The 115343-nt window shown below is 64.6% G+C and carries 103 protein-coding genes and 1 pseudogene (1 of these 104 running past the window's edge); 46 read left to right on the top strand and 58 right to left on the bottom strand.

Translation table 11 applies throughout. The features are described from left to right. Nucleotides 1-768, top strand: partial view of a tetratricopeptide repeat protein gene (locus KVT37_RS07330; RefSeq protein WP_217571149.1) — the 3' portion only. It extends 558 nt beyond the left edge of the window; 768 of the gene's 1326 nt are visible here — the last part of the coding sequence; its start codon lies off the left edge, out of view; it ends in the stop codon at nt 766-768. Between the two features lie 82 nt (nt 769-850). Beyond that, complete coding sequence (gene xylB, locus KVT37_RS07325; protein ID WP_217571147.1) at nt 851-2305, top strand: xylulokinase; 1455 nt, start codon at nt 851-853, stop codon at nt 2303-2305. 197 nt (nt 2306-2502) lie between these two features. Here xylB and KVT37_RS07320 read toward each other — a convergent pair whose 3' ends face one another. Continuing rightward, nucleotides 2503-2865, bottom strand: a complete 363-nt coding sequence (locus KVT37_RS07320) for a nuclear transport factor 2 family protein (RefSeq protein WP_217571848.1) — start codon at nt 2863-2865, stop codon at nt 2503-2505. 112 nt (nt 2866-2977) lie between these two features. Here KVT37_RS07320 and xylA point away from each other — a divergent pair, with 112 nt between their 5' ends. From xylA to KVT37_RS07305, 3 genes are all read left to right on the top strand, one after another. After that, nucleotides 2978-4303, top strand: coding sequence for a xylose isomerase (gene xylA, locus KVT37_RS07315; protein WP_217571145.1), 1326 nt, complete (start codon nt 2978-2980; stop codon nt 4301-4303). Nucleotides 4304-4539: 236 nt separating this feature from the next. After that, the gene (locus tag KVT37_RS07310) at nt 4540-4743 is read left to right on the top strand and encodes a hypothetical protein (RefSeq protein ID WP_217571143.1); all 204 of its coding nucleotides are present in this window, start codon (nt 4540-4542) and stop codon (nt 4741-4743) included. 90 nt (nt 4744-4833) lie between these two features. After that, entirely contained in the window at nt 4834-5595 is a 762-nt protein-coding gene (locus tag KVT37_RS07305) for a TIGR01458 family HAD-type hydrolase (protein ID WP_308642590.1), read from the top strand. On the opposite strand, the gene KVT37_RS07300 is transcribed toward KVT37_RS07305, so the two are convergent. After that, nucleotides 5576-6556 (bottom strand): GlxA family transcriptional regulator, encoded by a 981-nt coding sequence (locus KVT37_RS07300; protein WP_217571139.1) that lies wholly within the window; start codon nt 6554-6556, stop codon nt 5576-5578. The two genes, KVT37_RS07305 and KVT37_RS07300, sit on opposite strands and share 20 nt — an antisense overlap. Nucleotides 6557-6681: 125 nt before the next feature. On the opposite strand from KVT37_RS07300, the gene KVT37_RS07295 reads away from it, so the two are divergent. The 12 genes from KVT37_RS07295 (at nt 6682) to KVT37_RS07240 (ending at nt 24452) form a co-directional block, all read left to right on the top strand. Further along, nucleotides 6682-7605, top strand: coding sequence for a 3-keto-5-aminohexanoate cleavage protein (locus tag KVT37_RS07295; RefSeq protein WP_217571137.1), 924 nt, complete (start codon nt 6682-6684; stop codon nt 7603-7605). A 13-nt stretch (nt 7606-7618) separates the two neighbouring features. Continuing rightward, complete coding sequence (locus KVT37_RS07290) at nt 7619-8242, top strand: HD domain-containing protein (protein WP_217571135.1); 624 nt, start codon at nt 7619-7621, stop codon at nt 8240-8242. 2 nt (nt 8243-8244) lie between these two features. Then, nucleotides 8245-9375, top strand: a complete 1131-nt coding sequence (locus KVT37_RS07285; protein WP_217571133.1) for a carnitine 3-dehydrogenase — start codon at nt 8245-8247, stop codon at nt 9373-9375. A gap of 4 nt (nt 9376-9379) precedes the next feature. Beyond that, nucleotides 9380-10543, top strand: a complete 1164-nt coding sequence (locus tag KVT37_RS07280) for an acyl-CoA dehydrogenase family protein (RefSeq protein ID WP_217571131.1) — start codon at nt 9380-9382, stop codon at nt 10541-10543. Between the two features lie 64 nt (nt 10544-10607). After that, nucleotides 10608-12686, top strand: a complete 2079-nt coding sequence (locus KVT37_RS07275) for an acetate--CoA ligase family protein (RefSeq protein WP_217571129.1) — start codon at nt 10608-10610, stop codon at nt 12684-12686. Then, nucleotides 12679-13461 (top strand): carnitinyl-CoA dehydratase, encoded by a 783-nt coding sequence (locus KVT37_RS07270; RefSeq protein ID WP_217571127.1) that lies wholly within the window; start codon nt 12679-12681, stop codon nt 13459-13461. The genes KVT37_RS07275 and KVT37_RS07270 overlap by 8 nt, the downstream gene beginning before the upstream one ends. 217 nt (nt 13462-13678) lie before the next feature. Next, entirely contained in the window at nt 13679-14620 is a 942-nt protein-coding gene (locus KVT37_RS07265; RefSeq protein ID WP_217571125.1) for an alpha/beta hydrolase, read from the top strand. 558 nt (nt 14621-15178) lie between these two features. Beyond that, nucleotides 15179-17140, top strand: a complete 1962-nt coding sequence (locus KVT37_RS07260) for a hypothetical protein (protein WP_254633867.1) — start codon at nt 15179-15181, stop codon at nt 17138-17140. Nucleotides 17141-17151: 11 nt separating this feature from the next. Continuing rightward, nucleotides 17152-21021, top strand: coding sequence for a DUF11 domain-containing protein (locus KVT37_RS07255; RefSeq protein WP_217571121.1), 3870 nt, complete (start codon nt 17152-17154; stop codon nt 21019-21021). A gap of 122 nt (nt 21022-21143) precedes the next feature. Then, nucleotides 21144-21821: a ribulose-phosphate 3-epimerase gene (gene rpe, locus KVT37_RS07250; protein WP_217571119.1), complete on the top strand. Its 678-nt coding sequence runs from the start codon at nt 21144-21146 to the stop codon at nt 21819-21821. A 262-nt stretch (nt 21822-22083) separates the two neighbouring features. After that, complete coding sequence (locus KVT37_RS07245) at nt 22084-22821, top strand: GntR family transcriptional regulator (RefSeq protein WP_254633866.1); 738 nt, start codon at nt 22084-22086, stop codon at nt 22819-22821. Nucleotides 22822-22928: 107 nt separating this feature from the next. After that, the gene (locus KVT37_RS07240) at nt 22929-24452 is read left to right on the top strand and encodes a malonyl-CoA synthase (protein ID WP_217571115.1); all 1524 of its coding nucleotides are present in this window, start codon (nt 22929-22931) and stop codon (nt 24450-24452) included. A 268-nt stretch (nt 24453-24720) separates the two neighbouring features. On the opposite strand, the gene nagA is transcribed toward KVT37_RS07240, so the two are convergent. The 4 genes from nagA to KVT37_RS07220 are packed head-to-tail and all read right to left on the bottom strand — an operon-like array spanning nt 24721 to nt 28563. Beyond that, the gene (gene nagA, locus KVT37_RS07235; RefSeq protein WP_217571113.1) at nt 24721-25881 is read right to left on the bottom strand and encodes an N-acetylglucosamine-6-phosphate deacetylase; all 1161 of its coding nucleotides are present in this window, start codon (nt 25879-25881) and stop codon (nt 24721-24723) included. After that, nucleotides 25878-26909 carry an SIS domain-containing protein gene (locus tag KVT37_RS07230; RefSeq protein ID WP_217571110.1) on the bottom strand — a complete coding sequence of 344 codons (1032 nt, stop codon included), beginning with the start codon at nt 26907-26909 and terminating at the stop codon, nt 25878-25880. The genes nagA and KVT37_RS07230 overlap by 4 nt, the downstream gene beginning before the upstream one ends. Further along, nucleotides 26906-27685 (bottom strand): GntR family transcriptional regulator, encoded by a 780-nt coding sequence (locus KVT37_RS07225; RefSeq protein WP_217571108.1) that lies wholly within the window; start codon nt 27683-27685, stop codon nt 26906-26908. Before KVT37_RS07225 ends, KVT37_RS07230 begins: the two co-directional genes overlap by 4 nt. Beyond that, the gene (locus tag KVT37_RS07220) at nt 27682-28563 is read right to left on the bottom strand and encodes an N-acetylglucosamine kinase (RefSeq protein ID WP_217571105.1); all 882 of its coding nucleotides are present in this window, start codon (nt 28561-28563) and stop codon (nt 27682-27684) included. The genes KVT37_RS07225 and KVT37_RS07220 overlap by 4 nt, the downstream gene beginning before the upstream one ends. A 200-nt stretch (nt 28564-28763) precedes the next feature. Between KVT37_RS07220 and KVT37_RS07215 the strand changes: the two genes are divergently transcribed. From KVT37_RS07215 to KVT37_RS07190, 6 genes are all read left to right on the top strand, one after another. Continuing rightward, nucleotides 28764-29714, top strand: a complete 951-nt coding sequence (locus KVT37_RS07215) for an N-acetylmuramic acid 6-phosphate etherase (RefSeq protein ID WP_217571103.1) — start codon at nt 28764-28766, stop codon at nt 29712-29714. A 117-nt stretch (nt 29715-29831) separates the two neighbouring features. Next, nucleotides 29832-31091 (top strand): ABC transporter substrate-binding protein, encoded by a 1260-nt coding sequence (locus tag KVT37_RS07210; protein ID WP_217571101.1) that lies wholly within the window; start codon nt 29832-29834, stop codon nt 31089-31091. A gap of 245 nt (nt 31092-31336) precedes the next feature. Beyond that, nucleotides 31337-32266 (top strand): carbohydrate ABC transporter permease, encoded by a 930-nt coding sequence (locus KVT37_RS07205; protein ID WP_217571846.1) that lies wholly within the window; start codon nt 31337-31339, stop codon nt 32264-32266. Nucleotides 32267-32274: 8 nt separating this feature from the next. Then, on the top strand, nt 32275-33114 hold the full coding sequence (locus tag KVT37_RS07200) for a carbohydrate ABC transporter permease (protein ID WP_217571099.1): 840 nt from the start codon (nt 32275-32277) through the stop codon (nt 33112-33114). Further along, complete coding sequence (locus tag KVT37_RS07195; protein WP_217571097.1) at nt 33111-34172, top strand: Gfo/Idh/MocA family protein; 1062 nt, start codon at nt 33111-33113, stop codon at nt 34170-34172. The genes KVT37_RS07200 and KVT37_RS07195 overlap by 4 nt, the downstream gene beginning before the upstream one ends. 15 nt (nt 34173-34187) lie before the next feature. After that, nucleotides 34188-35186: an ABC transporter ATP-binding protein gene (locus KVT37_RS07190; RefSeq protein WP_217571095.1), complete on the top strand. Its 999-nt coding sequence runs from the start codon at nt 34188-34190 to the stop codon at nt 35184-35186. A gap of 287 nt (nt 35187-35473) precedes the next feature. On the opposite strand, the gene KVT37_RS07185 is transcribed toward KVT37_RS07190, so the two are convergent. The 5 genes from KVT37_RS07185 to KVT37_RS07165 all read right to left on the bottom strand — a co-directional run bounded on the left by KVT37_RS07185 (nt 35474) and on the right by KVT37_RS07165 (nt 42220). Next, nucleotides 35474-36319: a fumarylacetoacetate hydrolase family protein gene (locus tag KVT37_RS07185; RefSeq protein WP_217571093.1), complete on the bottom strand. Its 846-nt coding sequence runs from the start codon at nt 36317-36319 to the stop codon at nt 35474-35476. Nucleotides 36320-36523: 204 nt separating this feature from the next. Further along, nucleotides 36524-37255: an SDR family oxidoreductase gene (locus tag KVT37_RS07180; RefSeq protein ID WP_217571091.1), complete on the bottom strand. Its 732-nt coding sequence runs from the start codon at nt 37253-37255 to the stop codon at nt 36524-36526. A gap of 278 nt (nt 37256-37533) precedes the next feature. Then, nucleotides 37534-39909, bottom strand: coding sequence for an aldehyde dehydrogenase family protein (locus KVT37_RS07175; RefSeq protein WP_217571089.1), 2376 nt, complete (start codon nt 39907-39909; stop codon nt 37534-37536). A gap of 241 nt (nt 39910-40150) precedes the next feature. Beyond that, nucleotides 40151-41200 (bottom strand): deoxyribose-phosphate aldolase, encoded by a 1050-nt coding sequence (deoC, locus tag KVT37_RS07170; RefSeq protein WP_217571087.1) that lies wholly within the window; start codon nt 41198-41200, stop codon nt 40151-40153. A 192-nt stretch (nt 41201-41392) separates the two neighbouring features. Beyond that, nucleotides 41393-42220, bottom strand: coding sequence for a ferredoxin--NADP reductase (locus tag KVT37_RS07165; protein WP_217571085.1), 828 nt, complete (start codon nt 42218-42220; stop codon nt 41393-41395). Between the two features lie 220 nt (nt 42221-42440). Between KVT37_RS07165 and KVT37_RS07160 the strand changes: the two genes are divergently transcribed. Then, nucleotides 42441-44513: a hydantoinase/oxoprolinase family protein gene (locus tag KVT37_RS07160; RefSeq protein WP_217571082.1), complete on the top strand. Its 2073-nt coding sequence runs from the start codon at nt 42441-42443 to the stop codon at nt 44511-44513. A 1-nt stretch (nt 44514) separates the two neighbouring features. Beyond that, entirely contained in the window at nt 44515-46212 is a 1698-nt protein-coding gene (locus tag KVT37_RS07155; RefSeq protein WP_217571080.1) for a hydantoinase B/oxoprolinase family protein, read from the top strand. A gap of 255 nt (nt 46213-46467) precedes the next feature. Here KVT37_RS07155 and KVT37_RS07150 read toward each other — a convergent pair whose 3' ends face one another. Genes KVT37_RS07150 through KVT37_RS07125 form a run of 6 tightly spaced genes read right to left on the bottom strand, consistent with a single transcriptional unit; the run spans nt 46468 to nt 53532 of the window. After that, on the bottom strand, nt 46468-46929 hold the full coding sequence (locus KVT37_RS07150) for a MarR family winged helix-turn-helix transcriptional regulator (RefSeq protein ID WP_217571844.1): 462 nt from the start codon (nt 46927-46929) through the stop codon (nt 46468-46470). After that, nucleotides 46926-47510, bottom strand: coding sequence for an amino acid synthesis family protein (locus KVT37_RS07145; RefSeq protein WP_217571078.1), 585 nt, complete (start codon nt 47508-47510; stop codon nt 46926-46928). Before KVT37_RS07145 ends, KVT37_RS07150 begins: the two co-directional genes overlap by 4 nt. Next, the gene (locus KVT37_RS07140) at nt 47503-48387 is read right to left on the bottom strand and encodes a UPF0280 family protein (RefSeq protein WP_217571076.1); all 885 of its coding nucleotides are present in this window, start codon (nt 48385-48387) and stop codon (nt 47503-47505) included. The genes KVT37_RS07145 and KVT37_RS07140 overlap by 8 nt, the downstream gene beginning before the upstream one ends. Further along, nucleotides 48387-49928 carry a 6-hydroxynicotinate reductase gene (locus KVT37_RS07135; protein ID WP_217571074.1) on the bottom strand — a complete coding sequence of 514 codons (1542 nt, stop codon included), beginning with the start codon at nt 49926-49928 and terminating at the stop codon, nt 48387-48389. The genes KVT37_RS07140 and KVT37_RS07135 overlap by 1 nt, the downstream gene beginning before the upstream one ends. Then, a complete protein-coding gene (locus KVT37_RS07130; RefSeq protein ID WP_217571072.1) occupies nt 49925-52678 on the bottom strand; it encodes a molybdopterin-dependent oxidoreductase in 2754 nt (917 codons plus the stop codon). The genes KVT37_RS07135 and KVT37_RS07130 overlap by 4 nt, the downstream gene beginning before the upstream one ends. After that, complete coding sequence (locus KVT37_RS07125; RefSeq protein WP_217571070.1) at nt 52675-53532, bottom strand: xanthine dehydrogenase family protein subunit M; 858 nt, start codon at nt 53530-53532, stop codon at nt 52675-52677. Before KVT37_RS07125 ends, KVT37_RS07130 begins: the two co-directional genes overlap by 4 nt. A gap of 297 nt (nt 53533-53829) precedes the next feature. On the opposite strand from KVT37_RS07125, the gene pncA reads away from it, so the two are divergent. After that, complete coding sequence (gene pncA, locus KVT37_RS07120; RefSeq protein WP_217571068.1) at nt 53830-54444, top strand: bifunctional nicotinamidase/pyrazinamidase; 615 nt, start codon at nt 53830-53832, stop codon at nt 54442-54444. A 208-nt stretch (nt 54445-54652) separates the two neighbouring features. Next, nucleotides 54653-56068 (top strand): sodium:proton antiporter, encoded by a 1416-nt coding sequence (locus KVT37_RS07115; protein ID WP_217571067.1) that lies wholly within the window; start codon nt 54653-54655, stop codon nt 56066-56068. A gap of 220 nt (nt 56069-56288) precedes the next feature. On the opposite strand, the gene KVT37_RS07110 is transcribed toward KVT37_RS07115, so the two are convergent. The 8 genes from KVT37_RS07110 to gcvA form a co-directional block, all read right to left on the bottom strand. Beyond that, nucleotides 56289-57002, bottom strand: a complete 714-nt coding sequence (locus tag KVT37_RS07110) for an ABC transporter ATP-binding protein (RefSeq protein ID WP_217571065.1) — start codon at nt 57000-57002, stop codon at nt 56289-56291. Further along, a complete protein-coding gene (locus tag KVT37_RS07105) occupies nt 56995-57723 on the bottom strand; it encodes an ABC transporter ATP-binding protein (protein ID WP_217571063.1) in 729 nt (242 codons plus the stop codon). The genes KVT37_RS07110 and KVT37_RS07105 overlap by 8 nt, the downstream gene beginning before the upstream one ends. Then, nucleotides 57720-58682 (bottom strand): branched-chain amino acid ABC transporter permease, encoded by a 963-nt coding sequence (locus KVT37_RS07100; protein ID WP_217571061.1) that lies wholly within the window; start codon nt 58680-58682, stop codon nt 57720-57722. The genes KVT37_RS07105 and KVT37_RS07100 overlap by 4 nt, the downstream gene beginning before the upstream one ends. Continuing rightward, a complete protein-coding gene (locus KVT37_RS07095; RefSeq protein WP_217571059.1) occupies nt 58679-59560 on the bottom strand; it encodes a branched-chain amino acid ABC transporter permease in 882 nt (293 codons plus the stop codon). Before KVT37_RS07095 ends, KVT37_RS07100 begins: the two co-directional genes overlap by 4 nt. 214 nt (nt 59561-59774) lie before the next feature. Next, nucleotides 59775-61079: an ABC transporter substrate-binding protein gene (locus KVT37_RS07090; RefSeq protein ID WP_217571057.1), complete on the bottom strand. Its 1305-nt coding sequence runs from the start codon at nt 61077-61079 to the stop codon at nt 59775-59777. Nucleotides 61080-61235: 156 nt separating this feature from the next. Beyond that, nucleotides 61236-62669, bottom strand: coding sequence for a hypothetical protein (locus tag KVT37_RS07085; RefSeq protein WP_217571055.1), 1434 nt, complete (start codon nt 62667-62669; stop codon nt 61236-61238). Between the two features lie 183 nt (nt 62670-62852). Next, nucleotides 62853-64157, bottom strand: coding sequence for a nicotinate phosphoribosyltransferase (gene pncB / locus KVT37_RS07080; protein ID WP_217571053.1), 1305 nt, complete (start codon nt 64155-64157; stop codon nt 62853-62855). Between the two features lie 254 nt (nt 64158-64411). Beyond that, nucleotides 64412-65395, bottom strand: a complete 984-nt coding sequence (gene gcvA / locus KVT37_RS07075; protein ID WP_217571051.1) for a transcriptional regulator GcvA — start codon at nt 65393-65395, stop codon at nt 64412-64414. A gap of 203 nt (nt 65396-65598) precedes the next feature. On the opposite strand from gcvA, the gene speB reads away from it, so the two are divergent. The 4 genes from speB to KVT37_RS07055 all read left to right on the top strand — a co-directional run bounded on the left by speB (nt 65599) and on the right by KVT37_RS07055 (nt 69030). After that, a complete protein-coding gene (speB, locus tag KVT37_RS07070) occupies nt 65599-66654 on the top strand; it encodes an agmatinase (RefSeq protein ID WP_217571049.1) in 1056 nt (351 codons plus the stop codon). Between the two features lie 129 nt (nt 66655-66783). Beyond that, the gene (locus KVT37_RS07065) at nt 66784-67584 is read left to right on the top strand and encodes a transporter substrate-binding domain-containing protein (RefSeq protein WP_217571047.1); all 801 of its coding nucleotides are present in this window, start codon (nt 66784-66786) and stop codon (nt 67582-67584) included. A 133-nt stretch (nt 67585-67717) separates the two neighbouring features. Beyond that, nucleotides 67718-68386: an amino acid ABC transporter permease gene (locus KVT37_RS07060; protein ID WP_217571045.1), complete on the top strand. Its 669-nt coding sequence runs from the start codon at nt 67718-67720 to the stop codon at nt 68384-68386. Next, entirely contained in the window at nt 68383-69030 is a 648-nt protein-coding gene (locus tag KVT37_RS07055) for an amino acid ABC transporter permease (protein ID WP_217571043.1), read from the top strand. Before KVT37_RS07060 ends, KVT37_RS07055 begins: the two co-directional genes overlap by 4 nt. A 39-nt stretch (nt 69031-69069) precedes the next feature. On the opposite strand, the gene KVT37_RS07050 is transcribed toward KVT37_RS07055, so the two are convergent. Beyond that, the gene (locus KVT37_RS07050; protein ID WP_217571041.1) at nt 69070-70473 is read right to left on the bottom strand and encodes an MATE family efflux transporter; all 1404 of its coding nucleotides are present in this window, start codon (nt 70471-70473) and stop codon (nt 69070-69072) included. A gap of 246 nt (nt 70474-70719) precedes the next feature. Between KVT37_RS07050 and KVT37_RS07045 the strand changes: the two genes are divergently transcribed. The 6 genes from KVT37_RS07045 to KVT37_RS07020 all read left to right on the top strand — a co-directional run bounded on the left by KVT37_RS07045 (nt 70720) and on the right by KVT37_RS07020 (nt 77089). Next, nucleotides 70720-71637 carry an AraC family transcriptional regulator gene (locus tag KVT37_RS07045; protein ID WP_217571039.1) on the top strand — a complete coding sequence of 306 codons (918 nt, stop codon included), beginning with the start codon at nt 70720-70722 and terminating at the stop codon, nt 71635-71637. Between the two features lie 240 nt (nt 71638-71877). Further along, nucleotides 71878-73152 (top strand): ABC transporter substrate-binding protein, encoded by a 1275-nt coding sequence (locus KVT37_RS07040; RefSeq protein ID WP_217571037.1) that lies wholly within the window; start codon nt 71878-71880, stop codon nt 73150-73152. A gap of 100 nt (nt 73153-73252) precedes the next feature. After that, nucleotides 73253-74119 carry a carbohydrate ABC transporter permease gene (locus tag KVT37_RS07035; RefSeq protein ID WP_217571035.1) on the top strand — a complete coding sequence of 289 codons (867 nt, stop codon included), beginning with the start codon at nt 73253-73255 and terminating at the stop codon, nt 74117-74119. Continuing rightward, nucleotides 74116-74937, top strand: coding sequence for a carbohydrate ABC transporter permease (locus KVT37_RS07030; protein ID WP_217571033.1), 822 nt, complete (start codon nt 74116-74118; stop codon nt 74935-74937). The genes KVT37_RS07035 and KVT37_RS07030 overlap by 4 nt, the downstream gene beginning before the upstream one ends. Before the next feature lie 16 nt (nt 74938-74953). Further along, on the top strand, nt 74954-76000 hold the full coding sequence (locus KVT37_RS07025; RefSeq protein ID WP_217571841.1) for an NAD(P)-dependent alcohol dehydrogenase: 1047 nt from the start codon (nt 74954-74956) through the stop codon (nt 75998-76000). 3 nt (nt 76001-76003) lie between these two features. Further along, the gene (locus tag KVT37_RS07020) at nt 76004-77089 is read left to right on the top strand and encodes an ABC transporter ATP-binding protein (protein WP_217571031.1); all 1086 of its coding nucleotides are present in this window, start codon (nt 76004-76006) and stop codon (nt 77087-77089) included. A gap of 360 nt (nt 77090-77449) precedes the next feature. On the opposite strand, the gene KVT37_RS07015 is transcribed toward KVT37_RS07020, so the two are convergent. The 9 genes from KVT37_RS07015 to KVT37_RS06975 form a co-directional block, all read right to left on the bottom strand. Further along, complete coding sequence (locus KVT37_RS07015) at nt 77450-79036, bottom strand: FGGY-family carbohydrate kinase (protein WP_217571029.1); 1587 nt, start codon at nt 79034-79036, stop codon at nt 77450-77452. Then, nucleotides 79033-79716 carry an HAD family phosphatase gene (locus KVT37_RS07010; RefSeq protein ID WP_217571027.1) on the bottom strand — a complete coding sequence of 228 codons (684 nt, stop codon included), beginning with the start codon at nt 79714-79716 and terminating at the stop codon, nt 79033-79035. The genes KVT37_RS07015 and KVT37_RS07010 overlap by 4 nt, the downstream gene beginning before the upstream one ends. A 22-nt stretch (nt 79717-79738) precedes the next feature. Further along, a complete protein-coding gene (locus KVT37_RS07005) occupies nt 79739-81217 on the bottom strand; it encodes a mannitol dehydrogenase family protein (RefSeq protein ID WP_217571025.1) in 1479 nt (492 codons plus the stop codon). Between the two features lie 157 nt (nt 81218-81374). Then, entirely contained in the window at nt 81375-82145 is a 771-nt protein-coding gene (locus KVT37_RS07000) for an L-iditol 2-dehydrogenase (RefSeq protein WP_217571023.1), read from the bottom strand. Nucleotides 82146-82155: 10 nt separating this feature from the next. Then, a complete protein-coding gene (locus tag KVT37_RS06995) occupies nt 82156-83160 on the bottom strand; it encodes an ABC transporter ATP-binding protein (RefSeq protein ID WP_217571021.1) in 1005 nt (334 codons plus the stop codon). Between the two features lie 46 nt (nt 83161-83206). Then, on the bottom strand, nt 83207-84031 hold the full coding sequence (locus tag KVT37_RS06990; protein WP_217571019.1) for a carbohydrate ABC transporter permease: 825 nt from the start codon (nt 84029-84031) through the stop codon (nt 83207-83209). Between the two features lie 10 nt (nt 84032-84041). Next, nucleotides 84042-84914, bottom strand: coding sequence for a carbohydrate ABC transporter permease (locus KVT37_RS06985; protein ID WP_127866725.1), 873 nt, complete (start codon nt 84912-84914; stop codon nt 84042-84044). Between the two features lie 143 nt (nt 84915-85057). Further along, entirely contained in the window at nt 85058-86368 is a 1311-nt protein-coding gene (locus KVT37_RS06980) for a sugar ABC transporter substrate-binding protein (RefSeq protein ID WP_217571017.1), read from the bottom strand. A gap of 174 nt (nt 86369-86542) precedes the next feature. After that, the gene (locus KVT37_RS06975; RefSeq protein ID WP_217571015.1) at nt 86543-87451 is read right to left on the bottom strand and encodes a LysR substrate-binding domain-containing protein; all 909 of its coding nucleotides are present in this window, start codon (nt 87449-87451) and stop codon (nt 86543-86545) included. 110 nt (nt 87452-87561) lie between these two features. Between KVT37_RS06975 and KVT37_RS06970 the strand changes: the two genes are divergently transcribed. Next, entirely contained in the window at nt 87562-87747 is a 186-nt protein-coding gene (locus KVT37_RS06970) for a hypothetical protein (RefSeq protein ID WP_217571013.1), read from the top strand. Between the two features lie 21 nt (nt 87748-87768). Here the strand turns inward: KVT37_RS06970 and KVT37_RS06965 are convergent, their stop codons facing one another. Further along, nucleotides 87769-88725, bottom strand: coding sequence for a sugar-binding transcriptional regulator (locus tag KVT37_RS06965; RefSeq protein ID WP_217571011.1), 957 nt, complete (start codon nt 88723-88725; stop codon nt 87769-87771). A 311-nt stretch (nt 88726-89036) separates the two neighbouring features. Here KVT37_RS06965 and KVT37_RS06960 point away from each other — a divergent pair, with 311 nt between their 5' ends. Next, complete coding sequence (locus tag KVT37_RS06960) at nt 89037-89669, top strand: HAD family phosphatase (protein WP_217571009.1); 633 nt, start codon at nt 89037-89039, stop codon at nt 89667-89669. A 77-nt stretch (nt 89670-89746) separates the two neighbouring features. Here the strand turns inward: KVT37_RS06960 and KVT37_RS06955 are convergent, their stop codons facing one another. The 9 genes from KVT37_RS06955 to ureC form a co-directional block, all read right to left on the bottom strand. After that, nucleotides 89747-90514 carry a class II aldolase and adducin N-terminal domain-containing protein gene (locus KVT37_RS06955; RefSeq protein ID WP_127226684.1) on the bottom strand — a complete coding sequence of 256 codons (768 nt, stop codon included), beginning with the start codon at nt 90512-90514 and terminating at the stop codon, nt 89747-89749. A gap of 74 nt (nt 90515-90588) precedes the next feature. After that, on the bottom strand, nt 90589-91221 hold the full coding sequence (gene ureG, locus KVT37_RS06950) for an urease accessory protein UreG (RefSeq protein WP_217571007.1): 633 nt from the start codon (nt 91219-91221) through the stop codon (nt 90589-90591). Continuing rightward, nucleotides 91218-91658, bottom strand: a complete 441-nt coding sequence (locus KVT37_RS06945; RefSeq protein ID WP_217571005.1) for a DUF3995 domain-containing protein — start codon at nt 91656-91658, stop codon at nt 91218-91220. The genes ureG and KVT37_RS06945 overlap by 4 nt, the downstream gene beginning before the upstream one ends. Next, a complete protein-coding gene (locus tag KVT37_RS06940; protein ID WP_217571839.1) occupies nt 91655-92326 on the bottom strand; it encodes an urease accessory protein UreF in 672 nt (223 codons plus the stop codon). The genes KVT37_RS06945 and KVT37_RS06940 overlap by 4 nt, the downstream gene beginning before the upstream one ends. Then, entirely contained in the window at nt 92319-92924 is a 606-nt protein-coding gene (locus KVT37_RS06935; RefSeq protein ID WP_217571003.1) for an urease accessory protein UreE, read from the bottom strand. Before KVT37_RS06935 ends, KVT37_RS06940 begins: the two co-directional genes overlap by 8 nt. After that, nucleotides 92921-93526 carry a glutathione S-transferase family protein gene (locus KVT37_RS06930; RefSeq protein WP_217571001.1) on the bottom strand — a complete coding sequence of 202 codons (606 nt, stop codon included), beginning with the start codon at nt 93524-93526 and terminating at the stop codon, nt 92921-92923. The genes KVT37_RS06935 and KVT37_RS06930 overlap by 4 nt, the downstream gene beginning before the upstream one ends. A 44-nt stretch (nt 93527-93570) precedes the next feature. Then, nucleotides 93571-94164 carry a hypothetical protein gene (locus KVT37_RS06925; RefSeq protein ID WP_217571000.1) on the bottom strand — a complete coding sequence of 198 codons (594 nt, stop codon included), beginning with the start codon at nt 94162-94164 and terminating at the stop codon, nt 93571-93573. A gap of 62 nt (nt 94165-94226) precedes the next feature. Continuing rightward, the gene (locus KVT37_RS06920) at nt 94227-94721 is read right to left on the bottom strand and encodes a DUF29 domain-containing protein (RefSeq protein WP_217570997.1); all 495 of its coding nucleotides are present in this window, start codon (nt 94719-94721) and stop codon (nt 94227-94229) included. A 65-nt stretch (nt 94722-94786) separates the two neighbouring features. Then, nucleotides 94787-96502, bottom strand: coding sequence for an urease subunit alpha (gene ureC / locus KVT37_RS06915; RefSeq protein ID WP_217571837.1), 1716 nt, complete (start codon nt 96500-96502; stop codon nt 94787-94789). Between the two features lie 194 nt (nt 96503-96696). On the opposite strand from ureC, the gene KVT37_RS06910 reads away from it, so the two are divergent. Beyond that, nucleotides 96697-97068, top strand: a complete 372-nt coding sequence (locus tag KVT37_RS06910; RefSeq protein ID WP_217570995.1) for a hypothetical protein — start codon at nt 96697-96699, stop codon at nt 97066-97068. Nucleotides 97069-97185: 117 nt separating this feature from the next. Continuing rightward, complete coding sequence (locus KVT37_RS06905; protein WP_217570993.1) at nt 97186-97671, top strand: hypothetical protein; 486 nt, start codon at nt 97186-97188, stop codon at nt 97669-97671. A 20-nt stretch (nt 97672-97691) separates the two neighbouring features. On the opposite strand, the gene KVT37_RS06900 is transcribed toward KVT37_RS06905, so the two are convergent. The 5 genes from KVT37_RS06900 to KVT37_RS06880 are packed head-to-tail and all read right to left on the bottom strand — an operon-like array spanning nt 97692 to nt 100093. After that, the gene (locus KVT37_RS06900; protein WP_217570991.1) at nt 97692-97997 is read right to left on the bottom strand and encodes an urease subunit beta; all 306 of its coding nucleotides are present in this window, start codon (nt 97995-97997) and stop codon (nt 97692-97694) included. A gap of 9 nt (nt 97998-98006) precedes the next feature. Then, a complete protein-coding gene (locus tag KVT37_RS06895; RefSeq protein WP_217570989.1) occupies nt 98007-98600 on the bottom strand; it encodes a HupE/UreJ family protein in 594 nt (197 codons plus the stop codon). A 25-nt stretch (nt 98601-98625) separates the two neighbouring features. Beyond that, nucleotides 98626-98877: a DUF1272 domain-containing protein gene (locus KVT37_RS06890; RefSeq protein WP_217570987.1), complete on the bottom strand. Its 252-nt coding sequence runs from the start codon at nt 98875-98877 to the stop codon at nt 98626-98628. Nucleotides 98878-98887: 10 nt separating this feature from the next. After that, complete coding sequence (locus KVT37_RS06885) at nt 98888-99190, bottom strand: urease subunit gamma (protein ID WP_217570985.1); 303 nt, start codon at nt 99188-99190, stop codon at nt 98888-98890. A 21-nt stretch (nt 99191-99211) separates the two neighbouring features. Next, nucleotides 99212-100093, bottom strand: a complete 882-nt coding sequence (locus KVT37_RS06880; protein WP_217570983.1) for an urease accessory protein UreD — start codon at nt 100091-100093, stop codon at nt 99212-99214. Between the two features lie 204 nt (nt 100094-100297). Between KVT37_RS06880 and KVT37_RS06875 the strand changes: the two genes are divergently transcribed. The 3 genes from KVT37_RS06875 (at nt 100298) to KVT37_RS06865 (ending at nt 102620) form a co-directional block, all read left to right on the top strand. Further along, a complete protein-coding gene (locus tag KVT37_RS06875) occupies nt 100298-100552 on the top strand; it encodes an acyl carrier protein (protein WP_027167033.1) in 255 nt (84 codons plus the stop codon). Nucleotides 100553-100556: 4 nt separating this feature from the next. Further along, entirely contained in the window at nt 100557-101765 is a 1209-nt protein-coding gene (locus KVT37_RS06870) for a beta-ketoacyl synthase (protein ID WP_217570981.1), read from the top strand. Nucleotides 101766-101915: 150 nt separating this feature from the next. Next, nucleotides 101916-102620 carry a glutathione S-transferase family protein gene (locus tag KVT37_RS06865; RefSeq protein ID WP_217570980.1) on the top strand — a complete coding sequence of 235 codons (705 nt, stop codon included), beginning with the start codon at nt 101916-101918 and terminating at the stop codon, nt 102618-102620. A 73-nt stretch (nt 102621-102693) separates the two neighbouring features. Here the strand turns inward: KVT37_RS06865 and KVT37_RS06860 are convergent, their stop codons facing one another. The 4 genes from KVT37_RS06860 to KVT37_RS06845 form a co-directional block, all read right to left on the bottom strand. Then, nucleotides 102694-103035, bottom strand: a complete 342-nt coding sequence (locus tag KVT37_RS06860; RefSeq protein WP_217570978.1) for a hypothetical protein — start codon at nt 103033-103035, stop codon at nt 102694-102696. Between the two features lie 277 nt (nt 103036-103312). Continuing rightward, on the bottom strand, nt 103313-103924 hold the full coding sequence (locus tag KVT37_RS06855; protein ID WP_217571835.1) for a nucleoside triphosphate hydrolase: 612 nt from the start codon (nt 103922-103924) through the stop codon (nt 103313-103315). A 349-nt stretch (nt 103925-104273) separates the two neighbouring features. After that, nucleotides 104274-105380 carry a hypothetical protein gene (locus tag KVT37_RS06850; protein ID WP_217570976.1) on the bottom strand — a complete coding sequence of 369 codons (1107 nt, stop codon included), beginning with the start codon at nt 105378-105380 and terminating at the stop codon, nt 104274-104276. A 363-nt stretch (nt 105381-105743) separates the two neighbouring features. Then, nucleotides 105744-107657, bottom strand: a complete 1914-nt coding sequence (locus tag KVT37_RS06845) for a methyl-accepting chemotaxis protein (RefSeq protein ID WP_217570973.1) — start codon at nt 107655-107657, stop codon at nt 105744-105746. A gap of 566 nt (nt 107658-108223) precedes the next feature. On the opposite strand from KVT37_RS06845, the pseudogene KVT37_RS06840 reads away from it, so the two are divergent. Then, nucleotides 108224-109114: pseudogene (locus tag KVT37_RS06840) on the top strand (D-alanyl-D-alanine carboxypeptidase family protein); the annotation flags it as partial. Between the two features lie 577 nt (nt 109115-109691). On the opposite strand, the gene KVT37_RS06835 reads toward KVT37_RS06840, so the two are convergent. Continuing rightward, entirely contained in the window at nt 109692-110141 is a 450-nt protein-coding gene (locus tag KVT37_RS06835) for a universal stress protein (protein ID WP_217570968.1), read from the bottom strand. A 593-nt stretch (nt 110142-110734) separates the two neighbouring features. On the opposite strand from KVT37_RS06835, the gene KVT37_RS06830 reads away from it, so the two are divergent. Then, entirely contained in the window at nt 110735-111664 is a 930-nt protein-coding gene (locus KVT37_RS06830; RefSeq protein WP_217570966.1) for a DUF1003 domain-containing protein, read from the top strand. A gap of 2 nt (nt 111665-111666) precedes the next feature. Here the strand turns inward: KVT37_RS06830 and KVT37_RS06825 are convergent, their stop codons facing one another. From KVT37_RS06825 to KVT37_RS06815, 3 genes are all read right to left on the bottom strand, one after another. Then, the gene (locus KVT37_RS06825) at nt 111667-112383 is read right to left on the bottom strand and encodes a CBS domain-containing protein (RefSeq protein WP_217570964.1); all 717 of its coding nucleotides are present in this window, start codon (nt 112381-112383) and stop codon (nt 111667-111669) included. Next, nucleotides 112380-113972 (bottom strand): restriction endonuclease subunit S, encoded by a 1593-nt coding sequence (locus KVT37_RS06820; protein ID WP_217570956.1) that lies wholly within the window; start codon nt 113970-113972, stop codon nt 112380-112382. The genes KVT37_RS06825 and KVT37_RS06820 overlap by 4 nt, the downstream gene beginning before the upstream one ends. A gap of 11 nt (nt 113973-113983) precedes the next feature. Continuing rightward, a partial coding sequence (locus KVT37_RS06815) for an N-6 DNA methylase (RefSeq protein WP_217570954.1) occupies nt 113984-115343 on the bottom strand: 1360 nt, incomplete at its 5' end.

Here is a 115343-nt window from a genome sequence, read left to right as displayed (position 1 = left end):
ATCGAGATCGAGCCGCGCGACGGCTGGGCGCAGCATGCGGTCGCGCATGTCATGGAAATGCAAAGCCGGCAAAGAGACGGCATCGCCTGGATGCGCGCCAATCCCGAGGCGTGGACGAAGGAGAGTTTCCTCCAGGTCCACAATTGGTGGCATCTGGCGCTGTTCCATTACGATCTCGGCGAAACCGGCGAGGTGCTCGCGCTCTATGACGGGCCGATCTACGGCGCTCGCTCGACATTGGCCCTCAACATGGTCGACGCGTCGGCGATCCTATGGCGCCTCACTCTCGGCGGTGTCGATGTCGGCGACCGCTGGACGGCGCTCGCCGCCAACTGGATGCCGAAGGCCGCCGCCGGCAATTATGCCTTCAACGACGCCCATGCGATGATGGCCTTTGTCGGCGCCGGGCTGGAGGGACCGGCAAAAACGCTGATCGAGGCGCAACACGAGGCGATGCACGGCACTGACGACAATGCCGCGTTCACGCGCGACGTCGGCCACCCGCTGACGCTTGCCATCAAGGCCTTCGGCGACGGCAATTATGACGGGGCCGTGCGCCTGATCCGGCCGATCCGCTCGATCGCGCACCGCTTCGGCGGCAGCCATGCGCAGCGCGACGTCATCGACCTGACGCTGATCGAAGCCGCGTTGCGCGCCGGCGATACGGCGCTGGCGCGGGCATTGACCGCCGAACGGCAGCTGGCCCGGCCCGACAGCCCGCTGTCGGCGCTGTTCTTGCGGCGTGCTTCCGATTTGTCTGAGAATTGACCCGCAGCGGATCTTGTCATAAGAACTGGCCAAGCCAGATTTTTTCGAGATCCGAAAAAATTAATGGCATTGGGAGGAAATCATGTATCTCGGCCTCGACCTGGGCACTTCGGGCGTCAAGGCGCTGCTGATCGATGATGGCCAGAAGGTCATCGGTTCCGGCCATGGTTCGCTCGACGTCTCGCGGCCGCATCCCGGCTGGTCGGAGCAGGACCCGGCGCATTGGATCGAGGCCTGCGAGGCAGCGATCGCCGAGCTCAAGGCTTCCCATCCCAAGGAACTCGCAGCGGTCAAGGGCATCGGCCTTTCCGGCCAGATGCACGGCGCAACACTGCTCGATGCCAGTGACAAGGTGCTGCGCTCCTGCATCCTGTGGAACGACACGCGCAGCCATGTAGAGGCCGCGGCGCTCGATGCCGATCCGCGCTTCCGCAAGCTCACCGGCAATATCGTTTTCCCCGGCTTCACCGCGCCGAAGCTCGCCTGGGTGAAGAACAACGAGGCGGCAATCTTCGCCAAGGTGGCGAAAATCCTGTTGCCCAAGGATTATCTACGGCTCTGGCTGACCGGCGAGCACATCTCGGAAATGTCGGATTCGGCCGGCACGTCCTGGCTCGATGTCGGCAAGCGGCGCTGGGCGCCGGAATTGCTGGCGGCGACGTCGCTCGACGAGAAGCACATGCCGTCGCTGGTCGAAGGCACCGCCAAGGCCGGCGCCTTGCGCGGCGAGCTCGCATCGAAATGGGGCATCGCGGCGGGCATTCCGATTGCCGGCGGCGCCGGCGACAATGCGGCCTCGGCCTGCGGCATGGGCACGGTCGGCGCCGGCCACGCTTTCGTGTCGCTCGGAACGTCCGGCGTGCTCTTCGCCGCCAACGCCTCTTATCTGCCCAATCCGGAAAGCGCGGTGCACACCTTCTGCCATGCGCTGCCCACCACCTGGCACCAGATGGGCGTCATTCTTTCGGCCACCGATTCGCTCAACTGGCTGTCGGAAATCACCGGTAAGGGCGCCGGCGAGCTGACCGCCGAGCTCGGCGATGCGCTCAAGTCGCCGACGGGCGTCTCCTTCCTGCCCTATCTCTCCGGCGAGCGCACGCCGCACAATGATTCCGCCATTCGCGGGTCCTTCACCGGGCTCGGACACGAGTCGAGCCGGGCCGTGCTGACACAGGCCGTGCTCGAAGGCGTCGCCTTCGCCTTCCGCGACAGTCTCGAAGCGCTGAAGAAGGCCGGCACGACGCTGAATCGGGTCACCGCCATCGGCGGCGGCTCGCGCTCGCGCTACTGGCTGAAGGCGATCGCGACGGCGCTGCAGGTGCCGGTCGATATTCCGGCCGACGGCGATTTCGGCGCGGCGTTCGGCGCGGCAAGGCTGGGGTTGATTGCCGCGACCGGGGCCGATCCGCTGGCGGTGTGTACGGCACCGAGGACGGATGCGACGGTTGAGCCTGATGCCGGGCTTGGTGGGGCTTATGCTGATGCTTATCAGCGCTATCGCGCGCTTTATCCGGCGATAAGGGCTGTAATCGCGTGAGCAGGCGCGAGGCCCCCCTCTCTGCCCTGCCGGGCATCTCCCCCTCAAGGGGGGAGATTGGCAGTTGGGGCGCCCCGCTCATCCCTGCAACTCTGGAGATTGGCGAAAGCCGGAGCGACGTCCGATCTCCCCCCTTGAGGGGGAGATGGCCGGCAGGCCAGAGAGAGGGGCCTCGCACCCCACCTCCCCAGTTAGCCTCACTGCGCCGGCACCTTGTCCAAAAACCCGGTGACACTCTTCAGCCGCCCGTTCTCGATGACGCCTATATCGGTGCCCTCGATCACGGACTCGACACCTTCCGGCCCGAGATTCCACGAGAAGCGGATGCGGTCGGCGAAACCGTCCGGCTCGCCCTTCAGCGAGAAGCGGAAGCCGGCGAAGCGCTGCTGCACACCGTCAATCAGCGCTGCGATGCCGTCATGGCCGTCGCCCTGCATGACCGGATCACGGTAGCTGACGTCGCTGGTGAAGGCCGCTTCGAGCAGCGCCTTGCGGCGGTTGGCATCGCTCTCGTTCCAGGCGCTGATGTAGTTCAAGGCGATCGTGTTGAGGTCGGTCATGGTCATGGTCCTTCGTTGGATCGTTTCGACATGACCGTTTTGGCCTCGCGAAAAAGCGAAACCAATTACGCCTGAGGTAATCGGGCGAATGCACCCGGAGAGGAAGGAAACCATGGGCAGCGGATTTTTCGGCGACATCAAAAAGATCAAATATGAGGGGCCGGATTCGACCAATCCGCTGGCCTACCGGTTCTACAACCCGGACGAGGTTGTGGCCGGCAAGCGGCTGGAAGACCATCTGCGCTTCGCCGTCGCCTACTGGCATTCCTTCGCCTGGCCGGGCGGTGACCCGTTCGGCGGCCAGACCTTCGACCGGCCGTGGTTCGCCAAGCCTGGCGGCATCGACACGATGGAACTGGCCAAGCTCAAGGCCGACGTCGCCTTCGAGATGTTCTCGCTGCTCGGTGCACCCTATTTCTGCTTCCACGACGCCGATGTCCGCCCGGAGGGCAAGGATTTCTCCGAAAGCGCCGAGCGCCTCGACGAGATCGCCGACTACTTCGCCGAGAAGATGAAGAAGACCGGCGTAAAGCTGCTTTGGGGCACGGCGAACCTGTTCTCGCACCGCCGCTTCATGTCGGGCGCGGCAACCAATCCCGATCCGGATGTGTTCGCCTATGCGGCGGCGACGGTGAAGAGCTGCATCGACGTCACCAAGCGGTTGAAGGGCGAGAATTATGTGCTGTGGGGTGGCCGCGAAGGCTATGAGACGTTGCTCAACACCGACCTTGGACGCGAGCAGGAGCAGGCCGGCCGCTTCCTCAATCTCGTCGTCGACTACAAGCACAAGATCGGCTTCAAGGGCACGATCCTGATCGAGCCGAAGCCGCAGGAGCCGACCAAGCATCAGTATGACTATGACGTTGCCACGGTGTACGGCTTCCTCAAGCGCTTCGGGCTGGAGAAGGAGGTAAAACTCAACATCGAGCAGGGCCACGCGATCCTGGCCGGCCATTCCTTCGAGCACGAATTGGCGCTGGCCAACGCGCTCGGCGTCTTCGGCTCCATCGACATGAACCGCAACGACTACCAGTCGGGCTGGGACACCGACCAGTTCCCCAACAACGTGCCGGAAATGGCGCTGGCCTATTACCAGGTCCTGCAGGGCGGCGGCTTCAAGACGGGCGGCACCAATTTCGATGCCAAGCTCAGGCGCCAGTCGCTCGATCCGGACGATCTCCTGATCGGTCATATCGGCGGCATGGACGCCTGCGCGCGCGGCCTCAAGGCGGCGGCGAAGATGATCGAGGACAAGGCGCTGTCCGGCCCGCTTGCCGAACGCTATGCCGGCTGGAACACCGCCGAAGGCAAGGCGATGCTTGCCGGCAAGCGCACGCTGGAGGAGATCGCCGAACGCGTGGTGAAGAAGAAGATCGAGCCGCAGCCGCGCTCCGGCCGGCAGGAATTGCTCGAAAACATCGTCAACCGCTACGTCTGACATCCGATCGGTGCATTGAAATCTGCCGCGAGCGGCCAACAAGCCGCCGCGGCATTCTCTTGTCGACAGCGCAAAAGCGCGCCGGGAATCGCGTTGCCGCGATTTGCAGGCGGCTGACAAAACTTTGCCCCGCACTGCCCTTCAATCACCTCGTTCTTGCCTTCAAACAGCCGTCACGGATTTCGTATAAACACGGCTCCTGTGGCGGGTGATGAAGAAGAAGGAGGCGAACCGATATGCAGCACGAACGCGAAATCGACGCCCTGCTCTCTCCCAGCGAGGCCGGATCGATCATCGACCGGCTGATGGCGCTGCCGTACTCGAAAGACAGCGTCCGCAAGACAAATGAATGGGATCGCGCGGTCGCCGCGCGGCTCGAAACGGCGCTGGCCAAGAGCATGCGCTCGCGCATCGTCGGCGAAGGCCGCGACGCCGCCTGATTCTCCCGCGCCTGATTCTCTCGTGGCCTGATTCTCTCGTAGTTTGACGAACAGAAACTGTTTCTCCATCCTGCGCCGATGATACGCGCGGTGCTCCTGGATCTTCTGGGTGTCGTCTATGATGGCGACACCCCGATACCGGGCGCCGCCGCGGCCATCGAGCGTTTGCGCAGCGCCGCGTTGCCGCTGCGTTTCGTCAGCAACACGACACGCTCGCCGCGCAGCGCAATCATCGCGCAACTTGCGGCCATGGGCATCGAGGTTGCGGAGGAAGAGTTGCTGACGCCGGCGCGCGCCGCGGTCGAATGGCTGCGCAAGCATGGCCGCCAGCCGCATCTGCTCGTCCATCCCGACCTCGAGGCCGAGTTTTCGGGGCTGGACGGCGGGAGCGGGCGCGCTATCGTCATCGGTGATGCGGGCGAAGCCTTCAACCACGCCAGCCTCAACCGGGCGTTCCGCGAACTGGTCGCCGGTGCCGATTTCCTGGCGCTTGCGGTCAACCGCACCTTCAAGGATGCGGACGGGCTGCTCAGCCTCGACACTGGCGCCTTCGTCGCCGCGCTCGAATTCGCCAGCGGCCGAACACCTGTGGTGCTCGGCAAACCCTCGCCGGACTTTTTTCTCGCCGCGCTCGCGGAATTGAACTGTCCGGCAGCCGACGCGGTCATGGTCGGCGACGATGCGGAGAGCGATGTCGCAGGAGCGTTGCGCGCCGGGCTCGGAGCGGCGTTGCTGGTTCGGACCGGCAAATACCGGCCGGGCGACGAAACGCGCTTCGATCCGGCTCCTACGGCACTTGTCGATGACCTCGCGGCGGCAATCGAGTGGATACTCAGCCGCGCCGCAACCTGACCGGCGCCTCGCCGAAAGCTCTCGAAAATGCCCTGGAAAATGCCGCGGCGGAGGAAAAGCCGGTACGCCCGGCAATGTCGGCCATGGCGATGCGCGTGTCGACCACCAGACGCCGGGCGGCGCTGAGGCGCAGCCTCAGATAATAGGCGCCCGGGGTCTCGCCGATCGACTTACGAAAAATGCTTTCCAGCGTCCGCGCCGTCACACCGGCGCGTTTGGCCACGGCATCGATGGTGAGCGGCTGGTCGACATGGGCCTCCATCAGCCGGATCGCCTGGGCAAGGCGCGGATCATAGCCGTCGAGCCGGCCGAGCGAGACCAGCGGCTGCGCGTCGGTCGCGGCGCGCGCCTGGTCGTAGATAAAGACGCTGGCGACATCGAGCGCGGCGGCCATTCCCAGCCTTGTGCGGACCAGATGCAGCATCAGGTCGAAGGTGGGTGACGCGCCGCCGGAGGTGAAGACCGGTCCATCGATGACATAGCGGTCCGGCCGCACGTCGACGCCGGGAAAGGCGGCGGAGAAATCCTCCATGTCTTCCCAATGCGTGGTGGCGCTGCGACCTTCGAGCAGGCCTGCGCGCGCCACCAGCCAGGTACCCGCCTCGACGCCGCCACAGGCACGGGCCGCGCGCGCCGCGCGCCGCAGACCGGCAAGCAGCGCCGAGGTGGCGTAATTCTGCGTGCCGAAGCCGGCGACGACGACCAGCATGTCGGTCGGCTCGGCCGCATCGAAGCGGCCGCTGACGGCAACCGGCAGGCCGCAGGTGGTGATCGGCGCCTCGCCGGTGACCGAGACCAGCTTGAAATCGAACAGCGTCTCGCCGGAGATGCGATTGGCAGCGCGCAGCGGGTCGACGGCCGATGCGACGCACATGATCGAGGAACCCGAGAACACAAGGAATGTCACCTTGAGGGTTTCGCGCTCGGACCGAAAGATGGTCGGCTTTTCGGTTTTAGTCATGAGACCTTCGTAAAACGCAAAACAGTTTCCGGCAAGTCGGTCATTCTGTATCCATCCCGTGCATAGCCCAACAAGGCTTCCGCTTTTGGCGGCACGCATGGCCGATCGACCCTGGGAGGATCAAGATGCCGCTTGCGATGAATCGTGAGGTTTTCATTACCTGTGCCGTGACCGGCTCCGGCGGCACGCAGGACCGCTCTCCCCATGTGCCGCGCTCGCCCAAGCAGATCGCCGATTCGGCGATCGACGCCGCCAAGGCGGGCGCCGCGATCGTTCATTGCCATGTGCGCGACCCCGAGACCGGCAAACCACGCCGCGACGTGCAGCTCTACCGCGAAGTGACCGAGCGCATCCGCGAGGCCAATGTCGACGTGGTGCTCAACCTCACCGCGGGCATGGGCGGCGACATGGTGTTCGGCTCGACGGAAGCGCCGCTGCCCTTGAACGAGAAGGGCACCGACATGGGCGGCGCCAGCAACCGCATGGAGCATGTACGGCAGTGCCTGCCGGAGATCTGCACGCTGGATTGCGGCACGATGAACTTCAACGAGGCCGATTACGTGATGACCAACACGCCCGGCATGCTGCGCGCCATGGGCGGCATGATGACGGCGCTGGGCGTGAAGCCCGAGATCGAGGCCTTCGATACTGGACATCTGTGGTTCGCCAAGCAGCTGGTCGAGGAAAAGGTGCTCAACGCCGACGCGCTGGTGCAGCTCTGCATGGGCGTGCCATGGGGCGCGCCGGACGACCTCAACACCTTCATGGCGATGGTCAACAACGTGCCGTCGACCTGGAACTGGTCGGCCTTCTCGATCGGTCGCAACCAGATGGCTTATGCCGCGGCGGCCGTGCTTGCCGGAGGCAATGTCCGCGTCGGCCTGGAAGACAATCTGTGGCTCGACAAGGGCGTGCTGGCGACCAACGCGCAGCTCGTCGAGCGCGCGGCCAGCATCGTCACCAATCTCGGCGCCCGTATCCTCGGACCGGAGGAAGTGCGCAAGAAGCTCAACCTTACCAAGCGGGCGCCCCTAGCTGCCGCGGCTTGAGCGGGAGCTGAAAATGGCTACCGTCAAATTCACCGCTATGAAGGATGGCGACAAGGACGATTACGAGTTCCTGACCGCCCATGAGATCGACTATGCCGCCAAGACCGGCGAGCGGCTGCTCGATGCGCTGGTGCAGCTCGACGAGGGCCTGTCGGGCTACAAGATAACCCGGCTCGGCCATTCGCTGCAGGCGGCGACGCGCGCCTGGCGCGACGGCGCCGACACCGACTGGATCGCCTGCGCGCTGCTGCACGACATCGGCGACATCTACGCGCCCTACAATCACGACGAGTATGCCGCCGCGATCCTGAAGCCGTTCGTGCGCGAGCAATGCACCTGGGTGGTGGAGAAGCATGGCGACTTCCAGCGCCTCTATTACGCGCATCATGTCGGCGGCAACCGGCATGCGCGCGAGCGCTTCGCCGGCCATGCCTATTTCGACGATTGCGACCAGTTCTGCGAACGCTGGGACCAGTCGAGCTTCGACCCCGACTATAAGACTTTGCCGATCGAGTTCTTCCGGCCCTTCGTGCTCGAAGTCTTCGCCCGCAAGGCCTACGACCCGGCGGTGATCCGCGCCGGCGAGCGCGTGGCCCTCACAGATCCCGAAACAGCCAAGACCAGAACCGGAGCCTGACCATGAGCATCATCAACAAGGCAGCCGCTATCGGCGGCGGTGTCATCGGCGCCGGCTGGGTGGCGCGGCTGCTGTTGAATGGCATCGATGTCTCGATCTTCGATCCGGATCCCGAGGCATCGCGCAAGGTCAGCGAAGTGATGAAGGGCGCGCGCCGCGCCTATAAGCAGATGCTGCCCGGCGGCCTGCCCAAGGAAGGCAAGCTGACCTTCGCCAAGACCATCGCCGAAGCGGTGGCCGATGCCGATTTCATCCAGGAAAGCGTGCCGGAGCGGCTCGACCTCAAGCACAAGGTGCTGGCCGAGATCGACGCGCACGCGCCGGCCAACGCCATCGTCGGCTCCTCGACCTCCGGCATCAAGCCGACCGACATGCAGGTGGCGATGAAGAAGCATCCGGAGCGGCTGGTCGTCGGCCATCCGTTCAACCCGGTCTATCTCTTGCCGCTGGTCGAGATTGTCGGCGGCCAGCAGACTTTCCCCGAGGCGATCGAGGTCGCTAAGGAGATTTACGCCTCGATCGGCATGAAGCCGGTGGTGGTGCGCAAGGAGATCGAGGCCTTCGTCGGCGACCGCCTGCTCGAAGCCGCCTGGCGCGAGGCGCTGTGGCTGGTCAAGGACGGCATCTGCACCGTCGAGGAACTCGACGACATCATGCGCTATTCCTTCGGCCTGCGCTGGGCGCAGATGGGCATGTTCCAGGTTTACCGCGTCGCCGGCGGCGAGGCCGGCATGCGCCACTTCATGGCGCAGTTCGGACCCTGCCTGAAATGGCCGTGGACCAAGCTGATGGACGTGCCGGAGTTCAACGACGAGTTGGTCGACCTGATCGCCACGCAGTCGGACGAGCAGGCGAATGGCCTGTCGATCCGCGAGCTGGAGAAGATTCGCGACGACAATCTGGTCGCGATCATGGAAGCGCTGTCGAAGCAGAACAAGGGCAAGGGCTGGGGCGCCGGCGCGCTGCATAAGGACTACACCAAGCAGCTCGCCAAGCTGGCGGCGAAACCGGCCGCCAAGGCAGACGGCAAGGCCAAGACCGCCAAGCCGGCGAAGAAGGCCGCAAAGCCGGCAAAGGCCGTAAAGCCTGCGAAGACCGAGAAGCCAAAGAAGAAGAGCGGCAAGAAGGGCTGAGGCGATGGATTTCGGGCTTTCCGAGGAACAAAAACTCATCGTCGAGACGACGCGCGCCTTCGTCGAGAACGAGCTTTATCCGCATGAGCGCGAGGTGGAGCGCACCGGCGAGCTGCGCCGCGAGCTGATCGACGAGCTGAAGGCCAAGGCGATCGAAGCCGGGCTTTATGCGGCCAACATGCCGGCCGATGTCGGCGGCGCCGGCCTCGATACGGTGAGCTGGCTGCTCTATGAGAAGGAGCTTGGCCGCGCCAATTACGCGCTGCACTGGACCTGCGTGGCGCGGCCGTCCAACATCCTGCTCGCCGGCACGCCGGAGCAGCGCGAAAAGTACCTCTTCCCCTGCATCCGCGGCGAGAAGTGGGACTGCCTGGCGATGACCGAGCCCGGCGCCGGTTCCGACTTGCGCGGCATGAAGGCGACCGCCGTGCAGGACGGCTCGGACTGGGTGCTCAACGGCACCAAGCATTTTATCAGCCACGCCGACATAGCCGACTTTGCGATTGTCTTCATGGCCTCGGGCGAAGAGGATTCGCCGCGCGGCAAACGCAAGAAGATCACCGCCTTCTTCGTCGACAAGGGCACCAAGGGTTTTTCGGTGCGCGACGGCTACCGCAATGTCTCGCATCGCGGCTACACCAACTCGATCCTCGAATTCGACGACTGCCGGCTGCCGGCCTCCCAGGTGCTCGGCGAAGTGCACAAGGGTTTTGATGTCGCCAACTCCTGGCTTGGCGCGACACGCCTGCAGGTCGGCGCAACCTGCCTCGGCCGCGCCGAGCGGGCGCTGTCGCATGCCATTGAATATGCCGCGCAGCGCCAGCAGTTCGGCCAGCAGATCGGCAAGTTCCAGGGCGTTTCGTTCAAGCTCGCCGACATGGCGACGGAACTGAAGGCCGCCGACCTGATGGTGTTCGAAGCCGGCTGGAAGTACGATCAGGGCACCGTCACCGATCAGGACATGGCGATGGCCAAGCTGAAGGCCACCGAAATGCTGGCCTATGTCGCCGACGAAGCGATCCAGATCCATGGCGGCATGGGGCTGATGGACGACCTGCCGCTGGAGCGCATCTGGCGCGACGCCCGCGTCGAGCGCATCTGGGAAGGCACGTCGGAGATTCAGCGACATATTATTTCGCGGGCGTTGCTGCGTCCGTTCGGAGCTTAGAGCATGATGGGCCAAAGCCAGGATCCGGCTTTGGACAGGATCATGCTCAAACGAAAAGATGGCCATGCATAAACTCGAACGTCTCCTGCGCCCGAAATCGATCGCCGTGTTCGGCGGGGCGCAGGCCGCCGCCGTCGTGGCGCAGTCGATCAAGATGGGCTTTGCCGGCGAAATCTGGCCAGTGCATCCGACCAAGGACGAGGTCGCCGGCCGCAAGGCCTACCGCTCCGTCGCCGACCTCCCGGGCGCGCCGGACGCCGCCTTTGTCGGCGTCAACCGCCATCTCACCATCGAGGTGGTCAAGGCGCTCGCCGAGCGCGGCGCCGGCGGCGCCGTCTGCTTCGCGGCGGGCTTCCTCGAGACCGAGGCCTATGACGAGGATGGCGAGCGGCTGCAGGCGGAGCTCGTCGCCGCGGCCGGTGAGATGCCGATCATCGGGCCGAACTGCTATGGCCTGATCAACTATGCCGACGGCGCGCTGTTGTGGCCCGACCAGCATGGCGGCATTCGGCTGCCCGAGGGCGGCAAGGGCGTGGCCATCATCACGCAATCTTCCAACATCGCCATCAACATGACGATGCAGAAGCGCGGCCTGCCGATCGCCTTCCTGATGACGGCCGGCAACCAGGCGCAGACCGGCCTCTCCGAAATGGCGCTGGGCCTGATCGAGGACGAGCGCGTCACCTCGCTCGGCATGCATATCGAGGCGTTCGACTCGGTAGCCGGCTTCGAGAGGCTGGCGGCGCGGGCACGCGAGCTGAAGAAGCCGATCATCGCCATGAAGGTCGGGCGGTCCGAACAGGCGCGGCAGGCGACGGTGTCGCACACCGCATCGCTGGCCGGCTCGGACGCCGCCTCCGGCGCCTTCCTGAAGCGCCTCGGCATCGCGCGCGTCGATTCCATTCCCGCCTTCATCGAGGCGCTGAAGCTGCTCCACATCACCGGACCGCTGCCCGGCTACAAGCTCTCGTCGATGAGCTGCTCGGGCGGCGAGGCTTCCGTGATGGCCGACAGCGCCGAGGGGCGCTGGGTGCATTTCCCGACGCTTACCGAAAAACACCGTGCCCATGTGAAATCAACGCTCGGACCGCTGGTCGCGGTCGCCAATCCGCTCGACTACCACACCTTCATCTGGAACAACGAGCCGGCGATGACCGCCACCTTCACCGCCATGGTGTCGGGCGGCTTCGACCTCAACATGCTGGTGCTCGACTTCCCGCGTCCCGACCGCTGCTCCGACGTCGACTGGTGGGCGACGCTGCGCGCCTTCGAGGCGGCGCTCAAGACCAACAAGGCGCAAGGCGCGATCGTCTCCTCGCTGCCGGAGAACCTGCCCGAGGAATACACCGCTGGCCTGATGGCGCGCGGCATGGTGCCGTTGTTCGGCATTTCCGAAGCCATGGACGCCGCCGGAGCCGCAGCCTTCATCGGCTGGGCCTGGGCTGAACCGCAGGCGCAGCCGGTCGACACCACCGCGGCGGGAGCGTCGGAAGCCAGGCGCGTGACGCCCGATGAGGCGGAGGCCAAGGACAGGCTGATCAAGGCCGGGCTGCCGGTGCCGAAAGGCGAACGTGGCTCCAACGCGGTCGAGGCAGTGATCTCGTCGATGACGCTGGGCTTCCCGGTGGCGCTGAAGGCGCTCGGCGTAACGCACAAGTCGGAAGTCGGCGCCGTCAGGCTGAACCTCAAGGATGCCGAATCCGTCAGCGCCGCCGCGCATGACCTCTTGCCGCTCGGCACCGGGCTCTATGCCGAGCGCATGGTGCGCGACGGCGTCGCCGAGCTGATCGTCGGCTTCACCCGCGATCCGATGTTCGGCGTGGTGATGACGCTCGGCACCGGCGGCGTGCTGGTCGAGCTTCTGCGCGACAGCGTGACCCTGATGCTGCCGGCAACCCGCGACGACATCGAGGCGGCATTGCGTGGGCTCAAGCTTTATCCTCTGCTCGAAGGCTATCGGGGCCGGCCGAAGGCCGATGTCGCTGCCGCCATCGATGCCATCGCCGGCATTGCCGACTTCGTCCAGAAGAACGAAGGCGAGATCGAGGAACTCGACATCAACCCGCTGATCGTCTGCGCCCAGGGGAAGGGCGCGTGGATCGCGGATGCCCTGCTGGTGCTTGGAGAGAAGAAGAATGGCTGACGTCATCACCACCCGCCGCGAGGGCGCGATCCTCGAGGTCACGCTCGACCGGCCGAAGGCCAATGCCATCGACCTGAAGACGTCGCGGCTGATGGGGGAGACCTTCAAGGCGTTCCGCGACGATCCTGACTTGCGCGTCGCCATCGTCAAGACGGCCGGCGACAAGTTCTTCAGCGCCGGCTGGGACCTGAAGGCGGCCGCGGCCGGCGACGCGGTCGACGGCGACTATGGCGTCGGCGGCTTTGCCGGGCTGCAGGAACTGCGCGATCTCAACAAGCCGGTGATCGCCTGCGTCAACGGCATGGCGGTGGGTGGCGGCTTCGAGCTGGCGCTGTCCTGCGACCTCATCTACGCTTCGGACCATTCCTCCTTCGCGCTGCCCGAGATCCGCGCCGGCACGCTGGCCGACGCAGCGACAATCAAGCTGCCGAAGCGCATCCCCTACCACATCGCCATGGACCTTCTGTTCACCGGCCGCTGGATGGATGTGGCGGAAGCGCATCGCTGGGGCCTGGTCAACGAGGTGCTGCCGAAGGAGAAGCTCGAGGAGCGCGTCTGGGAGATCGCGCGGCTTTTGGCCAGCGGCCCGCCGCTGGTGTTCGCCTCGATCAAGGAGACGGCGCGGGTGGCCGAGGCGCTGACCTTCCAGGAGGCGATGAACAAGGTGACGCGCCGGCAGCTGCCGACGGTCGACACGCTCTATGGGTCGGAGGACAATATGGAAGGGTTCCGGGCGTTTGCGGAAAAGCGCGACCCGGTGTGGAAGGGACGATAGTCTCGCAGACGATGGCGTTCCTTCACACCCCCCTCTGCCCTGCCGGGCATCTCCCCCGCAAGGGGGGAGATTGGATGTCGCGAAGGCTTTCGCCAATCTCCCACGCTGCAAGAAGGGCGCCGAGCCCGACGCTGCCAATCTCCCCCCTTGCGGGGGAGATGGCCGGCAGGCCAGAGGGGGGTGCCCGGGCTCGACCTCTCCAATCGACGCAGCAAGCATGACCGACTACAAAACACTCATCGACGCCGAGACGTGGGCCTTCATCGAGAAGACCAACTCCTACTATCCGCCTGATACGATCGACTACACGATCGAAGAGCAGCGCGCGATCTACGACCGGATGTGTCGCGAGTTCTTTGCCGGCTATCCGCAAGCGGTGACGGCGGAAACCACCGCCATTGCCGCGCCAACCAACAGCATTCCGATCCGCATCTACCGCAACGCGACCCCGGACAACACCGCCATGGTGCTCTACATCCATGGCGGCGGCTTCATCCTTGGCGGGCTGGACAGCCATGACGATGTCTGCGCCGAGCTTTGCGCCCGCACCGGCTACGAGGTGGTTTCGGTCGACTACCGGCTGGCGCCGGAGCATCTGCATCCCGCGGCCTTCGACGACGCTTTGGGCGCCTTCGAGTGGGCCGCCAGAACCTATGACCGCCCCGTCTTGCTTTGCGGCGACAGCGCCGGCGGCAATCTCTGCGCCGCGGTCGCGCATGCGACGCGCGGCCATGTGAAAAAGCCGGCCGGTCAGATGCTGATCTATCCCGGCCTCGGCGGCGACCGCTCGAAGGGTTCTTATCTCACTCATTCCGAGGCGCCGATGCTGACCGTGCGCGACCTCGAATTCTACAAGCATATCCGCACGGGAGGCGTGGACCGGACCGGCGACATCACGCTCTACCCGCTCGCCGATGGCGATTTCGCCAATCTGCCGCCGACCGTGCTGATCACCGCCGAATGCGACCCGCTGTCGTCCGACGGCGAAGCCTATCGCGACCGCATTGTCGCGGCCGGCGGGCGGGCGTATTGGCTCGAAGAGCCGGGCCTTGTGCACGGCTACCTCAGAGCCCGGCACACTGTCGGCCGGGCACGCGCCAGCTTTACCCGGATCGTCGACGCGGTGTCGGCGCTCGGCCGAGCCGAGTGCACTTGGTGATCGTTCGCCAGAAAAACGAGCCTGCCTGAGGCGACCCTGGCGGCAGAAGCGTCAAGCGTTTTCCGTTAAAGCGCGTCGCCTGAAGCGGGTTCAGGCGACTCGCTTTAAGTCTTTGTTTTGCTGCATGTCGTTGTCCCATAACCGCGGCACAGTTCTGGGCGACATGCGTTGGATAGAAAAATCTGACGGTTCGCCGCTTCTGTGAAATGGCGAACAGTTCCAGCCGTCGCTTTCGATGAACCTTTCCGCTCCGGCCCGCGACTGACGGCCAGGCGCCGCAATGGTGCGGCCCGGAAAGGGAAAGCCGCCATGACCAGAAACCCAGAGACTTCGCGGTCTCCGGGAGCAACGGGAGCCCAGCGCGATCACCGCCTTCGGGAAGGGGTCGACGCGCTGGGCTTTCGGCTGATTCCGTTGACCCTACCCAGGAGCAGGCGTATCGTCACGCAGAGGAAAGCAGACAATTCGATCGGGGAAGAACGTGCCGCAACGCCGCGCCTTGCCCTGGTTGGCGCGGCAAGAACGGACGTTTCTCCCAGCGGCTTCGGGGGGAGTTCAATGTCTGGCGTTCGCGGCGCGCTCCTGCGTTCTCACGGCGGCCGTTTGCGCCGCGCAATCACCACAAGCAGCGGGATCCTGGCCCTGGCGCTGTCCGCCGGCCTCTGGCTCGGCGGCGTGGCGAAAGCGCAGGAAACTCAGATCATCTATCCGGGCTCGATGGCGGTTACTGGCTTCCCTGGCACCGTCATTCCCGGTTTCGACGAAGGCCTGCCGCCCGGCGTCGACCCGGTCGACGAAACCTTCATCGACACGTCGCGCGCATCCTTGCGCATTTTCGACGTCTCGCATCTCGGCGGCCCGGCGTCGGGCCAACTGGTCAACACCCCGCCGCCCTTCGAAGTGAGCGCCGGGCAGATCGGCGAGGTGTTCGGCCTGACCTATGACGATGGCGTGCGCGACGGCGTACCGTCGGGCATTCCCAACCTCTATGCCGCCGCGACCTCGCTGCACGGCGTCGAGATCGTGACGCCGGACGCCGACAGCGACGGACGTGCGGAGCGGCAGCGCCGCGGCACCGCGGGTGCGGCATTCATGGACGGCCAGTTCGGCACCGAGAATGGCGGCGGTCCGGGCACGATCTGGAAGATCGACGGCATCACCGGTGCGGTCTCCAAATTCGCCGACATCGACACCAACAGTGGGCCGGGCATCGGCAACCTCGCCTTCGACCCGATCCACCGCCAGTTCTTCGCGTCCGACCTCGACACCGGCCTGATCCACCGCATCGACGCTAACGGCCATCTGATCGACACGTTCGACCATGGCGTTGCCGGGCGTCCGGCGCATGGGCTTAGCCCCGTTGCCGACGACGGCGCCGTCATGGACATCCAGGGCGCGGCCTTCGACACCGAAGACGCCGAGACCTGGGGCTACACGCAGGACGAACGCCGCGTCTGGGCGGTCTCCTATCACGGTGGCCGGCTCTATTATTCGGTCGGCGAGAAATCCGAGATCTGGTCGGTCGGTATTGCGCGCGACGGCACATTCGCCGGCGATCCGCGCTGGGAACTGACGGTCAAGGCCGACAAGGACTACGCCGTCACCGACATCGCCTTCGACAACAAGGGCTTCATGTATCTCGCCCAGCGTGGCCCGGTCGAAAACCGCTACGATTACAGCCGCTTCGCCGATTCCGGCAAAGGCGAGCTGATCCGCTACTGGCGCGAGGACCCGGATGATCCGGCGACGGAGTCTGTCTGGGTCGAGGTGCCGCAGGAGTATGCGGTCGGCTTCCCGCAAGGCAACCGTCAGTCGGCCGGCGGCGTCGACCTGCAATATGGCTATGACGCCGAGGGCAATATCGATACCTCGGTCTGCACCGACACCGTCGTCAACACCGGTGACAAGCTGCGCGACAATCCAGAACTTGCCGAGAAGCTCGCCGCCGGCGGGCCGCTGGCGGTGCATGGCGTGCAGCTGACGCCGAGCGCGCTGGTCAAACCGGCCAACGTGCCGCCTTTCGGCTCCTGGTTCGTCGATTTCGACGGTTTCTTCGAAGACCCCGAAGTCGAAGGCCATGTCGGCGACGTTCGGGTCTGGCGCCCCTGCGAGGGCCGCGCCGGCTATTATGAGGAAATCCCCGGTGGCTACCTGCCTCCGTTCTATCCGCCGGACTTCCCACCGCCCGGCAACCTGCCGCCCTGCGTGGATATCGAGGACGTGCATTACTACTGCACGCCGCGCGGGCTTCAGGCCGAACTCTATCTCCATGACCATGCCGGCTTTGGCGGCGATTCGATCAAGGCACAGTCCAGGACGCCCGGCGTCGGGGTTTCGACCCCCATGTCGCATGTCCCGGGCAAGCCCTACACGATCGACATCACCGGCCATTATCCTGGCGACACCGTCAATGTCGGGCTCTGCTTCTACCGCAAGTCCGACCAGGACAGGGGTGGATACTACCCTTGCTGCAAGATGACGCTGCCGCTCAGAACGCCGGCCGTCAGCTGCGAACGTTGAGGGAGGGACAGATGACAAATCTCGCCCTGTCCCGCCTCGCCTCGCGCAAACCCGTCATGGAGACGATCATGAAACCCCTGTCATACGCCAGGCGCGGCGCGCGCTGGCTGATGGCGGCCGGTATCGCGGTCGCCATGATGCCGGCCTTGCCGGCGCTTGCCGAAGACACCGCCCCGGCCCAGCTCACGGAAGTCGGCGGACCGGAGCCCAGGCTCGACCTGGACAATCCGCGCATCGTCAACCCCGAACCCGGCCGCATCGTGCCCTTCTTCACCAAGACGGGCGGCCAGCGCAGTTGCGATTATGTCTACTACACGCTGACCTTTGGCTTGCGCGGCAATGCGCAAGCGTTTGCCAATCCGGTTCTCATCAATGCGCTGAAGAACGCCAAGATCGACTTCAAGGACCAGCTTCCGCATGGCCTGAAGATCGTCAACGTGAATGTGACCGGCGACGGCACGGACGCCGGCGGCGGACCGCTGCCGGCGGCGACGATCAGCAGCTCGACCGATCCCGACGATACGGCGACGGTGTCCGATTTCCGGATTTCCGCCTCCGACCTCGACGGTTCGGGCGCACTGGGCGAACGCACGATCACCTTCCGGATCCTGGCCAAGATCGACAAGGCGGCATTTCCGGCGCCGGCCAATGTCGACAACCAGGGTCAGATCAAGGTGTCGATGAGAGGCGGCCCGGGGACCATCATTCCGTCGCAGGATCCGAGCAAGCCGGACGACGGCGACTTCCTGACCGGCGCCAAGACGACAATCCATATCGACGTCACCAAGTGCAACCCGCCGCCACCTCCCGGCAAGGAATGCTTCAAGGTCGAACGCGGCACGGTCGATTGCGTGCCCGGCGGCGGCGCCTTCATCTACCACATGCCAGTCGGACCCGAGATGGGCGGCAAATGGGTGCAGGTGTCGACGACGACGCCCGGCATCATCATCGTTCCCGACACGCAGAAGGTGCCTATCGGCGGCGGCGTGCTGAACTGGAAGATCATCGGCGCCTCGCCCGGCGAGGTCATCCATCTCGTCGTCACCGGCATCGAGACCTATGCCGGGCCGAAGGAAGGCTGGGGACTCTGCTGCACGCAGGTGATCGACATCGTCATCCCGCGTGACCTCAGATGCCCGCCGAAGGACAAGGAGCCGGACCTCAAGGTCGAGAAGCATGCCGACGTGCCGCGTTGCACGATGGCCGGCGGTTGCGACTTCACCATCACCGTCACCAATGTCGGCGACGCGCCCTATAACGGCAAGATCGTGCTCGACGAGGTGACGCTGCCGGCCGGCTCCGTGCTTACCTCCGGGCCAAATTCGCCTTGGGTCTGCGTGCCCGGAACGACGCCGATGACGTGCACCTATCCGGTGACGACGCTCAACCCCGGCGCCTCGATCAACCTCAAGCTCGGTTTCAGGCCGGCCGGCGGCTGGCAGGGCAGCGTGCTGCGCAACTGCGCCGCCTATGACTACCAAGCCAGCGGCAAGCCACTGTTCGGCAGCCAGTTCAACGACCGCGGCTGCGCCTCGATCCCGATCTGCCGCCGTGGTGATCGCGATCCGCAGTGCCAGCCTCCGGTCGAGAAGAAGGTCGACCTGATCCTGAAGAAGCGCGCCCGCATCCCGGTCTGCACGGCCGACGGCGTCTGCTACTTCGTGATCGACATCATCAACAACGGCACCAACACCTATAACGGGCCGCTGACGGTGACTGACACCTATCCCGGCGGCGCGCCTACTTCCTCGACCTTCGGGCCGAGCCCGCCCTGGACCTGCGGGCCGAGCGGGCCTGGACAGTTCCGCTGCGACAATGCCGGCATCTCGCTGCCTCCGGGCGCCTCGACGCCGATCGTCGTCGAGGCGGTGATGCCGGCCAACTACCGGCCGGATAGCGTCGAGAACTGCGCCGAGGTGAAAGCCATTCCCGGCGAGGTCGACCTCGCCAACAACAAGGCCTGCGCGACCGAGCGCATCCGCCATCCGAATGGCGGCCAGCCCGGCCTGCGCATCACCAAGACATGCGACGGCTCGCTCGCCGGTGCGGCCGCGGTTTCGTGCCGCATCACCGTCAGCAATGCCGGCACTGCCGCCCCCACCGGTCCGGTGCGGGTCAGCGATGCCGCGACCCTGGTGTCGGGCGGCGCGCCCGTCCAGATCCAGACCGTCACCCCTGACGGCGCGGAATGGGCTTGCGGGCCGGTGCCCGCCAACACGCTGTCCTGCCAGATTCCCGGCGCCGTCATGACGCCCGGAACCAGCCGGCACTTCGACGTGACGGTGAGCGGCAATGGCGCGTTCGAGAACTGCGCGCGCGGCAGCTTCGGGCCGGCGCCGGGCGACGACATCGTCTACCCGATCGGCCAGGCCTGCGCGAAGGGCGGCGGCGGCTCGACCATCCGTGTCGAGAAGACCGGCGACGCCGAGTGCCAGCCCGGTCAACCCTGCTCGTTCGAGATCACCATCACGAACGACGGACCGAACCCCTTCTCAGGTCCGGTGCGCATCGGCGATGCGGTCGGCGTTGAGGGTCTCGGCCGGCTGGAAGGCGTCGAGATCACCTCGATCGACCCGCCCTTCGGCTGCTCGCCGGAACCGACGACCCTGCCTCTATCCTGCATCGCCAATCTGACGCTGGGGGCCGGCGAGAGCCATAGCCACCACGTCACCGTGATCCTTCCCGAGGATGGGCGTCTCGCCAATCTGCAAGGGACGGTCAACGGCCAGAACTGCGTCGGCGTGCTCTCTCCGAACACGCCGGTCGAGGGCGGCGGCGACGTGCTGTCGCGCGATGCGACCAACATCCAGGGCAATCGTGGCAAGGCCTATGCGTGCCACCCCTTCACCATCAGGCATGAGGTGAAGAACCAGTGCTCGTATGGGCTGGTGCTCAACTCGGCCGGCCGCTGCGTCTGCCCGGAGGGCACCACCTTCCGCAACGGCCAGTGCACTGGCGGCGGAGGCACCAAACTCCTGCCGCTGCCGCCACCGCCGCGCTGCGTCCTCCTGCAAGGCCAGATCCGAACCGCCGACGGACGTTGCGTCTGCCCGCGCGGCACCGATCTGGAGAACGGCAGATGCGTACAGGGTGGAGAGCCGCAGGAGCCGCAATGCACGCTGCGTCCCGGCCAGTACCGCGACCAGGACGGCAATTGCGTCTGCCGCCGCGGCGAACTGATCAACGGCGTGTGCCAGGTTATTCCGCCGAAATGCACGGTGCGCGGCGCCGTGCCGACCTCGGACGGCAATGGCTGCACCTGCCCGGACGGCACGCATCTCGACCGGGTGGCCAGGGCCTGCGTGCCTGACAAGGAGCCGCCTGCCCAGTGCCGCATCCGCGGCCAGTTCCGCAACGGCGACGGCGATTGCGTCTGCCCGCGCGGCACGGAGGTGCGTGACGGCGCCTGCCGGCCGACCGTGTCGAGGCAGTGCCCGATCCGCGGCCAGGTGCGCGACGCCAACGGCAACTGCGCCTGCCCGGACGGTCTGGAAGTGCGCGGCAAGGCCTGTGTGAGGCCGAAGCCGGCGCAGGAGCAGTGCACCATCCGCGGCCAGGTCCACAACAAGCGGGGCGACTGCGTCTGCCCGCGTGGAACCGAAGTCCGCGACGGCGCCTGCCGCAAGCCGCAACAGGAATGCGCGCCGGGCTCGCGCTTCATCGATGGCCAGTGCCAGCCGGTGCTGATCAAGCGGCGGTGCCCGGTCGGCACAACCGGACTGTTCCCGGACTGCACGCCGATCCGCAGGCGGCCGGGCGTCGAGATCAACCCGAACCTGCTGTTGAACCCGAACGTGCTGCAGCAACTCATACCGCAGCGCCAGCCGCGGCGGATCATTCAAGATCCGAACGGCGCAAACATCCAGAACTTCAAGCCGTAATTCCTGCCGGCTGAAGACGAAGACCCGCCGGAGCGATCCGGCGGGTTTTTCTTGTCCACTTGGCTGCAAAATGCTCTAGGCAGTCCTGACATTCGCGTCGCAAACATAGGCGAGCCAAATCCATGACCCAAAAGACTCTGATTGCCCCCTCTGTGCTGGCATCGGATTTTTCAAAGCTCGGCGACGAGGTGGAGGCTGTCGCCGCGGCCGGCGCCGACTGGATCCATCTCGATGTCATGGACGGCCATTTCGTGCCCAACATCACCTTCGGCCCGCCGGTGATCAAGGCGATCCGCAACCGCACCAAGGCCTTCTTCGACTGCCACCTGATGATTGCGCCGGCCGACCCCTATCTGGCGGCCTTCGCAGAAGCCGGCTGCGACGGCATGACGGTGCATGCCGAAGCCGGACCGCATCTCGACCGCTCGCTGCAGACGATCAAAAGCCTCGGCAAGAAGGCCGGCGTCTCGCTCAATCCGGCGACGCCGGAAACGGCGATCGAATATGTGCTCGACCGACTCGACCTGATCCTCATCATGACCGTCAATCCGGGTTTCGGCGGGCAGGCCTTCATACCGGCGATCGTCGACAAGGTGAAACGGGTCAAGGCGCTGATCGGCGACCGGCCGATCCGCATCGAGATCGACGGCGGTGTTTCGGCGGAAACGGCGCCACTGGTAACCGCGGCCGGCGCCAGCGTGCTGGTGGCGGGCGCCGCCGTCTTCAAGGGCGGCAGCGTCGAAGCCTATAGGGCCAACATCGAAGCAATTCGAACAGCGGCCGACGGGGCCGCCAGTTAAACGTATACCTGCCCTACTTCTCGCGGGGGTTGCACAATCGTGGCGGCGATTGAACGACTGTTCAATATATGAAGCGGTGCGGTAATATCAGCTTTTTTGTCGAGATTCTACTTCATCCAATCAATAGACCGACCTCCTTGTCTTAAAGTCGAATATCGTCATCTTCCGCTTGAGGCGCCTTTGCCCGGCTGTATGATACATGTACGGGAGATTGCTTCGCCGAGGGGCCCTGACAGAGCAGGGGCAAGCAACAGGAGCTCGATTGACAAACGGAAACGCCGAGCCGGGTGAAGGCAAGGGTGCCAAGAGCACGCTGGCCAGCTCGGTCTATCAGCAGCTTCGCGACGATCTTTTGCGCGGCGCGCTGGAGGCCGAGAGCAAGCTGCGCGTCGAATGGGTCGTCTCGCGCTATGGCGCGGGCGCGTCGCCGGTGCGCGAGGCGCTCAACCGCTTGGCCGCCGAGGGCCTGCTCGGGCGGCATGACCAGCGCGGCTTCTTCCTCATGCCGGTCAGCGCCGTGGAGCTGGAGGAGCTGACGCGGACGCGCTGCTGGCTGGAGGAGCGGGCGCTGCGCGAATCGATTGCCCATCGCAACGCCGAATGGGAGGAACAGCTGGTGCTGGCCCTGCACCGCCTGGCGCGGGCCGAACGGCGCCTGCCCGAAGACCCGGCAACCAACAATCCGGAATGGGAGAAGCTGCACCGCGCCTTTCACCGGGCGCTGATCGCAGCGTGCGGGTCGCACTGGCTTATCGGTTTTTGCGACCAGCTTTCCGACCAGGCTTCGCGCTACCGCCTGATCTCGCAAAATGCGCCGGGCATGGGACGCGACGAAATCGGCGAGCACCGCGTGATTGCCGAACGCACGCTGGATGGCGACGCCGACGGCGCGGTCGAAGCGCTTCTCAATCACTACCGCCTCACCGCGGCGATGTGCATGGAACGCTTCGCCCAGGGTTATGACCCGAAGGCCGGCGCTGCCAAGGCGCGCCGCCGATAGCAACCCGAAAATCGTCACCCGGTTTTTGCTCCAGCCACCAAATCTGGTATTCGCTCGGGCGAGCACAACGCTAGTGCCATTCGGCGGCTGCGCCTGAGGACCCATGCATGACCAATCATCTGTTCGACGCCTTCCGTTCCCGCATGCCGTCGCTCGACCGGCTGCTGATGGAGACGGATGACGGCCGCTCGATCACCTATGGCGATATGCTGGCCAGGTCGGCGCAGCTGGCGCACGCGCTGGCTCAGGCCGGCGTCGAGCCCGGCGACCGCGTCGCGGTCCAGGTCGAGAAGAGCCCGGAGGCGGCGCTGCTCTATCTTGCCTGTCTGCGCGCCGGCGCGGTCTTCCTGCCGCTCAACACCGCCTACACGTTGCCGGAGCTCGACTATTTCTTCCGCGACGCCGAGCCGAGGCTGATCGTGTGCGATCCGGACCGTCTTTCCGGCGTCGAGCCGCTTGCCGCGTCGATCGGCGCCACCGTGCTCACACTCGGCCGTGACGGGCAGGGAACGCTGGCCAGCCAGGCTTCGCGACAGGCGACGGAGTTCAGCGATGTCGCGCGCGGACCGAACGATCTCGCCGCGATCCTCTACACCTCCGGCACGACCGGCCGCTCCAAGGGCGCGATGCTCAGCCATGAGAACCTTGCGTCCAATGCCCGCGTGCTGGTCGAGCAGTGGCGCTTCGGCGCCGACGACGTGCTGATCCACGCGCTGCCGATCTTCCACACGCATGGCCTGTTCGTCGCCACCAACGTCATCCTGATGGCCGGCGCGAAAATGTTCTTCGAGCAGAAATTCGACCCCGCGCGCATCCTGTCGCTGATGCCGCGCGCGACCGCTTTGATGGGCGTGCCGACCTTCTATGTGCGGCTGTTGCAGCAGGACGGCCTGACGCGCCAGGCGGCCAGCGCCATCCGGGTCTTCATCTCCGGCTCGGCACCGCTGCTGGCCGAGACGCATACGGCCTGGCGCGAGCGGACCGGCCACGCCATCCTCGAGCGCTACGGCATGACCGAGACCAACATGAACACCTCCAACCCCTATGACGGCGAGCGGCGCGCCGGCACGGTCGGGCTCCCCTTGCCCGGCGTCTCGCTGCGCATCACCGACCCCGAAGACGGCAAGCCGCTGGCCCAGGGCGAGATCGGCATGATCGAGGTCAAGGGGCCGAACGTCTTTGCCGGCTATTGGCGTATGCCCGAGAAAACCAGGGCCGAGTTCCGCGACGACGGTTTCTTCATCACCGGCGACCTCGGCCTGATCGATGCCGACGACTATGTCCACATCGTCGGACGCGGCAAGGACCTGATCATCTCGGGCGGCTACAACGTCTATCCGAAGGAGATCGAGAGCGAGATCGACGCGCTCGGCGGCGTGGCCGAAAGCGCGGTGATCGGCGTCGCCCATCCCGATTTCGGCGAAGGCGTCACCGCGGTGGTCGTGCGCAAGCCGGGATCGGCGCTTAGCGCGGCCGACATTGCCGGTGCAATCGCCGGACGGCTGGCGAAATACAAGCACCCGAAACAGGTGATCTTCGTCGACGAACTGCCGCGCAACACGATGGGCAAGGTGCAGAAGAACGTCCTGCGCGAGGCGTATAAGGATATCTATGCCGGCAAAACTGACTGACGCTGGATGGCTTCTCGGCGACGAAGGCGATGCAAGGGTGAGATCGGTCGTGATCCTTCGCACCCCCCTCTGGCCTGCCGGCCATCTCCCCCGCAAGGGGGGAGATCGACGTCACCGCGGCTTTCGCCAATCACTGACGTCGCAGGATTGAGCAGGGCGCGGAAGCTGCCAATCTCCCCCCTTGCGGGGGAGATGTCCGGCAGGACAGAGGGGGGTGCTGTCCCGCCAGCGTCTCAAAGCTTCTCCACCGCTGCAGCGCTGGGAAATCTCAGCCGGCAAACACCTTCTCACCGCCGATCCAGACGTTCCTGACGTCCAAGTCCTCCGACAGCCCAACAATATCGGCTACCGTCCCGTTGGCAAAGCGTCCAAGCCGATGCGCCTGGCCGATTGCCTCGGCCGGATAGAGCGAGGCCATGCGCAAGGCCTCGTCGAGCTCCAGGCCGACGACGCGGTGGACGAAGCGAATGGCGGAAATCATGTCGAGGTCGGCGCCGGCCAGCGTGCCGTCGGCAAGCCTGAGGCTGCCGTCCTTGCGATAGATGGTGCGGCCGTTGAGCGTGAAGGAGGTCATGTCGGTGCCGATCGTCGCCATGGCGTCGGTGACCAGCACGATCTTACCTGGACCCTGCTTACCACGCAGCGCGAGGATCATCGTTGCCGGATGGACGTGGATGCCGTCGGCGATGATGCCTGCGTACAGGCCGCCGGTGTCGATCGCAGCGCCCGCCAGGCCCGGCTCGCGATTGCCAATCTGGCTCATGGCGTTGAAGAGGTGCGTGACGACGGTGGCGCCCGCGTCGGCGAAGGCGCTCGCCGTCGCATAATCGGTGTCGCTATGGCCGAGGCTGACGACGACGCCGGCCTTGGCCAGCGCCGTGACGCGACCCGGCTGCACCGATTCCGGCGCGACCGTGGTGAGCAGGACGGGAAGCTGTTTGCGCGCCGCGATCAGCGCTGCCTGGTCGGCATCCGTCATTGGCCGGATCAGCGCCGGGTCATGCGCGCCCTTGCGGGCGATCGACAGATGCGGCCCCTCCAGATGCAGGCCGAGGAAGCCCGGTACTTTCTCCCGGGCCGCCTCGGCACCGGCGGCAATCGCGGCGGCGGTGATCGCCGGCGTGTCGCTGATCAGCGTGACCAGCAGCGCCGTGGTGCCGAAGGGGGCGTGCGCCCGGCAGATCGTCTCGATCGAAGCGACATCGGGATGGTCGTTGAGCATGACGCCGCCGCCGCCATTGACCTGGATGTCGACGAAACCGGGCACCAGCAGGCCGCCGCCTGTCTCGACCACGGAGACGCCGGACGGAATGGCGCCGGCGGGCAGGATGGCCTCGACCAGGCCGTCCTTGACGACGAGGGCGGCATCGTCATGCCAGTCGTCGCCGTCGAAGATGCGGGCGCCGGTGAGTGCGAAACGGTCGCTCATACGGTTTCCGTCACCTTGCGCAAATTGCGCGGCGTATCGGGGTCGAGGCCGCGATGGCGGGCGAAGGCCTCGACAAAGCCGTAGAAGGACACGATCAGCGGCAGCGGGTCGGTCAGCGGATGACCGGTGGCGACATAGGGCAGAAGCCTTGCGGCCTTCGCCCTGTCGGAGGTGACGAAGGCGGCGGCGCCCTTGGCCGTCAGGCCGTCGGCGGCCTCGGCGATCGAGGGTTCGGAGGCATCGCGCGCGGCGAGCGCCAGAACCGGGAAATCCGGTCCGACCAGCGCCAGCGGGCCGTGCATGACCTCGGCGGCGCTATAGGCCTCGGCATGCATGGCGCAGGTTTCCTTGAATTTCAGCGCTGCTTCGCTGGCGATCGCGAAGGATGGACCACGGCCGAGGATGAACAGCGACTGCGGGTTCTCCAGAGCGCCGGCGAGCGCCATCCAGTCGCAGGCGATCGCCTTCTCGAAATGGCCGGGCAGGCCGGCAAGCGCCTTCAGCAATGGCTGGTCGTCGGTGGCATGCGCCATCAGCGCCAGGCCGGCGACGGCCGAGTTGACGAAGGTCTTGGTGGCGGCGACGGAGCGTTCCGGCCCGGCGAGTATATCGATGGCGTAATCGGAAGCCCGCGCCAGCGGCGAGTCGGCCGTGTTGGTGATGGCGACGGTGAGCGCGCCACCGGCCCTCGCCGTTTCGGCCATGGCGACGATGTCGGGGCTCTTGCCCGACTGCGAGATCGCCAGGCAGGCCGAGCCGCGCAATCTCAGCTTGGCGCCGTAGATCGAGGCAATCGACGGCCCAACGGAAGCGACGGCAAGGCCGGCCGTCAGCTCGACGGCATATTTCATGAAGGTCGCGGCATGGTCGGACGAGCCGCGCGCGACGGTGACGACGAAATGCGGGTCGCGCTCGCGCAGGCCGCGGCCGGCCTCGGCCAGTACCGAAGCCGAGCCGTCGAGCAGGCGGGCGGCGGCTTGCGGGATCTCATCGATCTCGCGCCGCATATGGGTGACGTTGGCATTCATGGCCGGATCTCCTCTCCCGGCCCGGTCAGCCGGAGTTCCGCGACGAAATCATAGGCGTCGCCCCTGTAGACGGAGCGGGTGAACTCGATCACCTTGCCGCTCGCCAGATAAGAAATGCGCTCGATCTGCAGGCCGGCAACCCCCGACGGCACTTCCAGCAGGCGCGCATCGGCGTCGCCAAGGTTGGTGGCCGAGATGCGCTGCACGGCGCGTACCGGGCGATTGCCGGTCGTGCCCAGCGCCGCATAGAGCGAGGAGCCGATCGCTTCGGGGTCCGGCAGCACGCTGGCCGACAGCGCCGCGCGCTCGATCGCCAGCGGCGTGTCGTTGGCGATGCGCAGGCGCGCGACGCGCGCCACCAGCTCGGTCGAGGACAGGCCAAGCACCATCATCTCGTCCGGCGACGGCGCATAGAGGCCGCGGTCGAGCCAGACCGAGCGCACGCTCATGCCGCGGCGCGCCATATCCTCGGTGAAGGAGGTGAGCCGCGACAGCGACTGCTCGACGCGCTCCATGCGCGGCGCGACGAAGGTGCCGGAGCCATGGCGCTGGACGAGGATGCCGCCCTTGACCAGGTCCTGCACCGCCTTGCGCACGGTGACGCGCGAGATATCGGCCTTGCTGGCGATGTCGCGCTCCGACGGCAGCGCGTCGCCGGGACCGATCAAGCCGCGATTGACCGCTTCCTCGATGCTTTTTCGCAACTGTAGATAAAGCGGCGCGCCGCTCTGCGAGGATTCTCTCAGCATGGCGAAGATCTGGTCGGCGGCGCTCATCGCGGCGCCTCCGAACCCCTGGCGAAGACGCGAACGGCCATCTGCACGGCGCCGCCGAGCGCGTCGTCGAGCGGGGCCTTGAGCAACGCCTGATAACGCGCCGACAGGCGGGGTGCATAAAGCGGCGCCAGCCCGCCGAGCAGGCAGAGCGGCGCATCGTCGGCGAGATCGAGCGCGCCGAGCGAAGCCTCGACATCGGCCACCGCCTTGCCGAGGATCCAGTTGGCGACGAGGTCGCCCTTTTCGGCATGCTCGAAGACTTTTGGCGCGAAGCCGCCGAAATCACCCGGCTTGGCGTTGGTGGTGAACTCGACCACGTCCTCGGGATTGTTGCGGAAGACGGCGAGCATGGCGTCCGTCAAGGGCGAGCCCGGACGGATGCCGTCATAGGCAAGCAGCGTCTGCTCCAAGAGGTCGCGGCCGATGCGGGCGCCGCTGCCCTGGTCGCCGACCTGAAAGCCCCAGCCGCCGATGGCGCGCGACTTGCCTTGCTTGCGCGCCATATAGGCGGTGCCGGTGCCCAGAATGGCCATGGCGCCGTCGCCCGAGCCGACAGCGCCTTCGAGCGCGATCTCGGCATCGGTTTCGACGCGGCTCTTGCTGAACGGCAAAATTGCTTCGAGCTGCTGCCGGTAGGTGCCGACATTGGCGCCGGCGAGGCCGAGAATGGCCGGCGTGTGCGGGATCAGCTCCGGATCATGGCCAGCGGCGAGGAAAGCCTGCCTGGCCGCCTCGACGATGTTGGCGCGGGCGCCGGTGAGATCGGTGCGGATGTTGGCGGCGCCGCTTTTGGCGCGGCCGACCACAGCGCCGTCGACGGTCGCAAGGGCCGCCCTGCAGCTGGTGCCGCCGCCATCGATGCCAAGCACGAATTTCACGCGATTTTCTCCTCGGCCCGGATAATACCAATAAAATACCAATAGCCAAGAGTTAATTTCAGTTCAAAAAAGATTAAGGCGTATTTTATTGAAAACCCACGTTAATTTGCCGGCGAGCGAGTTCCGTCACCCAAAATTCGTTAATGCGTGTGGACAAGTGGTATTTTTTTGGTATTGTTCGCTCAGTTGGAGGAAAATGGATGGCCGAGACGCGCACCGAAGCGCTCCACCAGAATGCCGAGGGGCTGGATGTCCAGGCCCCGGAAGCCGTTCTGGCGTTCCTGGCCAATGCCCAGATCGAGGCCAGCAAGGCCGTGCACGGCGCCATTCCGTCGATCGCCGCGGCCGCCGAGCTCATCGCCAGACAACTGAAGAGCGGCGGCAAGCTTGCCTATGCGGCGGCCGGCAGCTCCGGCCTGATGGCCGTGGCCGACGCGCTGGAACTGCCTGGAACATTCGGCATTGCGCGCGACCGCATCGCGATCCTGATCGCCGGCGGCGACGAGGCCTTCCGCACACTGGCCGGCGGACCGGAGGACGACACCGAAGAGGCAGCGGCGGCCGTTGCCGCGGCCGCTATCGGCAAGGGCGACTGCCTGATCGCCATCTCCGCCAGCGGCTCGACTCCCTATGCGGTCCGGGCGCTGCAGGACGCGCGCAGCCGCGGCGCGGTAACCATCGCCATCGCCAACAACCGGGGCGCCCTGCTGTTCAAGCAGGCCGATGTCGCCATCCTGCTCGAAACGCCGCCGGAGCTGATCGCCGGCTCGACGCGCATGGGCGCGGGCACGGCGCAGAAGATCGCGCTCAACATGCTTTCGACGCTTGCCGCCATCCATCTCGGCCATGTCCATGACGGCTACATGGTCAACCTCACCGCCGACAACATCAAGCTGCGCGACCGCGCCGTGCGCATGGTCGCCGCCATCAGCGGCAAGAGCCGCGACGAGGCCGCCCGCCTGCTCGAAGAAAGCGGCGGCGGCGTCAAGACAGCCATTCTGCTCGCCGCAGGCGCCGCCAGCGCCGACGCGGCCGAGAAGATACTGGAAGGAACCGGCCAAAAACTTCGGCCGGCGCTTTCCGCGCTGGGGCATGATCCCGAAAAGTGGAACCCGCTTTTCGGAAAAGATCATGCCCTAACAAAGAAGTAGGGCCTGTTTCATCCCGATTTCCGTCGGGATGAAACGGGCTCGCGAGGGGAGCAAGGGGCGCTGAGCCTCTGTTCTCATCAAAACCGAACCTGAAAAAGGTCAACAGGGAGACTGAAGATGAAGACCAAACTACTGACGGCCCTTCTGCTCGGCACCAGCATCCTCGGCACGACGGGGATGGCGCTGGCCGAAGACGTGACGCTCAACATCGAAAGCTGGCGCGGCGACGACCTGACCATCTGGAAGGACAAGCTGATCCCGGCCTTCGAAGCCAAGAACCCCGGCATCAAGGTGGTGTTCGCGCCTTCGGCTCCGACCGAATATGACGCGGCGCTGGGCGCCAAGCTCACCGCCGGTTCGGCAGGCGACCTGATCACCTGCCGCCCCTTCGACAAGTCGCTCGAGCTCTACAAGAAGGGCAACCTCACCGACCTCAGCGCGCTGCCCGGCATGGAGAACTTCTCGCCGGTCGCCAAGTCCGCCTGGCAGACCGACGACGGCAAGGCGAGCTTCTGCGTGCCGATGGCCTCGGTCATCCACGGCTTCATCTACAACAAGGACGCCTTCGACAAGCTCGGCCTGAAGGTTCCGACGACCCGCGACGAGTTCTTCGCGGTGCTCGACAAGATCAAGGCCGACGGCACCTACATCCCGATGGCGATGGGCACCAAGGACCTCTGGGAAGCCGCGACCATGGGCTACCAGAATATCGGCCCGAACTACTGGAAGGGCGAGGAAGGCCGCGCCGCCCTGATCAAGGGCGACCAGAAGCTGACCGACAAGGACTGGGTCGCGCCGTATGAGGAACTGGCCAAGTGGAAGCCTTATCTCGGCGACGGCTTCGAGGCGCAGACCTATCCGGACAGCCAGAACCTGTTCACGCTCGGCCGCGCCGCCATCTACCCGGCCGGCTCGTGGGAAATCGGCCTGTTCAACACCCAGGCCCAGTTCAAGATGGGCGCCTTCCCGCCGCCGGTCGAGAAGGCCGGCGACACCTGCTACATCTCCGACCATACCGACATCGGCATGGGTCTGAATGCCGCGTCGAAGCACCCGGAAGAGGCCAAGAAGTTCCTGTCCTGGGTCGCCTCGCCGGACTTCGCCACCATCTACGCCAACGCGCTGCCGGGCTTCTTCAGCCTGAACTCCTCGCCGGTGAAGATGGAAGACCCGCTGGCGCAGGAATTCGTCTCCTGGCGCGGCAAGTGCAAGTCGACGATCCGCTCGACCTACCAGATCCTGTCGCGCGGCACGCCGAACCTCGAAAATGAGACCTGGGTTGAATCGGCCAATGTGATCAACGGCACCGATACGCCGGAAGCCGCGGCCAAGAAGCTGCAGACCGGTCTCGACAGCTGGTACAAGCCGGCGAAGTAAGAGCATCGAAAAGCGATGCCGGCCGGGCGCGCGCCCGGCCGGCGTTCAAACAGTTCCAGATAGCGATTGTCGGCGCCGCCTCCCGGTCTTACCCTCGATCTCGCGGGGAAGACGGAGCCGATCTGTCGCTGGCCTTGTCTTTCCCCTCAAAGGGGACGAGCGGGCCGTGCATCGAGGCATCAGCTAGCATCAACCGAACTGGAACCCAGAGACGGCGGGGAACCGAACTCATGGATACCGAAACCATGGCTGAAGAAACGCGACCGAAAAGACCCATACGCTGGCATGTCGGCGTCTTCCTGGCGCCGGCGGTGCTGGTCTACACGGCAATCATGATCCTGCCGCTGTTCGGCACGCTGCAGCTCTCGCTGTTCCGCAACATCGAACAGTCCCAGGTCTTCGTCGGGCTCGGCAATTTCCGCACGCTGTTCGGCGACCCGAACTGGTCGGTGAATTTCTGGAACGCGCTGAGGAACAATGTCTGGTTCTTCATCATCCACATGCTGGTGCAGAACCCGATCGGCATCCTGCTTGCGGCACTGCTTTCCAGCCCAAGGCTGCGCTTCACCGCCTTCTACCGCACGGCGATCTTCGTGCCGACGATCCTGTCCTTCGTCATCGTCGGCTTCGCCTGGAAGCTGATCCTGTCGCCGATCTGGGGCGTGGCGCCGCATCTGATGGACTTCGTCGGCTTGAAGAGCTTCTTCACGCCGTGGCTCGGCAAGGAGCAATACGCGCTGACCGCGCTCAGCCTGGTCTCGGTCTGGCAGTTCGTCGGCATCCCGATGATGCTGATCTACGCGGCGCTGCTGTCGATCCCCGACGAGGTGATCGAGGCTGCCGAATGCGACGGCGTCACCGGCATGGCGCAGTTCTGGAAGATCAAGCTGCCGCTGATCCTGCCTTCGATCGGCATCATCTCGATCCTGACCTTCGTCGGCAATTTCAACGCCTTTGACCTGATCTACACCGCGCAGGGCGCGCTTGCCGGGCCGAACTATTCGACCGATATCCTCGGCACCTTCCTTTACCGCGCCTTCTTCGGCTTCCAGCTGCAGGTCGGCGATCCCAACATGGGCGCGGCGATCGCCACGATCATGTTCCTGATCATCCTCGCCGGCGTCTGCGTCTACCTGTTCCTCGTGCAGACGCGCCTGCGTCGCTACCAGTTCTGAGGCGCGCCATGAGCACAGCCACCCGTTCACTTCCCCGCACCATCGGCGCGCATGCGATCCTTTTGACCTATACGGCGATCGCGCTGTTCCCGGTGATCCTGGTGGTGATGAATTCGTTCAAATCGCGCGCGGGCATCTTCGGCGCGCCGCTGACGCCGCCGACGGCCAAGACCTTCGACCTGATCGGCTACACCACGGTGTTCGGCCAGGGCGACTTCTTCCACTATTTCCAGAACAGCCTCGTCGTCACCGTCGCCTCGCTGTTCTTCGTGCTTCTGTTCGGGGCGATGGCTGCCTTCGCGCTGTCGGAATACCGCTTCCGCGGCAACACGCTGATGGGGCTTTACCTCGCGCTCGGCATCATGATCCCGATCCGGCTCGGCACCGTCGCCATCCTGCAGCTGATGGTGGCGAGCGGGCTGGTCAACACGCTGACGGCGCTGATCCTGGTCTACACGGCGCAAGGCCTGCCGCTCGCCATCTTCATCCTGTCGGAATTCATGAAGCAGGTGTCCAACGACCTGAAGAATGCCGGACGGATCGACGGGCTGTCGGAATACACGATCTTCTTCCGGCTGGTGCTGCCGCTGGTGCGGCCAGCCATGGCGACGGTCGCCGTCTTCACCATGATCCCGATCTGGAACGATCTGTGGTTCCCGCTGATCCTGGCGCCGTCGGAAGAGACCAAGACCGTGACGCTCGGCGCGCAACTCTTCCTCGGCCAGTTCGTCACCAACTGGAACGCGATCCTGGCCGCGCTCTCGCTGGCGATCCTGCCCGTGCTCATCCTCTATGTCATCTTCTCGCGGCAGCTGATCCGCGGCATCACGTCGGGAGCAGTCAAGTGAGTTCAGAAAGACCCCTTCGCGTCGTCGTAGCCGGGCTCGGCAATATGGGTCGCAGCCATGCGCTGGCCTATCACAACAATCCAGGCTTCGAGATCGCCGCGCTCGTCAACCGCTCCGACGTGCCGCTGCCGGACGGCCTCGGCGGCTATGGCATCAGGCGCTCCTTCGAGGACGCGCTGCGCGATGAGAAGCCGGACGTGGTTGCGATCGCCACCTATTCCGACAGCCATGCCGATTATGCGGTCCGCGCCTTCGAAGCCGGCTGCCATGTCTTCGTCGAAAAGCCACTGGCGACAACGGTGGCGGACGCACAACGTGTCGTCGACGCCGCCAAGGCCAACGGCAAAAAACTGGTGATCGGCTATATATTGCGCCACCACCCGTCCTGGATCCGGCTGATCGCCGAGGCGCGCAAGCTCGGCGGCCCGTATGTCTTCCGCATGAACCTCAACCAGCAATCCTCCGGCCACACCTGGGGGACGCACAAGCAGCTGATGCAGACGACGTCGCCGATCGTCGACTGCGGCGTGCACTATCTCGACGTGATGCTGCAGATCACCGATGCGAAGCCGGTCGAAGTGCGCGGCATGGGGGTGCGGCTCAGCAATGAGGTGGCGCCTTCGATGTACAATTACGGCCATTTGCAGGTGCTGTTCGAGGACGGCTCGGTCGGCTGGTATGAAGCCGGCTGGGGGCCGATGATCTCGGAGACGGCCTTCTTCGTGAAGGACGTGATGTCGCCCAAAGGCTGCGTGTCGATCGTGATGAAGGAGGGCGTGAAGTCCGACGACATCGACACCCACACCAAGACCTCGACCATCCGGCTGCATAGCGCCGCGACCGGGCCGGACGGCAAGTTCACCAAGGAAGACCAATTGCTGTCGATGGAAGGCGAGCCGGGGCACCAGGAGCTCTGCGACCTCGAACAGGCCTTCCTGCTCAAGGCTATCCGCGAAAATATCGACCTCACCCGCCACATGGACGATGCCGTGAAGTCGCTCGCCGTCTGCCTCGCCGCCGACGAGAGCGTGCGCAGCGGCAACGCCGTCAAACTCTAGAACAGGAACGAAGCCGTGGGCTCGCTGAAGATCGAGAATGTGAAGAAGGCTTTCGGGCCGGTTGAGGTGCTGAAGGGTATCGACCTGCAGGTGACGGATGGCGAGTTCGTCGTCTTCGTCGGCCCGTCCGGCTGCGGAAAATCGACGCTGCTGCGCGTCATCGCCGGGCTGGAGGACTCGACCTCCGGCCGCGTGCTGATCGACGGCGCCGATGTGTCGGTGACGCCGCCGGCGAAACGCGGCATCGCCATGGTGTTCCAGACCTATGCGCTCTATCCGCACCTGACGGTCAAGAACAACATGGCGCTGGGCCTCAAGCAGGCCGGCACGCCGGGGGCCGAAATCGAGCGGCGCATCAAGATCGCTTCCGCCATGCTGTCGCTCGAGCCCTATCTCGAGCGCCGGCCGGCGGAACTGTCGGGCGGCCAGCGCCAGCGCGTCGCCATCGGCCGCGCCGTGGTGCGCGAGCCAAAACTGTTCCTCTTCGACGAACCGCTGTCGAACCTCGACGCCGCGCTACGCGTCAACACCCGACTGGAAATCGCGCAGCTGCACCGGCGGCTGAAGGCGACGATGATCTACGTCACCCACGACCAGGTCGAGGCGATGACACTGGCCGACAAGATCGTCGTGCTCAATGCCGGCCGCATCGAGCAGATCGGCAGCCCGATGGAGCTCTACAATTCGCCGGCCAACGAGTTCGTCGCCGGCTTCATCGGCTCGCCGAAGATGAATTTCATCGATGGCGCGCGGTTGGGCGAAACGGCCAAGACCATCGGTGTGCGGCCGGAGCATCTCACCGTCGACACGAAGTCCGGCGCCTGGAAAGGCACGGTGGTGCATGCCGAGCATCTCGGCGCCGACACCAACCTCTATCTCGACTGCGAGAAGGCGGGCCTGATCACCGTGCGCATCTTCGGCGTCTACAACGCCGAGCCGGGCTCGACGCTCTATGCGACGCCGGATGCGGCGAAGACGTACCGGTTCGGGGCGGATGGGAAGGTGTTGAGGTAAGCGCCGACTTTCCCTTCTCCCCTTGTGGGAGAAGGTGGATCGGCGCGCAGCGCCGAGACGGATGAGGGGTGCTCCAGCGGAGTGCGGCCTCGAAGATTGAAGGATTCCAAGTGCTTAATCCTGCAGGCAGAGATCCTTCCAACACCCCTCATCCGGCCGCTTCGCGGCCACCACCCGGCCCTTCGCAGGCTCAGGGCGTTCGAAACTCGAAAAGCCAAGCAATTGGCTTTTCGTCCGCTGACGCGGACCGCTTCTCACCCCACAGGGGGAGAAGGCGAGGTCGGCGCTTACACGTCCGCCTTGAACGTCTGCTTCTGCTGACCCAAACCTTCGATGCCGAGCTCCACCACGTCGCCGGCCTTCAGGAACATCTGCGGCTTCATGCCCATCCCGACGCCGGGCGGAGTGCCGGTGGAGATGATGTCGCCGGGATGCAACGACATGAACTGGCTAAGATAGGAGACCAGATACTTCACGCCATAGACCATGGTCTTGGTCGAGCCGTTCTGCATGGTCTTGCCGTTCACGGTCAGCCACATCTTGAGATTCTGCGGGTCGGCGACCTCGTCCTTGGTCACCAGCCACGGGCCGGTCGGGCCGAACGTGTCGCAGGACTTGCCCTTGGTCCACTGGCCGTGGCGCTCGGTCTGGAAGGCGCGCTCGGAAACGTCATGCGCGACGGCGTAGCCGGCAACATAATCCAGCGCATCGTCCTCCGAGACATATTTCGCCGTCTTGCCGATGACCACGGCAAGCTCGACCTCCCAGTCGGTCTTGATCGAGCCACGCGGGATCAGCACATCGTCATCCGGCCCGACGATCGCCGAGCTTGCCTTCATGAAGATGATCGGTTCGGGCGGCACGGTGGCGCCGGTCTCGGCGGCGTGGTCGGAATAGTTGAGGCCGATGCAGATGAATTTGCCCGTGCCGGCGACGCAGGCGCCGATGCGCTGCTTGCCGGACACCGCCGGCAGCGACTTCGGATCGAGCTTCGAGAGCATCTCCAGCGAGGCCGGATGAAGCGTCGTGCCGGCAATATCGGCGACATGAGCGGAAAGGTCGCGGATCGTCCCATCCGCATCGAGCAGGCCCGGCTTTTCGGCGCCAGCTTCGCCATAGCGCAACAACTTCATCTTACTTCTCCACCTTGCGGCCAGCGGCCGTTTTCACAAATTCCGGTCAAAACCAGCGGACCGTAGTCGTCGGCCCCACCGGCGGCAAGCGCGCCATTTGCCCAAGCCGGCTAAGCGAGCGGATTTTCAGACGCTTCGATCCAACCAAACGCGGGGATCGGGTCCTGTCTTCCCGTTCAGCCGTCAATCCTGTTCAGTTCTCCGTCAGATCGACCAGCCGCCGTCGATATTGTAGGCCTGTCCAGACGTGTAGGTGGCGCCGGCCAGATAGACGGCGAGATCGGCGATCTCCTCCGGCGTGCCGAGCCTGCCCATCGGCTGGCGAGCAATGAAAGCCGCGCGGGCCGCCTCATAGTCGCCCTGGGCATGCATGCGGTCCTGCAGCGACGGGCTTTCGACCGTGCCCGGGCAGATGGCGTTGCAGCGGATGCCTTTGGCGACATAGTCGGCGGCGACCGCCTTGGTGAGGCCTACGACCGCAGCCTTCGTCAGGCCGTAGGCAAAGCGGTTCGGCACGCCCTTCTGCGAGCTTGCCAGCGAGGCCATGTTGATGATCGAGCCATCGCCGCGATCCAGCATGCCCGGCAGCACGGCGCGGATGGTGCGGATCATGGCGCGGACATTGAGGTTGAGCGCGAAGTCGAGGTCCTCGTCCTTCATTTCGAGGATGGAGCCCGCATGGACGAAGCCGGCGCAGTTGAACAGCACATCGACGCGGCCGATCTCGGCGAAAGCCGCCGTGACGGCCGCATCATTGAGAACATCGAGCTTGCGGGTCTTGATGCCTGATGTCTTGGCGAGTTCGGCTAGAGCCGCCTCGTTGATGTCGGTGGCATGGACGATGGCGCCCGCCTTGGCGAAAGCCAGCGCGCTCGCCTTGCCGATGCCCTGGGCCGCGGCGGTGACGACGACCACCTTACCTGCCAGATCCGCCATGCCTCTCTCCTCGCCCGCCTCGTGCGTCCGCCTTTTACCGATGGTCAGCTGCGGCTTCGTGTGCCAGACAACCGGCATCATGCGGCCTAACGCCGCTTTCACAGATAAAGATGTTTTTTCTCGTTAAAGAACACATGCTCGGTCGTCAAGCCCGAACGCGATCACCTTCGCGGCAGCAGCTTTAATCCATATCACTGCCGCAGCGCAAGGACTTGTATGATAACCGGGCAACGGGTTCCGCTGCCCTGGACCATTCGGGTACGCCGCGTTGGACGCGATCAATCGCCGTAGGGAACCCAGACGTTCTTGACCTCGATGGCGCGGCGCAGGATCGCCTCGCCGGCCGCCTCGCCCGAGGCCCAGTCGAGGCTGCGGCCGTTGCCGGTCCAGACGCGCTTGAGATTGCCGATCGAGTCGGCCTCCGCCTTGGCGCAAGTCTCGGCATCGGCGAACACCCAGAGTCCGTCGACATCGTCATGCTTGGCCAGCACTCCGGCAAGTTCGGCGCTGCGGCCGGTGACGATGTTGATGGCGCCGGCGGGGACGTCGGAATATTCGATCACCTGGTAGAGGTCGGTGGCCAAAAGCGGATGCCGCTCGGACGGGACGGCGACAACGGTGTTGCCCATGGCGAGCGCCGGCGCGACGAGCGAGACGAAGTTGAGCAAAGGTTGATTGTCCGGCGCGACGATGCCGACGACGCCGACCGGCTCATGCAGCGCAAGTGTGACGACACGGGCCGGCGGCTGGTGGACACGGCCCTCGAACTTGTCGGCGAGGCCGGCATAGAGGAAGAGCCGCTCGATCGACTGCTCGACCTCTTCCCGCGCCGCCTTTGCCGTGACCCCGGTCAGTTGGACAAGGCGCGCGGAAAACTCGTCGGCGCGGCCGGACAGGTTCTCGGCGAGATAATAGAGCACCTGGCTGCGGTTATAGGCGGTCGCCTCCGGCCAGGCCTTGCAGGCACGGGCAGCAGCGACAGCGTCACGGATATCCTTGCGGTTGCCGAGGCCGACATCGCCGGCCAGCTTGCCCTTGGCTGTGGCGACGCCAAGTGAATAATTGCCGTCCGGGCGCACCTGCTTGCCGCCGATGAACAGCTTTGCCGTGCGATCTATCGCCGTGCCGTCCGCCTGCTCGACGGGTTGGGCAGAACCAGCGGCCGCCGGCTTGATGGCCGGGCCGACCGGCAGCTTGGCCGCCAGATATTCGAACATGCCTTCGCGCCCGCCTTCACGGCCAAAGCCGCTTTCGCGGTAGCCGCCGAAGCCGCAGGCGGCATCGAACATGTTGGTGCCGTTGATCCACACCACGCCGGCCTTCAATTGCGGCGCGACATGCAGCGCCAGATTGACGTTCTCGCTCCAGACGGAGGCGGCAAGGCCATAGCGCGTGTTGTTGGCAAGCTCGATCGCTTCCTCGGTGTTGCGGAAGCTCATCGTCGCCAGAACCGGGCCAAACACCTCTTCCTGCGCCAGAATATTAGCCGGCGAAACAGCTGTCGCCAGCGTCGGCAGATGATAATAACCTGTCGTCGGCAAAGCGGCATCCGGCTGCCAGCAGACGGCGCCCTGTTTCGCGCCTTCGGCGATCAGGCCCTTGACGCGGTCGAGCTGGCTGCGGTCGACCAGCGGGCCGATGTCGGTGTTCTTGTCAAGCGGGCTGCCGACGCGCAGCCGGCTCATCCTGACCTTCACCTTGGCAATCAAGGCCTCGGCGATGCCTTCCTGCACAAGGAGCCGCGAGCCTGCGCAGCAGACCTGGCCCTGGTTGAACCAGATGCCGTCGACGAGGCCTTCGACAGCGCTGTCGAGATCGGCATCCTCGAAGACGATGAAGGCCGACTTGCCGCCAAGCTCCAGCGAGAGTTTTTTCCCCGACCCGGCCGTCGCCTTGCGGATGATCTTGCCGACTTCGGAGGAGCCGGTGAAGGCGATCTTCTGCACGCCGGGATGGTTGACGATGGCCGCCCCCGCCTCCGGTCCGCCCTGGACGATGTTGACGACACCCTTCGGGACGCCCGCCCGCTCGCAGATCTCGGCGAACAGGATCGCAGTGAGCGGCGTGAATTCGGCCGGCTTCAGCACCACCGTGCAGCCGGCGGCAAGCGCCGGCGCGATCTTCCAGGCCAGCATCAGCAGCGGAAAGTTCCACGGGATGACCTGGCCGACGACGCCGACCGGCTTGTGGTCCGGGAAATCCTTCTCGAGCGTCTGCGCCCAGCCGGCATGATGGATGAAGTGGCGGATGGCCAGCGGCACGTCGATGTCGCGGCTTTCACGGATCGGCTTGCCGTTGTCGATCGATTCCAGCACCGCGAACAGGCGCTGGTGGCGCTGCATGGCGCGGCCGATGGCGTAGAGCACTTTCGCGCGGGCGTAGCCCGAGGACGCCGACCATTTCGGCAGCGCCTTGGCAGCCGCCGCAACCGCCGCGTCGATATCGGGAGCGCCGGCATCCGAGATTTTGGCCAGAAGCTTGCCGGAGGACGGCTCGCTGGTCTCGAAACTCTTGCCGCTGGCCGCCGCTTTCCAGGCGCCGTCGATGAACAGCGCCTTGGCGAAATCGCGTCCGGCAAGCCAGGCATCCGCCTCGTTGCGGGCTTCCGGCGCCGGGCCGTATTCCATGGCGTGATACCGTTCGAGGATGTTCATGGGGTGCTCCTCCCGAAGGAGATTTCTGGATAAGTGGGCGTTCTACGGCGCCCCTCTCTGTCCTGCCGGACATCTCCCCCACTTGGGGGGAGATTGGCCGTCATCGGCGATTTCGCCAATCGCCAGCGTTGCAGAACTGGAGCGGATAGAGGCGCAAGCTGATCTCCCCCCTTGTGGGGGAGATGTCCGGCAGGACAGAGGGGGGCGCGAAGGAACTCGACGTTCAAGGCGTTCACTCGCCTCAAGCCATCGCGTGGCGATGGTTGGCCGAATAGTGGCCGGTCAAATGATGTTCGAGCTGGCGTTCGATGTCGGTGAGCAGGCTGGACGCGCCGAAGCGGAACAGGTCCGGTTCCAGCCATGGCCGGCCGAGCTCTTCCTTCATCAGCACCAGCCAGTCGAGCGAGACTTTTGCGGTGGAAATGCCGCCGGCTGGCTTGAAGCCGATCAGGTAGCCGGTCTCCTCGAAATAGGCGCGGATGGCGCGCACCATGGCGAGACCGACGGGGAGCGTGGCGTTGACGCTTTCCTTGCCGGTCGAGGTCTTGATGAAATCGGCGCCCGCCATCATCGCCACCATGGAGGCGAGCATCACATTGCGCAAAGTGGCGAGGTCGCCGGTGCCGAGGATGACCTTGAGATGCGCATCGCCGCAGGCGGCGCGCATGGCGACGATCTCGTTGAACAGCTCGCGCCACTTGGCGCCATAAACCAGGCCGCGCGGAATGACGACGTCGATCTCGTCGGCGCCGTCCTTCACCGAGGCCTCGATCTCCTGCAGGCGCGTCGACAGCGGCGCAAGCCCGTGCGGGAACGCAGTGGAGACAGCCGCAACATGGATGCCGGTGCCGCGCACGGCATCGACCGCGGTGGCGACGAAGGGATGGTAGACGCAGACCGCCGCCGGGCGGATGGTTTCGCCTGATATGCCGAGACCCTCGGCGATATCCCGGCGCAGCGGATTGATCGCCTTGGCGCAGAGCCGGCGCACGCGCTCGTCGGTGTCGTTGGAATTCAGCGTGGTGAGGTCCATGCAGGCAATGGCGCGCAGCAGCCAGGCGGCCTGGTTGTCGGCCTTGATCGAGCGACGCTTGGTCAAGGTGGCGACGCGGCGCTCCAGCGCAGAGCGGTTGACGCTGCGCACCGATTCCAGGAAGCCGAGATCGAGCTTCATGCCGGGGTTGCGGGCGATGCCGTGCTCCAGCGGCACGGGCGTGTTGGCGGCGGCGCGCGCCGGCAGCGGCATAATTTTGGGCGCGCCAGCGCCTGCCTCGCGGATCGTGCTGCTCATCTCCTGCCCTTTCGTTTCAGCGCGGTTGCGCTTTCATACCTTCATGCGCGTCATTGGGCGACCGGCACGAAGATAGCCCGCGAAGCGATGCTTCACGAGTCTTTCAAAGCGTCATAGCGGAAAAAGGCAGCTCAGGCAGCAGATTTTTGACCGCATGGTCAAAGCACCGATGTTGGCCGATTGCGCCGCGCCTCAGCCGACGAAGGCGCGCTCGACAACGAAGTTGGCCGGATGGCTCAAGGAACCTTCCTGGAAGCCGAGGCTTTCGGCGAGTTCCTTGACGTCCTTCAGCATATGCATCGAGCCGCAGATCATGATGCGGTCGGTCTCGGGGTTGAGCTTGTCGATGCCGAGGTCGGAATAGAACTTGCCCGAGCCGATCAGCGCCGTGATGCGGCCCATGCGCGCCGATTCCTCGCGGGTCGTCGAATTGTAGAGCTTGACGCGGCCGCCGGTCAGCTCGCCGATCAGCGGGTCGTTCTCGAGTGCTGCCACGAGTTCCTGGCCGTAGATGAGCTCGGCATTGTCGCGGCAGGTGTGGGTGAGGATGACCTCGTCGAACTTCTCATAAGTGTCGGGATCGCGCAGCAGGCTGGCGAAGGGCGCGATGCCGGTGCCGGTCGAGATCATGACCACACGCTTGGCGGGCGTCAGCGCGTCGAGCACCAGCGTGCCGGTCGACTTCTGGCGCATGATGACGGTGTCGCCGACCTGGATCTTCTGCAGCTCGGAGGTCAGCGGACCATCCGGCACCTTGATCGAGAAGAATTCGAGCTCGTCGTCCCAGGCGGGGCTGGCGACCGAATAGGCGCGGAAGATCGGCTTCTCGGCATTGGGCAGGCCAATCATGACGAACTCGCCGGAGCGGAAACGCAGCGACTGCGGCCGGGTGATGCGGAAAGAGAACAGCCGGTCGGTATAATGCTTCACCGACACCACGGTCTCGGCATAGACATTGGCCGGGATCGGGAACTGCAGCGGCTTCGAGCCGGCGATGTTCAACGCGGATGTCGTGTTCATCAAACCCAACTTTCCGGCCCAGACGGAACGCACTGGCGCCAAACTTTCTCCTGCGCGCCCGAACGATCAGGTTCCGGCGCGCCTTCTGCACACTGCCAAGCGGTAAGCCCTTGTGTCCGGAATTTATTAGTATACAAATGATCTCGACGTCAAGATGGTGACGTAAAACGCCTTTCCAAACCGAGGCATATCCGTAGTTCTGGCATTTCGGGTTTCGACAATGGATGAGAAATTTTCCGCGTCGGCGGGAAGTGTTGTTGCCGGTATCGACGTGGGCGGAACCTTCACCGATCTGCTTTTGATCGACGGCAAGGCCGGCGGCAAGGTGCATATCGCCAAGACGCCGACAACGGTCGAAAACCAGGCCTTCGGCGTGGTTTCGGCGCTCGGGGCGACTGGCTTTCCGGTCGACGGCATCGACCTCATCGTGCATGGCACGACGACCACCACCAACGCCGTGCTGGAACGGCGACTGGCGCGTACCGGCATGATCACCACGCGCGGTTTCCGCGACGTGATCGAGCTTGGACGGCGCACGCGGCCGCAGGCCTATGGCATGACGGGAACCTTCGTGCCGGTCATTCCGCGCGACCTTCGGCTTGAAGTGTCGGAGCGGGTCGAGGCCTCCGGCGCGGTGCGCATATCGCTCGACGAGGCCGAGATGCGCGAGGCTGTGAAAAAGCTGCTCGACGCCGGCTGCGAGTCGCTCGTCATCCATTTCCTGCATTCCTACGCCAACCCCGCGCATGAGCGGCGCGCCGCCGAGATCGCGGCGGAGATCTGGCCGAACGGCCACATCACCACAGGGCATGCGCTGCTTTCGGAAGCGCGCGAGTTCGAGCGCGGCGTGACGGCGGCGGTCAACGCCTCGGTGCAGCCGATCCTCGAGCGCTATGTCGAGCGGCTGCGCAAGGAGCTTGCAGGCAAGGGCTATGCCCGCGACTTCCTGATCATGAACGGCAATGGTGGCATGATCTCGGCGCGCTTCGTCACGCTGGAATCGGCAAAGACGGTGATGTCCGGCCCGGCATCCGGTGTGATCGCCGCCGCCTATACCGGAAAACGTGCCGGCTTCGGCAACCTCGTCACCTACGACATGGGCGGTACTTCGACCGATGTGGCGCTGATCCGCAACGCCGAACCCGCCGTGTCGAACGAGATCGAGATCGAATATGCGATGCCGATCCATGTGCCGATGGTGGCGGTGCACACGGTCGGTGCCGGCGGCGGCTCGATCGCGCGCGTCGACGCGGCCGGGCTGATCCAGATCGGCCCGGAGAGCGCCGGCGCCAATCCCGGCCCGATCTGCTACGGACGCGGCGGCGCGGAGCCGACCATCACCGATGCCAATCTGGTGCTCGGACGCCTGGCGCCGAAGAAGCTGCTTGCGGTCGACAACCCCGTCACCGTCGAACGCGTGACCGGCATTTTCCAGGAAAAGATCGGCAAGAGGACGGGCCTTTCCGGCGTCGAGGCCGCAGGCGCCGTGCTCAGGCTCGGCAACATGAAGATGGCCGGGGCCATCCGCATGGTCTCGGTGTCGCGCGGCCACGACCCGCGCGATTTCGCGCTGTTCGCCTTTGGCGGCGCAGGGCCGCTGCATGCCACAGCGCTGGCGCGTGAACTCGGCTTGCCCAGGGTGCTGGTACCGGCGCGGCCGGGCATCACCAATGCGCTCGGCTGTGTCGTCGCCGATATGCGGCACGACTTCGTCAACACAATCAACATGCCGGTTGCGAGCCTCGACGAAGCAAAGCTTCGCGCGGTGCTGGAACGGCACCGGGACGAAGGCGAGGCGCTGATCGCCAAGGAAGCGGTGAAGCCCGACGCGATCCGCGTCACCCATTCGGCCGACATGCAGTTCGTCGGCCAGACGCACATCATCAACGTGCCGCTGCCGTCGTTAGCGGTTTCACGAGAAACGCTGCAGCTTTTGTTCGAAAAGGCCTATTTCGCGCGCTTCAAGGTCGAGCTGCCGGAAATCCGCGCCAATCTCGTCAACCTCAACACCTCGGTCACCGGCGTGCGGCCGCAGATCGACCTGTCGCGGCTGATCGACCCGGCGGGCCGCGCGGCAACGCTCGAGGAGGCGCGGCGCGAAATCCGGCCGGTCTGGTATCACGGCACGTGGCACGACACGCCGGTCTATGCCCGCGAAAAGCTGCCGCTCGATGCGGCAATAGAGGGACCGGCGATCCTGGAACAGATGGACGCCACCACGGTGCTGGAACCCGGCGACCATGCGCGATCGGACGCGGACGGCAACATCATCATCGACATCGGCGAGGCTTGAGATGGCGAAGCTCGACACGATAACGCTTTCGGTGCTGCAGGCGGCGCTGCAGCAGGTCTGCGACGAGATGGACCTGACCTTCTCCCGCGCCGCCTTCTCGCCGGTCATCGCCGAGGCCAACGACCGCTCGGACGGTATCTATTCGGCTGTCGACGGCTCGCTGATCGCGCAAGGCAGCCAGGGCCTGCCGGTGTTCGTCGGCGTCATGCAGTATTCGACTAAGACCGTCATCGAGATGATCGCCGACGGCCGCTGCCTCGCTCCCGAGCCAGGCGACATCTACATCGTCAACGACCCCTATCTCGGCGGCACGCATCTGATGGATGTGCGCTTCGTCATGCCGGTCTACCGGGATGGGAAAATCTTTTGCTGGCTTTCCAACACCGGCCACTGGCCGGATATCGGCGGTTCGGTGCCCGGGGGCTTTTCTGCCTCGGCTACCGCGGTCGAGCAGGAAGGGCTGCGGCTGCCACCGGTCAAACTGTTCAAGAAGGGCGTGCTCGACCCGGAGATCTACGCCATCATCTGCTCGAACATCCGGGTTGCCGACCAGCGCATCGGCGATATCCGCGCGCAGGCGGCTGCGCTGCTGATCGGGCAGGACAGGCTCAATGAAATCCTCGATCGTTACGGGGACGAAACCGTCGTCGAGGCGATCGCGGAACTGCGCCGCCGCGCCGCCGAGCAGATGCGCGCCTCGATCGCCGTCATCCCGGACGGTGTCTACCGCTCGCAGGCCTTCGTCGATTCCGACGGGGTGGTGAACGAGCCGCTGACCATCAACCTCGCCGTCGAGAAACAGGGCGACACGCTGACCTTCGACTTTGCCGGCTCATCGAAACCCTGCGCGGGGCCGATGAACAGCGTGCTGGCGACGACCTTGTCGTCGGTCTATCTCGCGATGCGCCATATTTTTCCGGAAGTGCCGATCAGCGCCGGCGCCTTCGAACCGCTAGACGTCAAGCGACCGGAAGGCACGTTCCTCGACGCGAAATATCCGCGCCCGGTGTCAGGCTGCGCGGCGGAGGTCTCGCAGCGCATCGCGGAGGCCGTGTTCGCGGCGATGGTGCAGGCGCTGCCGGAAAAGGTGACGGCGGCGCCCGCAGGCTCCAGCGGCAATTTCGCGCTCGGCGGCAACGATCCGGCGCGCGGCCGCGACTATGTCATGTACCAGATTTCCGGCGGCGGCTATGGCGGCAATGCCGGCCATGACGGATTGAGCAATGGCTGCTCGACCATCGGCATTTCGAAATCGCCGCCGGTCGAGATCATGGAGCAGGCCTTCCCGGTGCTCTACCGGCACTACGCGCTGCGCGAAGGCTCGGGCGGCGCGGGAAAACATCGCGGCGGCTTCGGGCTTGCCTATGAGGTCGAGATTCTGCGCGGCGAGGCACGCGCGTCCTTCGTCATGGATCACGGCCGCTTCGGCCCGCAGGGCGCGCTGGGCGGCAAGGACGGCGCGCCGAACAGCGTGACTGTGTTCCGGGGCGGCGAAGCGCATGTGCCGCCGCATCTTTCCAAGGAGCAGGACATCGCGCTCAAGGCCGGCGACCGCGTGCGCGTCGGCACGCCTGGCGGCGGCGGCTATGGCAATCCGCGCGAACGCGACCCGAAGCAGGTCGCCGAGGATGTCCGGCTGGGTTACTATACAGCCGAGCAGGCCAGGGAGATGTTCGGGGGCGAACCTGTCAATGGATAGACGTGGCGGATAGGTCGCGACCAATCCAAGCGCCCATGCCGAGTTCCGTCACACCCCCCTCTGCCCTGCCGGGCATCTCCCCCGCAAGGGGGGAGATTGGCAGTTCCAGCGCCGGTGCATCTCTACCTTCGTTGGCGATTGGCGAAAGCGGCGGCGACATCTAATCTCCCCCCTTGCGGGGGAGATGGCCGGCAGGCCAGAGGGGGGTGCTGTCCCGCCGGCGCTTAAAGATGTCACCCTGTCAAAAGCAACCCTTCACGCCAGCTTGGCCAGCAGCCGCAGAAAGGTCGCGGCTTCCTTTGCCGTCAGCGGCGCCAGTGTTTCCTCGGTGATGGTGCGGGCGAGCGGGATCAGGCGCTCGATCGCCTCGCGGCCTTCCGGCGTCAGATTGACCAGCAGCCGCCTTTTGTCGACCTCGTGCTTGGAGACCTCGACCAGGCCCCGCGCCTTCAGCCGGTCGATGACGCCCTTCACCGTGGCGGCGTCCATGGCGATCAGCGTTCCCAACTGGTTCTGCGAGGTCTCGCCGATGTCGTAGAGCTTGGCCAAAGCCGCGAATTGCGGCGGCGTCAGGTCGGCGATGTGAGCGGCGAAAAGCGAGACATGGCGCTGATGCGCCTTGCGCAGGATAAAGCCGACCTGGTCCTGCAGGTGATAGTTGTTCTCGTCGCCGTCCTCGGCTTCGACCAGCCGCAGCAGATTGTCCTCGCCGCTCATCTCAGGCCGTCCCATGCCTTGATCTCTTCGGCCGCCAGGCCGCCCATGCGGTTGTGGACGCGCGGGCCGCAGGTCATGGCGAGGCAGAACAGGATTTCGTCGGGACGCGGGCCGTCGCTGATGCCGACCTCCATGGCGTCGAAATGGCTGCGCACATAGGCGGCGTTGATGTGGCCGAGCGGCACGTCGAGCTTCGAGCCGAAAGCGCCGACCTTCTTGGCCGACGGCACGATGGCCTTGGCGTCGCCGAGGCGCTCGCGCATGGCGTAGCCGCCCGGCACATGCCAGAGCGCGCCGTGTTCAAGCTCACCCGCGGAACCGACGATGGCGCCCTTGCCGTAGCCGTCGATCTTCTTCACGTCGCCGCCAAGTGCCGCGATCAGCCTATCGGAGAGCAGGAGGCCGAGCGGCTTCAAATCTTCCATGGCGCCCTGCAGGTCCTCGACATAGCGGCCGGCGAAAGGGTTCTTGACCACGGCCAGCGCGGCGGCGCGAAGGCGCGGTTCTTTCGCCACGGGTCCGCCGTCGTGAAAAATCTCCTCGGTCAGGACCGCGACCTTGCGGATCGGAAAGTCAGGCATGGGCAGTTTCCTTCGCTTGATGCTTGTTGGGCGCGGCGAGCGCCACGGAACCACAGATACGGGCTTCGCCCGCCAGAAACAGCGCCGAGGCGGCGATCAGGCCGCGCCGGCGAAAATCTTCGGCGACCGCAAGGCCCTTGTCCAGCGCCCGAGCAATGTCGCCGGATGAAAGCGCGCCGACGCTTTGCGTCACCATCTGCTCGCCGAGATCGCTATCGGGCGCCAGGTCGCGCGCCGGAACGCGCGCGATGGCAGGATGACCGGGCAGGTCGACGGCGTTGGCAATCAGCGTCGCGGCCGCGTCGGCCTCGGCGCCGGTCGGCGCTAGAACGGTGACGGCATCGGCGATGCCCAACGAAAACGACCGGCCGCGCCAGCCGCTGGTGGCAACACCGCGCACGCCATCCTCGGCGCGGATGCCGACGCGATCGGCCATGCCATTGCCGGTGCCGGCGATCGCCACCGTCATCGACTGGTCCCTGTCGAGATGGAGGGCGCAATCGCCGCCATTGTTGACGTAAGCGCGGTCGAGCCGGCGGCCGGAGAGCATCGCGCCAAGAATTTCGTCGGCTACCGAACCGGCAACGGCCGCCATCGGCGTGATGAAGCATTCCGCCAGCGGCATGACCGCTGCCCCCATGCGGCGCGCCGTCGGGCCTGCGAAATCGCGCGGCGCCAGGAAGAATGACGGCAGGCGCAATTCGGGAAGCTCCTCGACCAGCTCGATCAGGATCGTCTGGAAGCGCGTGATCGCCTGCTCGTAGGCGGCGCGACGTTCGTCGTCAGAGCCAAAGGCCTCGACGATGAGGTCGATCGGCCCATGGTTGAGATGGAGCCGCCTGCCGTCGGCAAGCCAATGCGCCTGCGGGCCGTTCATCAGCCGGCCCCGTTCGCCGCGGCGCGCCGCAGCTGCGCCAGCGGCGGCCAGGGATTGTTGCGAGGGGCGCCGGTGTTGCTGCGCGGGTTGAGATACTCGCCACCCTTGGCGAGGATATCCTCGACGCTGCGGATCTCGTTCTCATAGCCGCCGAGCCGGACATAGTCGTCGCGGCGCATGGTGAATTCGATCGGCGCAACCAGCGCCGGCGTCGGCACATAGCCGAAGGCGCCTTCCGGCACGCGGGTGACGTCGACCATCAGCGTGATGCCGCCGCCCGGCCAAACATAGACCGGCGCGCCGCCGACGGTGACATAGGTTCTCAGGCCCTGAACCGAGCGGGTGAGGTTGACCGGGTTTTCGGTGACGCCGGCGCGCAGCGAGCCGCCGGCACCGCCGATGAAGAGAACCGTGCACAGCGCCGGCTCACAATTGTCCTCGATCAGGCCGACGGACTTTTGCAGCCGCTCGGGAAATGGCTTTTGGACCGGCTTCAGCTCATCGTCGAGCTCGTAATACGCGAACTGCTCGCCGGTGGTCGACACCATCAGCAGCGACAGGCCGGGGCGCGCGCCCTTCTTGGCGTTCCAGTCGCCGAGGATCGATAGCGGATCGGAGATCGTCGTTCCGCCCCAGCCGAGGCCGGGCTCCGAGACCTTGAAGTAACGGCCGGGCGTCGAACGGCGGCCGATGATCTTTATCCCGGTATCCTCCCAGCCCAGCACCTTGCCTGCCTGATGCTCGGAAACGACGCCAGTGATGTGGTCGTCGACCACCACCACCTCGTCGACGAGACCGCGCCATTGCGTGGCGAACATGCCGATGGTGGCCGAGCCGCAGCCGACGCGCATGCGGTGCTCGACCTTGCCGTCGATGACCGGCGCCTTGCCGGCCTCGACGATGATCGTCGCGCCGCCGTCGATTGTGAGCTCGACCGGCTTGCGGTTGCACAGATTGAGCAGCGCGTCGCAGGTGGCGCGGCCTTCCTGCTTGGAGCCGCCGGTGAGGTGATGGACGCCGCCGAGCGACAGCATCTGCGAGCCGTATTCGCCCGTGGTGACATGGCCGATGGCCTCGCCTTGCGAGCGCACCGTCGCTGTCTCGTCGCCGATGTGGCGGTCGGTGTCGATCTTCACCTTGACGCCGCAATAGGAGAAGATGCCCTCGGTGACGACCGTGACGAGATCGACGCCTTCGACCTCCTGGCTGACGATGAAGGGCGCCGGCTTATAATCCGGATAGGTGGTGCCGGCGCCGATCGCGGTGACGAAGCGGCGGCCGGTATTGACCAGTTCGCCATCCCACGCCTCGCCCTCGGCGACGAAGGGCACGACCGCGCCGCCCGTCTCGGCCGCATGGTCGAGGATGGTGAGCGGGTCCATGCGCACGATGCGGCCGCCGACATTGCCGTAGCGGTCGCAGGCGCCGGTACGGCCATCGGCAATGTAGCACATGACCGGACAGGCATCGCAGCGGATCTTTTCAGCCACCTGCTTCTCGCCGGGATCATGGGTTTCGAAACGTTCGGCAAGCTCGCTCATCGGCGCGCCTCCTTCTCGCGGATCGCCGCCAGGATGCGGCTCGGCGTCGCCGGCACCTTGGTGACCAGGACGCCGGTGGCGTGGCGGATGGCATTGAGGATCGCCGGCGCGGTCGGGATCAGCACATGCTCGCCCAGGCCCTTGGCGCCGAATGGCCCCTCGGGGTCAGGAACCTCGACCAATATGTGCTCCACCGGCGGCACGTCGCCGATGGTGGGGATGAGATAGTCGTGCAAGTTCTCGGTGCGGCCGGGGATATATTCCTCCATCAGCGCCATGCCGATGCCTTGCGCGATGCCACCCTCGATCTGGCCTTCGACCAGCACCGGGTTGATCGCCTTGCCGACATCATGCGCAGCGATGATCTTGAGCAGCTTGACGGTTCCCAGCTTCAGATCGACCTCCAGCTCGGCGATCTGCGCGCCATAGCCGTAGACGGCGTAGGGCTTGCCCTGGCCCTTGGCGTCGAGCGGCAGCGTCGGCGGGTCGTAAGTTTCCTCGGCGACGAAGACCAGGCCGTCGGCATCGGCCTTCAGCTCAGACAGATCGATGCGGCGCGCGGCGTCGCCTTCGCGGATCGAAAGGCTCGATCCTTCGAGTGCAATCATCGCTTCGCCCGAGACATTGGCGAAGCGCAGGACCTTTTCGCGCAATGCCCGGCCGGCTTTTTCGGCGGCCTTTCCTGTCACAAAAGTCTGGCGCGAGGCGGATGTTTTGCCGGCATCCGGTGTGATGGCGGTGTCGGCGCTCTTCAGCCGGAATTTATCCAGCGGCAGGCCGAGCGCGTCGGCGCAGATCTGAGAGATGACGGTGTTGGAGCCCTGGCCGATGTCGACGGCGCCCTGATGCAGGATCACCTCGCCCGAGGCCGAGATGCCGACCTTGATGGTCGAGGGATTGGGCAGCGAGGTGTTCCCGCAGCCATACCAGCAGGAGGCGACGCCGACGCCGCGCTTGCTTGCGCCATGGATCGCGTTGAATGCCGCTGCTTCGGCCAGCGCGCGCGCCCAGTGCGGCTGAAGCTGCTCCAGGCATTCGCCGATGCCGACGCCCGATTCCAGGCGCTGGCCGGTGACCGTCTCGCAGCCATCGCGCAGGCAGTTCTTCAGGCGGAAATCGAGCCGGTCGATGCCGAGCTTGCCGGCGAGCTCGTCATAGAGCGTCTCCTGCATGATGGTGGCCTGCGGCACGCCGAAGCCGCGGAAGGCGCCGGCGATCGGACCATTGGTGTGGATGGCGTAACCGGTCGCGCGGTAATTCGGCGTGGCATAGGGGCCGGAGGCATGCACCGGCACGCGGTTCGCGACCGTCGGCCCCCAGCTGGCATAGGCGCCGGTGTTGAAATCGCCCTCAAAGATCATGCCGCTGACCCGGCCTTCGGCATCGGTGCCGATGGTCGCCTTCATCTCGGCCGGATGGCGCTTGGTGGTCGACATCATCGATTCATTGCGGGTGTAGGCGAGCGCCGCCGGCCGTCCCGTCTTCATCGCCACAAGGCCGATGAGCGGCTGCAGCGAGACGTCCAGCTTGGAGCCGAAGCCGCCGCCGGTGGCGGTCGGCACGATGCGCACTTTGTCGACGGAAAGGCCGAGTACCTTAGCCGTGTCGTCGCGGTCCATGTAGGGCGCCTGGGTGCAGGCGACGACGACGAGCGTGTCGCCATCCATATAAGCGTAGCCGGCTTCCGGCTCGATATAGGCGTGCTCGACAAAGGAGGTTTCGATGGACCCGGACGCCGTCACGGCCGCGCCGGCAAGCGCACCCTCGGGATCGCCACGCTCGACATAGCCGGAGGTCAGCAGGTTCGCCGGGCGGTGGCTGTGGATCAGCGCAGCACCCTCAGCCTTCGCCTCGCGCGGCTGCAGCACATGCGGCAGCTCGGTCCAGGTGATCGGAAAATCCGTCAGATCGAGATCGAGGATCGCCTCGCGCTCACCCGCAACCAGCGCCACCGCCTCGCCGCGCAGGCGGACAAAACCTTCGGCGAGCGCCGGCTGGTCGGCAAAGGGACCGATGACACCAAAACAGTTCTTTCCCGGAATGTCGGCGGCCGTGAAAACACCGGCGATGCCGGGATGGGCTTCCGTCCAGGCCTCGAGATCGCCGAGGCTGAAACCGGCGTGATAGTGCGGCGAGCGGACCACCAGCACCGACAATGCATCGGCCGGGAAGGAATCGCCGCCGAACTTCTCGCCGCCGGTGACTTTCGGCACGCCATCGAGGCGGATCGGCGATGCGCCGACGGCGCGGCCGACTTGCGGCAGGCGAAGGTCGACGCCGTTCATGTGCCGCGAGGCCTGCATCACCGCGTCGACGATTTTTCGGTAGCCGGTACAGCGGCAGAGCACGCCGCCCAGCGCATCTTGCGTCTCGGTCTCGCTCGGCGTCGGGTTGCGCTCCAACAGCGCGGTGGCCGCGACCAGCAGGCCGGGCGTGCAGATGCCGCATTGCGCGGCGCCATGTTCGAGGAACGAAGCCTGCAAGGCCGAAAGCCGGCCGTTGCCGAGGCCCTCGACCGTCGTGACGGATGCACCCGTCACGGAAGCCGCCGGCACCAGGCAGGCGCAGACCGGATTGCCGTCGACCAGCACGGTGCAGGCACCGCAATCGCCGGCGTCGCAGCCGACCTTGGTGCCGGTCAACCGCAATTCGTCGCGCAACACCTGCGAGAGACGCCGAACCGGCGGCACGGAAACGCTGACGGTGGCGCCGTTGATCTCGAAAGCGATCTCGGAGCGTTCCATGCTCATGCCGCCACCTTACCCTCGCCGAGCCCTGCCGCGGCGCGCACCGCGCGGACAACGATCTCTCTTGCCGCGTCCTGCCGGTATTCGGCGCTGCCACGCACATCGGCGATCGGCGACAATTCATCGATCGGCGCGGCCAGCACAGCATCGGCAAGCGCCGCCGCGACCGGTTGGTCTCGCAGAGCCGCCTCGACGCCGGCAAGACGGCGGGCGACCGCCGAGCAGGAGCCGACGGCGATCGCCGCATCGGCGATCACGCCATCCTCGACCACCAGCCGCGCCGCCGCCATCGCGATCGAGATGACGAGGTAGCGCCGCGCGCCGAGCTTGACGAAGGCCGAGGCGCCTGTGGCGGAACGCCTCGGGACACGGATGGCGGTGACCATCTCGCCCGGCTGCAGCGCCGTGCGGCGGTTGCCGAGGATGAAGTCGCCGAGCGGCAGATGACGTACGGCCTTGGCTGACCGCAATTCGACATCGGCGTCGAGCGTCAGCAGCGCCGGCACGCCATCGGCGGCGGGCGAGGCGTTGCAGAGATTGCCGGCAACCGAAGCGACATTCTGGATCTGGACCGAGCCAACCTCGCGCGCGGCTGCCTTGAGCGCGTCGAACGCGGCCGGCAGGGGGTGACGAACGACGTCGGTCCAGGTGGTGCGGGCGCCGATCCGCCAGTATTCGTCCGTCTCTTCGACGCCGCGCAGCGCGGCGAGGCCGTTGATGTCGAGGATGTTGTCGCGGAACGGTTTCGCGCCCTGCGCCGGATAGAAATCCGTGCCGCCGGCGAGAATGCGCCAGCGGTCCTCGCCGAGCAGAGCGAGCGCCTCGTCGACCGTGGTGGGTTTCGCGTAACGGATCACGCTCTGCCTTCCAGAACCTTCCCAGAAACGGACCATTCCCGCTTGGCCCTCCCAAAGCACCCGGGCTTTAGGCTTTCTGCCGGTTTCACACCGGTCAAATTCATTCGTATGCAAATGATATCAGGCCGGCCGGAATTGTCAAAGCCGGAGTTGGCGCCGCCAGCAGGCCGAATGACCGGCAACGACATTGTTATGGCGCTGGAGGTTGACGCCGCCGGCCATCTGGTCAAGGTTCCGTGTCCGGTCGCGTCAGCGGCTTTTGGACTGCTGCCCCAAGCCCAGACGAGAGGGAACCGCATGGCCGAAGAAGCGCTCATCGTCATCGACCTGCAGAACGACTTTTGCCCCGGCGGCGCGCTGGCGGTGGCCGGTGGCGACGAGATCGTGCCTTTGGTCAACGACCTGATCCGGCGCAGCGAGCATGTGATCCTGACGCAGGACTGGCACCCCGCCGGACATTCGAGCTTCGCCTCCAGCCATCCCGGCAAGCAGACCTTCGAGACGATCGAGATGCCTTACGGGCCGCAGACGCTGTGGCCGGATCACTGCATCCAGGGCAGTCTCGGTTCCGATTTCCATTCCGGGCTTGCCTGGACCAAGGCCGAGCTGGTGATCCGCAAGGGGTTCCGCGCCGCGATCGACTCCTATTCGGCCTTTTTCGAGAACGACCACACGACGCAAACCGGCCTTGCCGGCTATCTGAAGGAACGCGGCATCGACACCGTCACCCTGGTCGGGCTTGCAACCGACTTCTGCGTCGCCTTCTCGGCGCTCGACGCGGTGAAGCAGGGTTTCAGGACGACAGTACGGCTCGATGCCTGCCGGGGCATCGACCTCTACGGCTCGGTCGAGGCGATGCTGAAGCGCATGCGCGAAGCCGGCGTGACGCTCGAAGACCATTCGGCGGATTGACCGGACGGTGGGGAAGGTCCCCCTCACCCGGATTGCGGGCTCCCCCTTCCCCCCTTGTGGGGGGAGGTGTCGCCGAAGGCGACGGATGAGGGGTGTTCCAGGGAAAGCCGACGTCTCACTCCGCTGGAGCACCCCTCATCCGTCTCGGCGCTACGCGCCGATCCACCTTCTCCCACAAGGGGAGAAGGGGAAGGCGCGCAGCGGTCGGATGATTTTTCCATTCGCTTCGCTCGCCATAGCGCTACTGCTTCCAGCACAAGCGCTCGCCGCCGAAATCCAAGAGTTGCCCGGCGCCGCCATGTCGCTCTGGTGGGGACTGCCCTTTGCCGGCCTGCTTTTGTCGATCGCGACCGGACCGCTGCTTTTCCCGCATTTCTGGGAACATCACTATGGCAAGATCGCCGCTGCCTGGGCCGTGCTGGTGGTCGCCCCGATGGCGATCGCCTTCGGGATTCCCGCCGCAGGCGAAGCGGTGCTGCACACGCTGCTCACCGAATATCTGTCCTTTATCATCCTGTTGTTCGCGCTCTACACGATCTCTGGCGGCATCCTGCTCGCCGGCAACATCCACGGCACACCGCTCGTCAATGCCGGCCTGCTGCTCATCGGCGCGGTGCTTGCCTCGGTCATCGGCACGACCGGCGCCTCGATGATCCTGATCCGGCCGATCCTGCGCGCCAACGACAATCGGCCGTTCAACGCGCATGTGGTGATCTTCTTCATTTTCCTGGTGTCGAATATCGGCGGCTCGCTGACGCCGCTCGGCGACCCGCCTTTGTTCGTCGGCTTCCTGCGCGGGGTCGATTTCTTCTGGACCACGGTGCACATCCTGCCCGACACGCTTTTCGTCGGCGGCCTCGTGCTGGCGGTCTTTCTCGCGATCGACATTGTGCTGCACCGCCGCGAAGGCGGCGCGCCGAAGATCAAGGACCCGACGCCGGACACGAAAGTGCGGCTGCGCGGCCTCGCCAACCTGCCGCTGCTTGCCGGCGTGATCGGCGCGATCCTGCTTTCGGCGAGTTGGAAGCCGGGGATGAGCTTCTCCATCCTCGGCGTCAACCTGGAGCTCCAGAACCTGGTGCGCGACGCCATCATCCTGGCGCTGGCCTTCCTGTCGCTTCGCGTGTCGTACAAAAGCCACCGCGAGGCGAACGGCTTCACCTGGGGGCCGATCGCCGAAGTAGCAAAATTGTTTGCCGGCATTTTTGTCTGCATCGTGCCGGTCATCGCCATCCTGCGGGCCGGCCATGACGGCGCGCTGGCGCCGCTGGTGGCGCTGGTCACGTCGGCCGATGGCCGGCCCAACGACCTCGCCTATTTCTGGCTGACCGGGGCATTGTCGTCCTTCCTCGACAATGCCCCGACCTATCTGGTGTTCTTCGAGCTGGCCGGCGGCGACGCCCGGCACCTGATGACCGAGGCCGCCTCGACGCTTGCCGCGATCTCGGCCGGCGCGGTGTTCATGGGCGCCAACACCTATATCGGCAACGCGCCGAACTTCATGGTCTATGCCATTGCCCGGCATCGCGGCGTGAAGATGCCCGGCTTCTTCGGCTACATGGCGTGGTCGGGCGTGGTGCTGATCCCGACGTTTCTGATTGCCGGTTTTCTGTTCTTCGGGTGAGGCGAAGGACATTGGCGCTGTTCTTCATTGTCCTCGGTTCCTCTCCCCCGCAAAGCGGGGGAGAGGTGGCCGCGAAGCGGCCGGAGCGGGGGCTTTCGTAGGGTGCTCCCCTCTCCGTCTCGGCTTCGCCGAGCCACCTCTCCCCACTTACGTGGGGCGAGGAACGACCTGAGGCGGCGCCACGCCCGCCAATTTCGAGGCTGCGGCAATTTCAGGGGCTTCAGCCCACCCCAACATATCTTCGCACCGCCGACGGATCGGCGCGCAAGGCCTCGACATCGACCGTCTCGCGGTTGCGGCCGTTCTCGATGAAGCAAACGCGGTCCGCCACTGAGAGCACGGCGTCGACGCGCTGCTCGACCAGGATGGTCGAGACGCCGAACTCGCGCAGCTTCGTCACCGTCTCGCGGATTTTCGCGATCATCGATGGCATCAGCCCTTCGGTCGGTTCGTCGAGCAGCAGCACCTGCGGCTCGAGGCACAGCGCGCGCGCCATGGCCAGCATCTGCTGCTCGCCACCAGACAGTGTGCCGGAGCGCTGTTTCAAACGCTGGCGCAACAGCGGGAAGAGGTCCAGCACATTTTCCCGCACAGCCTTGCCCTTGCCGCGCGCCATCAGGCCGATCTCGATGTTTTCCGCCACGCTCATCTCGGCAAACAATCGCCGGCCCTGCGGCACATAGGCGACGCCGGCCTTCGGCACGTCATGCGCGGAGAGCCCGGTCAGTTCCTTGCCGTCCAGTTTGATCGAGCCGGCGGCCGCCGGCACCAGCCCCATGATCGCTTTCAGCGTCGTCGTCTTGCCGGCGCCGTTGCGGCCGAACAGGCACAACACCTCGCCCTTGTTCAACACGAGATCGAGGCCGTAGAGCACCTGGACCTCGCCGTAGAAGCAGTCGAGGCCAGAAATGGCGAGCAATCCCGTGCTAGTCATGGGTCGCTCCGAGATAGGCGTCCTGGACTTCAGCGTTGGCGCGGATCTGTTCCGGCGTGCCTTCAGCGAGGATCTTCCCGAAATTGAAGACGGTGATGCGGTCGGCGAGTTGCATGACGACCGGCATGTTGTGCTCGATGAGCAGCACGGTAGCGTCCTTGGCGATCTCGCGCACAAGAGTGATGAAATTGTCGATCTCGCTGTCGGCAAGGCCTTGCGTCGGCTCGTCGAGGATCAGCAAGCGCGGCTTCAGCGCCAGGCCCATCGCCACTTCCAGGAGGCGCTGGTGGCCATAGGACAGTTGCCCGGCCGGCGTGCCGGCGCGGTCGGCAAGGCCGGTGCGCTCCAGCGCCGCCATGACGCCGGTCCTGACCTGCCCCTTCGAGCGGCCGTCGGTCAGCGTGCGCTGCACCGGCAGCGCGACATTGTCGAAGGCGGTCAGGTTGGCGAAGACGCTGGTGATCTGGAAGGTGTAGGCGACGCCGAGGCGAACCCGCTTGTAAGCCGGCATGGTGGTGATGTCGGCGCCGTCGAAGACGACCATGCCGGAGGACGGCCGGATGCGGCCACTGAGCAGGCTGACGAAGGTGGTCTTGCCGGCACCGTTAGGGCCGATGATGGCGCGGATCTCGCCCGGCATCAGCGCAAAGTCGACGCCGTCGACGGCGCGAAGGCCGCCGAAATTGCGCGACAGGCCCTTGGTGGTGAGCAGCGGCATCATGGCAGCCACCTCAGCCAGCGCTCACGGATGCTGCCCAGAATGCCTTTCGGGAAGAACAGCACCAGCAGGATGAGCGCGACGCCGACGATCAGCAGATAGGCGGAGGTGAAGCCGCTGGTGATGTCGGTGACATAATACATGAACAGCGTGCCGACGAGCGGCCCGAGCGTGGTCGCTGCACCGCCGAGCAGTACCCAGAGCAGCGGCAGGATCGAATACTGCACGCCGGCGAAGCTCGAGCCGACATAGCCGAACAGCAGCGCGTACGCCGCGCCGGACGCCGCGCAGATGGCACCAGAGGCAACGACCGCCGCGAGCTTGTTGGCGACCGTGTCATAGCCCAGCATCTTCGTGCGCTCTTCATTCTCGCGGATCGCGACCAGCACGCGGCCGAAGCGGGAGCGGACGATGGCCAGGGTGATGAGCAGGACGACCGAGAACAGCGCCAGCGCGCTCATGTAGCGCACGGTGGGATTGGTCAGGTCGAGCGAGGCGCCGCCGATCGAGACCACCCTTGCCGCCTGCTGAATGACGAGGCCCTGGTCACCGCCGGTCCAGGCGGCGAAATAGAGGATGAGCAGGTAGAAGACCTGCGCGAACATCATGGTGACGATCATGAACGCCACGCCCGAAGTGCGCAGCGCCAACAGGCCGACGGCCAGGGCCAGCAGCGCGCCGCAGGCGACCCCGGCAAGGAAGGCTTCCGGCACGCCCCAGCCGAGATGATAGACGGTCAAGCCCGCGCCATAGAGACCGGCCGAGAAGAACATCGCGTGACCGAGGCTGAGCAGGCCGACATAGCCGAAGAGCAGATTGTAGCCCATGGCGAAGACCGCCAGCGCCATGATGCGGGCGAACAGGCCCTGGTGATAATCCGGCAGGACGAAGTTCAGCACGAACAGAAGCGCGATGACGCCGATATGCAGCGCGTAGGTCTTTGCCGGCGAAGCATCCCTCATCTCGGCGTGGTCCCGAACAGGCCTTGCGGCCGGAACACCAGCACCATGGCGACGACCAGCGTGGCGATGATCTTGGCAAGGGTCGGCGAGAAGAACATCGAGATGATGCCGTCGGAAAGGCCTATCAGGACGGCGGCGACCACGGTGCCGCGCAGCGAACCGAGACCGCCGATGATGACGACGATGAAGGAGAGCAGCAGCGGATCCTGCCCCATCAGATAATGCGCCTGGCTGATCGGCACGATCAGCACCGCGCCGATCGCCGCCAGCATGGCGCCGACGGCGAAGACGCCGGCATAGACGCGCTCGACCGGGATGCCGAAGGCCTGCGCCGTCTCGCGGTCATATTGGGTAGCGCGCATGATCAGGCCGATTTTCGTGCGGGTCAGCACCAGCCAGGTGATCAGGAGCAGAATGGCGGAGGCCGCAACCACCGACAGCTTGTAGCCGGAATAGCCGAACCACGGCAAAAGGATGCGGTAGCTGAAGGGCGGCTCCACGGGGCGCGCTTCGGGACCGTAGAAGGTCAGCGCCAGCTGCTGGATGATGTAGAGCATGCCGATGGTGGCAACGATGGTGCCTTCCGGATTGTAGTTCAGCCGGCGCAGCACCAGCCGTTCGGCAATCAGCGCGATCAACCCGACAAGCAAAGGCGCGATCACCAGTGCGGCCACGAAACCGATCGCCGGATGGCCGGAAATCGCCGTCGAGATCGCCCAGGCGAGCACCGCGCCCAGCATGAAGAACTCGCCATGGGCGACATTGACGACGCGCATGACACCGAAGACCAGCGACAGGCCGAGCGCCGTCAGCGCCAGCACGGCGGAGGTGACGAGGCCTTCGAGGGCGGCGAGGAGGAGATGGGGACCGAAGTGCATTACGCGCGAACGGATGCGCGAGGCACCCCCCTCTGCCCTGCCGGGCATCTCCCCCGCAAGGGGGGAGATTGGACATCATCACAGGCTTCGCCAATCGCTAACGTCGCCAAATAGGCGCCGCCGCGTGAACTGCTGATCTCCCCCCTTGCGGGGGAGATGGCCGGCAGGCCAGAGGGGGGTGCCTTGGCGCTCACGTTTGCAGGAGCAGCTAAACTCACAGCGCCTGCGTCGTGTAATCCCCCTCAGCCTCGTAGAGACCATCCTCGATCTTGGTCTTGTGGACGACCTTGAGCTTGCCGCCTTCGACCTTGGAGATGTTCTGGATACCAAAACACTGGTGGATCTTGCCGTTGAAGGTTTTTGCCCCTTGCGGATGTTCCGGCCCTTCGGCGAATTCCTTCAGCGCCTCGGTCGCCTCGACCAGCTTGGCGCGGTCTTCGGGTCCCTTGTAGCCGGCATCTTCCATCGCCTTCTTGACGACATAGAGCGTCTCCCAGCAGCCGAACATGTGCGATGCCGTGGAGACGTCCTTGGGGTCGCCGACGGCGGCGCCATTGTCGTCGATGCCGACGGCGGCGCGGTAGGCTTTTTGCGCGGCGGAGTCGTTAGCCTGCGCGTAGCGCGGCGAGCCTTCCCAGAAGTGGCTGCCGTCGAGGAATTCGAGGCCGGGGCTGTTGATGTCGGTGGCCTCGAGCGAATCCATGAAGCCGAAGAGCTGCGGCCGCTGCGAGCCGTAGAACTCGCCGAGCTCCTTGACGAAGGTGAGCACGGCCGGGCCGACCATGACATGGTAGATCACTTCCGTTTCGGCCGGGATCTGCGGGAAGTACTTCGTGAAGGAGCTCTCCGTCGGCGGGATGGCGATCTGCGCGATCACATCGGCGCCGTGCGCCTTCAGCGCCGGCGGCAGGTAGTCACGATGATCGTAGCCGAAGGCGAAGTCGGGGAAGATCTGCGTCACCTTCTTGCCGGCGTTCGCCGCGATCCACGGCGCCATCGACTGGATCTGGCTCTTCACGTCGGTGATGCCGGGCTGGAAGACGTAGCGGTTGAGCTTGGTGGAGGCGACGTGGTGGCCCTCGCTGACCACGAAATAGGGGATCTTGTTCTCGCCGGCGGCGGGCGCCGAGCCGATCACGACATGCGAGAACAACGTGCCGAAGACGATGTCGGTCTTGTGCTGCTTGGCGAACTTGGCCACCACCTCGGCGCCGCGGGCGGGATCGGTGCCGTCATCCTCGATGACCAGCTCGACCGGACGGCCGCCGATGCCGCCGGCGTCGTTGATCGCCTTGACGGCGGCGGCGCTCGTCTTCTCGTACCAGCGGCCATAGGCGGCGCCGATGCCGGTGCGGTGCGACTGGAAGCCGATCTTGATCGGCGCCGAGCTCTGCGCCTGGCTGTAGCGGACGAAGCCGGGCGCCAGCGCAAGGCCGGCGCCGGCGGCGATGCCCTTCAGCGCGGTGCGGCGCGTCAGCGTCGTCTTGGAGAGGTCGAAAAATCCGTTCTTGTCAGCCATGTCCGTTCCCCTGTTTTTTCAGTCTTGACCAGCGATAAGGCGGCTAATCCATCCCCTTCCGAAGGATGGAAAAATTGCATGTGTACAAACTAAATCACCAAAGCTTTGGCCTGGCAAGCGAGCTTTACCCGACGGCATTGTTGGCACGCTCTTGTGTCATCCGGCGGTCGGCGTGGCAAGCAACCACAGGCCGAAGATCGTGTAGGCGATCATCAGCAAGGTGAGCGGCAACTGGCTGAGGGCGGCGCGCGATGGTTGTTTGTGGAGACGCCAGGCAAGGCCATGGGCGACGAGCACCGCCAGCACATGGCCGGCGATGATCACACCGGCCTGGATGTTCCACAGCCACCAGGCCGACTGGGCACCGGCGACGACGCCGGCCTCGACCATCCTATTGGCGGTGCCAAACAGATCCCAGCCCAACGCGAACGGGTCTGACAGGGCGACCAGCGCGTACTGGCCGTCGACGAGCAGCACGGTGAGGTAATGCGCGATATGGTAGGCAAGCGCGATCGGCACGATCGACCAGACCAGCAGGCCGGCTGCCTCGCCGAAAGAATGCTTATCGCCGGCGAGGCGCTGGCCGAGAATGACGGCAAGAGCAAACACGGCCGCGAGCAGGACGAAGGTCAGCACGAGACCGAAACTGCCGATGCCGATCAGCGCGGTGCGGCCAGGATATTCCAGCGGATTGATGCCGAAGAGGCCGAGCCAGAAGAAGGTTTTCGACAGGCCGTCGAAGGATACCGAGGACAGGGCCAGCAAGAGGAAAGCCGTACCGCTCTGCGGCAGCGGCTCGCCGGCGAGCAGCTTCGCGCCGGGCCAGCAGAGGCCGAGCCGGCCGTCGACGCGTTCGAACGGCGCGAAGCGGGCGACCATCGAGAAAAAAACGGTCAGGAATTCGCCGCGCCTGCTCCAGCCGTCGTAGCCGAAAGCCAGCATGGCGGTGAAGCTGACCAGCCAGTAGAGGCCGGCGGCAAAGGCTAGGCGGGCCGGATCATCGGGGGCCGGATCAATCAGTTCGAACCAGGCGAAGGCGAAGAACAGCGCGAAGGCCGGCCAGTAGCCGAGCCATGACGGCAGGCGTGGTGGCTTTGCGGTATCAAGGGCGAAGACACGAGATGCAACGCGCCAAGGGCCGTACCATGGATTGAGCCACGACCAGAGATCGCCGAGCACGCCCTGCAGCAGCGTGAAGCCGGCCCAGAGCAGCGTCCAGACGACCAACGGCAGCGGGTTGGAGAGTGGATCGCGGCTGCCGAAGAGGCCAGCGGCGACGAGAAGTGCGAAGCCGGCAAAGGAAATCAGGCTGATGAGGATGCGCGGGGCGTCGCCGAAGGTGAATAACGGTAGGCGGCGGCGCCAGAAATTGTCGAGGACGGCGGGCGGCAGCAGCGCCAGGACGAGGAAGCTGACGGCGACAGCCAGCGCGCCGCCGGCGATGTAATAGCCGGTGGGCAGAAGCAGGACGTGGCCGCGGTCGGAGGCGTGGGCAAAGGCGGAGGTGGGGAGGAGGGCGAGGGTGGTGGCTGATGCGAGAACAACGCCAGCGTCGTGATCCTTCACACCCCCCTCTGTCCTGCCGGACATCTCCCCCGCAAGGGGGGAGATCGGATGTCGCCTTGGCTTTCGCCAATTTTCAGAGGTGCAGAAAAGGGCGGGGTGCTCGAAGCTGCCAATCTCCCCCCTTGCGGGGGAGATGTCCGGCAGGACAGAGGGGGGTGGGCGGGAACTCAAGTTATCCGATTATCCGAAATTCCATTTGAGCCACCCTCACACCTTGACCAGCTGCTCCACCCGCCCCTTCTCGCCAAAGATCCGCAGATACCGTTTGATCTCCTTCTCATCCCCGGTCGCCTTGGCCGGGTTGTCCGACAGCTTCACCGCCGGCCGCCCGTTGGCTTCCGTCACCTTGCAGACCAGCGAAATCGCATCGAGGCTGTCGGTTTCCGTCGGGGCGCAGCCTTCGAAGTCGTTGGTGAGGTTGGTGCCCCAGCCGAAGGACATGCGCACCTTGCCGCGGAAATGCCTGTAGGTCTCCTCGATGGTCTCGACCTCGAGGCCGTCGGAGAAGATGAGCAGCTTCTGCTTCGGGTCCTTGCCCTTCTTGCGCCACCAGTCGATGATTTTTTCGCCGCCCTCGATCGGGGGAGCGCTGTCGGGGCGGAAGCCGGTCCAGTCGGCGACCCAGTCCGGCGCGTCGCGCAGGAAGGAATCCGTGCCAAAGGCATCGGGCAGCACGATCAAGAGATTGCCGCCGTAGTAGCGTTGCCAGTCCTGCAGCACCTTGTAGGGCGCCTCGCGCAATTCCTGCTCGGAATTGGCAAGGGCGGCAAAGACCATCGGCAGTTCATGCGCATTGGTGCCGAGCGCTTCGAGATCGTTGTCCATGGCCAGAAGCACGTTGGAGGTGCCGGTGAAGGCCTCGCCGATGCCTTCCTTCAGCGCCTCGACGCACCAGCGCTGCCAGAGGAAGGAATGCCGCCTGCGCGTGCCGAAATCGGAGATGCGGATGCCGGGCAGCGCCTTCAGCCGCTCGGTCTTGGCCCACATCTTGGCCTTGGCGCGGGCATAGAGCACGTCGAGCGCGAAGGGGCCGTAGGAGCGCATGGCCGCGCGGGAGCGAAGCTCGTTGATGATGGCCAGCGCCGGGATTTCCCAAAGCGTGGTGTACATCCAGGGGCCGGGGAAGGAGAGTTCGTACTGGCCGTCGCGCCTGGAAAGCTCGTAGTCGGGCAGCCGGAAACCCTCCAGCCAGGCGAGGAATTCCGGCTCGAAGATCTGCTTGCGCCCATAGAAATTGTTGCCGCCCAGCCAGATCATCTCCTTTTTGGAGAAACGCAGCGTGCGGGCATGGTCGAGTTGGTCGCGCAGTTCCTGCTCGTCGATCTCGTCGGCGAGGCGCACCGAGGTCGTGCGGTTGATCAGCGAGAAGGTGGCGTCGACCTTGGGATACATGCCCCAGATCATCTGCAGCATCAAAAGCTTGTAGAAGTCCGTGTCCAGCAGGCTGCGGACGATCGGGTCCAGCTTCCAGGTGTGGTTGTAGACGCGCCGCGCTATATCGGTCTTTGCCATGCTCGCTCATCCATAAAGCACAACGCACGGAAACGCGGGCGTCACGCCTCAAGTCCTTGTTTTAGCAATTCCGGAGGGAAAACCGTCTCGGTTCTCCTGGAATTGCCTTAGCCAACTGCCTCTTAGCACTGTATTTTCGAACGCGCTTCCTGCTTTGCAAGCTGGCCTGACAAAAACCAGCTATGCAAGTCCAGCCATCAAGACGCTGTTTTGGAGCTTTTTTGTTTTCGAGCAATTCCGGACGGAAAACCGTTTCACACTTTTCCTGGAATTGCTCTGGCGCCTATCACCTTGAGCGACGGACGTTTCCTGCGGCTGGGCACACGGCCGGCCACCGGTGCGTCGGCGCGGCCCTCATCCTGTTCCTTCTCGGCGAACAGCCAATCGATGAAGAGCTGGACGATCGGCGCCGAGCGCATCTCGTTGCGGCACACGACGTAGAAATCGTCGACCGCCGGCACCGACAATGTGAAGGGAGCGACGAGCATGCCCCTGGCGAGCAAGGCGCGCGCGGTGACAGAATCGCCGAGCGCGACGCCATGGCCGTGGACGGCGGCCTCCGTCGCCATGCGCGCGTCGCCCAGATGATGGCGGCGGCCGCGCTCCAGATCGAGCGCATCGGCGGCGGCCAGCCAGGTGTGCCATTCGCGGCCGTCGTCGCCATGCAGGAAGACATGATCGGCAAGGTCGCGCACGCTGCGGATCGGGCGGTTGTTGATCAGCGTCGGGCTGACCACGGGAAAGAGCTCCAGCCCGGACCATTTGCGCATCCAGCAATCGGTCCAGCTGCCGTCGCCATAGTGCACGCAGACATCGATCTCGGGGGCGCGGATATCGCGGGCGTCGTTGGACGGGATCAGGGTGAGCTGGATGTCGGGATATTGCGCGGTGAAGGAGCCGAGCCGCGGCGTCATCCAGAGCAGCAACAATGCCGGCACGCAGGACACCGACAGCGCACCGGCGCTCGCCGGCCGCGTCATGCGCTGCGTGGCGGCGGCGATGCCCTCGAAGGCGGTAGAGACGGCCGGCAGGAATTCCGCGCCATGCGGCGTCAGCTTCACGCGCTGGCCGCTGCGCTCGAAGAGTTTCACGCCGAGCGACTGTTCGAGCGCCTTGATCTGGTGGCTGATTGCGCCATGGGTGACATTGAGCTCACCCGCCGCCTTGGTCAGCGAGGCATGCCGCGCCGTGGCTTCGAAGGCGCGCAGCGGGTTCAGCGGCGGCAGGCGTTTGGCCATGGAGACCTCCTACTTTGTGAGATTTTCTCACAGCAAAGACCCTAACAATATCAATTGATTTTTCAATGCGGCTGCCCGACACTTTTACCCGGAACAGCTTTCAAGAGACGTGAAATCCGCAGGAACAGCGGCAACGATCCAGCCGGGCAACAGGCTGGCTTGGCCAACCGTTCGTGCGGGCAGCAAGCAGAGGAGGACCGGACATGGGTTACGATCGCGGCAAGCTCGAAGCGTTGCGCCGCAAATATGGCGAGAGCCATGGCGGCGAAATGTTCGACCCGAAATTCCGCAAGGTCGCCGACAAGATCTTCAACAAGTCGGGCACGCGCCTTGCCCCCTATTCCGGCGTCCCGACCTTCCTCGCCGCGCCTTACCGCGAGATCGCCGCCGAGAACCCGGATTTCGGCGACCTGCAGGTGGCGATGATCGGCGTGCCAATGGATCTCGGCGTCACCAACCGCCCCGGCTCGCGCTTCGGGCCGCGCGCGTTGCGCACCATCGAGCGTATCGGCCCCTACAACCATGTGCTGGAATGCGCGCCGACGCATGAGTTGCGCGTCGCCGACATCGGCGATACCCCGTTCCGCAGCCGCTACCGGCTGGAAATCAGCCATGAGGACATCGAAAAGCGCACCAACCAGATCGTCGATGCCGGCGTGCTGCCGCTCTCGGTCGGCGGCGACCACTCGATCAGCCATCCGATCCTGAAGGCGGTCGGCAAGAAGGCTCCGGTCGGCATGATCCATATCGACGCCCATTGCGACACCAGCGGGCTGTTCGACATGACCAAGTTCCACCATGGCGGACCGTTCCGCAACGCGGTGCTGGACGGCGTGCTCGACCCCTCGCGCACGATCCAGATCGGCATCCGCGGCTCGGCCGAATATCTGTGGGAGTTCACCTACGAGTCCGGCATGACGGTCGTCCATGCCGAGGAGGTGACCGGGCTCGGCATTCCGGCGATCATCGAGAAGGCGCGCAGAATAGTCGGCGACGGGCCGACCTACATCTCCTTCGACGTCGACAGCATCGATCCGGCCTTCGCGCCGGGCACCGGCACGCCGGAAGTGGGCGGGCTGACGACGCGCGAAGTGCTCGAATTACTGCGCGGCCTGAAAGGCCTCAACATCGTCGGCGGCGACGTCGTCGAGGTGGCGCCGCAATATGACGCGACCACCAACACCGCCCATGTCGGCGCCCAGGTCCTCTTCGAGATCCTGAGCCTGATGGTGTTCAGCCCGGCGATCAAGAAGGGCTAAGGCCAATCAATCGGGCAATTCCGGACGGAAAACTGCATCCCACTTTCCTGGAATTGCTGAAGCCAATACGGCCGCCGCGCTGGAGCCGGCGGCCGGTTTCAACAACAAGCTTCCAGCAGGGGAATAACCATGACTCTTCGCAATGCTCTGAAATCCGCCATCGCGGCAGCCATGCTGCTCGGCGCCGCCGGTCTGGCCACGCAGGCCAAGGCCGATGCTGTCGACGACATCACCAAGGCCGGCGCCATCAATGTCGGCATCTTCTCGGACTTCCCGCCCTTCTCCTCGGCCAGTGCCGATATGAGCATCAAGGGCTATGACATCGACGTGGCGCAGGCGATCGCCGATTCCTTGAAGGTGAAGCTCAACCTGGTCAGCGTCACCGGCCAGAACCGCATCCCTTATCTCACCGACAAGCGCGTCGATATCCTGATGAGCGTCGGCTATTCCAAGGAACGCGAGCAGGTGATCGACTTCGCCGCCGCCTACGCGCCCTACTACATCGCCGTCATTGGGCCGAAAGCAACGGCCGTGAAAGGCAAGGAGGACCTCGCCGACAAGTCGATCGCCGTCAATCGCGGCACGCTGGAGGACACCTCGCTGACCGCGGCTGCGCCGGCTTCGGCCGACATCCGCCGCTTCGACAACTACAATTCCGTCATCCAGGCCTTCATCTCCGGCCAGACGCAGCTGATGGTGGTCGGCAACGATGTCGGCGCCCAGGTGCTGGCCAAGCAGGACGCGCTGCAGCCGGAGCAGAAGTTCCAGCTGTTGACCTCGCCCTCGCATATCGGCCTCAACAAGAACGAGGACCGGCTGAAGAAGGCGGTGAACGACGCGGTCGCCAAGATGCTCGCCGACGGCAAGCTCGACGAGAGCTCGAAGGCCTGGCTGAAGACGCCGCTCAATCCCGACAATCTCAAGGATTGATGCCGATCGGTTCGGCGCCGTAACAGGCGCCGAACCCTCTCCTCTTTGTTTTCACGCAATTCCGGACGGAAAGCCGCTTCGCACTTTTCCTGGGATTGCTCTAGGTCAGGCGCCTCCAACAAGGTCAATCGCCATGGGCTACAGCCTCGACTTCGGCTGGCTTGCGGGTGCCGTGGGCGCAATCGCGCGCGGCGCGGCGACGACGATCCTTTTGATCGCCGTCACCACGCTCGCGGGAACCTTCCTCAGCATCCTCGGCGCTGCCGGCAAACGAAATGGTCCCAAGCCGCTCAAGCTGGCGATCGGCATCTATGTCGAGGTGATGCGCAACACGCCGTTCCTGGTGCAGCTGTTCTTCATCTTCTTCGGCCTGCCCAGCCTCGGCATTCGGCTCGACCCGATCCTGGCCGCGATGCTGGCGATGACGCTCAACATGGCGGCCTACACGATCGAGATCGTCGGCGCCGGGCTCGACGCCGTGCCGCGCGGGCAGACGGAAGCCGCACTGGCGCTCGGGCTGAGGCCACGCCAGGTGTTCATCAAGATCGTGCTGCCGCAGGCGCTGAAGGTGATCTATCCGGCGCTGACCAGTCAGATCGTCATCATGATGCTGGAATCGGCAGTGGTGTCGCAGATCGCGGTGCGCGAGCTGACCTATGAGGCCGACATGCTGCAGGCGCGCACGTTTCGCGCGTTCGAGACCTATTTTGTGGTGACCATGGTCTATCTCGGCCTGTCGATGGGGCTGCGCCGGCTGCTGGTCAGCGGCGGCCGCCGGGCGCTCGGATCAGGTGTGTCATGATCGAATTCACCTTCTGGGACATCGTCCGCAATCTGCTGCTCGCCGCGCGCTGGACGGTGCTGTTATCGCTCGCGGCCTTCATCGGCGGTGCGCTGGTCGGGCTGATCGTTTTGTTCTTCCGCATCGCCAAAAACAAATGGGTGAAGCGGATCGCCTCGGGCTATATCGCGCTGTTCCAGGGCACGCCGCTGTTGATGCAGCTCTTCCTGATGTTCTTCGGCCTGCCGATGCTGGGACTGCGCATCGACCCATGGATGGCGGCGGTGCTGGGCCTCACCTTCTTCGCCAGCGCCTATCTGGCCGAGATCTGGCGCAGCGGCGTCGACGCGCTGCCACGCGGGCAATGGGACGCCGGCGCCAGCCTCGGCCTGCATTATCTGCAGGAACTGAGGCTGATCATCCTGCCGCAGGCTTTTGCCATCACCCGGGCGCCCACCGTCGGCTTCCTGGTGCAGCTCATCAAATCGACGGCGCTGACCTCGATCATCGGCTTCGAGGAGCTGGTGCGAACCTCCAACGCGATCAACAACGCCACCTTCGAGCCGTTCAAGGTCTACGGGCTGGTGGCGCTGATCTTCTTCGTCATGTGCTTCCCGCTGACGCAATATGCGCGGCGGCTGGAGAAGCGGGCGGCGACTCACTGAGCGCAGCGGAAAAGAACCGCAGGTGGACCGACGGTTTTTTCAATGGCCGAAGGACAGCGCCGGCGCGATCCGGTCGCGCCGGAGCCATCGCGCCAGCAGCAATGCGGCCACCACGGCCAGCCCTGTGGCGAGGCCAATCCAGATGCCGACGCCGTTCAGGCCGAAATGGAAGGCGAGCAGCACGCCAAGCGGCAGGCCGACGCCCCAATAGCCGATCGCGGCATAGATCATCGGCACCTTGGTGTCGTGCAGGCCGCGCAGCATACCGGCGGCCACCGCCTGAGCGCCGTCGAAGATCTGGAACAGCGCCGCAAACACCAGGAAGGAAACGGCGAGCGTGATCACCCTGGCATTGGCCGGATCGGCAAGGTCGATGAAGGCGCTGATCAGCACATGCGGCCAAAGGATCATCACCAACCCCATCAGCGCCATGAAGGAGACGCCGATGACGAAGCTGGTCCAGCCGGCGCGCGAGACGCCTTCCGGATTGCCGGCGCCATGCGCCAGGCCGACGCGCACGGTGACCGCCTGGTTGAGGCCGAGCGGCACCATGAAGGAGATCGAGGCGATCTGGATGGCGATGGCGTGGGCGGCCAGCGAATCCGCATCGATCAGCCCCATCAGCAAGGCCGCCGCGTTGAAGATCGTCACCTCGAAGGCGAGGATGCCGGCGATCGGCAGGCCAAGCCGAAGCAGGCCACGGAAGCGCGGCCAATCGGAACGCCAGAAGCGGCCGAACAGGCGGTAGCGGCGGAATTTCTTTTCGAGCATCACCACCGCCGCCAGGCCGACGAACATCAGCGTGCTGGACAAAGAGGTGGCGAGGCCCGAGCCGGCAATGCCCATCGGACGGACGCCGAGATTGCCGAACATGAACACCCAGTTGAAAAAGGCGTTACAGGCCACCGCGACGAAAACGATGATCAGCGCCCAGCCCGGCCGCTCCAGCGCCGAGATGAAGGAGCGCAGAACGATATAGCCATAGAAGGGCAGCACCGCCCATTGCAGCCAGTGCAGATAGATGCCGGCCTCATGCGCGAGCTCCGGCTTCTGGCCCATGGCCGAAAGCACCTCTTCGCCATGCCAGAGGAACAACCAGATCGGGATCGAGATCAGGATCGCCAGCCACAGGCCCTGCCGCACGGTGCGGCGCAGGTCGCGCACCGAATGGCGGCGGCGGCCGAGCTCGGTCGCCATCATCGGCGAGGTCGCCAGCATCAGGCCGAGGCCGAAGATCAGCGGCATGAAATAGAGGTTGGCGCCGAGCGCGCCGGCGGCCAGCGTATCGGCGCCCAGGCGCCCCATCATCATGACGTCGGTCGCGGTCATCGCGGTCTGGCCGAGATTGGTCAGCACCATCGGCCAGGCAAGCGCCACCGTCGCCCTGATCTCCTGACGCCAAAGGTTTTCCGGCGCAAGCGCGCCGGTTTCGATCGCAGACATTGTTCCGCTCTTCAGGGCACGGCGCGTCGGCAAAGAAGGCCGGAAGCCGCACACAAACGGCACAAAATGGCGCCGTTTGCGTCGCCTTGTGGACGAAAAGCGACATGTTGGCAAGGGAGAAGGCCGGGCTAGCGATTGATCCAGGTGGAGCCCGGATTCCGCGACGCCTCTTTCATTTGCCGGCCGCGGGCTGCTACGGATGCCCCCGGGCATGCGCAGCCGGCGCGCCATGTCGGGAGGAAATGCATGCCGTTCAGGCGCAGAAAGAACACGGCCGCGATCCCGCGCACGGTGCCCGCTTTCGAGCACATCGTGACCGAGGCGAGCGACAGCTTCCTGTGGCGGCTGGACGATTATCCATGGGAGCGCAATGTCTGGAATTTTCACCCCGAATACGAGATCCATCTGTTGCGCAAATCCTCCGGCGTCGTGCTGGTCGGCGACCATATCGGCGAGTTCGGGCCGGGCTACCTGACCATCGTCGGCGGCGGGCTGCCACATGACTGGGTGACGGCGGTGCAGCCGGGCGAATTGATCGAGGGCCGCGATATCGTGCTGCAGTTCGATCCAGAAAGGCTGCGCGGCTCGTCGGGGCTGCTGCCGGAATTGCGCGAGTTGGAGCCATTTCTGGAACGCTCGCTGCGCGGCATGGTCTTCCATGGCCAGACCGCGCTCGACGGCGCCGAGCTGATGGAGCGAATGGGCGAGGTGCATGGGCTGGCGAGGTTCCGGCTGTTCCTCGAACTGCTGGACCTCTTGGCCACCACCGACGAATACGCGCTTTTGTCGTCGCCGGACTTTTCGCCGCTTCTCGACGCCGAGTCGCTCGACATCATCCAGCGCTCGCTGACCTATCTGTTCCAGCATTTCGCCGAGGATCTGAAGCTGCCGGAGGTGGCTCAATTGGCCGGCATGAGCGAAAGCACGTTCTCCCGCTTCTTCCAGAAGAACACCGGCAACTCCTTCAGCGACCATGTCGCCAAGCTGAGACTGTGGCAGGCCTGCAAGCTGCTCGCCGATACCGAGATTCCGATCACCGATATCTGCTTCCAGGTCGGCTACATGAACATCTCGAACTTCAACCGCGCCTTCCTGCGCAAGCACAAGATGACGCCGTCATCCTATCGCAAGCTGTCGCGGCAGCGGCTGACGCTGCGAGCTTGATCAAGGCCGACTGCAGGTTCTCCAAACGGCACTGATACTCGTGTGACGAGCAGACTCTGCCTGCAGCGCCTTTTGCGCTGCACAATGCATAAAAGTACAGGTCTGGTGCAACGGGGCTTCTAGTCTCGCTCTTCCCGACTGCTCATTTTGGCGACGGGTGACAGGTCACAAGGCGACGGTGAGGGTCGCTTAGCCCAAGGATCTGCCGCTTCCGCGAGTGTTCCTGGAGGAGAAAAACCAATGAATTCAAATCGGCTCGCTGCCAGCCTCGGCGCAGCGTTCGTGCTTACCGCATCCGTATCAACCGCAGCACTTGCCCAGGCGCCGGTCTGCTCGGCGCCGGTCAAGGTGCTGGCGCAGCCGCGCGACGGCCTGACGCTTCTGGAGGACTCCAAGGACGAGTTCAAAAAACTCTCCGGCGCGTCGTTCCAGATCGACTACCTCAACGAGAACGACCGCCGCGCCAAGTCGCGCGCCGACGCCTCCACCGTCGGCAACTACAATGTCTACTATGTCGACGAGGCCAACGTCGCGCTGTTCGCCTCCTCGGGCTGGATCGCGCCGCTGACCGATTATTATCCGGCTGACTATGACTTCGCCGATTTCGATCCGGGCCGCCAGAAGGTTGCCACCTATGACGGCAAGGTGTGGTTCGCGCCGCTGACCGGCGGCGGCGACCTGATGGTCTATCGCAAGGACGTGCTGGGAGCCGCCGGCATCCAGCCGCCGAAGACGCTGGACGAGCTGATCGCCGACGTGCCGAAGCTGACCAATGCCGACAAGGGCATGTATGGCATCGCGCTGCGCGGCGCGCGCGGCTCGGGCGCCAATGTCTGGCGCTGGATGCCGTTCTTCAAGGCCTATGGCGGCAAGTGGTTCGACGGCGACAAGCCGGCTTTCAATTCGGACGCCGCCGTCAAGGCGACGGAAACCTATCTGAAACTGTTCAAGGACTCCGCGCCCGGCACGCAGACGGGCAGCTGGGATGAATCGACCGGCGCCTTCCTCTCCGGCCAGGTCGCCATCCTCGTCGAATCGACGCCGCTGTCCGGCATGTCGGTGGACCCGAAGACCTCGCAAGTGGTGGGCAAGGTCGGCTTCCTGCCGCCGCCCTCGCCGCTGCCAGGCGGCGGCTATGGCCATGGGCTGGCCATCGGCACCAAAGCCAATGCGGATGACGCGGCGAAGAAATGCGCCGGCCTGTTCATCGCCTGGGCGACGTCGAAGGAGAACGAGAAGCGCCGGCTCGACGCGCATCAGTTCGGCGAACTGAACCGCACCAGCGTGCTCTCCAGCAAGGAATTCGCAGACATCTACGGCGCCGATCTCGGCCAGGCGCTGGCCGAAACCGGCAAGGTCACGGCGGTGAACTTCTGGCAGGATCCGCGTTGGCCCGATCTCGGCGACCGCTGGGGCATCATCCTGGAAGAGCTGGTCACCGGCACGCGCACCGACATCAAGGGCGGCCTCAACGAGCTCGAGACCTATGCCAACGAACTGGTGAAGAAGAAGTAATCCTCCCGCCCGCGGCGCGCGGTCCACGGCATTCGAAGGAATGCCAGGACCGGCGCCGCGGGTTTCATGTCCGCAAGCCAAACCAAGCAAGGACAGGCCGATGCGCCGCCGCTCTTCCCTGCCCGTCACCTTTCTCTTGCCGACGCTCGCCATCCTGCTGGTGCTGTCGATGGTGCCGACGCTTTATGCCATCGTCATCGCTTTGCAGAATCGTGAGCTGAGCTCGCCTGGCTATTCCTGGGTGTGGTTCTCGAACTTCGCCGATCTCTTCCTCGACCGCCGCTTCCTCAACGCCGTCTGGGTTTCGGTGAAATGGGAGATCGTCACCGTGGTCGCGACCATGGTGGTAGCCATCGGTCTCGGCGTCTTGATGTTCGAGGTCGCCTCGCCGCGTATGCGCAATGTCTATTGCCTCCTGTTCATCATCCCGGTGCTGCTGCCGCGCGTCTCGGCCGCCTTCGTCTGGAAATTCGCCTATCATCCGCTCTACGGCATCGCCACCTACCCCTACCGGCTGATCACCGGCGGACTGATTTTCGATCCGCTGTCCAAGCCCGCGACGGCGCTGTTCGCTGTTGCTTCGGTCGATGTCTGGCAATGGGGGCTGTTCTTCGCCGTCATCGTGCTGAAGCTGCTCGAGACCTTGCCGCCGCAGCCGATCGAGGCGGCGCGCCTCGACCACGCCAAGCGCTGGCAGATCCACGCCTATGTCACCTTGCCGATGCTGAAGGCGCCGCTGATCAGCCTGATGTTCGTCAAGATGATCGAGTCGCTGCGCTCCTTCGACCTGATCTATGTGATGACGCGCGGCGGCCCGGGCGTCGCCACCGAGACGCTCGACATGTACGCCTTTTCGCAGGGCTTCATCGAGTCCGGCAAGGTCTCCTACGCTTCGGCCATGGCGGTGCTGATGATGATCGCGACCGTCATCACCTTCACCATGCTCTGGAAGCGGGTGCAGGCATGAAGCCGATAAGACCGGGCCGCCTGATCGCCAAGGCCACACTGGCGCTGGCCGGATTCCTGGCGGTGTTCCCGCTGGTGTGGACGGCGCTCAACGCGCTGAAAAACAATGTCGACATCATCACGCGCGTGCCGAAGGTGATCTTCACGCCGACGCTTGCCAATATCGGCTATATCCTTGGCCGCGACAGCGTGCTGACCGGGCTCTACAATTCGGTCGTCGCCTGCGGCTCGGCGGTCGTGATCGGCATCGTGCTCGGCCTTCCCGCGGCCTATGCGGTGGCGCGCTATCCCAACCGCTTTGCCGGCGACATCCAGTTCTTCGTTTTGTCGCTGCGCTTCCTGCCGCCGGTGGCGGTGGCCATTCCGCTGATGGTGATCTGGCTGCAGGTCGGCCTCTACGACACTTTGCCGGCGCTGATCGTCACCTACTCGCTGCTCACCATCTCCGTCATCATGTGGCTCGCCATCCCGGCCTTCCAGGGCGTGCCGAAGGAGATCGAGGAAGCCGCCTTCGTCGACGGCTACGGCGCCTACTCAGTGTTCTGGCGGATTGCCCTTCCGGTCGCGGCGCGCTCGCTCATAGGCGCCATCGCCTTCAGCTTCGTGCTGGTCTGGAACGAGTTCCTGATCGCGCTGATGCTGTCGAGCTCCAACGCCAAGACGCTGCCGATCGTGGCATCCGAGCTGTCGCAGCAAGGCATGAACGTGCCGTGGGGCATTCTGAACGCCTCGGTGGTGCTCCTGTCGCTGCCGCCGCTGCTGTTCCTCGGCGTTTTGAGCGGCTTCCTGAATTCCGTTTTCCGGCAAAAGAAAAATTGAAGTGAGGCTTACCCCGATGCGAGCACTGGTGCTTGAGAAAAAAGGCGAACTGTCGCTGCGCGAGATCGCGCTGCCGCAAGACGTCGGACCGGACGACGTCAGGATCGCCATCCACACGGTTGGCGTCTGCGGCAGTGACGTGCATTATTACACCCATGGCGCCATCGGCAGCTACATTGTCCGCCAGCCGATGGTGCTCGGCCACGAGGCCTCTGGCACGATCGTCGAGGTCGGCGCCAGTGTCACCAGCCTGAAGGTGGGTGACCGCGTCTGCATGGAGCCTGGTGTGCCAAACCTTTCGTCGCGCGCGGCCAAGCTCGGCATCTACAATGTCGACCCCGACGTCAGCTTCTGGGCGACGCCTCCGGTGCATGGCGTGCTCGCGCCTTACACGGTCCACCCCGCCGCCTTCACCTACAAGCTGCCGGACAATGTCTCCTTCGCCGAAGGCGCGATGGTGGAACCCTTCGCCATCGGGATGCAGGCGGCGACGCGCGCCCGGATCGTGCCAGGCGATGTCGCCGTGGTGGTCGGCTGCGGCCCGATCGGCATCATGATCGCGTTGGCCGCACTGGCCGGCGGTTGCTCGAAAGTGCTGATCTCGGACTTTTCCGCGCCCAAGCTGGAGATCGCCGCGCAATATTCCGGCATCGAGCCCGTGAACATCGGCGAACGGCCGCTGGCCGATGCCGTTGCGGCCGCGACCGACAATTGGGGCGCCGACATCGTCTTCGAGGCGAGCGGCAGTCCGAAGGCTTTTGCCAATCTGTTCGACATCGTACGGCCGGGTGGCGCGGTGGTTCTGGTCGGCCTGCCGGTGGAAGCGGTCGAGCTCAACGTGCCGGCGGCGATCTCGAAGGAAGTGCGCATCGAGACCGTGTTCCGCTATGCCAACATCTTCGACCGCGCCTTGCAGCTCATCGCCTCCGGCAAGGTCGACCTCAAGCCGCTGATCACCGGCACCTATGATTTCTCCGAAAGCATCAAGGCATTCGAGCGCGCGGCGCAAGGCAGGCCGGAGGACGTCAAGCTGCAGATCCTACTCACCGGCGAGAGGGGGTGAGGGATGTCCGCGATCGTTTGCTCCCATGTCGACAAGGCCTACGGCGCCACGAGCGTCATCCGCGATCTCAATCTCTCGATCGAGGAGCACGAATTCGTCGTGTTCCTCGGCCCGTCCGGTTGCGGCAAGTCCACGCTGCTCAGGATGCTGGCCGGCCTGGAGGACATCAGCGGCGGCGAGGTGTCGATCGGCGGCAAGGTGGTGAACGATCTGGAGCCCGGCGACCGCGGCATCGCCATGGTGTTCCAGAATTATGCGCTCTATCCGCATATGACGATCTTCGACAACATCGCTTTCGGGTTGAAGCGGCAGAAGGTGCCGGCGGCCGAGATCAAGAAGCGGGTCGAGGCGGTTTCGCGGACGCTCGGGTTGGAGCCCTATCTTGGCCGCAAGCCGACCGAGCTTTCCGGCGGTCAGCAGCAGCGCGTGGCGATCGCGCGCGCCATGATCAAGACGCCGAAAGTTTTTCTCTTCGACGAGCCGCTCTCCAATCTCGACGCCAAGCTGCGCAACCATATGCGGGTCGAAATCGCCAGGCTGCATCAGTCGCTGAAGACGACCACCGTCTATGTCACGCACGACCAGCTCGAGGCGATGACGCTGGCCGACCGCATCGTGCTTCTGAAGGACGGTGTGATCGAGCAGGTCGGCTCGCCGGCGGAAATCTATCGGCGGCCCGGCAACCAGTTCGTAGCCGGCTTCATCGGCACGCCGAACATGAATTTCATCGACGCCACGGTGGCCCGAAAGAGCGATGGTTGGACGCTGACCGGCGCGGGAACGGTGCTATCGCTGGAAGGCGGCGACTTCCGCCTGGAGCACGGCGATCGTGTGGTGCTCGGCATCCGGCCTCCGGACCTGAAGACGGTGGAGGCCGGCGCAGCGAACCTGCTGCAAGGCACAGCCGACCTCATCGAGTTCCACGGCAATGACGCGCTGGTGACATTCGGCTCGGGCGGCAAGGAGATCAGCGCGCTGGTGCCGGCCCGCGAATGCCCGGAGCAGAGCGCGCCGGTGCGCTACAGCTTCGAGGAGGAGAGCATTCATCTGTTCGACGCCGCGACTGGTCTGTCACTGCGCAAGCAGTAAAGCGCAACTCCGTCCGGAATTGCGTGGGGGATGTACATATTTCCAAGCGGCTGGTCTTTGGCGATAGCGTGCACGACGGCTTGGCGCATGCATTGTCTTGTGTTGCGCTGGTCGACCCCCACTCCGTCTCGGCGCTTCGCGCCGAGCCACCTCTCCCCCGATCGACGGGGGAGAGGAAGGGCGCCAAGCCTTTTGCCGCCAACGCTCGCTCCCTTCCTTTCCCTCCGGAGGGGGGAAAGGTGGCGCTGCGAAGCAGCGACGGATTGGGGGAACCACCTGGCAATCAAGCCTTCGGTCCATCAGTCGCGCCAGTCACAGAGGATGTGTGCGTAGCGTAGCCGGAAATGCGTGGGATGGAAGCTATCCGATCGCGTCGAGCATCTGCCGCTGGCGGTGCATTTCGAGGAAGATGCGGTAGTCGCGGTCGAAGCGGGCGCCGGCTTCCTTGTTGGGGGCGCGCGTCCTGCCGCCCTGCTGCATGGCGACGCAGGCCGCGTTGAGGTCGCGATAGAGACCTGCAGCAGTCGCCGCCACCATGCCGGTGCCGAGCAGCACCGCCTCGTCGGCCAGCGGCTCGACAACCGTGCAGCCGGTGGCGTCGGCATAGAGCTCCATCAACAGCGGGTTCTTGGTGTGGCCGCCGGTGACGTGCAGCGTGTCGATCAGATAGCCGTTCTCGTTCAGCGCCTCGAGCACATGACGCACGCCGAGCGCGATGCCGACGGCGGTGCGCCAATAGAGCTTGCACAGGCTGTCGAAGGAGGAATCGAGCGTCAGGCCGCTGATGACGCCGACCGCGTGCGGATCGGCGAGCGGCGAACGGTTGCCGTGGAAATCCGGCAGCACATGCAACCTTGCGGCCAGCGCATCGCCGTCCTCGGCGCGCAGCTCGGCGACACGCCCGGCGATCTTCATGTGCATGGCCGCGTCCGGCTCGCCGCCGGCGCCATGCCAGCGGATGATGTGGTCGAGCAATGCGCCGGTGGCCGACTGACCGCCTTCGGAGAGCCACAGCGTCGGTAATGCCGCGCCGAAATAAGGGCCCCAGACGCCGGCAAAGGGCTGCGGGTCGGGCGACATCGCCATGACGCAGGACGACGTGCCGGCAATCAGCGCAAGGTGCCGGCTGATACCCTTCTCGTCGCCGGCAAAGCCGCCCAAGACGCCGAGCGCGCCCGCATAGGCGTCGATGACGCCGGCGCCCACCCGGCATTTTTCGCTCAGGCCGAGTTCGGCGGCCGCCGCGGCCGTCAACGGGCCGATATCGGTGCCGACCGGGCTGGCCTTCTCCGGCAGGTTGCCATGCTCGAAAAGATCGTCGAGGCCGACGAGCTCGAAGAAATCGCGCCGCCAGCTTTTCTCTTCATGGGCGAGATAGGTCCATTTCGCCGTCAGCGTGCATTGCGAGCGAGCCAGCGAGCCTGATGCCTTCCAGGTCAGGAAATCGGCGAGGTCGAATAGATAGCCGGCTTCATCCCAGGTCTTCGGCAAATGGCGCTTCAGCCACATCAGCTTCGGCGTTTCCATCTCCGGCGACATCACCCCACCGATATAGTCGAGCACGGCGTGGCCGCTTGTCGTGCACTCATCGGCTTCGGCGATGGCGCGATGATCGAGCCAGACCATCGTGTCCCAGCGCTTCTCGCCGGTGGCCGAGACGCTGATCTGGCCGCCCTGCCTGTCGCGCGCGACCAGCGAGCAGGTGGCGTCGAAAGAGATGCCGGCAATATCGCCGGCGGCGACGCCGGATTTCTGGAGGGCTGCCCGCACGGCCTTGCACACTGCCGACCAGATATCTTCCGAATCATGCTCGGCGTGATCGGGCTTGGGCTGATGCATGGCGATCGGATGATCGGCGCGGCCAAGCAGGTTGCCGCGTGCGTCGAGAATGCCCGCGCGAGCGCTCCCGGTGCCGACATCGACCGCGCAAACGAAACTCTTCGTCAAGATGCTTTTTCTCTCGCTCCCAGGCCTGCAATCAGATCGGGCAATTGCAGCATGTCAGCGAATATAAAGTCCGGTTCCGTCGACGCAAGCCGCGCCTTGAGGGCGGGATTGGAGGCATGCGATCCGCCGGTGAAGGCAAGGACTCGCATGCCGGCCGCGCGCGCGGCTGCGACACCCGCCGGACTGTCCTCGACGACCAGACAATTGCGCGGATGCGCGCGCATCGAGGCGGCGGCATGCAGGAAAAGATCGGGCGCCGGCTTGCCGCTTTTGACCATGGTGGCGCTGAAGAGATGCGGCTCCAGCAGCGGCAGCAGGCCGGTGACGTCGAGCGCGTAGCGGATGCGTTCCAGCGTGCCGGACGAGGCGACACAACAGGGGCGGCCGAGCTTCGGCAACACATCCTTGATGCCCGGGATCGGCTTCAATTCCTCGCGGAATTTGCGCATCAGGTCGACGCGCATGGCGGTCAGATGCTGATCGCTGATCTCCAGCCCGAAATCGCGGCCGAGGATCTCGCGCACGCTTTTCATGCTCTTGCCGAGGAAATGCTCGTAGGCGGCGTCCTCGCTCACCGTGCCGCCGGCGAGCTCGATCATGTTAAGCAGCGCCGAGACCGAAAGCGCCTCGCTGTCGACCAGCACGCCGTCACAGTCGAAGATGACCAGTTCCGGCGTCATCGCGGCAGGCTTCCAGTGGGCCTTAGAGCTTGCCGGCGAGATAGCGCGTCAGGGTTTCGCGCGCGCCGTTCGCCCACAGAACCTTCAAAGCGTGGGCAAAGGCTTCGGCGAAGACGCGCGAGCGGCCGACATCGCCATAGATATCCTCCATCGCCAGCCAGGCCCTCGGATCGCCTTTCGCCGCTTTCGCGGTGGCCTGCATGCGGTCCCAGCTCGGGTCGTTCGGCTCGATGACGGCGCCGCTGTCGGTGGTGCCGAAGCAGTAGCGGCACCACAAGGCCGATTCCAGCGCGAGGCCGGCGACGCCCTTGCCCGCCTTCAGCCGGTCGGCGATGGTCGGGATGATGAATTTCGGCTGGCGGTTGGAACCGTCAAGGCACAACCGGCGGATGGTGTCGCCGATCTTGGGATTGGAAAAGCGGCGCTCGATGAGCTGGTAGTAATCTTCCAGATCGGTGTTCGGCACCGGCGGCACGGTCGGGATGATCTCGTCATGCTCGAGCTTCGACAGGAAGGCGCGCACCAGCGGTTCCTGCATGCCTTCATGGACGAAGTGGATGTCCATCAGCCCGGCCGGATAGGCTATTGTGGCGTGACCGCCATTGAGGATGCGTATCTTCATCAGCTCGTAAGGCGAGACGTCCTTGACGAACTGCACGCCGACCTTTTCCAGCGCCGGGCGGCCGGCGGTGAAATGATCCTCCAGCACCCATTGCTTGAACGGCTCGCAGAAAACCGGCCAATTGTCCTCCAGCCCGAAATCGTCGGCGAGGATTTTTCGCTCGCGGTCGGTGGTCGCCGGCGTGATGCGGTCGACCATGCCGTTCGGGAACGCGACCTTGTCCTCCACCCATGTTGCCAGGTCTTCGTCGATCAGCCGGGCCAGGCCGATGACGCCGTCGGAGGTGACGTGGCCGTTATGGGGGATGTTGTCGCAGGACATGACGGTGAACGGCACGATGCCGTCGGCGCGGCGGCGCAACAGGCCGGCGAGGATGATGCCGAACACGGTTTTCGGCGCCGCGCCCGGTTGCGCGTCGGCGACGATGTCGGGATGGGCCGGGTTGAATTTGCCGGAGGCCGGGTCGATGAAATAGCCGCCTTCGGTGATGGTCAGCGAGACGATCTTGATAGCCGGATCGGCCAGTTGATCGATGATCGCGGCGGCATCGCCAGGCGTCAGGAAATCGATCATGGCGCCGGTGACCCGGGCGCTCATATGACCCTTGTCCTGTTCGACGACGGTGGTCAGCCAGTCCTGTTCCTGCAGCTTGGAGCGACCGATCTTCTCGCCCTCGAACACGCCGGCGCCGATCAGCGCCCAATCATGCCCCTCGCCGGCGCCGAACAGATCGTCGAGATAGACGGCCTGGTGCGAGCGGTGGAAATTGCCGACGCCGAAATGGACGATGCCGGCCTTGAGAGCGGAGCGATCGTATTTCGGACCGGCGACCTTGGCCGGCAGCTTGGCGAGGTTCGAGGAAGAGAGTTTCACGGTCATCTCAGTTTACCCTTTGGCCGATCTGCAGCCCGACTGTTCCGCCTCCTTGGGAGAGCGAGGATGAGGGGCAGCATCCGGTGTTCCAGCTTGCTGCCCCTCACCTGCCCCATGGCGTCTTCTCCGGAGGAAAGAGAGAAGCGCCTTCCCCCTCAACCGTTCAACTCATCCATTGCCCGCCATCGACATTGTAGGTCTGGGCGACAATGTATTCGGCCTCGTCGCTGGCAAGGAAAACCGCCATGCCGGCGAGGTCTTCCGGCTTGCCCATGCGGCCATAGGGAACGCCTTCGCCGACCAGCCGCTTCTTCTCGCCTTTCGGGCGGTTCTCATATTTGGCGAACAGCGCGTCGACCTGGTCCCACATGTCGCTGTCGACGACACCCGGCGCGATGCCGTTGACGTTGATGCGATGCTTGATCAGATCGAGCCCCGCCGACTGGGTGAGCGAGATCACGGCGGCCTTGGTGGCGCAATAGACCGCGACCAGCGGCTCGCCGCGGCGGCCGGCCTGGCTCGCCATGTTGATGATCCTGCCACCCTTGCCCCGCGCGATCATCGAGCGGGCGGCCGCCTGCAGCATGAACAGCGTGCCGGCGACATTGACGGAAAACAGCTTTTCGAAGCTCGCTTTGGTTATTTCGACGATCGGCGCCAGGTCGAAGATCGCGGCGTTGTTGACCAGGATGTCGAGACCGCCGGCCCTTGCCTCGACCGCCTTCACCGCCGCCTCGATCGAGGACTGGTCGGTGACGTCGAGCCGGAGCGCGTAAGCGGCCGAACCGATCGCTTTCGCCGTCGCTTCAGCCGCGTCCAGGTCGATATCGGCAATCGCCACCGTCGCACCCTCGCGCGCATAGGCTTCGGCGAAGGCCCTGCCGATGCCGCGCGCCGATCCGGTGATCAGCGCCGATTTGCCTTTCAACCTCACTGTCCCGTCCTCACTGGGCCAGCGCCTTGCCGTCGGCGCTGAAGCGATGCAGCTTGGTCTTGTCGGGGGTCAGGTAGACGGTGTCGCCGTGCTTTACCGCGACCTCACCGTCGGCGCGGACATTGACGGTGCCGATGCCGTCCGCCTGGACATGCAGGAAAGTGTCGGAGCCGAGATGCTCGGCAACGCCGACCGTCGCCTTCCAGTCGCCGGCCGAGGTCGAGATGTTGAGATGCTCGGGCCGGATGCCGATGGTCTTGGCGCCGTATTTCTCCGCCGGCGCGCCTTCGATCATGTTCATCTTGGGCGAGCCGATGAAGCCGGCGACGAAGAGGTTCTTCGGCGTCTTGTAGAGCTCCATCGGCGAGCCGACCTGCTCGATGTTGCCGGCGTTGAGCACGACGATCTTGTCGGCCATGGTCATGGCTTCGACCTGGTCGTGCGTGACGTAGATCATCGTCGTCTTCAGCTGATGGTGCAGCTCGCTGATCTCCAGGCGCATGGTGCCGCGAAGTGCCGCGTCGAGGTTGGAGAGCGGCTCGTCGAACAGGAAGGCCGAAGGCTGGCGCACGATGGCGCGGCCGATGGCGACGCGCTGGCGCTGGCCGCCCGAGAGCTGGCCAGGACGGCGCTCCAGATAGTTGGTGAGGTTCAGCACGCGCGCGGCGTCCTTCACCTTCTTGTCGATGGTCGCCTGGTCCTCGCCGGCCATCTTCAACGGGAAGGCGATGTTCTTGGCGACCGTCATATGCGGATAAAGCGCGTAGGACTGGAACACCATGGCAAGCTTGCGCTTGGCCGGCGCCTCGCGGGTGACGTCGCGGCCATCGATGCTGATGGTGCCGCCGCTGGTGTCCTCGAGCCCGGCGATCAGCCTGAGCAGCGTGGACTTGCCGCAACCCGACGGGCCGACGAACACCACGAACTCGCCATCCTCGATATTGAGGTCGATGTTCGGAATGATCGTCGTCGACCCGAAGGACTTTGAGACGTTCTTGAGCGTGATATTTCCCATGGTTTCCTCCCGGGGATAGTCTTCGTCGTCCGCCGCTTGGGCGCTCTTACTTCACGGCGCCAAAGGTAAGGCCGCGCACCAGCTGCTTCTGGCTGAACCAGCCCATGATCAGGATCGGCGCGATCGCCAGCGTCGAGGCCGCCGAGAGCTTGGCCCAGAACAGGCCTTGCGGGCTGGAGAAGGAGCTGATGAAGGCGGTGAGCGGCGCGGCGTTGGTGGTGGTGAGCCGGATGGTCCAGAACGCCTCGTTCCAGGCCAGGATGATGTTGAGCAGCATGGTCGAGGCGATGCCTGGAACGGCCATCGGCGTGAGCACATAGATGATCTCGTTCCACAGCGAGGCGCCGTCCATGCGCGCCGCTTCCAGGATCTCGCCCGGGATCTCGCGGAAATAGGTGTAGAGCATCCAGACCACGATCGGCAGGTTGATCAGCATCAGCATCACGGTGAGACCGATGCGGCTGTCGAGCAGGCCGCTATCGCGGAAGATCAGGTAGATCGGAAACAGCACCGCGACGGCCGGCATCATCTTGGTGGAGAGCATCCACATCAGGATGTCCTTGGTGCGCTTGGTCGGCGAGAAGGCCATCGACCAGGCCGCCGGAACCGCGATCAGGATGGCGAGCAGCGTTGAGCCGACCGACAGGATCACCGAGTTCAGGAAGAACTTGAAATAGCCGCTCTGCGCCTGCACTTCGGCATAGCTTTCCATGGTACCGGACGGGATCAAGGCGAAGCCCTGGATCGCCTCCTGCTCCGACTTGAACGAGGTGATGATCGTGTAAAGGATCGGAAAGAAGATCAGCAGGGCGACGATCCAGGCTGCGGCCGTGGCGATGGTCTTGTGCTGGGTGGTGACTGCGCGTGCCATCTTTTCCTCCCTATTTATCGAGGTTCTTGCCGACGGCGCGCATGGCGAAGAAGGCAACGATGTTGGCGAGAATGACGGCGATCACGCCACCGGCGGACGCCTGGCCGATTTTGAACTCCAGCAGCGCCTTCTGGTAGACGAGGAAAGGCAGGTTGGTGGAGGCATAGCCGGGGCCGCCATTGGTGGTGACCAGGATCTCGGCATAGACCGAGAGCAGGAAGATCGTCTGGATCAGGATGACGACGGTGATTGCGCGCGACATATGCGGCAGCGTCAGGTAGATGAAGCGGCTGAGGAAGCCGGCGCCATCCATTTCCGCCGCTTCCTTTTGCTCGCCGTCGAGCGACTGCAACGAAGTCAGCAGGATCAGCGTGGCGAAAGGCAGCCACTGCCAGGCGACGATGAGGATGATGGCGGTCAGCGGATGCTGCCCGAACCAGTCGATCGGCTCGGCGCCGAAGAACCGCGCAATGTCGGCGAAGACGCCGTATTGCGGGTGCATGATCATGTTCTTCCAGACCAGGGCCGCGACCGGCGGCATGACGAAGAACGGCGAGATGACCAGGATGCGCACGATGCCCTGGCCCCAGATCGGCTGATCGAGCAGCATCGCCAAAAGGATGCCGCCAACCACGGTGATGACCAGTACGCTGACCACGATGGTGAGCGTGTTGAGGATGGCGGCGAAGAACGCCGGATTGGAGTAGAAGAGCTTGTAGTTGGCGAACCAGACGAAGCCGTCGCGGATCGGGTTCAGTGGATTGTACTGCAGGAGCGAAAAGTAGATCGTGAAGACGAGCGGCACGATCATCCAGATGAACAGCAGAACCACCGATGGCGCCATCATGAAACGGGCAAGCGAACGGGTTTGCTGAGTAGCCATGACGGTCACCCTCCCAAGGTCAGCCGGATTTTCAGAGTTGTGCCAGAATTTTCCCGGTTTTGAAAAGTGGCCGCCCGAACTGGGTTTCGGGCGGCCACCTGCCGGTCATGATGCGCGACCGGCATTCGGCACCGGGAGGAGCCTTACTTGATGTAGCCGCCTTCGGTCATCGCCGCGGTGGCTGCGTCCTGGGCCTGCTTCAGCGCATCGTCGACGCTCGACTGGCCGGCGAGGGCCGCCGAGAAGAGCTGGCCGACGGTGGTGCCGAGGCCCTGGAATTCAGGAATGGCGACGAACTGCACGCCGACATAGGGCACCGGCTTGACGGTCGGATGCGTCGGATCGGCGGCGTTGATGGAGTCCAGCGTCATCTTCGCGAAGGGCGCTGCCTTCTGGTAGTCCGCATTGGCGTAGAGCGAGGAGCGCGTGCCCGGAGGAACATTGGCCCAGCCTTCCTTCGAAGCGACCAGCTCGGCATAGTGCTTGCTGGTTGCCCAGGAGACGAACTTCTCGGCGGCATCGGCCTTCTTGGTGCCGGCGGGGACCGCTAGCGACCAGGCCCACAGCCAGTTGCCGCGCTTGCCGAGGCCGGTGTCGGGCGCCAGCGCATAACCGACCTTGTCGGCGACCTTCGAGGCCTTCGGATCAGAGACGAAGGAAGCCGCAACGGTGGCGTCGATCCACATGCCGCACTTGCCCTGCTGGAACAGCGCCAGGTTCTCGTTGAAGCCGTTGGAGGAAGCGCCTTCCGGACCGTCGGCCTTCATCAGGTCGACATAGAACTGCAGCGTCTTCTTCCACTCGGGCTGGTCGAACTGCGGCTTCCAGTTCTCATCGAACCAGCGGGCGCCGAAGGAATTCGACATGGCGGTGAGGAAAGCCATGTTCTCGCCCCAGCCGGCCTTGCCGCGAAGGCAGACGCCGTTCACGCCGTTGGCGCGGTCGGTCATCTTGTCGGCGGCCTGCTTGATGAACTCCCAGGTCGGGGCGTCGGGCATCTTCAAGCCCGCCTTCTCCATCAGGTCCTTGCGGTACATGACGAAGGAGCTTTCGCCGTAGAAGGGCGCGGCATAGAGCTTGCCGTCGACCGAAAGACCGCCGGCGATGGCCGGGATGATGTCCTTCACGTCGTAGTCGTCACCGAGCTTGTCGAGCGGCAGGAGCCAGCTCTGCTTGGCCCAGATCGGAACCTCGTAGGTGCCGATGGTCATGACGTCGTACTGGCCACCCTTGGTGGCGATGTCGGTGGTGACGCGCTCGCGCAGCACGTTCTCTTCAAGCGTGACCCAGTTGAGCTGGATGTCGGGGTTAGCCTTGGTGAAGTCGTCCGTCAGCTTCTGCATGCGGACCATATCGCCGTTGTTGACGGTGGCGATGGTGATGGATTCGGCATGCGCGGCGAAAGCAAGGGCGCTGGCCGACAACAGGCCCAGGGTGAGCGTGCGAAGTTTCATCAAATTCCTCCCATAAACCAAGTTGAGCATTTGCCTTGGCTCTGAGCAATTACTCACTTGTCGTGATTTATGTCAAGGCGGAATCGATGCTGCAGCGCAGCAGAAATGACGCAACGTGAGCCAATCCGGCGAGGCCGGTCGGCATCCTCAGGGAAGTAGCTAGAGGCGGTCAGCCTATGGGCAAGCGATCTCAGCCAGGATCCAGTCGCGGAAGGCGCGGATCTTCGGCACGTTGCGGCGCGCCGTCGGATAGACCAGCCAATAGGCGTGGCCGTCATCACCCACGAGATCGAAAGGCTGGACCAGGCGGCCGTCGGCGATCTCGTTCTTGAACAGCGCCCTGGTCAGGATCGCCACGCCGTGGCCGGCCATCGCCGCGTTCGCCTCATAGGCCTGCGCGCCCATGCTGGAGCCGGGCCGCTTGGCGAGGTCGTGCCCGGCGACACCGGCGGCCTCGAACCATTGCGACCACCAGATGTCGCCGGGATCGAGGATCGGCAGGCGCAACAGGTCCGCCGGCTCGTTGACGCCGCCGATGCTCGCCGCAAGCTTCGGGCTCAGCATCGGCGTGAAATCGGCGTCGAGCAGTTTGTGCGACTCCAGGCCCGGCCACTTGCCGCCGCCGGAGCGGATGGCGAGATCGACATCCTCGCGCGCGAAATCGGTGAGGCGGCTCGACGTGTCGAGCCGCACGGCAAGCGCGGGATGGGCAAGCTGAAACGAGCCCAGATGCTGCGCCAGCCAGTTCGAGGCGAAGGTCAGCACCGTGGTGACGCAGAGCAGGCCGTCGGCGCCGCCGCGCGCCGCGGCATAGGCCTGCCCCAGGATGGCGAAAGCCTCGCTGACGGCGGGCGCCAGGCGCTGGCCGGGCTCGGTCAATTCGATCTGCTTCGGACGCCGCAGGAACAGCGGCGCGCCGATGCGCTCCTCGAGCACCTTGATCTGGTAGCTCGCCGCCGCCTGGGTCATGCCCAGTTCCTGCGCCGCCTTGGTGAAGGACAGGTGCCTTGCCACCGCCTCGAACACCCGGATTGCCTGCAGCGGCGGCAACGGCGCAAGCTGTGGGGAGCTCAGATCGGGCATAAAACCTCCTTATGGGTCATGATCGAGGTTTAATTGGAAGCGGCAAGCCGCCAACCCGATATTTGGGGTCGACGATCAATCCAGTTCAAGCATGATGAAGGCTGACGATCATGACCACGGTACAGGAAAAGCTCGTTTCCATCTCGGCGCAAGGCTGGTTTTCCCTGCTGGCGCGCGAATTTTCACGGCTTGCCCGACGGCGGCGCGGCTATGTCGATGTTCGGGAGCTGTCGCCGCATCTGCAGCGCGACATGGGTTTCCTCGACGGCAACGATCCGCGCGGGCCCTCCCAATAGGCGGCCCATTTTTATCGGCAATCAGCCTGCAAGCAGCGCCGCGGCCGTGCGTTCATCGGTGATGAGGCCGTTGACCAGCCGGCGGTTGACCGCCGCCAGGATGCCCGGCAGCTTGCGCTCGCCCATGGCCAAGGCGATGACCAGCGACCTCTCTCGCGACGGCAAGGCGGCGGACGAGACGCGATCGTTGGTGATGCCTTCGATCATGCGGCCTTCACGATCGAACACCCAGCCGACGATCTCGGCGATGCCGCCCGCCTTTTGCAGCGCTTTCAATTCGCTTTCCGAGATGAAGCCGTCCTCATAGAGCGGCGCCTTCGGGCCGAGATCGCCGATACCGATGAAGGTGACGTCGGCCTCGGCGGCCAGCGCCAGGGTCGGCTGGATCATCGGCTGTTTGAGCAGCATGTCGCGCTCTTCCGGCGAGGAGGCGATGACCGGCAGCGGCATCGGGAAGGACCGCGCCTTGACGCGGTCGGCCATGGTGAAAATGACGTTGTAGAAGGCGGCCGAGCCGTCGGGCGAGATGTTGCCGGTCAAGGACACCACCTTGTGCTGCGGGCATTCCATCGGCGGCAGCTGCTCGATCGCCGCCTTCAGCGTGCGCCCGGTGCCGATCGCCATGACGATGGGGGCTTCAGAGCGCAGCCGGCGTTCGATCTCGGCCGCCGCCGCTTCGGCGATGCCGATCGTCGTCGAGCTCGACGTCGGATCGCTCGGCACCACTTCGACGAGGTCGAGCGCGAAGCGCGATCGCAGCCGCGCGGCGAGGTCGAGGCAGTTGGCGATCGGATGATCGACCCGCACCTTGATCAGGCCCTCCGACATGGCGAGCGACACCAGCCGCTGCGCCGTCTGCCTGGAGATGCCGAGCTTGGCGGCGATCTGGTCCTGTGTGTTGCCGGCAACATAATAAAGCCAGCCGGCGCGCGCGGCGTCGTCCAACCTGGTGTTGCCGGTTTCCTGTCGCGAATTCACGTCCTGCCTCCCAGCGCCTGCCATGCCGGCAAGGGCGCTATAGCTTACATCGAATATTTTAGCGCGCAATTGTCTGTCAAAAGAGCAAATGTTTGCTGGCGTCACCCGCAGCCGAGGGGTCGCTCGTCGCTGGCGTCAAGCATTTGCGGCTGGGCGGTTTATCTCGACGGCGAAACGTACTAAAGCGCGTCGCGAATCTTTCAGATTCGCTCCCTGCGCTTTAGTTTTTTATTTTGCGCATGTCTTTGTCCCGAAACCGGTTTCCACTTTCGGGAGACATGCTTTAAGGGGATCGGCGAAGGGAGCCGCGCATGACGCCGAAAGCCGTTTTCTGGGATATGGACGGAACGCTGGTCGACAGCGAGCCGCTGCATGAGGCGGCACTTGCGGCGGCCTTGCGCAGCGTCGGTATCGCCCCGCCGCACGACCTGCATGAGCGGGTGCTGGGTATCGCCGCCTGGCCGGTCTATGAGATGCTGCGCGACCAGTTCGGCCTGTCGCTGCCGTTCGACGACTGGATCGTGCGCAAATACGATCACTATTTGCCGATGGCCGAGACGCTGAAGCCGCGTCCCGGCGCGATCGAAGTGTTCAACGAATTGCGGGCGCTGGGCGTCGAGCAAGCCGTGGTGTCGAATTCCGACCGGCTGATCGTCGACGCCAATCTCAACGCGGTCGGCCTCACCTATCCCGGCATGCTGACGGTCAGCCGCAACGACGTGATCGACGGCAAGCCGCTTCCCGAGCCCTTCCTGCGCGCTGCCTATCTGGCCGGGGTCGACCCGGCGGATGCGGTCGCGGTCGACGACAGCGTGACCGGCGCCATGGCCGGGCTGGCGGCGGGCATGAAGACGATCTTCTGGCCGGAAGCACCGATGGCGGGACCGCCGGGCGCGATCGTGATCAACAGCGCTGAGGAGTTGCGGGCGCAGTTGGGGCTTTAATCAGCGAGCGTCAGCGCTGCCCCTCATCCGGTCCTTCGGACCACCTTCTCCCCGTGAACGGGGAGAAGGGAGAAAGATCAATTCCGATAAACCGGCTCTTCCTCGTCGAGGATCGCCTTCAGCTCGGCGAGATGGCGCTCGGCCTGGCCGGGGTAGTCATCCATCTCGCGTGCGGTCTTCTCGGCGATCTCGTCGGAGAGCGTGCGCAGCGGCCGGCCGGTCCACAGCGCCTTGATGTAGGTCTCGGCGGCGCGCTCGAAATAGAACATGCGGTTGAAGGTGTCGGCGACACTGTCCCCGATGACCATGACGCCGTGATTGCCCATGACCATCACCTTGACCTTGGGGTCGGTCAGAAGCTGCGAGCAGCGCTCACCCTCTTCCTCGAAGGCCAGCCCGCCGTAATTGGCATCGACGACGTGGCGGTTGAAGAACATGGCGGAGTTCTGATCGACCGGCGGCAAGGTCGAGTCGGCCAGCGAGGCGAGCACCGTGGCATGGATCGAATGGACATGCATGGCGCAGCGCGCATGCGGTACGTTGCGATGAATGGCGCCGTGCAAGCCCCAGGCCGTCGGATCGGGCGCGTTGGGGCCTGACAGTGTTTCGGGATCGTTGGCGTCGATCAGAAGCAGGTCGCTGGCCTTGATGCGCGAGAAATGCACCTGGTTCGGGTTCATCAGGAATTTCGTGCCGTCCTCGTTGACCGACAGCGAGAAGTGGTTGGCCACCGCCTCATGCATGTTGAGCCGCGCCGTCCAGCGGAAAGCGGCGGCGAGGTCGACCCGCTCCTCATAATAGGGCAGGTTGCTCAGCGGTTCCTTGTGCAGGCGGGCAAGGCTCATCGAAAATCCTCCTGTTTGCGAGACAATGCCGCGCTGAACGGCTGCCAGCAACCGCAAACTGGTAGGTCAGCGGATCAAGCCGCCGGGCGCGCCGACTGCAGGCCGCCATGCTCTACGATGAAGTCGATGACCTCCTTGAGGCCCTTGCCGCGCGACAGATCGGTGAAGCCGAAGGGGCGTTTGCCGCGCATGCGGCCGGCATCGCTCTCCATGACGTCCAGATTGACGTTCACATAGGGCGCCAGATCGCTCTTGTTGATGATGAGGAAATCGGAACGGGTGATAGCCGGGCCGCCCTTGCGCGGGATCTCCTCGCCCTGGCAGACCGAGATGACATAAAGGGTCAGATCGGCAAGGTCGGGCGAGAAGGTGGCGGCGAGATTGTCGCCGCCGGACTCGATGAAGATGATGTCGAGGTCGGGGAATTTCTTGTTCAGCTCGGCGATCGCCCGCAGATTGATCGAGGCGTCCTCGCGGATGGCCGTGTGCGGGCAGCCGCCGGTCTCGACGCCGACGATGCGCTCCTCGGGCAATGCCTGTAGCCGCGCGAGCATCATCGCATCTTCCTTGGTGTAGATGTCGTTGGTGACGACGGCGATGGAGAAATCGTCACGCAGCGCCTTGCAGAGCTTTTCGGTGAGCGTCGTCTTGCCCGAGCCGACCGGACCGCCAATGCCGATGCGAAGAGGGCCGTTTTTCGACGTCATGCCGGAAACTCCGAGATAGCGAGAACTGCAAAGCCCAGCCCGATCAGCAGGCAGAGCGGCGAATAGAGGCGCTGGTCGAGCCGCGCGAAAGGCTGTTCGGAGGCGAGCCGGCGCCACCAGGGCGTGAAGCCGGCAATGCCGCGTCCGAGAAAGACGAGACCGATCATCAGCGCCGTGGCGGCAAGGCCTTCCCTTGGAAAGGGCGTGGCAAAGACGCCGGCGAGCGCCAGCGGCCAGAGCGTCGCCAAAACCAGGCAGGCTGCGACGGCGAAGCTCGCGAATGCCGACGGCATCTCGTCCACGCCGCGAAAGCCGACGACGGCGCGGGCACAGGATGCCTGATCCGTGCCCGGCCAGATGCCGCCTATGCCCCAATAGACATGCAGCGAGGTGATCAGCAGCAGGACCAAGGAGAGGATGACGGCGAGGATGGTCATGAGCGGAACAGCCGCGAATATTGTGTTTCGTGCCGCATCGCCGCTATGTCGGACATGAAGGCCGCGCCGCCGAGATCGTCGAGCGTCGACGCCGCGGCGCGGGCAGCCGTGGCAATGGCCAAGGGCTCGAAGCCGGCTAACAATGCGACGGCGTCGGTTTGACCAACGACGCCGAGCCTGATCGCCGCCTGCACGAGGTTGGAGAAGAAAGCCTGCAGGAAGGCGGACAGCGCATCTGGAAGGCGGATGCCGCCGCTGCCGGCAACGGCGCCGACGGCGACGCAATAGGGGCAATCGGCCGGCAAATGTTGCAGCACCGGAGACGGCCAGGCGGACGCAGCCTGGAGAAAGGCCGTGCCTTGCAGCATGGTTTCGAGATGACGTTCCTGCGAACCGGCGAGCGCCTCGGCCAGCGCGGCAATCTCGCTGAGATCGCCGCCGTCACGCGCGCGGCGCCAGCTTTCGGCGAAGAGCACGGCGTCGTTCCAGCCGGAGCCGATTTCGACCAGCGTCCCCAGCCAGCCGGCGAGATCCTGGCGGTTGGCGATCAGCCCGTCCTGCACGGCGCGTTCGAGGCCGTGGCTGTAGGAAAAGCCGCCGACCGGAAAGGCCGGCGACAGCCAGGCCATCAGGCGCAGCAACGCGACGCTGGAAGCCTGCTCAGTCATGGTGATGGTGGTGACCATGGTCGTGGTGGTGATGGTCGTGCGAATGGTCATGATCGTGATTATCATGGCCGTGGTGTTCGTGGTCATGATCGTGGTCATGGCCATGGTGGTCATGCGAATGGCCGTGATCGTGGCCGGAATAGGCGCCGCGCACGGGACTGAACGGTTGCGAGACCTCGTTCACGGTGGCGCCGAGGCCTTCCAGCATAGCCTTGATGACATGGTCGCGCAGGATGAGGATGCGGTCGGCCTCGATCGCCGCCGCGAGATGGCGGTTGCCGATGTGCCAGGCGAGCTCGGCGAGGTGAACGGCATCGCGGGCGCGGATATCGTAGACCTCCTCCGGCGCGGCGACGATTTCGAGCTGGCGGCCATCCTCCAGCACCAGCCGGTCGCCATCAGCCAAGGCCACCGGCTCGGGCAGGTCGACCAGCACCTTGTCACCGGCTGCCGTCTCGATGGCGCGGCGGCGCAGATGCCGCTCGTCATGCGGCAACACGGCCTTGTCATAGGGCGCCGCCGGTCCGGCTTCACCGGCGGGAAGAACCGAAACGGCGCGCGGGAACTTGGTGAAGTCGGTGGTGATGTTGAGCTTCATTTCATGGATCCGCCATTGGCTTGTGCCCTGGAACGTGCGGGGCGCTGAAGGACACGGTCGAAATAAGTATTCACCCGATCGGACTCGATCGGGAATCGCCCGGCGCGAGCCCACGCCCCCATGTCGCCGAGCAGCACGTCGACAGCGGAGAACCGGTCGCCCAGTGCATAGGGCCTGTCGCCGAGCCGCCGATCCAAGGCCTTCACTTCGGAGGCGAAATCATAGAAGGCAGCCGGGCCGACATCGACCCGCACTTCCTTGGGCAACAGGAAGCGGTGGCGCAGCTTGTTCCACAGCGGCGCTTCCAGCTCGCTCTGGGCGAAATGCATCCAGGAATCCATCTCGGCGCGGCCGGCAAGGCCGGGATTGGCGCCCATGCCTTTGTCGGCATGCTTGTCCGCCAGATAGACGCAGATCGCCGCCGAATCCGTGACTTCTATATCGCCGTCGATCAGGATCGGCACCTTGCCGGAGGGGTTCAGCGCATAGGCTTCCGGCGAGCGCAGCTTGACCTCGACGAACTCGTAGGGCTGCCCGAGCTCCTCGAGCATCCAGAGCACCCGGCTGACGCGGGAGCCACGCGATCCGACGGCCTTGTACATGGTTTGACCCTGCATTTGCGGCAACTCTAGACCATCCCCGGCGGTCAGACGATGGTGTCGAAGAGCCGGAGGATGAAGGATATCTGATAGATGAGCGCGGCCGCAACGAAGGCGATGTGGAAGCGTTTGTCGCGCACCAGGATCGCGACAAGGCAAAGCGCGACGAAGACCGGGGTGCGAAACAGATATTCGTTGCCGAAGCGGGCGAAATGCTCCGGACCTTTGAGCAGCGTGTCGATGACGTCGAGCAGATAGGTTGCCGCGAGAAGGCCGAAGAACCAGGCGCGGCGCGAGTAGAAATAGTCCTCGTAGCTGGTGTAGTCGAGCATCGAATCCGGGAACAGCAGCGCGCACATCAAAAACAGCGTGATGGCGTAGAAGATGATGAAAAGATATTTGCCGAAGGTCCAGTTCTCGATGGCGTAGAGCCCGAACTCCCACCACCAGAAATGCACCAGCATCAACAGCACCGAGGCGACCCAGGCGAGATGCACTGCATAGATCCGGTACTGGCCGGGATGCTGGACGATGCGGGCGGTTCCCGAAAGCAGCCGGGTGACGCCAAGACCGATCACCATGCCCATGACGATGCGAATATGCGGGAAGATATCGTGCGGCGAGGCTATTTCGGTGGGCATGGCCAACTAACAGGGCTCTCGATGCTGTGAGGCCAGCCAAGAGGCCAATCCAAGGGGATGTTTCATTCGCGAATAAGTTTGTCCGACGACCAAGGAATGCCAGGGAAAAAATCATGATCGAGAATTTGGCTGATCGTGTACGGGCAATCGACGGGAAAATCCCGCTCTCTCAGACCGGTCTCATCGGCCGCTTTCAACTTCGCTATTCTGAATTCCTGACCAAGTTGTTTTCCTGGATAGGCTTTCAGGCTAGGACTCTCGTCGAGCAGATTTGCGATCCGAAATCGCTGTTCGTGGATCGTCGCCAACCATCCGGTCTTGCGTCTTTCAGGCTGAAATTCCCATTTGAGCAAATGCTGGAGCAAGGTGCCCAACCTGCTCGCAATTTCCCTTTTGTCGCTCCGCCCCAAGCTCTCGATCTCCTCAGCAAGATTCTCGCGATCGAGGTCGGAGAGACGACCTTCACGCAATAGTGCGCCCTGCTCGGCGCACCACTGAGCATAGTCGGTCTCGTAGGGCGTAGACTTATGCCGGCGCTGTATCTGGATCTTGTTCATGATCACATAATGCGCTGTTTTCGATCTCAAGCCAATCGCAGCTGTGCCAACCCTGCGATTTGGCATCAAAACAGGAAATACCGCTGCGCCATCGGCAGCACCGTCGCCGGCTCGCAGGTCAACAGCTCGCCGTCGGCGCGCACTTCGTAGGTTTCGGGATCGACCTCGACATGCGGCGTGGCGTCGTTGAGCACCATGGAATGCTTGCCGATGCCGCCGCGGGTGTTCTCGACCGCGATCATCGCCTTGTCGACGCCCAGCCTGCCCTGCAGGCCGGCATCGAAGGCGGCCTTGGAGACAAAGGTCACCGATGAGTTGGTCAGCGCCTTGCCATAGGCACCGAACATCGGCCGGTAATGCATCGGCTGCGGCGTCGGGATCGAGGCGTTCGGGTCGCCCATGGGTGCCGCGGCGATCGAGCCGCCGACAAGCACCATTTCGGGTTTCACCCCGAAGAAGGCCGGGTTCCACAGCACCAGATCGGCGCGTTTGCCGGCCGTTATCGAGCCGATCTCCTTCGACAGGCCGTGCGCGATAGCCGGGTTGATCGTGTACTTCGCGATGTAGCGGCGGACACGGAAATTGTCGTTGTCGCCGGTTTCCTGCGGCAGCGATCCGCGCTGGCGCTTCATCTTGTCGGCGGTCTGCCAGCAGCGGATCGCCACTTCGCCGACACGGCCCATGGCCTGGCTGTCGGACGAGATGATCGAGAAGGCGCCGATGTCGTGCAGGATGTCCTCCGCCGCGATCGTCTCCTTGCGGATGCGGCTCTCGGCGAAGGCGATGTCCTCGGGGATCGACGGCGACAGATGGTGGCACACCATCAGCATGTCGAGATGCTCGGCCAGCGTGTTGACCGTATAAGGCCTGGTCGGATTGGTCGAGGACGGGATGACGTTGGGCAGGCCGCAGACCTTGATGATGTCGGGCGCGTGGCCGCCGCCGGCGCCTTCGGTGTGGAAGGCGTGGATGGTCCGGCCTTTGATCGCCGCCACGGTGTTCTCGACGAAGCCGGATTCGTTCAGCGTATCGGTGTGGATCATCACCTGCACGTCGTAATCATCGGCGACCGACAGGCAGCAGTCGATCGCGGCGGGTGTCGTTCCCCAGTCCTCATGCAGCTTCAGCGAGCAGGCGCCGGCCAGCACCATCTCCTCGAGCGCCGCCGGGCGCGAGGCATTGCCCTTGCCGGACAAGCCGATATTCATCGGGAAGGCGTCGAAGGACTGGATCATGCGCGCCATGTGCCATGGGCCGGGCGTGCAGGTGGTGGCTAAAGTGCCGTGGGCAGGGCCGGTGCCGCCGCCCAGCATCGTGGTGATGCCGCTCATCAGCGCTTCCTCGATCTGCTGCGGGCAGATGAAATGGATATGCGCGTCGAAGCCGCCGGCCGTGAGTATCTTGCCCTCGCCGGCGATGATCTCGGTGCCGGGACCGATGATGATGGTGACGCCGTCCTGCGTATCGGGATTGCCGGCCTTGCCGACCGCGGCGATGCGGCCGTCCTTCAAGCCGATATCGGCCTTGAGGATGCCGGCCAGCGCGTCGACGACAAGCGCATTGGTGATGACGGTATCGACGGCGCCGCCCGCCCGCGTGACCTGGCTCTGGCCCATGCCGTCGCGGATGACCTTGCCGCCGCCGAATTTGACTTCCTCGCCGTAAACGGTGAGGTCCTTCTCGACCTCGATGAACAATTCGGTGTCGGCGAGCCGCACCTTGTCGCCGACCGTCGGGCCATACATCTGCGCATAGGAAGCGCGGGTTATCCTGGCCATCAGCGATTGCTCCTGGAATTCAGGTTGCCAAAAATACGGTTGTTGGAGCGCGGGCTGCACATTGTCGCCATCCAATGGTCACGCAATGACCCGCTCGGCGACACCTTGCGCGCCCATTTGGCGGTTGAGGTGCGCGAGTCAGCCCAAAACGACCGTTTGCCAAACCGATGGCCAAATTGATGATGGAAGGAATATCCATGCGCAAAACGATTTTTCTCGCCGCAGCCGCCACCCTGATGATGGCGGGCGCTGCCAGCGCCCAGCAGCAGCCGACGCCGCAGCCCAGCCCGGCGGCGCCCGCCGCACCAAAGACCCAGCCCGCGGTGCCGGCGATCCAAAGCGTCAGCATCGTCGACATCACCGAGCTGCCCAAGGACGCGCAGACGCAGGTCAACCAGATCGTGGCGCAGCGCGGCGATGCCGGCCTGCAGACCTTGCGCAAGTCGATCGACGCGACGCCCAAGGTGAAATCCGCGCTCGAAGCCAAAGGCGTCAGCTCGGCGCAGGTAATCGCCGCCAGCATGCAGCCCAATGGCGCGCTGACACTGATCACCAAAAAGGCGAGCTGATTGCGCGCCAGGGCGGGCCGCCTCGCGGTCCGCCGGCCAGCTTTTGCAGGGAACCTGAGGCCAGGCGGGACCGTTTGCCTTCTTTCGCCCCGTCACGAGTTCAGTCAGGAGCGAGCGATGGCGAATGCCCCTCGCCTCGAAAGATACATGCCGGCGGTCGTTGCCGCGCTTGTTCTGGCCACGCCACAGGCCGCCTTCGCGGCGCAGCCTCTGACCAATGACAAGCCCGTCTCGGTCATTGTCGATTCGAACATCCGGCAGGAAGAGACCTCCTCGAAAACCGAGGCCGGAAAAATCATCACGGCCATCGACCGCACCCGCGAAAACATCGGCACGGTGCGCAAGACCACCAAACTCGACACGGTCGATATCGTGTTCCTGACCGACGCGGCGCGCAGCGAAGGCGGGCCGCCGCCGGCCATCGAGAACAAGGTGAAACAGCATAAGGATGATGTCGCCGAACTGCGCCAGGAGATCGAGGCGAATGCCCTGCTCTTCAATGCGATCGATTCGCGGCGCGTGCTCGCCGAGGACGTGCTTGCGGTCGAGTTCGACAATCCCGGCAAGATCGTCATCTACGCCGCCGCCAAGCCGCCGAAATGAGTTGAGCACAGCGGCGGACGTCACAGCTTGCCCATCACCTTCTGCTGAAAGCCATAGACCTCGCGCTTGCCGCCCAGCGGCACCAGCGTGACATCGCGCTCCTGCCCCGGCTCGAAGCGCATGGCGGTGCCGGCGGCAATGTCGAGCCGCATGCCGCGCGCGCGTTCGCGGTCGAATTTCAGGCCCTCATTGGTCTCGAAGAAGTGATAGTGGCTGCCGACCTGGACCGGACGGTCGCCGCTGTTGGCGACCTTGAGCGTGACGGTCGGCCGGCCCGTGTTGAGTTCGATCTCGCCCTTGGCCGGGATGACTTCGCCGGGGATCATCGCACACCCTCACAAAACGCCGAAGGCAAGGCCGACGCCGACCGCCGCGCAAGCCGCGCCGGCGGCGCGCGCCAGGCCGGGGTAGCGCAGGCCAAGGCCGAGACCGGCCGCAATGCCGGTGCCGTGGAGCAGCGCCGTGGCGGCCGCAAAGCCTGCGATGTATTCCAGCCCGCCGGCATTTTCGGGCACCTCCGTGCCATGCGCATGACCGTGAAACAGCGCGAACAGGCCGATGATGGCGACACCGGCCGAGACCGGCAGGTCGATGGCCAGCGCCACCAGAAGGCCGAGCGCCACGACGGAAGCGAGGATGGCCGGCTCGACGAAAGGCACCGGCACATGCAGCATGCCGAGCCAACCGCCGGCCAGCATCACGCCGAAGAAGGCAAGCGGCCAGGCCCAGACCGCCTTGCCGCCCTTCATCGCTGCCCACAGGCCGACAGCGAGCATGACCGCCATATGGTCGACGCCGGACAGCGGATGCGCGAAACCGGCGGCGAAGGACGAGGTCGTGCCGACGCCGACATGAGCGTAGGCGGGCATCGCCGCTGCAAGCAACAGAATGGCCGCCAGCGTGCTGCGTTTCGTCGAAGCGGAGATCATATTTCTACCCTTCCAAATCATGTGGTTATGCGGCCCTGCGCGCACAGCCTTCGGCCTTGAGCACGCGTTTGGTCGATGGCGGATATTTCGTCAGCTTGGCCGCCGGCCGGATCGGCCGCGGCGCGAAATTGCCGCCGCAATTTGGGCAGACGCCGCCCAGCACAGTGTCGACGCAGCCGGCGCAGAAAGTGCATTCGAAGGTGCAGATCAGCGCATCGGTCGCTTCCGGCGGCAGGTCCTTGTCGCAGCACTCGCAATTGGGTCGCAATTCCAGCATCGGTCCCTCCTCAGCGGATCGGTTCATGCACGGTCACCAGCTTGGTGCCGTCGGGAAACGTCGCCTCGACCTGGACGTCGTGGATCATCTCGGCGATGCCGTCCATGACCTGGCCGCGGGTGACGACATGGGCGCCGGCTTCCATCAGTTCCGCGACGGGGCGACCGTCGCGCGCGCCTTCGACGACGAAGTCGGTGATCAAGGCGATGGCTTCCGGATGGTTCAGCTTGACGCCACGCTCCAGCCGCTTGCGCGCCACCATCGCCGCCATGGCGATGAGCAGCTTGTCTTTTTCACGCGGCGTCAGATTCATGCAATGTCCCGGTATTCGATCTCAGAGTGACCACAATTTGGGCAGGCCCGCCCGTCCATTGAGCAGTTCGACGAGCGGAACCAGCCGTTTGCGGAGCTGGTAGCCGTCGCCGGCGCAAAGCCTCGCAAGAAGCTTGCCAGATCGGCCGACGCGCCAGAAACTGGCGCCGCCCGAACCGCCGGTGGTTGAGTCGCCGATGATGGCGCGTGCCGGCTCCAGCAGGCTTTCCGCCTGCGGCGAAACGAGCAGCAGCGTGGCGATGGCAAGCGCAGCGCCCGTCGCCGCTGGCTGTTGGAGCGTTGCCGCGATGCGCGGGCCGACCCGGAAATCCTCCGCATGGATCAGCGCGCCGCCCTGGCGGATCCGCCAGCGGTCGTGGAAACTGCCGTTGACCGTACTTTCACCCATAGCCAGCCGGCCGAACAGCGTCGCTTCCAGCACCAACGCCTCAGCGTCCTCGACAAGCTCGACATCCAGCGTGCGGGCGAAGGCGGCATTGTCGAAAACGATGGTTTCCTGCGGCAGCCAGGCGATGCGGCCGCCGGGACCGACGCGCAGGCCGACGCTCGTCTGCGCCCTGTCGGCGGCGGCGCGATAGACCTTCTCGCAGGCCTGGGTGGTGACGGAAGCCGAAGCGCCGGCGCCAACCTCGATCGTCCAGCCGAGGCGGTCGCCACCGGTCAGCCCGCCGGCGGTGTTGATCAGCACCGCCTCCAGCGGATCGCCTTGCACGGCCGGCAGGCGGATTTTGGCCGATCCGTCCTGGTAAAGGCGCTGCAGGCGGGTGCGGCCACCGCTTTTGCCGCAGAAAAGCCTGCCTAGCCCGGCAACACGTTGCGCGGCAGGCAAGGGGGCGGCGTCCGAAGGCGAGGCAGATTGGGGTGCCAGGGTGTTGTCGATCATGTCCACGACCCCAGGTTAAGCACTCCGGCGGCTTTGTCGATATATCGCTTGTTGCTTGACATCGTTTCGGTTTCTATAGAGGGAAACCATCCTGGAACGGTCGCGCGGTGTATGGCGAGGCAACGGCAACGGCGTTTGTTGGATCCGGGGATCAAAAAAGGGGCGCTGATCAGTCGGCGTCGGGAACGACAGGGAAGGAACCGAATGGCTGACCAGCTGACGACCGAGATCATCGAGAAGATCAAAGCGCATGCCGATACCGGCGGCGAGGAGATCACCACCAGCACCGATCTCAGCACGCTTGGCATCCATTCGCTGGAGCTGACGGAGATCATCTTCGACCTCGAGGAAAAATACGGCATCGAGATCGAGATGAACACGGTCGACGCCTGGAGCAATCTCAAGAACGTCGGCGACATGGTCGAGGCGGTTCGCGAACTGATCGCGAAAAAAGCCTGATTGCATGCAAAAACGCGTCGTCATCACCGGCATTGGCGGGATTTGCGGGCTTGGCAACGACGTGCCGGCGATGTGGGACGCCATGCGCGCCGGCCGCTCGGCCATTGGCACCATCGAGAATTCGTCGCTGCATGACCTGAAGGTCAAGGTCGGCTCCGAGGTCAAGGCATTGCCGGACCACGGCATCGACCGCAAGCAGCTGGTGTCGATGGATCGCTTCAGCCTGCTGGCGGTGATCGCGGCCCGCGAAGCCATGCGGCAGTCCGGACTGACGGCGCATGCCGACAACACCTACCGGATGGGCGCGATCGTCGGCGTCGGTGTCGCCGGTTTCGAGACCATCGAGGAAAATTATCGCGCAATCCTGGTCGAAGGACGCAACCGCGCCGCCATCTTCACCGTGCCGAAGGTGATGCCGGGCGCGGCAGCCGGCCAGGTAAGCATGAATCTCGGCTTGCGCGGACCCGTCTACGGCGTCACCTCGGCCTGTTCGTCGGCCAACCATGCGATTTCCACGGCGGTCGACCAGATCCGGCTTGGCCGCGCCGACGTGATGGTCGCGGGCGGTACCGAGGCGCCGCTGGTGTGGGGCGTGCTCAAGGGTTGGGAAGCGCTCCGGGTGCTTTCGCCCGATACGTGCCGGCCCTTCTCGGCCGACCGCCAGGGCCTTTCGCTTGGCGAAGGCGCCGGCATGGCGGTGCTGGAAAGCTACGATCACGCCATGGCGCGCGGCGCCACCATCCTGGCCGAGATCGCCGGCGTCGGCCTGTCAGCCGATGCCTCCGACATCGTCGCGCCCACCATCGAGGGACCGGAAGCGGCGATGCGCTTCTGCCTGGCCGATGCCGGGCTCAATCCCGAAGACGTCGACTATCTCAACGCGCACGGCACCGGCACCAAGGCCAACGACCAGATCGAGACCGCGGCGATCAAACGCGTCTTCGGCGAGCATTCCCGTTCGCTTTCGGTGTCCTCGACCAAGTCGATGCATGCGCATTGCCTCGGCGCTTCCGGCGGACTGGAGATGGTCGCCTGCGTGATGGCGATCCGCGAGGGCATCGTGCCGCCGACCGCCAATTTTCGCGAGCCGGACCCCGAATGCGACCTCGACGTGACGCCGAACACGGCGCGCGAGCGCAAGGTGCGCGCGGCGCTCAGCAACAGCTTCGCCTTCGGCGGCACCAATGCGGTGCTGGCCTTCAAGGCGGTCTGACCACAGTCCCGGTTGACTGTTTGTCCATGGGCGACCGGCGCCTGGTGTATTGATCCTAGCCGGCCGGGATCCTAATTCTTTGCCACCCGCCATATTCGTTGCCACCCATTATGAGCGCCGCCCGGCGCCGATCCGCATCCGGAGTTTCCGATGACCGACCTGTCCGCCTTTCCGATCGCCAAGCGCTGGCCGGCCAAACACCCCGAGCGCCTGCAGCTCTATTCGGCCACGACGCCTAATGGCGTGAAGGCCTCGATCGCGCTGGAGGAGATCGGCCTGGCTTACGAGCCGCATTACGTCGATATCGGCAAGAACGAGAGCTGGACGCCGGAATTCCTGTCGCTCAACCCGAACGGCAAGATACCGGCGATCATCGACCCGGACGGCCCGGGCGGCAAGCCCATCGGCCTGTTCGAATCGGGCGCCATCCTGCTCTATCTGGCCGACAAGACCGGCAAGCTCATCCCTGCCGATCCGGCGCGGCGTTACGAGACGATCCAGTGGGTGTTCTTCCAGATGGCGGCGATCGGCCCGATCTTCGGTCAGGTCGGCTTCTTCCATAAATTCGCCGGACGCGAAATCGCCGACAAACGGCCGCTGGAGCGCTATCGCGACGAGTCGCGGCGGCTGATCGGCGTGCTGGAGACGCGGCTGAAGGGCCGCAAGTGGATCATGGACGACGACTACACCATCGCCGACGTGTCGATGCTGGGCTGGGTGCGCAATTTGATCGGGTTCTACGAGGCGCGCGAACTGGTCGGCTTCGACGATTTCCCGACCGTCGCCGAATGGCTGGAGCGCGGCCTGGAACGGCCGGCGGTGAAGCGCGGCCTCACCATTCCGGCGAGGGGCTGAAAGCGGTTTCAGGAAAGGGGCGGTAGAGCTCGGCGACTTCGCCGCAGCCTTCCGTCCGGAATTGCGTAACGGCCTATTTCGCCTTGGCCTTGGCGCTACCGCGGCCGAACACGGAGGCCGCAAGCCGCGCAGTGGCGACGACCGCACCTGTCGCGACGGTTGCCACGGTGCGGATCGGACCCGAATTCTTTGCCGCCGGCTTCGGATGCTTCACGCTCTTGGCCGCGACCTTGTGGGCCGCTGCCTTGTGAGCTGCGCCTGGCGTCACTTTCTTCGGCGCCGCCTTGCCGAAAGCCGGCTTGGCGTCCTTCGATCGCTCGGCGATCGCCGGGCCGGCGTCAGTCTTGGCCTGCGTCGTCCTGGATTGGTTGCTCCTGGTTTTTTTGGGAGCGGGTTTTCTGCTGTTGGTTGCCATCTGACGGCTCCTGCTGTTTTCTCTTCACAATTCCGGGCGGAAAGCGCTTCCGCGCCTTCCTGGAATTGCTCCGGCGCCGGACAATTCGGGATAGGGGCATAACGGCGTGAAAAGCTTAAAGTTCCCGCCGGAAAATATTGAAAATTGAGCAGGTTAACCAATCACCAGGGTCATTAAAGCGCGTCACGTTGAAACGAATTCAAGCGACGCGCTTTAAGTCTTTCTTTTGATGCATGTCGTTGCCGCAAAACCGCTGCGCACTTTTGCGCGACATGTACTACCCAATGACCATGTCGGCCGGCCGGCGACGCGCCAGCACCCGTTCGATGTTGGGCATGTCGTTGGACGCGATCCAGGCGCGGGCGTCATCATCGGACTTGCCATGCTCACGCCAGCGCTCCATCAGCCGGCGCTCGAGCTCATTGCGCGGCACGTCGACGAAGATGGTGAAATCGAACAACGGCCCCAGCCGCGACCACGGCTCCTCGTCGAGCAGCAGATAATTGCCCTCGACCAGGATGAACTTGGTGTCGGTGCCGACGATTTCGGCCGCCGCGCGCGACAGTTCGATGGTGCGGTCGAAGACCGGAATGGCGATGTCGGGTTCGCCGGAGCGGATGCGCTTCAACAGCGTCTCGAAACCGGCGAAATCGAAGGTTTCCGGCGCGCCCTTGCGGGGGCGTAGGCCGCGGCGATTGAGAATGATGTCGTCATAATGGAAGCCGTCCATCGGCACGACCTCCGACGTGCCTTCCGGCAAAAGTTCATGCAGTGAGGCGGACAGCGTCGACTTGCCGGCGCCGGGAGGACCGGCGATGGCTACGACGAAGCGCTTGGCCTTGCCGGCGCGCTTGAAGATGGCGGCAGTGATATGGGCGATCTCGGACATCGGCGCCTTTCCGGTAAGGTTGCGGCCCCGCATCTTGGCGGTGAAAGGTGGAAATTTCAAACCTCGTTCCTAGGAGCGGAGGTTTCGGCCGATTGTTGGCAGTCTCCCGCCTTCATGATTGGCCGAGGCGCCCATCCCTTCGTCATCCACGGGCGGAGCAAGGAGCGAAGCGACGCAGCGCAGACCCGAGGATCCATTCCGTTACGCCGAAGCGCCGCTTACGGTTCAGAATTCTGCTCCGCTGTGCTTTTCGACTGAGGTAACGGAATGGATTCCAGGGTCTTCGCGCGTCGCTTCGCTCCTTGCTCCGCCCTGGAATGACGAATTTCTAGACGCGCTGCGCCCGACCTTACGCCGGAACCGTGCGGCCGATGCGCAGGAACTCGCCGTCGAACGGGACGTCTTTTTGCGAACCGTCACCGGCACGGATGCGCAAGCGATCAGGCGCCGCTTCAATGTCGGCCGGCGCCTCGGCCTCGGCGAACGGAACCGCGCCGATGACATGGCGGAAGGAGACCGAGCGCCCTTCGGCAAGGGCAAAAGCCGTTGCCACGCCTTCATGCTTCAACCAGTTGTCGCCGAGCGAAGCGGCGTGGCCGACCGCGGCGCGGCCGTCCTCGATGCCGAGCACGCCGAGATGGCGCCCGCTCCAGGGCGCGTAATCGCGGCCGCCATTGGAGAACCACAGCATGGTGACGGGCAGCTCGGCCGGGTTCTTCAACACCAGTACAAGGTCCTGTTCAGCGTGGCGGGCGAGCGCCGTCCAGCCCGGGCCGCCATGATCAGCCTCGACCAGGGTGATGAAATCCTCGCGCCTGTCTTCCGCGCGGTAGTCGGTGAGGTCGGCCGTGCCGCCGGCCGCAAGCGGGAACCGGGCAAGATCGGTGGCGCGGGCAGGATAGGCCAGCATGAAGCGGCCGCGCGCCGGATCGGGCTCCAGCGGCGTGGCGGGCGTGACCGCCACGCGCTTCGGCGAGAAGGCAAGCCGGCCGCCGTCCTGCATCGCCGTCATCGGATGATGGGCGACGGAGATGGCGCCGGAACCGCCGGAAAAGATGTGCTCCTGGTAGAGGAAGGGGTGGCCGTCACGCAGTGTGAAGATCTTGTCGACGGCCGCGCCCATCACCTTGCGGCGCAGCCGGAAAACGGCCCGCCAGCCGCCGGCGATGGCGCCGTTTTCGACGACGTCCCATTCGCTGTTGGCCGGCCAGCCATGCAACGGCGCTTCCTCGACATCGCTGGTGGAGAACGGCGCGCAGAGGAAATCGCCGGACAGGCGCACGGTGCCGTCGGGGATGTTCTCGGGCAACGTCTCGCGCGGCGAGCCGACCCAGGGCGCGCGATGCAGCGGCTTCAGGATATGGCCGTCGATTTCGACCTGCATGGCGGCGATATGGCCGACGGCGAGATCGAGCGAAACCGAGATGCCCTTGGCGTTGATGGTGACGGTGTCCATTGTGCTATCCCGCGAATCTTTGAGAGGGCCAGAAGAGCCTGCCTGATGTTGGATTTGCAAGCATGGTGGTTGGCATTTCGCATCAGAACGTATGCACCCTACGAAATCCCCTCTCTTGGATTTTCTACGACTTAGCTTCGCTAAGATCGTGAAAATCCTTTCTCCCCCACAAGGGGGGAGATAGCGCGTTGCGCCGTTCCCACGGCAAAACGCCGACGTCTGTGATTTACATATGGCGAAAGCGCCGGCGTTATCTCCCCCCTTGTGGGGGAGAAAGCGATTTCAACATCTTAGCGAAGCTAAGTGTTAGAAATCGCAAGAGAGGGGAACAGTGCCGCCATAGACCATTCGCCCCAGACCACCCTACTGCCTTTTATACTCCCGCACCGGCGACTTGGTGCCGTCCGTATAAGTCACCTGCACCGCCATCGATTTCACGTCGTCCTTCACCTTGAAATAGGGCTGGTAGTCGGACGGAACGGCGTACGGGTCCTTGGCGTCGCAGGGCGGCATCTTGATCTCTTTGTCGAGCGTCGTGCCGTTCAGGCTGTAATGCACTTCCTTGATGGCGCAGCGGTAGGACAGCATCTGGGTGAAATAGACCAGGCCGTGATTGCCGCCGGAATCGAAAGCGATCCACGAGGTCCAGAACTGGTCGAGGATCTGCTTGTTCTCCTGCTGCAGCGCGCCGTCCGGGTCGAAGCGGATGTCGAACGGGCCGGTCTCGCGTCCCCTGATGTCGAGATATTTGATGGCGATGTTGGTGGCCGTGGTGCTGTCCGGCAATTCGAAGCTCGGATTGGGCATCGGCTTGCCGGTGCGCTGGTCGTTCATCGCCATCACCCCGGTGTCGGTGAACGGGCCGGAGTCGCCGAGCCGCCAGGAAATCGCCGTCGCCGGCTCGGGCAGCGAGATCGTCATCGACCAGCCGGCGTTGGAGCGCATCGGTGTCAGCGTCGGCACGAAGCGCGACGGATCGAGCACGTCGCCAAGCGCGGTCAGCCGGCTGCGGCTGCGGTCCAGCCAGTCGGCCAGTTGGGTCTGGTCGACGAAATATTTGAGCAGGCCGCCGTCCTTTTCATAGGAAACGAACTTGGTCAGCGCCTGCGCTTCGCTGCGCTTGTCGGCGAGCGTCTGGCTGCCGAGGCGGTCCTCGGAAAATTCCTGCGCGAGCAGAAAGTAAGCCGGCGCGTAATCCGGATTGGCCGCCAGGAAAGCGTTGAGCTTGTCGAGCCGCTGGGCGTCGTCGAACTGCAAAAGATGGACGAGCTTGATCGACGGCGCCTTGGCCTTTTCGGCAAGCTGTCCAAACACTTCGCGGGCGCCGGCCTTGCCGTCCTGTACACGAAGCAGCGTGGCAAAGCGCGTATAGGGGTCGATAGCGTCGACATCGAATCCGGCAAAGGCGAGGTAGGAACGCCGGGCGTTGAGCATGTCGCCGGCCAGCTCATAGACGCGGGCATTGTGGTAGAATTCGTCCGGGCGCTTCGGATCGGCGATCGCCCCGCCCTGCGCGGAGAGCTGGGCAAAGCCCTTGGCGATGGTGTCGATCGAAGCGGCGATCTGCTCGGTGGTCGCCTGCAGCTTCTGCGCCTGCGCCTGCTGCTGTTGCTGGCCGGCGGCCAAGGTGTCGGTGGTCTGCTTGACCGCCTCGACGGTCTTCTGCGTCTCGGCGCCCTGGGTCGCCTGCTGTTGCTGGGCGGAGGCGATCTGCTCGGTCTTCTGCGCCACCGTGTCGGTGGTCTGCTTCACCGCCTCCACTGTCTTTTGCGTCTCGGCGCCCTGCGCGGTCTGTTGCTGCTGGGCCGAGGCGATCTCCTGCGTTTTCTGCGCGACCGTGTCGGTGGATTGCTTGACCTCTTCGACGGTCTTTTGGGTTTCGGTGACCGTCTTTTCGATCTTCGCCACCTTTTCGGAGACGATGCCGAGCGACTGCTGCAATTGCGCCACCGCGGGCACGAGATTGGCGATGACGCCGTTCTGCGAATTCGTCTCCTGCTGGATGCCGTAGACGCCGCCGGCAATCGCCGCGGCACTGGTGGCGAAGATCAGCGCCGGCATGGCTTTCGCCGTCAGCACCAGTCGCAGCACCATGGCGATGGCGATGATGATGGCCGCGACCGCCGCGACCAGCGCGATATAGGCGGCAAAAGGTCCGAGCGGATTGAGCACATCGCCGATCGCGCCGCTGATAAAGGCAAAGCTCGCCGCCCATTTGCCGGTGCGGCTGAGCGATGCCCTGAGCAACGAGGTCGTACCGGTGGCGATTTCCGACATGCCATTCCCCCCAAACCAAGCCGCGACATATTAGCGGAAAGCTGGGGCGGATGGCAAAGCGGGGACGGGCCTGCAATGCTGGCGATTGGCGAAAGCCTGCGCGACATCCGATCTCCCCCCTTGCGGGGGAGATGTCCGGCAGGACAGAGGGGGGTGTGAAGGATCGCGGCGCTGCAAGATCAAGGTTCCTCGCCCCACGAAGTGGGGAGAGGTGGCTCGGCGAAGCCGAGACGGAGAGGGGAGCGCCCTACGAAACCCCCGCTCCGTCCGCTTCGCGGCCACCTCTCCCCCGCCTCTGGCGGGGGCGAGGAACCCCAGCCTTGAGACGCCAGGACAGCACCCCTCTGCCCTGCCGGGCTTTCGTCGCTCGGAAGCCAAGCAATTGGCTTCCCGCCCGCTACGCGGACCGCTCCTCAACCCCCGCAAGGGGGGAGATTGACAGCGTCGCCGGCAGCGCGAACCTCTGAAAAGCTGGGCAAATGCCTTATCAGCGCCGTTAACCAGTTGGACGCGGCACGTGGGTTACGTTAGCTTCGCCGCATCTCAGCAACAGCTTTAGAACCATCTTGTCCCGTCCCTTCGCTCTCCTGCAAAAACTGATCGCCGTGTTGGCGCTTCTAGCGCTGGTCGCCGGCTGCACGACGGCAGCACCCCCCGAAAGCGTGCTGGCCGTGCCGGCGCAGCCGCAGAAATACGCGGCGATCGTGGTCGATGCCTCGACCGGCAAGACGCTGTTCGAGGTCAATTCGAGGTCGCAGCGCTATCCGGCGTCGCTGACCAAGATGATGACGCTCTACATGCTGTTCGAGGCGATGGAGAGCGGCCGCGTGACCAAGGAGACGCAGATCCCGGTTTCCGCGCACGCCGCCTCGCAGCCGCCGACGAAGCTGCGTTTCAGGCGCGGCGAGACGATCGACGTCGATTCCGCCATCCGCGCCATGGTGGTGAAGTCGGCGAACGACGTGGCGGTGGCGGTGGGCGAATATCTGGGCGGCGGCTCGGAGGACCAGTTCGCCGCCATGATGACCGCCAAGGCGCGCTCGCTCGGCATGACCGGCACCAGTTTCCGCAATGCCTGCGGCCTGCCCGACGACGGCCAGGTGACGAGCGCGCGCGACATGGCGGTGCTGGGCATGGCGCTTCGCAACCGCTTCCCGCAGCATTTCCACTATTTTTCCGAAAGCGACTTCATGTTCCGCGGCCGGCTGGTGCGCGGCCACAACGACATGCTGGGACGCGTGCGCGGCGTCGACGGCATCAAGACCGGCTACATAAGAGCTTCCGGCTACAACATCGTCACCTCCTACAATGCCGACGGCCGGCACCTGATCGTGGTGGTGATGGGCGCCGACAGCGCGCGCCAGCGCAACGACCATGTCGAGGCGTTGATCCAGCGCAGCCTTGGCACCACGACCGCCGCTGCGACCCAGCCCAGGCTTATGTATGCCGGGCAGCAGCCGGCCTCGCCGCCGCCCGGCCTGCCGCCGCCCGACATGACGGCAACCGGTTTGCCGGCGCAGGACTCGGCTTTGCCAGGGTTGCCGCCGCCGGATCAGGCGATGCCTGCGGCGCCCGTGCCGGGTTCGCCGGCGTCCGATCTGCCGTCGCCGGATCTGGCGTCGCCCACTTCGCCGCTGCTGCCGGCGGCGCAATAGAGCGTCGCGGCGAGGGAGAAGACTGAAACGTCGGCGGGACAGCGCCCCCCTCTGTCCTGCCGGACATCTCCCCCACTTGGGGGAGATCACCCGGCGCCGCCGGTTTTCGCCAATCGCAAGCGTTGCAGGACTTGCGAGGCGCCGAAAGCGCCAATCTCCCCCCTCGTGGGGGAGATGTCCGGCAGGACAGAGGGGGGCGCGAAGGAACGCTACGTATCCCGTCTCTTCGCTGGCGCAAGGGTCTGTCGAGATTCAGGTCAGGCCGAGTCGAGAATGATGGTTTCCGAGAACCGGAGCGGAGCGTACTTAATGTACGTGAGCACCGGAAGCGCAGGAAACCATCGTTCGCAGGCCGGCCTCACCTGAATATCGGCGGACCCTACCTCACCACCAGCACCGGGATCTGCGTCAGCGACACCACCTCCGCCGTCTGGCTGCCGAGCACCAGGCGGCCGATGCCGCGGCGGCCGTGCGAAGCCATGACGATGAGGTCCGAGCCTTCGCCGGCGGCGACTTCGAGGATCGCCTCGGCCGGCGCCTTGTTCTCGACATGCAGGCCCTTCGAGGCGACACCCTTCGCGTCGGCCTCGGCCTTGCACTTGTCCAGCACCTCGCGGCCGTATTTGCGGGCGTTTTCCTCGTAATTGGTCAGCTCGTCGGCGGCGACATAGCCGGCCATCGCGCCGCCCCAGGCGAGCGCCGGGAAGGCTTCCGAGACATTGAGGAAGGTAACGGTGGCGCCCAGGCCCTTGGCGAGCTCGAGGCCGTGGGCAACGCCCTTGCCGGCCAGTTCCGAACCGTCGGTGGCGATCAGGATTTTCTTGTACATGATGACGATCCCTCATTTGCGGGACGCAAGGCGCGCCCCAGGTGGCGGGAGCCTGAACGATCAGGCCTGATTTCGATATAGTCAGCCTATCAGGCCCGCCACAGGGGCCCGCTTGATCTGGATCAAGGCCAGGCGGCGGAGACAATTGCGCCAGCGAGGACTTTGCTGTCACATCAAGGGCGCAGTGGCATGCCCTATGACACGGGCCGGGCATCAAGGTTTTGCGAGGATGGCGCCGCCCCTCACCTGCCTGCCGGCATCCTCTCCCCGTATAGTGACGGGGAGAGGGAGCTGTCGTCGCCGGCTTCGCCAATGGCCAGCGTTGCAGGAGGAGCGCCGAGGTGGCGGCCAGCCTCCTTCTCCCCGTCACTATACGGGGAGAAGGTGCCCGAAGGGCGGATGAGGGGCAGCGCGGACTCCGGAGATTGGCCGTGCTCGCCAGTCCGTTCGGTTTGCGATATCCGAAGACTTGGCGCTCGACAGCAGGGATACCCCCATCACAAGAACTTGTTCTGTCACACGAGTTACACACTCAGCATGGATATGCCGCGCCGGCTTGGCGTATCCTAGCCGCAAAGACAGGAGCACCGAGCATGGCCAGCGAACCCAAGGCGCACAAGAAAGCCGACAACGAGAACGACGTCGCCGGCGAGTATCTCGAGGCGGAGACCGTGGCGGAGGACGCGCACGAAGCGGCCGACGAGGTCCTCGAAGCGCCGGAGGTGCCCGATTCCGAGCCGCACGCCGAACCGCATGTTCCCGGCAGGATCAAGCCGAAGAAAAAACCCTCGGCGATATCGGGGCGCAAATTCCGCAAGCGCGACCTGGTGCGCATCGACGATCTGAGGCCCAGCCTCGCCGACCGCATCCGCTCCGACCATCCCGACCTGCCGCGCGGCGCCCGCGTCAGCCGCGAGGAGCTTGGCCGCTACCGCATGCGCTACATGGAGGAACTGCTGCAGCAGGAGCACGGCGAATTCTCCGAGCTCGACCGCCAGGTGGTGGAATCGATCGCCAAACAGGACACGATTTCGGAAAACTCGGAAGAGGAGTTCGAGGAGCACCGGACGTTTCCCGACCGCGTCTCCGACAACATGGCGGCTTTCGGCGGCAGCTGGTGGTTCCTGATCTCCTTCGCCACCGTGCTGCTGGTCTGGATCGGCATCAATTTGTTCGAGGGCTTGAACAGCGCCTTCGACCCCTACCCGTTCATCCTGCTCAACCTTCTGCTCTCCTGCATCGCCGCCATCCAGGCGCCGGTCATCATGATGAGCCAGAAGCGCCAGGAGACCAAGGACCGCCTGCGCTCCTTCAACGAGTACCGCGTCAACCTCAAGGCCGAGCTCGAAGTGCGCCACCTGCACGAAAAGCTCGACTACCTCATCTCGCGCCAATGGACGCGGCTTGCCGAAATGCAGCAGATGCAACTCGATGCGATGAACGAGCTGGCGAGCGCGAAGAAGCAGAAGCACGCGACAAGGGCGGTGAGGAGGAAAACGGCGAAGGTGCCGGCGGAGGGGTGACCTCAAAGATCAAACGTCGCTAGCACATCCCAAGGCGTGATTAGTCGCTGGAGCGGCTCTGACTCTTTGCCGGCTGCAGTCACGAAAGCAGCACCCACCCGCGTAAGGGGGGACTGGACGGAGAGAAAAATCTGTACGAGATCCTCGAGTGCGGTTCGTGGGGTCACGAACTTAAACAACTCCATACGACTGGCATCGAGGCGGCAACTAGAGAGGATGTCCGAAATTCGCATGTCCCTGCCGACGATCGTCTCCTGCTCTCCCCATAGGTAATTGAACACCGCCGCTTCGTTGAATACACCGATAACCGCGTCACGCTCATCCACTATCGGCAGGTGACTGAATCCACGCCGTTTCATCTCATCCGCAAGATCGCCCAGCTGGTCGCTAAGGCTGGCAGTCCTGATCTCCTTTCGCGGCACACCGACAGAATTGGCCGTAGGCGGGTTTCTCAGATGGTTGAGCAGACCCCTCACTTCATCGAGAAACCCCTCAGAAATCTCGATGGCGTTGCCATCGGAGCGATGCTTGGGATGTTGGAGTGCGTTTCGCACATCACGGATATAGACGAGTAGCGCGCGATTCTTCTTCACAGTGCCGTCGCGCTCTGACGCCCTTTCGACCTCGAACGAGTGAGATGATGGCGAACCGGCGCGACTATTTACTTCCCGGACAATCTCCTCAAAGGTGCGGATGAAGCCCTCGGTTGGGTTGCTCATTCCGCCGCTTCCAGTTCTCGATCCTCGGCCGGCGCCAGGGCCTCGGCGAGCAGCGCGTCGAGCAAGCGGCGACGGGTGGCAGCGGTCTCGGTGAGGCTCACCTCCAGCCTGTCGCACAGCGCCATCAGCGCGTCGACCTTGGCGACGATGCGGCGTTGCTCGGCGAGCGGAGGGAGGGGAAAAACCAACTTGGAAAGTGCCCTTCCGGTAAAGTGCGGGATACCGACGCCAGTGAAGTAAGTCTGCATGATCCCAGAGTCGAAATACACGAAGCAGCATTGAGCAAAGAAATCTGGATCGAGACGCGCGCCCGGTCTCACCCTGTGTAGCGCCTTCTGGAAAATGAAGTTCTCGGGGCCGCCGCGCCAAACTGCAGTCCGGCCTATCCCGTGCCCCCCCTCGCAGATTAGAACATCGCCATCCTTGAGCCGGTAGCCCTCGAACTCGGCATCGTCGAGAGGAATGGTTTTTAGGTCGTCGAGCCGAATATCGAACCAATGCACGTTTGTGTTGCGTAAATACGGATAAGGTCGCCCCTTGTTCTTAGCCTTGTCGAGCATCTTCCCAAGTCGAGCGTCCGCAACATTCTCCACGCGAACCCATCGCCAACTCGTCGGGATTTCAAAACCCAGTCGGCCGGTCAACTCAGGCTCATCAAATGTGTGTAGCTCCAACGCCGGTTCGTCGGTCGAATCCTGCGGCACGAGCTTGCCGCGAACTGCGAGATTGAGGATGGTCTGGCGCAGCGTTTTGATCTGATCGGGGCGCGTGGTGAGCGTCGGCAGCACTTTAAGGGCGAAGCGGGCGTCGATATGGAATGTTTCGGGATCGGGCGTGTTGAGGCGGGCGAGACTCGCCGCCGTCACCCGGTCGCGCGCAGCCTCGCGGCCCGCCTGCGCCGCCTCCAGACGGTCGCACAGCGCCATCAACTCATCCACCTTGGCGACGATGCGGCGCTGCTCGGCGAGTGGCGGAAGTGGAATCAGGAGTGCTTCCAGCTTCCCCTTAGTGATATGTTGAAGGCCAACGCCGCCGTGAGCCTTGGCGATCATCTCATCGAGGCGACCATTGATCGCTAGGCGCAAGTATGCGGCAACAAATGCCTTCGTCTTGAAGTCGCAGCGGAAGATGTGTTGGTTCAGGACGGCCGGCCCACGATCCCAGATAAACGCTCCGAACGATGTTCCGGGAGTTCCCGACCAGCTTACGAGGAATGATCCGTTGTCGATGAGTGACCGCTCGCGAGCCATCTCGGGATTGCAGAAGTTGAACGGCGCGTCTGGATTGTTCAGGTTTTGAATTCGGACAATTCGCAAGCCCTCTCTCGACCAATCCGTCGGTTTGAAGGCCATGCCGTTAAGAAGATCAAGCTGATCGCCGATCTCAATCCATTTCCAGTTGCTCGGCAATCCAAACGGTGCGGCCGGATCGGTTGGCTTCCTGAAACCCTCTACAGCCTCCTCGCTCGCGTCCGGCGGCACGAGTTTGCCACGCACAGCCAGATCGAGAATGAAGCGGCGCAGCCCGCCGATGGCGTCGGGCGCGTCAGCGATCTTCTCGTAATGTGCCAGCAGGCGTTCGGCATTCATCGGGCCATCTCTCATCGAAGAAGCGCCTCGGCGAGGATCACGTTTAACTGGTCGCGATAGGCCGCCGCCTCGGCCTCGGCGCGGGCGAGGTCGGCAAGCAGCGTTTTGGGGTCACCGTGATCGTTGACTACGCTGTGTGGGTTCTTAATATCGAGATTGCAGCCCCGCGCCTTCACCTCTTCGGCCGTCACACGCCAGGCCTGCGGCGTCTCCACACGGCCTATGCGCTCTTTGCCGCCCCACCAGTCGACGCAGCCCTGAAAATGCTCCAGCCGGATCGGCTTGGTCATGGAATAGGCTTTCTGGCCTTCCGGCACGTGGTGCTCGTAAAACCAGATCTCCTTCGTCGGCGCTCCCTTCTCGAAGAAAAGCAGATTTGTGCCGATCGAGGCATAAGGCTTGAAAACCGAATTGGGTAGACGGACGATCGTATGGAGGTTGCACTCCTCCATCAGGTGTTCCTTCAGTCGCGCCTTGATGCCCTCGCCGAAAAGCGTGCCATCGGGCAATACAACGGCGGCTCGGCCACCTGCGTTGAGGAGGCGCACTATCAACGCAAGGAACAGATCGGCGGTTTCCTTGGTGCGGAAGGTCGGGAAATTGTTCTCGATGCCGTCCTCCTCCTTGCCACCAAAGGGTGGGTTGGTGACGACGATATCGACACGCTCATCCTTGCTCCACGAAATCAGTGGTCGGGCCAGCGTGTTGTCGTGGCGCACGAAGGACGGGTCCTCAATGCCGTGCAGCAGCATATTGGTGACGCAGAGCATATGCGGCAGTTGCTTCTTCTCAACCGCGCGCAAAGCGCTTTCCATCGTCTGGCGCTGCTTAGGCGTGCGGATGTATTTGGCTTCCATGTGGTTGATTGCGCACGACAGGAAGCCGCCCGTACCGCAGGCGGGATCGAACACGATTTCGCCCGGGTGCGGATCGATGCGATCGACCATGAAAGCAGTTACAGCGCGCGGTGTATAGAACTCGCCAGCATTGCCAGCAGACTGGAGGCTGTTGAGCAGTTGCTCATAAAACTCGCCAAAATGCCGGCGCTCGTCCAGATTGTTAAAGTCGATCTCATTGATCCTGTTGACCACTTGCCGGATCAGATGGCCTGATTTCATGTAGTTGAAGGCGTCTTCGAAAACGTCGCGCACCACCTTGCGGCGGTCACTGAGCTTGCCGGTGAGTTGGAGACCCTTCAGTGTCGGAAATAGCTCGCCGTTGACGAAAGCAAGTAGCGCCTCACCCGTGAGGCCTTCGGCGTCTGCCGCCCAATTCCGCCACTGGAACTTCGGTGGGATCGGCGAGGTATAGCCGTTGCGTGTGAGCTCAAGTTCCTGATCCTGATCATCGATGATCTTGAGGAAGAACATC

It is taken from the genome of Mesorhizobium sp. GbtcB19, from assembly GCF_019091085.1.
Taxonomy (GTDB): Bacteria; Pseudomonadota; Alphaproteobacteria; order Rhizobiales; family Rhizobiaceae; genus Mesorhizobium.
The sequence above is the reverse complement of the archived record's forward strand: the minus strand, read 5'-3'. Positions and strand labels throughout refer to the sequence as shown.

Coding starts and splice junctions, on each gene's coding strand:
- xylB (WP_217571147.1), top strand. CDS start 851: ATGTATCTCGGCCTCGACCTGGGCACTTCGGGCGTCAAGGCGCTGCTG.
- KVT37_RS07320 (WP_217571848.1), bottom strand. CDS start 2,865: ATGACCGACCTCAACACGATCGCCTTGAACTACATCAGCGCCTGGAAC.
- xylA (WP_217571145.1), top strand. CDS start 2,978: ATGGGCAGCGGATTTTTCGGCGACATCAAAAAGATCAAATATGAGGGG.
- KVT37_RS07310 (WP_217571143.1), top strand. CDS start 4,540: ATGCAGCACGAACGCGAAATCGACGCCCTGCTCTCTCCCAGCGAGGCC.
- KVT37_RS07300 (WP_217571139.1), bottom strand. CDS start 6,556: ATGACTAAAACCGAAAAGCCGACCATCTTTCGGTCCGAGCGCGAAACC.
- KVT37_RS07295 (WP_217571137.1), top strand. CDS start 6,682: ATGCCGCTTGCGATGAATCGTGAGGTTTTCATTACCTGTGCCGTGACC.
- KVT37_RS07290 (WP_217571135.1), top strand. CDS start 7,619: ATGGCTACCGTCAAATTCACCGCTATGAAGGATGGCGACAAGGACGAT.
- KVT37_RS07285 (WP_217571133.1), top strand. CDS start 8,245: ATGAGCATCATCAACAAGGCAGCCGCTATCGGCGGCGGTGTCATCGGC.
- KVT37_RS07280 (WP_217571131.1), top strand. CDS start 9,380: ATGGATTTCGGGCTTTCCGAGGAACAAAAACTCATCGTCGAGACGACG.
- KVT37_RS07275 (WP_217571129.1), top strand. CDS start 10,608: ATGCATAAACTCGAACGTCTCCTGCGCCCGAAATCGATCGCCGTGTTC.
- KVT37_RS07270 (WP_217571127.1), top strand. CDS start 12,679: ATGGCTGACGTCATCACCACCCGCCGCGAGGGCGCGATCCTCGAGGTC.
- KVT37_RS07265 (WP_217571125.1), top strand. CDS start 13,679: ATGACCGACTACAAAACACTCATCGACGCCGAGACGTGGGCCTTCATC.
- KVT37_RS07260 (WP_254633867.1), top strand. CDS start 15,179: ATGTCTGGCGTTCGCGGCGCGCTCCTGCGTTCTCACGGCGGCCGTTTG.
- KVT37_RS07255 (WP_217571121.1), top strand. CDS start 17,152: ATGACAAATCTCGCCCTGTCCCGCCTCGCCTCGCGCAAACCCGTCATG.
- rpe (WP_217571119.1), top strand. CDS start 21,144: ATGACCCAAAAGACTCTGATTGCCCCCTCTGTGCTGGCATCGGATTTT.
- KVT37_RS07240 (WP_217571115.1), top strand. CDS start 22,929: ATGACCAATCATCTGTTCGACGCCTTCCGTTCCCGCATGCCGTCGCTC.
- nagA (WP_217571113.1), bottom strand. CDS start 25,881: ATGAGCGACCGTTTCGCACTCACCGGCGCCCGCATCTTCGACGGCGAC.
- KVT37_RS07230 (WP_217571110.1), bottom strand. CDS start 26,909: ATGAATGCCAACGTCACCCATATGCGGCGCGAGATCGATGAGATCCCG.
- KVT37_RS07225 (WP_217571108.1), bottom strand. CDS start 27,685: ATGAGCGCCGCCGACCAGATCTTCGCCATGCTGAGAGAATCCTCGCAG.
- KVT37_RS07215 (WP_217571103.1), top strand. CDS start 28,764: ATGGCCGAGACGCGCACCGAAGCGCTCCACCAGAATGCCGAGGGGCTG.
- KVT37_RS07210 (WP_217571101.1), top strand. CDS start 29,832: ATGAAGACCAAACTACTGACGGCCCTTCTGCTCGGCACCAGCATCCTC.
- KVT37_RS07205 (WP_217571846.1), top strand. CDS start 31,337: ATGGCTGAAGAAACGCGACCGAAAAGACCCATACGCTGGCATGTCGGC.
- KVT37_RS07200 (WP_217571099.1), top strand. CDS start 32,275: ATGAGCACAGCCACCCGTTCACTTCCCCGCACCATCGGCGCGCATGCG.
- KVT37_RS07185 (WP_217571093.1), bottom strand. CDS start 36,319: ATGAAGTTGTTGCGCTATGGCGAAGCTGGCGCCGAAAAGCCGGGCCTG.
- KVT37_RS07180 (WP_217571091.1), bottom strand. CDS start 37,255: ATGGCGGATCTGGCAGGTAAGGTGGTCGTCGTCACCGCCGCGGCCCAG.
- KVT37_RS07175 (WP_217571089.1), bottom strand. CDS start 39,909: ATGAACATCCTCGAACGGTATCACGCCATGGAATACGGCCCGGCGCCG.
- deoC (WP_217571087.1), bottom strand. CDS start 41,200: ATGAGCAGCACGATCCGCGAGGCAGGCGCTGGCGCGCCCAAAATTATG.
- KVT37_RS07165 (WP_217571085.1), bottom strand. CDS start 42,220: ATGAACACGACATCCGCGTTGAACATCGCCGGCTCGAAGCCGCTGCAG.
- KVT37_RS07160 (WP_217571082.1), top strand. CDS start 42,441: ATGGATGAGAAATTTTCCGCGTCGGCGGGAAGTGTTGTTGCCGGTATC.
- KVT37_RS07155 (WP_217571080.1), top strand. CDS start 44,515: ATGGCGAAGCTCGACACGATAACGCTTTCGGTGCTGCAGGCGGCGCTG.
- KVT37_RS07150 (WP_217571844.1), bottom strand. CDS start 46,929: ATGAGCGGCGAGGACAATCTGCTGCGGCTGGTCGAAGCCGAGGACGGC.
- KVT37_RS07145 (WP_217571078.1), bottom strand. CDS start 47,510: ATGCCTGACTTTCCGATCCGCAAGGTCGCGGTCCTGACCGAGGAGATT.
- KVT37_RS07140 (WP_217571076.1), bottom strand. CDS start 48,387: ATGAACGGCCCGCAGGCGCATTGGCTTGCCGACGGCAGGCGGCTCCAT.
- KVT37_RS07135 (WP_217571074.1), bottom strand. CDS start 49,928: ATGAGCGAGCTTGCCGAACGTTTCGAAACCCATGATCCCGGCGAGAAG.
- KVT37_RS07130 (WP_217571072.1), bottom strand. CDS start 52,678: ATGAGCATGGAACGCTCCGAGATCGCTTTCGAGATCAACGGCGCCACC.
- pncA (WP_217571068.1), top strand. CDS start 53,830: ATGGCCGAAGAAGCGCTCATCGTCATCGACCTGCAGAACGACTTTTGC.
- KVT37_RS07115 (WP_217571067.1), top strand. CDS start 54,653: ATGATTTTTCCATTCGCTTCGCTCGCCATAGCGCTACTGCTTCCAGCA.
- KVT37_RS07110 (WP_217571065.1), bottom strand. CDS start 57,002: ATGACTAGCACGGGATTGCTCGCCATTTCTGGCCTCGACTGCTTCTAC.
- KVT37_RS07105 (WP_217571063.1), bottom strand. CDS start 57,723: ATGATGCCGCTGCTCACCACCAAGGGCCTGTCGCGCAATTTCGGCGGC.
- KVT37_RS07100 (WP_217571061.1), bottom strand. CDS start 58,682: ATGAGGGATGCTTCGCCGGCAAAGACCTACGCGCTGCATATCGGCGTC.
- KVT37_RS07095 (WP_217571059.1), bottom strand. CDS start 59,560: ATGCACTTCGGTCCCCATCTCCTCCTCGCCGCCCTCGAAGGCCTCGTC.
- KVT37_RS07090 (WP_217571057.1), bottom strand. CDS start 61,079: ATGGCTGACAAGAACGGATTTTTCGACCTCTCCAAGACGACGCTGACG.
- KVT37_RS07085 (WP_217571055.1), bottom strand. CDS start 62,669: ATGTCCGGCAGGACAGAGGGGGGTGTGAAGGATCACGACGCTGGCGTT.
- pncB (WP_217571053.1), bottom strand. CDS start 64,157: ATGGCAAAGACCGATATAGCGCGGCGCGTCTACAACCACACCTGGAAG.
- gcvA (WP_217571051.1), bottom strand. CDS start 65,395: ATGGCCAAACGCCTGCCGCCGCTGAACCCGCTGCGCGCCTTCGAAGCC.
- speB (WP_217571049.1), top strand. CDS start 65,599: ATGGGTTACGATCGCGGCAAGCTCGAAGCGTTGCGCCGCAAATATGGC.
- KVT37_RS07065 (WP_217571047.1), top strand. CDS start 66,784: ATGACTCTTCGCAATGCTCTGAAATCCGCCATCGCGGCAGCCATGCTG.
- KVT37_RS07060 (WP_217571045.1), top strand. CDS start 67,718: ATGGGCTACAGCCTCGACTTCGGCTGGCTTGCGGGTGCCGTGGGCGCA.
- KVT37_RS07055 (WP_217571043.1), top strand. CDS start 68,383: ATGATCGAATTCACCTTCTGGGACATCGTCCGCAATCTGCTGCTCGCC.
- KVT37_RS07050 (WP_217571041.1), bottom strand. CDS start 70,473: ATGTCTGCGATCGAAACCGGCGCGCTTGCGCCGGAAAACCTTTGGCGT.
- KVT37_RS07045 (WP_217571039.1), top strand. CDS start 70,720: ATGCCGTTCAGGCGCAGAAAGAACACGGCCGCGATCCCGCGCACGGTG.
- KVT37_RS07040 (WP_217571037.1), top strand. CDS start 71,878: ATGAATTCAAATCGGCTCGCTGCCAGCCTCGGCGCAGCGTTCGTGCTT.
- KVT37_RS07035 (WP_217571035.1), top strand. CDS start 73,253: ATGCGCCGCCGCTCTTCCCTGCCCGTCACCTTTCTCTTGCCGACGCTC.
- KVT37_RS07030 (WP_217571033.1), top strand. CDS start 74,116: ATGAAGCCGATAAGACCGGGCCGCCTGATCGCCAAGGCCACACTGGCG.
- KVT37_RS07025 (WP_217571841.1), top strand. CDS start 74,954: ATGCGAGCACTGGTGCTTGAGAAAAAAGGCGAACTGTCGCTGCGCGAG.
- KVT37_RS07020 (WP_217571031.1), top strand. CDS start 76,004: ATGTCCGCGATCGTTTGCTCCCATGTCGACAAGGCCTACGGCGCCACG.
- KVT37_RS07010 (WP_217571027.1), bottom strand. CDS start 79,716: ATGACGCCGGAACTGGTCATCTTCGACTGTGACGGCGTGCTGGTCGAC.
- KVT37_RS07005 (WP_217571025.1), bottom strand. CDS start 81,217: ATGACCGTGAAACTCTCTTCCTCGAACCTCGCCAAGCTGCCGGCCAAG.
- KVT37_RS06995 (WP_217571021.1), bottom strand. CDS start 83,160: ATGGGAAATATCACGCTCAAGAACGTCTCAAAGTCCTTCGGGTCGACG.
- KVT37_RS06990 (WP_217571019.1), bottom strand. CDS start 84,031: ATGGCACGCGCAGTCACCACCCAGCACAAGACCATCGCCACGGCCGCA.
- KVT37_RS06985 (WP_127866725.1), bottom strand. CDS start 84,914: ATGGCTACTCAGCAAACCCGTTCGCTTGCCCGTTTCATGATGGCGCCA.
- KVT37_RS06980 (WP_217571017.1), bottom strand. CDS start 86,368: ATGAAACTTCGCACGCTCACCCTGGGCCTGTTGTCGGCCAGCGCCCTT.
- KVT37_RS06975 (WP_217571015.1), bottom strand. CDS start 87,451: ATGCCCGATCTGAGCTCCCCACAGCTTGCGCCGTTGCCGCCGCTGCAG.
- KVT37_RS06970 (WP_217571013.1), top strand. CDS start 87,562: ATGACCACGGTACAGGAAAAGCTCGTTTCCATCTCGGCGCAAGGCTGG.
- KVT37_RS06960 (WP_217571009.1), top strand. CDS start 89,037: ATGACGCCGAAAGCCGTTTTCTGGGATATGGACGGAACGCTGGTCGAC.
- KVT37_RS06955 (WP_127226684.1), bottom strand. CDS start 90,514: ATGAGCCTTGCCCGCCTGCACAAGGAACCGCTGAGCAACCTGCCCTAT.
- ureG (WP_217571007.1), bottom strand. CDS start 91,221: ATGACGTCGAAAAACGGCCCTCTTCGCATCGGCATTGGCGGTCCGGTC.
- KVT37_RS06945 (WP_217571005.1), bottom strand. CDS start 91,658: ATGACCATCCTCGCCGTCATCCTCTCCTTGGTCCTGCTGCTGATCACC.
- KVT37_RS06940 (WP_217571839.1), bottom strand. CDS start 92,326: ATGACTGAGCAGGCTTCCAGCGTCGCGTTGCTGCGCCTGATGGCCTGG.
- KVT37_RS06935 (WP_217571003.1), bottom strand. CDS start 92,924: ATGAAGCTCAACATCACCACCGACTTCACCAAGTTCCCGCGCGCCGTT.
- KVT37_RS06930 (WP_217571001.1), bottom strand. CDS start 93,526: ATGTACAAGGCCGTCGGATCGCGTGGCTCCCGCGTCAGCCGGGTGCTC.
- KVT37_RS06925 (WP_217571000.1), bottom strand. CDS start 94,164: ATGCCCACCGAAATAGCCTCGCCGCACGATATCTTCCCGCATATTCGC.
- KVT37_RS06920 (WP_217570997.1), bottom strand. CDS start 94,721: ATGAACAAGATCCAGATACAGCGCCGGCATAAGTCTACGCCCTACGAG.
- KVT37_RS06910 (WP_217570995.1), top strand. CDS start 96,697: ATGCGCAAAACGATTTTTCTCGCCGCAGCCGCCACCCTGATGATGGCG.
- KVT37_RS06905 (WP_217570993.1), top strand. CDS start 97,186: ATGGCGAATGCCCCTCGCCTCGAAAGATACATGCCGGCGGTCGTTGCC.
- KVT37_RS06900 (WP_217570991.1), bottom strand. CDS start 97,997: ATGATCCCCGGCGAAGTCATCCCGGCCAAGGGCGAGATCGAACTCAAC.
- KVT37_RS06895 (WP_217570989.1), bottom strand. CDS start 98,600: ATGATCTCCGCTTCGACGAAACGCAGCACGCTGGCGGCCATTCTGTTG.
- KVT37_RS06890 (WP_217570987.1), bottom strand. CDS start 98,877: ATGCTGGAATTGCGACCCAATTGCGAGTGCTGCGACAAGGACCTGCCG.
- KVT37_RS06885 (WP_217570985.1), bottom strand. CDS start 99,190: ATGAATCTGACGCCGCGTGAAAAAGACAAGCTGCTCATCGCCATGGCG.
- KVT37_RS06880 (WP_217570983.1), bottom strand. CDS start 100,093: ATGATCGACAACACCCTGGCACCCCAATCTGCCTCGCCTTCGGACGCC.
- KVT37_RS06875 (WP_027167033.1), top strand. CDS start 100,298: ATGGCTGACCAGCTGACGACCGAGATCATCGAGAAGATCAAAGCGCAT.
- KVT37_RS06870 (WP_217570981.1), top strand. CDS start 100,557: ATGCAAAAACGCGTCGTCATCACCGGCATTGGCGGGATTTGCGGGCTT.
- KVT37_RS06865 (WP_217570980.1), top strand. CDS start 101,916: ATGACCGACCTGTCCGCCTTTCCGATCGCCAAGCGCTGGCCGGCCAAA.
- KVT37_RS06860 (WP_217570978.1), bottom strand. CDS start 103,035: ATGGCAACCAACAGCAGAAAACCCGCTCCCAAAAAAACCAGGAGCAAC.
- KVT37_RS06855 (WP_217571835.1), bottom strand. CDS start 103,924: ATGTCCGAGATCGCCCATATCACTGCCGCCATCTTCAAGCGCGCCGGC.
- KVT37_RS06850 (WP_217570976.1), bottom strand. CDS start 105,380: ATGGACACCGTCACCATCAACGCCAAGGGCATCTCGGTTTCGCTCGAT.
- KVT37_RS06845 (WP_217570973.1), bottom strand. CDS start 107,657: ATGTCGGAAATCGCCACCGGTACGACCTCGTTGCTCAGGGCATCGCTC.
- KVT37_RS06835 (WP_217570968.1), bottom strand. CDS start 110,141: ATGTACAAGAAAATCCTGATCGCCACCGACGGTTCGGAACTGGCCGGC.
- KVT37_RS06830 (WP_217570966.1), top strand. CDS start 110,735: ATGGCCAGCGAACCCAAGGCGCACAAGAAAGCCGACAACGAGAACGAC.
- KVT37_RS06825 (WP_217570964.1), bottom strand. CDS start 112,383: ATGAGCAACCCAACCGAGGGCTTCATCCGCACCTTTGAGGAGATTGTC.
- KVT37_RS06820 (WP_217570956.1), bottom strand. CDS start 113,972: ATGAATGCCGAACGCCTGCTGGCACATTACGAGAAGATCGCTGACGCG.